Origin of the sequence: Flavobacterium aquidurense, from assembly GCF_031458035.1 — a bacterium.
Classification (GTDB): domain Bacteria; phylum Bacteroidota; class Bacteroidia; order Flavobacteriales; family Flavobacteriaceae; genus Flavobacterium; species Flavobacterium aquidurense_C.
In genome coordinates this window covers 1-115,343 of sequence record NZ_JAVDXR010000010.1, presented here as the reverse complement: position 1 = coordinate 115,343, position 115,343 = coordinate 1, and the positions used below count along the sequence as shown (strand labels likewise).

Sequence of the window (115,343 nt, the reverse complement as noted above, 5' to 3'; positions counted from 1 at the left end):
TACGTCTTGCAGCTCAAAAGCTTCCAGTAAAAACTAAGTTCGTCGTTGCTAGAGATTTCGAAGCATAATTAAATTTATATTATGAAACAATCAGAAATAAAAGATCTTTCTGCAGCGGAGTTGCAAGAAAAACTTAGTCAAACTAAGAAAATATATGCTGACCTAAAAATGGCTCACGCTATTTCTCCAATTGAGAACCCACTTCAAATTAGAAGTGTAAGAAGAACAGTTGCAAGATTGGCTACAGAGTTAACTAAAAGAGAGTTACAATAATTGTATTCTGCTGAAAGATGGAAGAAAAAAGAAATTTAAGAAAAGAAAGAATAGGTGTTGTTACTTCAAATAAAATGGATAAGTCTATTGTTATTGCTGAAGTAAGAAAAGTAAAACACCCATTATACGGTAAGTTCGTGTTGAAAACAAAGAAATACGTTGCACACGACGAAACAAACGACTGTAACATTGGAGATACTGTAAGAATTAGCGAAACGCGTCCTTTAAGTAAAACAAAATGTTGGAGATTAGTTGAAATCTTAGAAAGAGCTAAATAATTATGGTACAACAGGAATCAAGACTAAAAGTAGCAGATAACACGGGAGCAAAAGAAGTTTTAACTATCCGTGTTTTAGGAGGTACCAAAAGAAGGTATGCCTCTGTTGGTGACAAGATTGTAGTATCTATTAAAGATGCAACTCCTAACGGTAACGTTAAAAAAGGAGCTGTTTCAACTGCAGTTGTTGTACGTACCAAAAAAGAAGTGAGAAGAGCTGATGGTTCTTATATCCGTTTCGATGATAATGCATGTGTTCTTTTGAACGCTGCAGGGGAAATGAGAGGAACTCGTGTTTTTGGTCCGGTAGCAAGAGAACTTCGTGAAAAACAATTCATGAAAATTGTATCATTAGCACCAGAAGTGCTTTAATTCGTTTTAAGATGATAAAGCTAAAAATAAAATCAGGAGATATCGTAAGAGTTATTGCTGGAGACCATAAAGGTGCTGAAGGTAAAGTTTTACGTGTTTACCGTGAGAAAAATAAAGCGATAGTTGAAGGTGTAAACATGGTTTCGAAACATACAAAACCAAGTGCTAAAAACCCTCAAGGTGGTATCGTTAAGAAAGAAGCTTCTATACAAATATCTAACATTTCACTAATTGATCCTAAAACAAAGGAAACAACTAGAGTTGGTATTAGAGTAGAAGGAGATAAGAAAGTAAGATTTTCAAAAAAATCTAATCAAGTACTATAGTAATGGCATATACACCTAGACTAAAAGAAGAATATAAGAGTAGAGTAATCTCTGCTCTTAAAGAGGAATTCGGATATACAAACGTAATGCAAGTTCCAAAACTTGAAAAAATCGTTTTGAGCCGTGGAGTTGGTGCAGCTGTATCTGATAAAAAACTTATTGACTATGCAGTTGATGAGTTGACAAAGATCACTGGACAAAAAGCAGTATCTACAATTTCAAAGAAAGACGTTGCGTCATTCAAATTGAGAAAAGGGATGCCTATTGGAGCAAAAGTTACTTTACGTGGTGAAAGAATGTATGAGTTTTTAGATAGACTTATTACTTCTGCTTTGCCACGCGTTAGAGATTTTAGTGGTATCAAAGCTACTGGTTTCGACGGAAGAGGTAATTACAATCTTGGAGTTTTAGAGCAAATCATTTTCCCGGAAATTGATATTGACAAAGTAAACAAAATTTCAGGAATGGATATTACATTTGTTACTACTGCAAAAACAGACAAGGAAGCAAAGTCATTATTGGCTGAATTAGGATTACCTTTTAAAAAGAATTAAGACATGGCTAAAGAATCAATGAAAGCCCGCGAGGTTAAAAGAGAGAAAACGGTAGCAAAGTATGCTGAGAAAAGAAAAGCTTTGAAAGAAGCTGGAGATTTTGAAGGTTTACAAAAATTACCTAAAAATGCTTCACCAGTTCGTTTGCACAATCGTTGTAAATTAACAGGTAGACCAAGAGGGTATATCCGTCAATTCGGTATTTCACGTGTAACTTTCCGTGAGATGGCTAATAATGGATTAATTCCTGGAGTTAAAAAGGCTTCTTGGTAATCTCGCAATAAGTTACTACTTTTGCAAACCAAAAAATAATTTTAATTGATTAAAGGTTCGGGAGGCGAGTGCCTCCCGAAAACCATAATCGCAATCAAATACATATGTATACAGATCCTATTGCAGATTATTTGACTAGAGTTCGTAACGCTGTGGCTGCAAACCACAAAGTTGTTGAAATTCCAGCTTCTAATCTAAAAAAAGAAATAACTAAGATCTTATTTGATCAAGGTTATATCTTGAGTTACAAATTTGAGGACAACACTGTTCAGGGTTCAATCAAAATCGCTTTAAAGTATGATAAAGATACTAAAGAGCCTGTAATTAAAGATATCCAAAGAATTAGTAAACCTGGTTTACGTAAATATGCAGGTGCTGCCAAATTACCAAGAATCCTTAATGGATTAGGAATTGCTATTGTTTCAACTTCAAAAGGTCTTATGACTGGAAAACAAGCGAAACAATTAAATGTAGGTGGTGAAGTAATTTGTTACGTATACTAATTTTAAAGACTAAATAAGATGTCAAGAATAGGTAAAAGCCCAATTGTAGTCCCTGCTGGCGTAACTGTAGAAGTTAAAGACGGTATTATTACAGTAAAAGGAAAAAAAGGTCAACTAACTCAGGAGTTTTCGGACGTAACTGTAACAGTTGAAGGCGATCAGGTTCAAGTTGAAAGATCGTCTGATCATAAAGACCAAAGAGCAAAACACGGATTATACAGATCATTAATCAATAACATGATTGTTGGAGTAAATGAAGGTTTTACAAAAGAACTAGAATTAGTTGGAGTTGGTTATAGAGCTTCAAACCAAGGTCAGAAATTAGATTTAGCTCTTGGATATTCTCACAATATTGTTTTAGAAATTGCTCCGGAAGTAGCTTTAGAAACAATATCTGAAAAAGGTAAAAACCCTATCGTAAAATTAACATCATTTGATAAACAACTTTTAGGTCAGGTTGCTGCGAAAATCAGAGGTTTCCGTAAGCCAGAACCATACAAAGGAAAAGGTGTTAAATTTGTGGGTGAAGTATTAAGAAGAAAAGCAGGTAAATCAGCTTAAAAAATAAGATTATGTCATTAACAAAATCTGATAGAAGACAGAGAATTAGATTCAGAATTAGAAAATCGATTAGTGGTACTGCTGCTAACCCAAGACTATCTGTATTTAGAAGTAACAAAGAAATTTACGCTCAACTTATTGATGATGTAAATGGAGTTACTATATTAGCTGCATCTTCAAGAGAAAAAGAAATAGGAAAAGGTACTAACGTTGAAGTAGCTGCTGCTGTTGGAAAACTAGTTGCTGAAAAAGCGTTAAAAGCTGGGATTGATACCATCACTTTTGATAGAGGAGGTTATTTATATCACGGTCGTATTAAATCATTAGCAGAAGGCGCAAGAGCGGCTGGACTTAAATTCTAATATATTATGTCTAAATACAAAAATGTAGAATTGGTAAAACCAAGTGGTCTTGAACTTAAAGATCGTCTGGTAAGTGTTAATCGTGTTACTAAAGTTACAAAAGGTGGTAGAGCTTTCGGTTTTTCTGCTATTGTAGTTGTAGGTGATGAAAATGGAGTGGTGGGTCACGGATTAGGAAAATCTAAAGATGTTTCTGAAGCAATTGCGAAAGCAGTAGAAGATGCTAAGAAAAATTTAGTAAAAATTCCTTTGAATGGACAATCAGTTCCTCACGAACAAAAAGGTAAATTTGGTGGTGCACGTGTATTCTTAATTCCTGCCTCTCATGGTACAGGAGTTATTGCTGGTGGAGCTGTTCGTTCAGTTCTTGAATCAGTTGGTATTCACGATGTATTATCTAAATCTCAAGGATCATCAAATCCTCATAACGTAGTGAAAGCAACTTTTGATGCTTTATTACAAATGAGAAGCGCTCACACTGTTGCAAAACAAAGAGGTGTTTCTTTAGAAAAAGTTTTTAAAGGTTAATTCAAGGAAATTATGGCTAAATTATTAGTAAAACAAGTAAGAAGCAAAATCAACTGTCCTCTTTCTCAAAAGAGAGGTTTGGAAGCTTTGGGTCTACGTAAAATGGGACAAGTTGTAGAGCATGATTCAAACCCTGCTATCCTTGGGATGATAAACAAAGTTAAACACTTAGTTTCTGTCGAAGAAGCTAAATAACAAATACTGTTATGAATTTAAGTAACTTACAACCAGCTGAAGGGTCAACACACAATCAAAATAAAAGATTAGGTAGAGGAGAAGGTTCTGGAAAAGGTGGCACTGCTGCTAGAGGTCACAAAGGAGCAAAATCTCGTTCTGGTTATTCTAAAAAGATTGGTTTTGAGGGAGGGCAAATGCCACTTCAAAGACGTGTGCCTAAGTTTGGTTTCACAAACATCAATCGTAAAGAATACGAAGGTGTTAATTTAGATACGCTTCAATTATTAGTAGACAATGGTGTGATTACTGATTCTGTTTCTATGACAGATTTCGTTGCAAACCGTCTGGCTACCAAAAATGAAATCGTTAAGATTTTAGGTAGAGGAGAATTGAAAGCAAAATTAAAAGTAACTGCCCACAAATTTACTGCTACTGCAAAAGCTGCTATTGAAGCTGCTGGAGGAGAAGCTGTAACAATATAACTTATCTATTAAGATGAAGAAATTTATTGAATCAATAAGTAATGTTTGGAAAATCGAAGAACTGAAAAACAGAATCTTAATTACATTAGGACTGCTTTTGGTATATCGTTTTGGTGCACACGTTACGCTTCCGGGGATTGACGCAACTCAATTAACTGGTTTAGCGGGACAAACTAAAAATGGTCTAGGATCTATCTTAGACATGTTTACAGGAGGTGCTTTCTCTAAAGCTTCAGTTTTTGCTTTAGGTATTATGCCTTATATTTCTGCATCTATTGTTGTTCAGTTAATGGGAATTGCTATTCCTTACTTACAAAAACTTCAAAACGATGGAGAAAGTGGTAGAAAAAAGATTAACCAAATCACTCGTTGGTTGACTATAGCTATTACACTGGTTCAAGGTCCAACTTATATCTATAATTTATACAGAACATTGCCTGGTAGTGCATTCTTACTAGGCTTTAATTCTCCTGAATTTTTGTTCTCGTCAGTTATTATCCTAGTTACAGGTACAATTTTTGCTATGTGGCTTGGAGAAAAGATTACAGATAAAGGTATTGGAAATGGAATTTCATTATTGATTATGGTTGGTATTTTAGCGAGATTACCTCAGGCTTTCATGCAGGAGTTTTCTTCGAGAGTTACCAATAACAATGGTGGTCCAATGTTATTAGTTATTGAAATTATTGTGTGGTTATTGGTTATCATTTCTTGTGTATTGCTTACAATGGCAGTACGTAGAATTCCGGTTCAATACGCTCGTCGTACTACAACTGGAGATTACGAGCAAGATTTAGCAGGTGGTAATAGACAATGGATTCCTCTTAAGCTTAATGCTGCCGGAGTTATGCCAATCATTTTTGCTCAGGCAATTATGTTTATCCCTGCTGCTGTAGCTGGATTGTCTAAATCAGATACATCACAATCTATTGTTGGTGCATTTAGTAATATGTTTGGTTTCTGGTATAATTTTGTATTTGCAACTTTAATTATTGTATTTACATTCTTCTATACTGCAATCACTGTACCTACTAACAAAATGGCTGATGATTTAAAAAGAAGTGGTGGTTTTATTCCGGGCGTTCGTCCAGGAGCTGAAACTTCAGACTTTTTAGATAAAGTGATGTCTTTAATAACTTTCCCAGGATCTTTATTCCTTGCTTTGATTGCTGTGTTCCCAGCTATTGTTGTAAGTATTATGGATGTACAACAATCTTGGGCAATGTTTTTTGGAGGTACCTCATTAATAATTATGGTTGGAGTTGCAATAGATACTATTCAACAAATCAATTCATACTTGTTAAACAAACATTATGATGGTTTAATGAAGACTGGTAAAAATAGAAAAGCAGTAGCTTAATATATTTATGGCAAAACAATCAGCAATAGAACAAGACGGATCAATCATTGAAGCATTGTCAAATGCAATGTTCCGTGTAGAGTTAGAAAATGGACATATTGTAATTGCTCATATTTCTGGTAAAATGCGTATGCATTACATCAAGTTATTACCTGGTGATAAAGTGAAACTAGAAATGAGTCCTTATGATTTGTCAAAAGCAAGAATTACTTATCGATATTAAAGGATATTCACTATGAAAGTTAGAGCATCAGTAAAAAAGAGAAGTCCCGAGTGCATCATTGTGCGTAGAAAAGGGAGATTGTACGTAATAAACAAAAAGAATCCTAGATTTAAACAAAGACAAGGATAATTATGGCAAGAATAGCAGGGGTAGATATCCCAAAAAATAAAAGAGGTGTTATAGCACTTACCTATATCTTTGGATTAGGAAGAAGTAGAGCTATTGAGATTTTAGAAAAAGCTCAAGTTAGCCAAGACAAAAAAGTTCAAGATTGGAATGATGACGAGATCGGAGCGATTCGTGATGCAGTTTCATTTTACAAAATTGAAGGAGAATTACGTTCTGAAGTTTCTTTGAACATCAAACGTTTAATGGATATTGGTTGTTACAGAGGTATCCGTCATAGATCTGGTCTTCCGTTAAGAGGACAAAGAACTAAAAACAACTCTAGAACAAGAAAAGGTAAAAGAAAAACTGTTGCTAACAAGAAAAAAGCAACTAAATAATAAGTAATATGGCTAAAGCAACTGCAAAAAAACGTAAAGTTATCGTTGAATCAACGGGTGAAGCTCATATTTCTGCCACTTTCAACAACATTATCATTTCTTTGACAAATAAGAAAGGTGAAGTTATTTCTTGGTCTTCAGCTGGTAAAATGGGTTTCAGAGGTTCTAAAAAGAATACTCCGTACGCAGCTCAAATGGCAGCAGAAGATTGTAGTAAAGTAGCTCTTGAGGCAGGACTTAAAAAAGTGAAAGTTTATGTAAAAGGACCAGGAAACGGACGTGAGTCTGCTATCCGTTCTATTCATAACGGTGGAATTGAAGTTACTGAGATTATCGACGTTACTCCAATGCCTCACAACGGATGTCGTCCTCCAAAAAGACGTAGAGTTTAATTTATTTATTATAGTATAACAAGGTAGAATATAGATTATCGAAGGATTTGACCTGAATTCATAATCTCTACCTTAAATTTAATTTTTTAGAAATGGCAAGATATACTGGTCCTAAAACTAGAATTGCTCGTAAATTTGGCGAAGCAATCTTCGGAGATGACAAATCTTTCGAAAAAAGAAATTACCCACCTGGACAACACGGGATGGCTAAAAAAAGAGGTAAAAAATCTGAGTATGCTGTTCAGTTAATGGAAAAGCAAAAAGCTAAATATTCTTACGGAATTTTAGAAAAACAATTCAGAAATTTATTCAAAAAAGCATCAGCTACTAAAGGTGTTACTGGTGAAGTTCTTTTACAATTATGTGAGGCAAGATTAGATAACGTTGTTTTTAGAATGGGTATCGCTCCTTCTAGAAGAGGTGCTAGACAATTAGTTTCTCACAGACACGTTACTGTTAATGGTGAAGTTGTAAATATCGCTTCTTACCACCTTAAACCTGGTGATAAAGTTGCAGTTCGTGAAAAATCTAAATCTTTAGAAGCTATCGAACGTTCTTTATCAAATTCAAGTCATGTTTATGAATGGATTACTTGGAATAATGATCTTAAAGAAGGAACTTTTGTTTCTGTACCTGCAAGACTTCAAATTCCAGAAAACATTAAAGAACAATTAATCGTAGAGTTGTACAACAAATAATAATTGACTTAGTCGAAATTTATGGCAATATTTAATTTTCAAAAGCCCGATAAAGTTATCATGATCGATTCAACCGATTTTGAAGGTAAATTCGAATTTAGACCTTTAGAACCTGGTTACGGATTGACAGTTGGTAATGCACTTAGAAGAGTTTTGCTTTCAGCATTAGAAGGTTATGCAATTACATCTGTTCGTATCGAAGGTGTAGATCATGAGTTTTCTACTATTTCAGGTGTTGTTGAAGATGTTACCGAAATTATCCTTAATCTTAAACAAGTACGTTTCAAACGTCAAATTGAAGATATCGATAATGAAGCAGTTACAATTTCTGTTTCTGGTAAAGATCAATTGACAGCAGGTGATTTTCAGAAATTTATTTCAGGTTTCCAAGTTTTGAATCCAGACCTTGTTATCTGTAATTTAGATTCTAAAATCAAATTGAACTTCGATTTAACTATCGAAAAAGGTAGAGGATATGTTCCTGCTGAGGAGAACAAAAAACAGAATGCTGCAATTGGAACCATTTTTACAGATTCAATTTTTACTCCGGTAAAAAATGTAAAATATGCAATTGAAAACTTCCGTGTAGAGCAAAAAACAGATTATGAAAAATTAGTTTTTGAAATCAAAACTGATGGATCTATTAATCCAAAAGATGCTCTTACTGAAGCTGCAAAGGTTTTAATTCACCACTTCATGTTGTTTTCTGACGAAAGAATTACACTCGAGGCTGACGAAATTGCACAAACAGAATCGTATGATGAAGAGTCATTGCATATGAGACAATTGCTTAAAACTAAGCTTGTTGATATGGATTTATCTGTGAGAGCATTAAATTGCTTGAAAGCGGCTGAAGTTGATACACTTGGTGATTTAGTATCGTTCAATAAAAATGACCTAATGAAATTCCGTAATTTTGGTAAAAAATCTTTAACAGAGCTAGATGAACTTGTAGCAGTTAAAAATTTAACTTTCGGAATGGACTTAGCTAAATACAAATTAGATAAAGAATAATTCAATCCGCCACGGCGGATTAAATTTAAAATAGCAATGAGACACGGAAAAAAATTCAATCACTTAAGCAGACAGACTGGACATAGAAAAGCTATGTTAGCTAATATGGCTTGTTCTCTTATTGAGCACAAACGTATTAACACTACTGTTGCTAAGGCTAAAGCGCTTAAACAATTCGTTGAGCCTTTAATCACAAAATCAAAAGAAGATACGACTCACAATCGTCGTATTGTTTTTGCTTACTTACGTAGCAAATATGCGGTAACTGACTTGTTCAGAGACGTAGCTGCTAAAGTTGGAGACCGTCCAGGTGGATACACTCGTATCATTAAAGTTGGAAATCGTTTAGGAGATAATGCTGATATGGCAATGATCGAACTTGTAGATTTCAATGAACTTTACAATGGAGGTAAAAAAGAAGTTAAAAAAGCAAAAAGCCGTCGTGGTGGTAAAGCAAAAAAAGCTGAGGATACTCCTGAAGCTCCTGCTGCTGAACCAGAAGCGTCTACTGAAGCTGCTGAATAATTATGAAAGTAATGATTCTATAAAAATCAAGGATAAGCTAATTTTTAGTTTATCCTTTTTTTTTTGCTTTTTTTTTTAGAGAATGCAATTTTTAACTTATTTCAATCGTACGGTTTTATTTTTATGAATGAAATTTTTAAAATATCTTGGTAGCACTCTTTTAAAGAAGTAAATTTGCAAAATATCTAATTACAAATGGAGAGGGTTGACCTGATTCCATCGGACGATAAAAAAAACAATACAAATTTAAGAATGAAATACACGACACGACAAAGCGCCATTTTATTACTTAGTGATGGAACTATTTTTCACGGAAAATCTATCGGAATTAGCGGTAAAACTTTTGGTGAAGTTTGTTTTAATACTGGAATGACCGGATATCAAGAGATTTTTACAGATCCTTCATATTTTGGGCAAATAATGGTTGCAACGAACGCACACATTGGAAATTATGGTGTTAATGATTTAGAGATTGAATCAGATAGTATAAAAATTGCTGGTTTAGTTTGTAAAAACTTCAGTTTTAATTATTCTCGTGAATTGGCTTCTGGAAGTTTGGAAGATTATTTTACGAAACAGAATTTAATCTGTATCTCAGATGTGGATACCAGGGCTCTTGTGAGTTATATACGTGATAACGGAGCTATGAATGCTGTTATCTGTACAGACGGAACTTCAATTGAGGATTTGAAAAAAGAATTAGCGAATGTTCCAAACATGGAAGGTTTAGAGTTGGCTTCTAAAGTTTCAACAACTGAACCTTATTTTTTTGGAGATGAAAATGCTACTTATAAAATCTCAGCTTTAGATTTAGGAATAAAGAAGAACATCTTAAGAAATCTTGCAAAAAGAGATTGTTACATAAAAGTGTTTCCTTATAATTCAACTTATAAAGATCTGGCGGAGTTTAATCCGGATGGATATTTCTTGTCAAATGGACCTGGAGATCCGGATCCTCTTTTTGGAGCTATTGAAATTGCTAAAGAAATTTTGGCTAATGACGAGCCATTGTTTGGGATTTGTTTAGGACATCAGGTAATTGCTTTGGCAAATGGAGTTCAAACTTATAAAATGTTTAATGGACACCGTGGTATAAATCACCCGGTAAAAAATATAATTACTGGTAAAGGTGAAATTACATCTCAGAATCATGGTTTCGCTGTTAATAAGGAGCAGTTAGATAATCATCCGGATTTAGAGATTACGCATTTGCACCTGAATGACGGTACTGTTGCAGGAATGCGCATGAAAAATAAGAATTGTTTTTCAGTACAATATCATCCGGAAGCAAGTCCTGGTCCACACGATTCTTCATATTTGTTCGATCAGTTTGTAGAGAACATAAAAGTGGCTTCTGCTAAAACGATGTAGTTAATAAATAAAGGTATTTAATTATTAAATAACGTATTTAGTATTAAATATTTTTATAATTTCGAAAAATATTTATAATTTATTAATAAAAAACAAAAATAATGAGTATTATAATAAAAGTTCACGCAAGACAAATTTTTGATTCTAGAGGTAATCCTACTATTGAAGTTGATGTAGTAACTGAAAATGGAGTTTTAGGAAGAGCTGCTGTTCCATCTGGAGCATCAACTGGAGAGCACGAAGCTGTTGAATTACGTGATGGAGGTAAAGCTTATCTAGGAAAAGGAGTTTTGAACGCGGTGAATAATGTAAATACTGTTATTGCTGAAGAGTTAGTTGGAACTTCTGTTTTTGAACAAAACACTATCGATCAATTGATGATTGATTTAGACGGAACTCCAAACAAATCTAAGTTAGGAGCTAACGCTATTTTAGGAGTTTCTTTGGCTGCTGCTAAAGCTGCTGCTAACGAACTTGGATTACCATTGTATAGATATGTTGGTGGAGTTTCTGCTAATACATTGCCTGTTCCAATGATGAACATTATCAATGGTGGTTCTCACTCTGATGCGCCTATTGCATTCCAGGAATTTATGATTTTCCCTGTAAAGGCAACTTCATTCACTCACGCGATGCAAATGGGAACTGAAATATTCCATAGTTTGAAAAAAGTATTGCACGACAGAGGTTTAAGTACTGCTGTAGGTGACGAAGGTGGTTTTGCACCAAACTTGGCAGGTGGTACAGAAGATGCTTTAGATACTATTAAATTAGCAGTTGAAAAAGCTGGATATTCTTTTGGAGACGAAATTGTAATTGCTCTTGACTGTGCTGCATCTGAATTTTATGTAAACGGAAAATACGATTATACTAAATTTGAAGGTGAAACTGGAAAAATCAGAACTTCTGAAGAGCAAGCTGATTATTTAGCTGAACTTGCTGCTAAATATCCAATTATTTCTATCGAAGATGGTATGTACGAAGATGACTGGGATGGATGGAAATACTTAACTGATAAAATTGGTGATAAAGTTCAATTAGTGGGTGACGATTTATTTGTTACTAACGTAGAGCGTTTATCTACTGGTATTCAAAAAGGAATTGCAAATTCAATTTTAGTAAAAGTAAACCAAATTGGAACTTTAACTGAAACTATTGCAGCTGTAAATATGGCTAAAAATGCAGGTTATACTTCAGTAATGTCTCACCGTTCAGGAGAGACAGAAGATAATACTATTGCTGATTTAGCTGTAGCTTTAAACTGTGGTCAAATTAAAACAGGTTCAGCTTCTCGTTCTGATCGTATGGCAAAATACAATCAATTATTAAGAATTGAAGAAGAATTAGGAAGTACTGCTTATTTTCCAGGGTTAAATGCTTTCAAAATCAAATAATTGTAAGAGTTATACACAGATTTAAAACCATTCGTTTTTACGGATGGTTTTTTTTTGGAGTTTTAACAAATTCATAGCAGTATTCTTTTTTTAATTAGTCTTAAATTCCTTAGATTTGATAAATTATTATTTTAAAGAATTATTTCCGATATATTATGTCAAAAATAGCTACATTAGAAGTAGATGGTCAAAAAATTGAACTTCCTGTAATCACGGGAAGCGAAAATGAATCAGCTATCGATATTAACAAATTACGTGATTTAACTGGCGTTATTACAATTGATCCAGGTTATAAAAATTCTGGTTCTTGCAAAAGTGAAATCACTTTCTTAGACGGAGAATTAGGAATTTTGCGTTACAGAGGATATTCAATCGAAGACTTAGCTGAAAAAGCAAACTTTTTAGAAGTATCTTATCTTTTAATTTTTGGTGAATTGCCAACAGCTCAACAATTAGAGCAATTTGAAAATGATATTAAAAAGCATACTTTGGTAAACGAAGAGATGAAAAATATCATTGATGGATTTCCAAAAACAGCTCACCCAATGGGCGTTTTATCTGCTTTGACCAGTGCTTTAACAGCATTTAATCCAAAAGCGGTAAACGTTGACAATGAAAAAGAAATGTATGAAGCTATTTGTAAAACAATGGCAAAATTTCTTGTAATAGCTACTTGGACATATAGAAAATCAATGGGTTATCCGTTGAATTATTACGACAACACCAAAGGGTATGTAGAGAACTTTATGCAATTAATGTTTCAATTGCCTACAGGACCTTACAAAGCAAATCCAGTTGTTGTTGATGCCTTAGATAAATTATTCATTCTTCATGCAGATCACGAACAAAACTGTTCTACATCTACAGTAAGAATGGTTGGTTCATCCCATGCTGGTTTATTCGCTTCAATTTCTGCAGGAGTTTCTGCACTTTGGGGACCACTTCACGGTGGAGCAAATCAAGCTGTTCTTGAAATGTTAGAAGAAATCAACAAAGATGGTGGTGATACGGATAAATTCTTAGCAAAAGCAAAAGATAAAAACGACCCTTTCCGTTTAATGGGATTCGGACACAGAGTTTATAAAAACTTTGATCCAAGAGCAAAAATCATAAAAAAAGCAGCTAAAGAAGTTTTAGAAACTTTAGGTGTTAATGATCCGATTTTAGAAATTGCTAAGAAATTAGAAGCTGCTGCTCTTGAAGATGAGTACTTCAAATCAAGAAACTTATATCCAAACGTTGACTTTTACTCTGGAATTATTTACAGAGCTTTAGGAATTCCAACTGATATGTTTACAGTAATGTTTGCTATTGGTAGATTACCGGGCTGGATCGCACAATGGAAAGAAATGCGTGAAAACAAGGAACCAATCGGAAGACCTAGACAAATTTACACTGGACATCCTTTGAGAGACTTTAAGTCTAACAAATAAAATAACTTTAAAGCTTCACTTAACTGTGAAGCTTTTTTTATATTTGCTCAAAATATAATAGAGTTATGTTGCAATTAAATATAAAGAACGAAACGTCAAGACTGCGTGCTGTAGTTTTGGGTTCTGCCGTTCATAATGGGCCAACGCCATCACTTGATGAAGCTTACGATCCCAAATCATTGGAACATATTAAAGCAGGAACTTATCCAATCGAAAAAGATATGGTTGTTGAAATGGATGCTTTTAATGCCGTTTTTCAAAAATATAAAGTAGAAGTTTATCGCCCGGAAATGATTGAAAATTACAATCAGATTTTTGCGAGAGACATTGGTTTTGTAATTGATGACACATTTGTAAAATCAAACATATTGCCTGACAGAGAACGTGAGTTAGATGCAATTCAATACATAATCGATCAAATGGATCCTCTCAAAGTAGTTCGTCCGCCGGAAGAAGTTCATATTGAAGGTGGAGATGTAATGCTGTGGAATGATCATATTTTTATCGGAACCTATAAAGGAAGTGACTATAAAGATTATATTACTGCCAGAACAAATATCCAGGGTGTAAATTATATTAAAGAGTTGTTTCCAAATAAAATTGTCAAGGAATTTGATTTAGTGAAGTCTAAATTAGAAGCTCGTGATAATGCGCTACATCTTGATTGTTGTTTTCAGCCTGTTGGAAAGGATAAAGGAATTATTTACAAAAGAGGTTTTCGTGAAGAAGCGGACTATTTGTATCTGGTAAATCTTTTCGGGAAAGAAAATTTATTTCATATCGAAAGAAATGAAATGTATAATATGTTTTCAAATGTTTTTTCAATTGATGAAAATATTGTTGTTTCTGAGAAAAATTTCACTCGTTTAAATAACTGGCTTCGTGCAAATGGATTTACTGTTGAAGAAATTCCTTATGCTGAAATTGCAAAACAAGAAGGTTTATTAAGGTGTTCAACTTTGCCATTAATTAGAGATTAAAAAAGTTTCAAGTTTCGCGAACAACTTGAAATCTGAAGCTTGAAACAAAATATAAAGAATATGAAACAAAATACAAACGCAATTGTAATGATCCGGCCAGTTGCATTCAGAATGAATGAGCAAACGGCTGTAAATAATTATTACCAAAAAGTGTTAGATGGACTTTTGCCAAGTACGGTAAATGCTAAAGCACAGCAGGAATTTGATGCTTTTGTTGAAAAACTGAGAGCAGTTGGAGTTGATGTTACTGTTATTGATGATACTTTAGAGACAGATACTCCGGATAGTATTTTTCCAAATAACTGGGTTTCATTTCATGAAAATGGGGATGTGGCTTTGTACCCAATGTTTGCTGAGAATCGTCGTCAGGAACGTCGTGAAGATATTTTGGATACTCTTGAAGAAAAGGGTTTTGTGATTTCTAATATAATGGACTACACTTCTGCAGAAGAAGACGGTTATTTTTTAGAAGGGACAGGAAGTTTACTTTTGGACAGAGCGAACGGAAAAGCGTATTGCGCTTTGTCTCCTCGTGCTGACGAAGAATTGTTTATTGAATTCTGTGAAGATTTTGATTATGCGCCGGTTATTTTTGAAGCTTTTCAAACTGTTGACGGCGAACGTAAATTGATTTATCACACGAATGTGATGATGTGCCTGGGAGAAACTTTTGCAGTAATTTGTGCTGATTGCATAGATGATAAAAAAGAACGTAAAATGGTTCTTGAAAATCTGAAGGCAGATAATAAAGAAGTTATTCTGATTACAGAGGCTCAGGTGAATAATTTTGCTGGAAATATGTTGGAAGTTAGAGGTACTAATGATAAAAAGTATATTGTCATGAGTGCATCAGCACACCAAAGTTTAACGCCAAAACAAATTGCACAATTAGAAAAACATGCCGAAATTTTGAGCTCAAGTTTAGATACTATTGAAGCTTGCGGAGGTGGAAGTGCAAGGTGTATGATGGCAGAAGTGTTTTTGCCAAGAAATTAAATAGAACTTTTAAGAAATAAAAAAGGGATAAAGCTTATGTTTTATCCCTTTTTTTATGTGTAAATTAATGTTTGCTTACATTAAATTTCCTTTTATTATATTGATTATAGAACTCACAATATATTGAATTCCAATCGAGATTACAATAAAGCCAACAATTCTGGAAATCGCTACAATTCCTGAAGCTCCTAATATTCTGGCCAAATAATGGGCGCTTTTTAGAATAATAAAAATCACGATCGCAATTGCGGCAATTGCCAAAGTAGAAACAATAATTTCGTTCATTTCGTGATGTTCCTGGTAAAAAGCAATCAATAATGACATAGAACCTGGTCCAGCTAACATCGGAATAGCCAAAGGAGTCAGGGCAACATCATTTCGTTGTTGTGCTTCGTTTTCAATTTTTTTATTGATTCCACGTTTTTTGTTGAATTTGCCGGAAAGCAATGAAAATCCGGAGTTTACAATTACAATCCCACCTGCAATTCGTAGCGCATCAATACTTATTCCGAAAAAAGACAAAACATATTGCCCAATAAAATAAGAGACAATCAAAATAATAAAAACGTTTACGGATGTCCAAAGTGAAATTCTTGATCGTTCCTTTTGAGAATCATGCTGTGTCAATCCAACAAATATAGGAACTGTTCCAATTGGATTTAAGACTGAAAAAAGAGCAGCAAATAGGTAAATGAATAAATCCATATTATTTAGGTTTGTAAGGTAAAAATAGTGATTTTTTAATATTTCATAGTAAATTCATGTTAGGATATTGTTTTTAATACTATTGATTCTAAATCAATATCTTAAAATAAGCTCATTCTTTTTGATTACTTTTGCACTATATTCTAAAATAATGAAAAATAAAAAAACCTTAGTTCTGGGAGCTACCACAAAACCAGAAAAATACGCTTTTAGAGCAATCAACATGTTAGTTCAAAAAGGACACACTGTTTTGGCAATCGGTCAGAATACCGGCGAGGTAGCGGGTGTCAAAATTTATACTAAAGCAATTCCCGTGAAAAATATAGACACTGTAACTTTGTATTTAAATCCTGCTCGTCAGCGCGATTATTACAATTACATTATCGAAGCGCAGCCAAAGAGGGTTGTTTTTAATCCAGGAACCGAAAATCCTGAATTTTATCAATTGTTAGAGCTTAATAATATTAAGGCTGAAGTGGCTTGTACTTTGGTTTTATTGGCGACTAATCAATATTAATTTTTTCAGGAGCCAATCCAGCTATCCACTATATCTTTTGTAGCGTCCCGAAGTTTTGGGATCGCTACAAAAGGATGCCGTTACTATCTGGGTCCGAAAGAGTATTTGTAATAAATTTGTATTCGCAATAGACATTGATTTTAACTGCCCCAAAGTCTGCTAAACCATTAAAAGTATTACTTTTGTTTTATGGAATTTTCGTCAAAATTAATAGAAAAGGCAGTTAACGAAATGTCTCAATTGCCTGGGATTGGCAAGCGAACAGCATTGCGCTTAGTTCTTCATTTATTAAAACAGCCTAAAGAGCAAACCGGATTTCTTTCGCAAGCATTGTTAAATATGCGCCAGGATATTAAGTTTTGCGAGAATTGCCACAATATCTCCGATACTAAAATTTGTGAAATTTGTGCCAATTCAACAAGAAATCACCAGACGATATGTGTTGTAGAAGATATTCGCGACGTAATGGCAATTGAAAATACAGGTCAGTACAGGGGAATCTATCACGTTTTAGGCGGTAAGATTTCGCCAATTGAAGGTGTTGGTCCAAGTCAGTTGAATATTTCAACATTAGTTGAAAAAGTAAAATCTGGAAAAGTAATTGAGATTATTTTTGCGTTAAGCTCAACAATGGAAGGTGATACTACAAATTTTTATATTTATAAACAAATTGCCGAATCAGATATTGTTATTTCAACAATAGCAAGAGGAATTGCAGTTGGTGATGAATTAGAATACGCTGACGAAATTACACTTGGGAGAAGTATTTTACATCGGGTTCCGTTCGAAAAAACTTTCAAAAACAACTAAATAAGGTCAAATAAATGTTAGATTTCCTGAGAATTAAAGGAAAAGCTATATTTGCGATAAAATTTTAATAATGACAAAAAACAGCTTTTATTTACTACTATTAATTAGTGTGCTATTTACATCTTGTATCCCTGTAAAAGATTTATGGTACTTGCAAGACAAGAATAATTCTGGCGAACAAAATACTGTTGCTGCTGTCGAATCTAAACCTTATAGATTGCAGGTAAATGATGTTTTAAGTATTAATATAAAAGCGATAGATCCCAAGTTGGTTTCGATTTTTAACACAACAGATGAGCAATCATCATCAGGTGGAGAATCTCCTTCATCTTTGTATTTTGATGGATTCACAGTTGATGATCATGGTAACATCAGGATGCCTATTTTAGGAGAAATAAATGTGATTGGTTATACACTTGAAGAAGTTAGAATCCGCATCGAAAAAAAATTACTGGAAGAATACTTTAAAAGCGAAGCTAATATTTTTGTTACTGTAAAATTAGCTGGTTTTAGATACACAATAAATGGTGAAGTTGGAAGTACTGGCACGAAAACATTGTTTCAGGAGCGTGTAAATGTTATGGAGGCGATTGCAAATTCTGGAGATATTACCACAGTTGGAAACAGGAAAGCTGTGACTATCATTCGTCAAACTCCAACAGGAGTGCAGATGAATGAGATTGATCTTACAGATGCCAATGTAATGAAGTCGCCTTATTATTATTTACAGCCTAATGATTATATCTATGTAAAACCATTGAAGCAAAAAACTTGGGGAACTGGTCAAACCGGAATTCAATCAATAGGTACAATAATTACCTTATTGTCATTGGCAACTACGGTGTATTTAATTATAAAAAGCTAAATTAAATTCTATAAATGTTAGATATAAAAGATTTTTCCATTTTCGAAAATCATTCAAATTTTGATTTTAAAGGATTTTTGCTGAAAATTCTCAGTTACTGGAAATGGTTTTTAGCAAGTTTAATAATTGCATTTACTATTGCTTATCAGGTAAACATTCGTAAAGAAAAAATCTACGGAATGCAAACAATGATTTCTATCAAAGAAGAAAGCAATCCATTTTTCACTTCAAATACTAGTTTGGTTTTTAATTGGGGAGGAATTTCTGATCAGGTGAATGGAATTTCAACAATATTGCAATCCAGGTCTCATAACGAATTGGTTGTTAGTAAATTGCAGTACTATATTGATTATTTAAGTCAGGGTGAATATAATTTAGTAGATTCTTATGGTGCAGTTCCTTTTTATATAGATATTGATGAATCGAAGGGACAACTTGCCAATACTTTGATAAGTATCAGATTTTTAAATCCAAATGAGTATGAAGTCAGAATTCCTTTTGAAAATAATTCGGTTTCATTAATTACATACTCTACAAACGCATATAGTAATACTGCTGTTCAGTCTACAGAGTTTGTAAAGAAATATAAAGTTGGTGAACTGGTGTCATTACCCTTCCTGAACTGGAAATTACAAATAAATGATAATCCGGGGAATTATACTGGTAATGAATATTTTGTAAAATTTAATGATTTTGACGGTACAGTTTCCCGATACAGAGGAATAAATGTTAATTCTGACGATAAAGGAGGTTCCATTTTGACATTAAGCATGCAAGGAACCAATAAGGCCAGAATGGTGGAATATCTGAATGCGACAGTAAGAATGTTGATCAAAATTCAGCTTGATGGAAAAAATCAGTTTGCAACCAATACCATAAGATTCATTGACAGCACTCTTGTTGCAATGGAATCTCAATTGAAACAAACAGGTAATGAATTAAAATCTTTCAGAAAAGATAAAAACATCTATGAAATTGAGGGTGGCGGTGCTAAGTTTTCTGATAAAATAATGGATTTTGATGTTGAAAGAGATCAGGTAACAAGAAAAATTGCGTACTACAACTCGTTAAAAATGTACCTGAATAACAGTGTTGATTATTCGAGATTGCCAGCCCCATCTGTTGCCGGAATTGAAGATCCAAATATTGTTGCAAATGTTTCAAAACTTATTGCGCTTTCCGGACAAAGATCAGAGATGGCCTATGCTGTCAAAAGCGAAAAAATATTTAAAGATTTTGATAAACAAATGCAGGCTGTTAAGAGTGTATTATTGGAAAATATTATTTCTGCAAAAGCTTCATTAGTGTATGATTTGTCTTTGGTAAATGCTAAAATTGGTGAGGCAGAAAGTACTGTTAAAAGACTTCCCGAAGAACAACAGGAATTGTTAAAAATTAAAAGGAAATATGACTTAAACGATAATATTTATACTGAATTTCTTCAAAAGCGAAATGAGGCAGAAATTGTGAAAGCGTCAAATTTATCAGATATTCATTTTATTGATCCTGCAAAAGATATCGGCGGTAATCTAATCGGACCTAAAACATCTGTAAATTATATTCTGGCGTTGTTTTTAGGTTTGTTAATTCCCTTGTTGTTTGTTTTTGGGCTTTTCTTTATCAATAATTCTATTCAAAATGTTGATGATATTAGTAAATTAACACAGATTCCATTAATTGGTGTTATTGGAGTTAATAAAGATAAAATAAGTCTGGCTGTTTTTGATAAGCCAAAATCTGCACTTTCTGAAGCATTTCGATCAATTCGTTCTTCGTTGCAATTTTTGTATAAAAAACAGCAGGTTAGTGGTACAAAAACATTAATGATTACTTCATCTATTAGTGGAGAAGGTAAAACATTTTGCTCTATTAACATTGCCACCGTTTTCGCATTAAGCGAAAAGAAAACTGTAATTGTCGGATTAGATTTAAGAAAACCAAGATTAGCAGATGAATTTAATTTTAAGAACGATATCGGTGTTGTAAATTATTTAATTAAGCAGAATAGTTTAGCTGAAATTACCAATTCAACTCCCATTGCCAATCTAGATGTTATTCTTTCTGGACCGATACCTCCAAATCCTTCTGAGCTTATTTTGAGCGAAGTGATGAAAGATTTAATTGATGAGTTGAAGCAGAAGTACGATTACATTATTTTGGATACTCCTCCGGTTGGTTTGGTTTCAGATGCATTAGAATTGGTGCAATATGCAGATGTTACTTTGTATATAGTAAGACAGAATTATACTAAAAAAGATATGATAACGTTGTTGAACACCAGAGTAAAAAGAGGTGAGTTAAACAACGCAAGTATCGTTTTTAATGGTTATGAAAATAAAGCAAAGTATGGCTCGGGCTATGGCTACGGATACGGATATGGTGCTTACTACCATGATGAGGCAGTTAAATTAAGTTTCTGGCAAACTATTTTGAAGAAATTTAATAAAAAATAATTTGAAGCAAATGAAGATGGCAATTCAAAATACAATTTTAATAACAGGTGGGGCGGGTTTTATCGGTTCAAATTTGTGTGAGTATTTCTTAGCATCAGGTCACAAAGTAATATGTCTGGATAACTTTTCGACTGGCCATCGTCATAATTTAAGCGATTTTTTAGACAATCCAAATTTTAAGTTAATCGAAGGTGATATTCGAAATATAAATGATTGTATTTTGGCAGTTAAAGGAGTTGATTACGTTTTACATCAGGCAGCTTTAGGTTCAGTTCCGAGGTCAATAAACGACCCGATAACTACAAATGATGTGAATGTTTCAGGTTTTTTAAATATGCTTGTAGCTTCCCGAGATGCAAAAATTAAACGTTTCATTTATGCAGCGAGCTCTTCTACCTATGGAGATTCGGAGGGATTGCCAAAAGTTGAGGATGTCATTGGGAAACCATTATCGCCATATGCTATCACAAAATATGTAAATGAATTGTATGCTGAGATTTTTAGCAAAACTTATGGTTTAGAGACTATTGGATTGCGATATTTTAATGTTTTTGGAAGAAAACAAGATCCGAAAGGAGCGTATGCAGCAGTAATTCCGAAGTTTGTCATGCAATTAATGAATTATGAAAGTCCCGTAATTAATGGAGATGGAAATTATTCTAGAGATTTTACATACATAGACAATGTAATTCAGATGAATGAATTGGCTATTACAAGTCAAAATCCAAAAGCGATAAATACTGTTTATAATACTGCATTTGGTGATCGAAACACTCTAAATGATTTGGTTGGATATCTAAAAAAATATTTAGCAGAGTTTGATTCTAAAATTGCTGATGTAGAAATTGTGTATGGTGCCAATAGAGCAGGTGATATTCCGCATTCGTTGGCAAGTATAGACAAAGCAAAAACAATATTAGGTTATAATCCGAAGTATTCTTTACAGGAAGGATTAAAAGAAGCGGTAAGCTGGTATTGGAATAATTTGAAATAAAAGAAAGATCAAGATAATAGTAAATTAGATGAAAATTACAAAAATTTGTTGCATTGGTGCAGGATATGTCGGAGGCCCGACAATGGCAGTAATTGCCCAGAAATGTCCACATATTCAAGTAACCGTTGTAGATTTAAATGAACAAAGAATAAAAGATTGGAACGATCCAAATACAGATAATATTCCTATTTACGAACCAGGTCTTTCAGAGATTGTAGCCGAAGCAAGAGGAAGAAATCTTTTCTTTTCTACAGAGGTTGATAAGGCAATTGATGAAGCGCAGGTAATTTTTATATCAGTTAATACACCAACCAAAACTTACGGAAAAGGAAAAGGTATGGCTGCTGATTTGAAATATATTGAATTATGTGCAAGGCAAATTGCTAAAGTAGCGAAGCAAAATAAAATTGTAGTAGAGAAATCTACTTTGCCAGTAAGAACAGCTGAAGCGATTAAAAGTATTTTAGATAATACAGGAAATGGCGTTCAGTTTCAGATATTATCAAACCCTGAATTTTTAGCTGAAGGAACCGCTGTAACTGATCTATTAAATCCTGATAGAATTTTAATTGGAGGCGATTCAACTCCTGAAGGCGAAGAAGCGATTAATTCTTTAGTTGATGTTTATGCAAACTGGGTAAGCAAAGATAAAATTTTGACTACAAATGTCTGGTCCTCTGAATTATCTAAATTAACGGCGAATGCATTTCTGGCACAGCGAATCTCTTCTATCAATGCAATGTCTGAACTATGTGAAAAAACGGGGGCAGATGTTAGTGAAGTGGCTCGGGCAATAGGGATGGATAGTAGAATTGGACCTAAATTTCTAAAAGCTTCTGTAGGCTTTGGCGGTTCTTGTTTTCAAAAAGATATTTTAAATTTGGTATACATCGCAAAATCTTATGGATTGAATGAAGTAGCCGATTATTGGGAACAGGTGATTATAATGAATGATCATCAAAAAAGAAGATTTTCAAATAAAATTGTTCAGACATTATATAACACAGTTGCTGATAAAAAAATCACATTTTTAGGTTGGGCTTTCAAAAAAGATACAAATGATACCCGTGAATCCGCGGCAATCTATGTGGCAGATGATTTGATAAATGAACAGGCTAAAATTTCGGTTTATGATCCTAAAGTTTCAAGAAATAAAATGCTAAATGATTTAGATTATTTAGAAACCAGAACGGTTGAAGAAAATAATAATGCATTAAAAATATTCGATAATGCTTACGAAGCTTGTAAAGGATCACATGCTATCGCTATCTTAACTGAATGGGATGAATTTACAACTTATGATTGGAAAAAAATATATGATTCAATGCATAAGCCGGCATTTCTATTTGATGGAAGAAATATATTGAATTCAAAAGAACTGGAGTCGATTGGATTTATATATAAAGGAATAGGTTCGTAAAGAATGAAAATATTGAGGTAAAATTTAATATGAAAAGAATAGAGATGTTGCGCATTTTAAATATTTTATTTCAATAAAGGAGTTATGAATTGGTACGTAGTTTATACAAAACCCAAATGGGAGAAAAAAGTTGCAGAAAAACTTGCACAAGCGGGAATTGAATGTTATTGTCCGATTATCACACAGATTAAACAATGGTCTGATAGAAAAAAGAAGGTCGAAGTGCCTCTTTTTAATTCATATGTATTTGTTCAACTATCAGAAGCTGAAAGGAATACTGTTTTTGCTGTTCCAGGTGTAGTTCGTTATTTATTTTGGTTAGGTAAGCCAGCAATTGTGCGTGATGAAGAAATTGCTATTATAAAGAAAAATCTGAGGGCTTCTAATATAGCTGATATTTCTGTGTCATCGATTCAGGTTGGTGATCGAATAAAATTAGATTCAGGCGCTTTTAGTAATCAGGATGCAATTGTTCAGGAGATATCAAAAACGCATTATATTTTGGTTTTGGAATCATTGGGATGTGTTTTGAAAATAAAATACAAGTAGTATATTGGTAAGTTGACAGTCATATTTTTAAAAAGTAGAAGGTAAAATTTCTCTAATTTGAAGTTTTATTTTCTATTTTTTTTGTAATAAGTTATTTTATGTCCTGATTGATAATGGGTTGGTAAGTGCTTATTTTTTTTAATCGTTTGTTTTTGATGTATTACGGAAAACCGTATTGATTAAATTGACTTAATATGTTATATTTGCCGAAAATGAATTTAAGGGTATCTGGGTCAAATTATGTGATTCAGAACGGCGGAGCCGTGAAGTATACCGACTGTAGTCAACAAAAAGATATATAGAATTGGATCAGAATATAAAAATAGCGGTTATTGGTCTAGGTTATGTAGGCTTGCCTTTGGCTCGACTATTTGCTACCAAATATTCTGTTGTGGGTTTTGATATTAATGAATCAAGAGTAGCTACTTTAAAATCGGGAACAGATACAACATTAGAAGTTGATGATGTTACTTTGCAAAAAGTGTTAGTTGACAATTCAAGTGATAAAAATGGGTTGTATTGTACTAATTCATTAAATGATATTGCTGATTGTAATTACTTCATAATCACAGTTCCCACTCCGGTAGACAAAAATAATCGTCCTGATTTAACGCCTTTGTATAAATCTAGTGAATCAGTTGGTAAGATATTGAAAAAAGGAGATATCGTAATTTACGAATCTACTGTATATCCAGGTGTCACAGAAGAACAATGTGTTCCTGTTTTAGAAAAAATATCAGGTTTGAAATTTAATGTTGATTTCTTTGCGGGATATTCACCTGAAAGAATTAATCCCGGAGATAAAGAGCATACGGTTGAAAAGATTTTGAAAGTAACTTCAGGTTCTACTCCCGAGATAGGTCTAAAAGTTGATGCTTTATATAAGTCAGTAATTACTGCTGGAACTTATTTGGCTCCTACGATAAAAGTTGCAGAAGCAGCAAAGGTTATTGAAAATTCGCAACGGGATATAAATATTGCTTTTGTAAATGAATTGGCTAAAATATTCAACCTAATGAATATTGATACTCAGGAAGTATTAGCAGCAGCCGCTACAAAATGGAATTTTTTACCGTTTAAGCCAGGTTTGGTTGGTGGACACTGTATAGGTGTAGATCCTTACTACCTTGCACAAAGAGCACAAGAATTTGGCTATCATCCTGAAATAATTTTGGCAGGAAGACGTTTAAACGACAGCATGGGTGAATATGTTGCATCGCAGGTTGTGAAATTAATGATCAAAAAAGGAATTTCTGTTAATGGAGCTGAGCTGTTAATGCTTGGTATTACCTTTAAAGAAAATTGCCCTGATGTGAGAAATACAAAAATTGTTGATGTGGTACAGGCATTAACAGAATATGGGATTTCAGTCACCATATATGATCCCTTAGCTAATGCAAATGATGTAAAAAAAGAATATAATTTAGTAACAGTCAGTACTGTTCCATCAAATAAATTTGATGCGATTGTTCTGGGAGTTGCTCATGCGGAATTCTTAGAATTAAATTTTTCTGAGTTACAAAAAACAAATAGTTTACTATATGATGTGAAGGGGATTCTGGGTAGTATAGCTGATAATCGGTTATAATAAACAGGACCTTTTTTTATTTAAAAAAAAATGAGTACAGATAATTCAATTACACATGTGATTTTAACAGGAGGAGTCGGCAGCAGATTGTGGCCTCTTTCCCGAAAAAGTCAGCCAAAACAATATTTAGAAATTTTTGAAAATAAATCTTTATTTGAAATGACAGTTGATCGTAACAGTCATTTAGTAAATAAAGTTATGGTAGTTGGTAATGTAGATAATCATCATCTAAGTGGCAAAGTGATGGATAAAACTAAAACTTCTTATTTCAATATTGTCGAAGCTACACCTAGAAATACTGCGGCAGCTATTGCGTTCGCCGCATTTGCTTCAGATCCTGATGATATTTTAGTTGTTACACCATCAGATCATATTATAGATAAAATGGAGGATTATAATAAAGCTATAAATGAAGCAGTTTTAAAAGCTCAGGATGGATTTATTGTAACTTTTGGTATTATACCTACCAAACCTGAAACAGGGTATGGTTATATAGAGTCGAAAGGAGATAAGGTAATCTCTTTTAGGGAGAAACCTAATGAGACAACGGCAAAAGAATTTATTGCAAAGGGAAATTTTTTATGGAATAGTGGAATGTTTTGTTTTAAAGCTAGTGTTCTTTTAGAAGAGTTAAAACAATTTCAGCCAGATGTTTATGAGAAATCTAAGGTGGTTTGGGAAGCCAGTAAAGAGGGGTTTTTAGATTTAAATTTATCTTTACAAATTCCATCAATCAGTATTGATTACGCCGTAATGGAACGTAGCAAAAAAATTAAGGTAGTACCAGCAGCTTTTTCATGGTCAGATTTAGGGTCATTTGAATCTGTTTATGATTATTTAGTTTTAAAAGGGCATCCTATTGATAAAAATGGCAATATGGTTATTGGTTCTGGAAAGCATACGACTTTTTTAGGACTGAAAAACACTATTTTTGTTTATACTGATACAGCAAATTTAATTTTACAAAAAGAAAACTCTCAAGATGTTAAGGATGTCTATAGTGAGTTGGAAAAAATAAATTCAGATTTATTAAATTAAAATTCAAATGAAAAAAATTCTGATAACTGGCGGTGCCGGTTTTATTGGATCTCATGTGGTGAGACGATTTGTAAATAAATATCCTGAATACCAAATATTCAATTTAGACGCATTGACTTATGCAGGTAATTTAGAAAATATAAAAGATATTGAAAATAAGCCTAATTATACTTTTGTAAAAGGTGATATTGTTGATGAAGTCTTTATAAACGAACTATTTTCATTGCATAATTTTGATGGAGTTTTGCATCTGGCGGCTGAATCTCATGTTGATCGATCTATTGAAGATCCGCTGGCGTTTGTAAAAACGAATGTTATCGGAACTATGAATTTGTTAAATGCTGCGAAAAATCAGTGGAAAGGTAATTTTGAAGAAAAAAGATTTTACCACATTAGTACAGATGAAGTTTATGGCTCTTTGGGAAGTGAAGGACTATTTACAGAAACAACTTCGTACGATCCCAATTCTCCCTACTCTGCTTCAAAAGCAAGTTCTGATCATTTTGTAAGAGCTTACGGTGAAACTTATGGTTTACCTTATGTGCTAACCAATTGTTCCAACAATTATGGCTCTTATCATTTTCCAGAGAAACTTATTCCTCTTTTTATAAATAACATTATCAATAATAAACCTCTGCCAGTATATGGTGATGGAAATTATACTCGTGATTGGTTATTTGTAGAAGATCATGCAATTGCCATTGATTTGGTTTTTCATGAGGGAAAAAACCATGAAACCTATAACATAGGTGGTTTTAATGAATGGAAAAATATTGATTTGGTAAAGTTATTATGTAATTTAATGGATCAAAAATTAAGCAGGCCAGAAGGCGCTTCCCAAGAATTAATCACGTATGTAAAAGATCGTCCGGGACATGATTTACGTTATGCAATAGATGCTTCCAAGATTAATGGGGAATTAGGATGGAGACCTTCTGTTACTTTTGAAGAAGGATTAGAAAAAACTATTAATTGGTATTTAAATAATGAAGAGTGGCTTCAGAATGTTACCTCTGGGTCTTATAAGGACTACTACCAAAAACAATATTCATAAATAAAAAAAAAGTTATTCTATTTGAAACCAACTTTTAGGTTAATTATAATTCGATATGAAAAAAATAACATATGTTCTTGCTCTCTTTTTTATTTTGTTAATATCTTTTAGTGCAAAGGCACAAGATATACTGAAGTCTAAAGATTTAAGTACGATACAAGTTGATTACTTGTCAGATGATGATTTGGCAAAAATTAGTGCCCAGTTAAAGAGTAATAATACGACGATTGATCAGGCAGAATCAATGGCTTTGTCAAAAGGTATGAGTTCAGCTGAATTTAATAAATTAAAGTTAAAACTGGCGCAATACGATAAGAAAAATGCTAAAAATACAGATGTTGAAAAAAGCAAAATAAAAGCTTCGGACAACGATAGTGGAAGAAAACAAGAAAATATTAAAAATATAAAAGTAAAAGATTCCGTCAACGCCTTGATTTTTGGCTCAGAATTGTTTGATAATCCTACTTTAAATTTCGAACCAGATTTGAAATTAGCAACTCCTATGAACTATATTTTAGGGCCTGGTGACGAATTACAGGTTAGCGTTTATGGTGTTCAGGAATATAATGAAAGTATTCCGGTTAGCGTTGAAGGGAAAATTACAATTCAATATGTAGGTCAAATTGCTGTTTCAGGAATGTCTATTGAAGCAGCCACTCAAAAAATTAAAGCTGCAGTTGCAAGAGTTTACAGTACAGTTGCATCTGGACAATCTAAAGTAAGTGTGAGTTTAGGTCGTATACGTACTATTAAAGTTACTGTTGTTGGTGGGAAACAGCCTGGTAATTACTCGATTTCATCTCTTGCTACAGTTTATAATGCTTTGCATTTAGCAGGAGGACCGGGTAAAAATGGCAGTTATAGAAATATTGAATTAATTAGAAACAACAAAGTTTATAAAAACATTGATATTTATAGGTTTTTGGTAAAAGGTGATCAATCCGATAATGTGAGCCTGAAAGACAATGATGTAATCCGAATTCCGGCTTATAGTCAAAGGGTTACTGTTGAAGGGGAAGTAAAACGTCCTGGTATTTTTGAAATGAAAAAGGGAGAAAAATTTTCTGACTTATTAAATTTTGCTTCAGGTTTTAACGAATTTGCCTATACTGCTTCTGTAAATGTAATGCAAAAAACAGGAAAAGAATTTAAAGTGCATGATATCAATGAAAGTGAATATAATTCTTATTTACCACAATCCGGTGATGTATTTAGAATTACTAAAATCTTGAATCGATTTGAGAATCGTATTAAAATTGAAGGTGCAGTTTTTAGACCAGATTACTATTCTTATAATGAAGGTATGAGAATTTCAGATCTTATTACAAGAGCAGAAGGACTTAAAGAAGATGCTTATACAAAACGAGCAAGAATTATTCGTCTAAAAACAGATTTGACAACTGAAATTGTAAATGTTGATTTGAGTGCGGCATTGTCTGGTGATTTAAATGCTGACATTGAATTAAAAAGAGAAGATATTGTAACGGTTTATTCAATTTTAGATTTCAGGGAAGAATATAAGGTTACGATTGACGGAGAGGTAAAAAATCCCGGTGTATACGAATATTTTGAAAACCTTACTTTAAACGATCTGGTGGTTCAGGTTGGAGGTTTGACCGGTTCTGCATCAAAAAGAGTTGAAATTGCAAGAATGGTTAAATCTGATGTGATTGATGATGCAGATCCAAAACGTATTGAATTAGTAGAACTTGAAATTACAGCCGATAATAATGAGCAGATTAAAAACTTCGTTTTAAAACCTTTTGATGTAATTAATATTCGCAGGATGGCAGTTTATGAGAAACCTGAAATGGTTATTGTTAGTGGTGCGGTTAGTTATCCTGGTAAATATGTTCTGGCTAATAAAAAAGAGACCGTTTATAATGTGGTAATGAGAGCGGGAGGATTAACTTCAATAGCCAATTTAGACGGAATGAAGATTAAAAGACCGATTAAACAAGAACAAATCGAACAAATCGAAAGTATCGATTTGAATTTGGCGAAGAATGATACCCTCAAAGAGAAATTGAGTAAAAAACTTAAAGAAGATTTAAAATTTGCTACAATTCCTGTTAATTGGGAAAAAATTGTTAAAGATAAAAATCACTATTCAAATGTAACTCTATTTCCTGGTGACGAAATTGAAGTAGCCGTTTATAATGAAGGAGTTAAAGTCACTGGTAATGTGTTGTTAACTTCTGAAATTCCATACAGAAGTGGAAAAAGCTTCAAATATTACATAAATGCAGTTGGTGGAGTTGATAATAAGGGATGGAAGAAAAAAGCGTATATTATTTATCCAAACGGAAAAGCCGATGTAACAAAGTCATTTTTGTTCTTTAGATCTTATCCAAATGTTGAACCAGATTCACAAATAGTAGTACCGGAAAAACCTGAAACGAAGAAAATGAGTACTGGAGAATGGGTGAGTATTGGTAGTGTACTTACTAGTTTAGCGTTATTAATTGTTACAGCTTTTAAATAAATTTAATGGAAAATACACCAATTACAAACGATGAAATTTCGTTAAAAGAAGTAGTGCAAAAAGTAAAAGAGTGGTATTTGTATGTGCTTTCAAAATGGAAAATTATTGTTTTTTCGGGAATACTAGGAGCTGGTTTAGGCTTAACATATTCACTTCTTAAAAAACCAACATATACTGCTACATTGTCTTTTGCTGTTGAAGATGATAAAGCAGGTTCATCTGGTGGATTAGGCTCATTAGCAAGTTCTTTTGGGATTGATCTTGGAGGAGGAGGAGGAAGTATTTTTACAGGATCAAATCTTACGGAGTTATTTAAATCACGTACCATGGTAGAACAGACATTACTATCGCCTGTTAAAGTAAATGGGAAAGAAATCTCATTAGCTGAAATGTATATTCAAAATAATAATTGGCGAATAAATTGGGATGACAATCCTAAATTTAAAGATGTACAATTTTTACCAGGAGTTAAACGAAAGTCTTTTACAAGGGTACAAGACAGTATTTTAGGTGTTATTTATTTGAACTTATCTAAGGGAGCTTTGTCTGTTCTTCAAAAAGACAAAAAAATCGCCATTATTTCGATGGATGTATCTTCAAACAGTGAATTGTTTTCTCTTTATTTTTGTGAAGCGCTTGCTAGGCAAGTTGGTAAATTTTATGTTGACACCAAAAGTAAAAAAGCGCGCATGAATATGGAAATTTTGGAGCGTCAAACAGATTCGATCCGTAGTGAACTTAATAGCGCTATAACTGGAGTGGCAATTGCCAATGATAATACTTTTATGTTGAACCCTGCTCTTAACGTAAGACGCGCACCATCCGCACGAAGACAAGTTGACGTGCAAGCTAATACGGCAATCTTAACTGAATTAGTAAAACAGACTGAATTAGCCAAAGTTACTTTACGAAAAGAAACACCATTAATTCAAGTGATTGATCGACCTATTTTGCCGCTTACAAAAGAGCGTTTTGGAATAACTAAAGGAATTTTAATAGGAGGAACTTTTTTTGCTTTTCTTGCTCTCTTTGTCTTAATAATAAAGCGATTCTTTAAGCAGTTGATAATCTGATAGTCTAATCATGTGAAATTTTGAATTTATATATAAGAATATATAAATAATAAGGTTATTTCACGCTAATATATATATATTTATGAATCTTGAAAATAAAACAATCTTAATAACAGGTGGAACAGGCTCTTTAGGGAAAGCTCTTACCCATCATATTTTTAAAAATCACTCCAATATAAAAAAACTTATAATTTTGTCGCGAGATGAGCAAAAGCAATTTCAAATGGCTCAAGAATATCCGGAAAGTGAGTTTCCGCAGATAAGATTTTTTTTAGGTGATGTAAGAGATAAAGAAAGATTAGTTAGAGCATTTCATGGTGTAGATGTGGTGATTCACGCTGCAGCAATGAAGCATGTGCATTTGGCTGAGTACAATCCTGATGAATGCATAAAAACCAATATAGGAGGTGCTCAGAATGTAATAGATGCGGCTTTACAAACAAGTGTAAGTAATGTTGTTGCATTATCAACTGATAAAGCTTGTGCGCCAATTAATCTATATGGTGCAACAAAACTGACATCTGATAAACTATTTGTTGCGGCTAATAATATAAAAGGGAAAAATCCTATTAAGTTTTCAGTAGTTCGTTACGGAAATGTTATGGGTTCAAATGGATCTGTTATTCCTTTTTTTATGAAAAAGAAAACCGAAGGTAAATTGCCTATAACAGATATTACGATGACTAGATTTAATATTTCCTTACAAGGAGGTGTTGATATGGTAATGCATGCTATTGAGCAAGCCTGGGGAGGTGAAATATTTATACCTAAGATTCCGTCATACAAAATAACCGACGTTGCAGAAGCTGTAGCTCCAGAGTGTAAGTTGGAAATAATTGGTATTCGTCCAGGTGAAAAAATTCATGAAGAAATGATAACTTCGTCAGATTCTTTTAATACATATGATTTAGGTAAGTACTTTACTATATTACCATCTGTTCCTAATTTTAATTTAAAAGAGTTTATTGATTCCTTTAATGCGGTAAAAGTTGAAGAAGGATTTAATTATAATTCAGGTACAAATACTGAATGGGAAACAGTTGAAGGATTAAGAGAATTAATAAAAGAACATGTTGTTATTTAAATTTATAAAAAATGATTGATATTGCAATACCTTACGGACGTCAAAATATTACTCAGGAAGATATAAATGTCGTTATAAGCGCATTGCAATCTGATTATCTGACTCAAGGGCCCAAAATTGGCGAATTTGAAAAAGCTTTTGCAGATTATGTAGGCAGCAAATATGCGGTTGCAGTTTCAAATGGTACTGCTGCTTTACATCTTTGCGCGTTAGCCCTTGATGTAAAAGAAGGGGATAAAGTTATTACCACTCCTATTACTTTTGCAGCATCTGCAAATTGTATAAGATATTGTGGTGGCGAAGTTGTCTTTTCAGATATTGATTCGGATACTTATCTTTTAGATATAGAAAAGGTTAGAAAATTATTAGAATCTTCTCCGAAAGGTACTTTTAAAGGGATTATTCCTGTTGATTTCGCTGGAAGAGCTGTAGATTTAGAAAGCTTTAGAAAGTTGGCAAATGAACATGGGTTATGGATTATAGAAGATGCTTGTCACGCGCCAGGAGGATATTTTAAGAGTTTGGATAATAGCAATCAAAATTGTGGTAACAGTAAATTTGCTGATTTAGCGATATTTTCTTTTCATCCGGTTAAACATATTGCGTGTGGAGAAGGAGGAATGATAACCACTAACGATGAAATTCTTTATAAAAAACTTTTGGCATTACGAACGCACGGGATAACTAAAAATGAATTGGAATATACTAATTCAGTTAGTTTTGCAAATGGAGTTGATGACGAAACTGTTGAAGTTTATCCTTCTTGGTATATGGAAATGCAAACATTAGGATTTAACTATAGACTGACTGATTTTCAGGCCGCATTAGGTATAAGTCAACTTAAAAGAGCTGATGAGGGACTAGTGCGAAGAAGAGAAATTGCATCCATATACAATAAAGCTTTTAGTGAAAAATCTTTTCTTAAAAGCCAATCGGGTGTAGTTGATGGGCATGCATATCATTTATATGTTCTGGAGGTCGAGGATCGTTTAGGATTATATAATTATTTAAGGGAGAATAAAATTTTTGCTCAAATTCACTATATACCTTGTCACCTAATGCCATATTATAAGAATTTGGGTTGGAAAGAAGGAGATATGCCAAATGCGGAAGCTTATTATAAGAATTGTATCAGTTTGCCAATGTATCCAACTTTGAGTAATGAAGAGCAGTTGTATGTTATTAATAAAATTGAAGAATACTATAAAAATTAAGAAATGAAAATACGATATTGTTCTAAATGTTTATTTCCGGAAACAAAACCGGATTTATTTTTTAATGAAGAAGGAGTATGCTCTGCATGCGTTGCGGCAGATCAGAAAGATACATCTATAGATTGGAAGCAAAGAGAAAGAGATTTCTTTTCGATAATTGATAAATATAAAAAAGCTCCTGGTGAAATAGGTTATGATTGTTTAATTCCGGTAAGTGGTGGAAAAGACAGTACTTATCAAGCATATTTTATGAAAGAAGTATGTGGTTTAAACCCATTGTGCGTTTGTTTCGAGACGACCAATCTAACTGAACTTGGGCAAAGAAACATCGATAACATATCTAAAATGGGTATTGATGTTATTTATTTTAAGAAAAACTATAATGCTTATAAAAGTATGGTAGTGGAAGGATTTAAAAGAGTAGGCGATGAAATGTGGCCAAATCATTTAGGAATCTTTACTATTCCAATACATATTGCAGTTAAATTCAATATTCCATTAGTGATTTGGGGCGAAAATCCGCAGCAGGAGTATGGTGGTCCTATTGAATCGGTACAAAATAAGCACTTGAATAGAAAGTGGCTTGAAGAGTTTGGAGGTCTTTTAGGAAATCGTATTCAGGACATGGTTGGAGTAGATGGTCTAACAGAAAAAGATTTAACGCCTTATTTTTACCCTTCAGATGAAGAGATAGATAAAGTTGGTGTAATTGGTGTGTTTCTTGGTCATTATTTTTTCTGGGATGCAAGAAAGCAGCTTGAAATTGTAAAACAGCATGGTTTTTCTGTTAAAGAGGAAGGGCCTGTTGAAGGGACGTATACTAACTACGAAAACCTTGATGAGAAAATGCATGGCTTGCATGATTATTTAAAATTCGTAAAGTATGGTTTTGGTCGTGCTACAGATCATGCTTGTATAGATATTAGAAATAATAGACTTACGCGTGAAGAAGGACTAAAACTTGTAAAAGAGTTTGATGGTAAGTACCCACATTATGGTGTAGATGAGTTTGTCAAATATTCTGGAATGACTAAAGAAGAAATTGATGCGGTTTTAGATTCATTTACAAATTCAATTCTTTTTGAACAAGATGATAATGGCAACTTTAAAAAAGATGAAGCGGGTAATTTAGTTAGAAATTTTGAGGTAGAATAAAATGGTAGCTATAATTGATTACGGAATGGGGAATGTTGCATCCGTCCAAAAAGCTTTAAACTTCTTGGGGGTTAAAAGTGTTATTACTAGTGATCATGATGCAATAAGACACTCAAGTGTGATTTTGCTTCCTGGCGTAGGATCATTTGCGCAAGGTATGGCAAATTTGCAAGAACGTGATCTGGTAAGTTTACTAACTGATGAAGTTGTAAATAAACAAAAACCGTTTTTAGGTATTTGTTTAGGAATGCAGCTCATTCTTGAAAAAGGAAACGAACCTTATGAATGTAGTGGTTTAGGTTGGATCGAAGGAGAAGTGAAAAAATTTGAATTAGTGGATAGAAACATTCCTCATATGGGATGGAATAACATAGAGGTTTTGAAAGATAGATATTATAAAAATATTTTAACGAAGGATTTTTATTTCATACACAGTTATCATGTTGTGCCATCTAATGCAGAAGATATTGCCGCAACTGTTGATTATGGATTTGATGTTGTCGCGAGTGTTCAGAAAAAAAATATTTTTGCAACTCAATTTCATCCTGAGAAAAGTCAGTCGGCAGGATTATCAATTTTAAAAACTTTTTTTGATTTAAATGCTTAAAGTACGAATTATACCAGTGTTAACTTTTAACGGGTTCGGCCTAGTTAAAACTAAAGAATTTACTAATCCCAGAATGGTTGGTAATCCCGTGCAAGCTGCTAGAGTATATAATAATAGAGGTGTTGATGAATTAGTGTTTATTGATATTTATGCTACAGCACAAAAAAGAAAAATAAATCTTAAGCTTGTAGCTGATGTCATAAAAGAATGTTATATGCCTGTTGCTATAGGGGGCGGCATTGAATCGATTGATGATATAAATGATCTATTAAAAATTGGTGCGGATAAAGTTATTATTAAAACAAAAGCAATCCTAGATACAAAGTTTATCAATGAAGCTGTTGCTTTTTTTGGCAGTCAATGTATTAGTATTTCGATTGACGCTTATAAAACAGAAAATGGTTATAAGATACATAATAAATTAGGTATTGATAAAACTTTAGATGATTTTGTAAATGAAATGATCGAATGTAAAGTGGGCGAATTTGTTCTTGTTAGTGTAGATAATGACGGAAAAATGAATGGTTTTGATATAGATCTTGTAAATTATGTTGAGAAAATGACAAATATTCCTGTAATAGCAGTAGGCGGTGGTGGAAATATGGAACATTATAATGAATTGTTTTCTAAAACTAACGTTCAGGCTGTAGGTTCAGCAAGTATATTTCACTTTACACAATATACACCACTTGATATTAAAAATGAACTAAAGTCAATTAATGTTCCTGTGCGGATATAATTTTATTCAAGTTGAGAAAAATTGCAATTATTCCTGCCCGTGGTGGTAGTAAAAGAATTCACAATAAAAACATAAAGGAGTTTTTCGGTAAACCTATTCTCGCCTATTCTATTGACGCAGCTATTAAAAGTGGGTTATATGATGAGATAATGGTATCTACTGATTGTGAAATAATCAAAAGTGTTGCATTACAGTATGGTGCTAAAGTACCTTTTATACGTAGTAAAGAAAATAGTGATGATTTTGCGACGACAGTAGATGTACTTTTAGAAGTTTTGGACTGGTATAAAATTAAGGGCTACGAATTTGATGAGGCGACTTGTATTTATGCTTGTGCTCCATTTGTTAGTGTTGAATTATTGAAAAATTCATTTCAACTTTTGAATGATAAATGCGATTGTGTGTTCCCCGTTTTACCTTATTCCCATCCTATTCAAAGAGCCATCGAGATTTCTTCTGAGGGAAAGGTAGTGCCTTTTTTCGATGAGGATTCAAATAAAAGAACACAAGATTTTAGAAAAGCATTTCATGATGCTGGAATGTTTTACACTTTTAATGTTCCAGAATTATTGAAGAGTAAAAGTCTACGAACTAGAAATACAAAAGCTATCGAGATAGACGAACTTCATGCTCATGATATTGATAATGAGAATGACTGGAAACTTGCAGAGCTGAAATATAAATTATTTTCGAATGAGAAATTATAAATGCTTAACTGCTAATGTCTATAAGAATAAAACTTTGACGCTTTTGCCTCTTAGAGATGAGGATAAATACGCTATACTAAAGATGCGTAATGAGCAAATTTATCATTTAAGACAAGCTGAATTGCTGTCAGTAGAAAAGCAGGAAGATTATTTTGCAAATGTAATTTCACAATTATTTGAACAAAAAGAACCAGGACAATTACTTTTCTCTTTGTTAGAAAATGATAAGTTTATTGGTTATGGAGGCTTGGTTCATATCAATTGGGTAGATAGAAATGCGGAGATTTCTTTTATAATGAAAACAGAACTAGAAGAAGAAAAATTTGAGTATTATTGGCAAAATTATCTCTCTCTTTTAGAGAATGTCGCCTTTAAAGAACTTAAGTTTCATAAAATTTTCACTTATGCTTTTGATCTAAGACGCCATTTATACCCTATCTTAGAAAAATCTGGCTTTAAAGAAGAAGCTCGACTAAAGGAGCATTGTTTGTTCGAAGGAAAGTATTTAGATGTAGTTATAAATTCTAAAATAAATAAGGATGCTTAACTTTAGAAAGCCTACAAGTAATGATTTAGAATTATATTTTGAATGGGCTAATGACCCTCAGGTAAGAAAGCAATCGTATAATTCGGCTCTTATAGATTTAGAAAATCACAAAAAATGGTTTAAAGCTGCTTTAAATAATGATTTGCTTTATATGTATATTTTTGAAAACGAATATCATGAAAAAGTAGGCCAAATAAGAATACAAAAGCAAAGTTTAAAGGAAGCATTAATTGGTATATCGATTGCATCTAACCATAGAGGTAAGGGGTACGCAAAAGAAATGTTGGTTCTGGCAACAAATTCTTTTCTTAAAAGTAATAAAGATTTTTTAATAAATGCCTATATTAAGGAGAGTAATATAAATTCAAAAATTTCTTTTGAAAAAGGGGGGTTTCAGTTTAAAGAAATGATATTATTTGAAAACATAAATAGTTTTCATTACATTAAAACAGCAAGAAATGAAGATTAATAATTTTGAAATAAATGAAGGAAGTCCAGTATTTATAATAGCTGAACTTTCTGCAAATCATAACGGAAGTTTAGATAATGCGATTGAAACAATACGCGCAGCTAAACGTGCTGGAGCAGATTGTATAAAATTACAGACTTATACTGCAGATACAATAACAATTGACTCAGATAAAGATGATTTCCTAATAAAAGGAACAATATGGGAAGGAAAAAATCTTTATAAGTTATATAAAGAGGCATATACTCCTTGGGAATGGCATGCTGAGATATTTGATATTGCTAAAAAAGAAGGCTTGATTTGCTTTTCTTCTCCTTTCGATAAAACTGCTGTAGATTTTTTAGAAGATTTAAATACACCAGCATATAAAATTGCGTCATTTGAAATTACTGATATTCCATTAATTGAATATGTCGCCTCTAAAGGCAAACCTATAATTATTTCAACAGGTATAGCTGAATTAGCGGATATTGAACTAGCAATTGATGCTTGTAAGCGAGTAGGTAATTATGATATAGCATTATTAAAATGTACTTCAAGCTATCCAGCACCAATTGAAGAGGCTAATATGTGTATGATAAAAGATTTAGCTGAAAGATTTGGCGTAATTAGCGGTTTGTCTGATCATACTATGGGAGCGACAGTTCCTATTGTTGCTACTTGCTTTGGCGCCAAAATAATAGAAAAACATTTTATACTAGATCGCTCAATTGGTGGCCCTGATGCATCATTTTCAATGAACGAAGAAGAATTTACTGCAATGGTTAAAGCTGTTAGAGAAGCAGAAAGTGCAATAGGTAAAGTGGATTATAATTTAACTGAAAAACAAGCAAAAGGAAAAGATTTTTCCAGATCATTATATATCGTTGAAGATATGAAGGAAGGTGATATTCTAACAGAGAAAAACGTGCGATCTATTCGACCAGGTTTTGGACTTCACCCTAAGTATCTTAAAGATATTCTAGGAAAAACGGTAGTGCGAAATGTAGAAAAAGGAGAACGATTGTTAATTGAAATAATTGGATAATATTATTATGAAAATATATGATGTTTGTTTGCATGTTGGTAATGGAGGTGAGTGGTTAGGGGATTTTTATTTAAAAACAAAAAAACAATTAGAGGATAAGGGATTGTCTGTGGTACTGTATACTGATGTGCCAGAGGTGAAATCTTTTTTTGATAAAAACGGGTTAAAATCATATGTATTTTTAGAAAAGTATGATGGCGAAATTGATCTCGATTTCTTAATGAAGACGGTTACGGACCTTGGTTTTAATCCTAAGAGTCTTTATAATAGTGAACAAAAATTTTATGATATTGAGGAAAAAGATTGTATAGCCTATTTTGCAAGATATGTTCATTCAGTATTAAAATTAAAAGATTTAAATAAAGCTAAAGTCTATATAACCTATGAAGGAGATGAAATTGATCATAATATTTTTAGAATACTAGCTAGATTAAATGGAGGAAAGTCGCTGTACTGGGGAATTTCTAATTTAGATACAAGGACTCATTTCCATGATGATGAAAAGAGATATTTTAAAACTCCTTCCGAAAATTCAGATTTAATTCCTGAAGAAGAATTAGGATGGCTGCAAAGTTATGTCACCTCATATACTAAGAAGAAGACAAACCTTTGGGGAGACCCTAAAAGAGATGACATTAAATTTAAATTAAGTTATTTTGGTTCAGCTTTTAAAAAAGTCTGGAATAAGATTAGTAATCAAGATCATGATCCCAGAAGAACATTTGGACATGCATTAAACAGATATATTAAAAGATTATTGAGAAGACAATATGCATATTTAAAATATAACAATAATTTTTCTTTTAGAGAGGATGTTGATTACTACTACTTTCCCTTGCACGTTCCTTTTGATTCTCAGTTAACTCAACGCGGATTGCCATTCTATGATCAGGTTTCACTGGTTCAAACAATATCTAATTATTTGCCTTATTCCGCCAAATTAATCGTAAAAGAACATCCGATGGGTCGCGGTTATTATTCGATAAGCGACCTTAATAAATTAGGGAAACTTTCTAATGTTATTTTATTACCTGCCTATTCAAATTCTCATGATATAGTTCCGAAGGCAAAGGGAATTTTTGTAATAAATTCTAGTGTAGGTTACGAAGGATTGATGTATAAAAAACCAGTAGTGACTTTTGGAAGATCATTTTATAGAAAGCAGGGCTTGACAATTGACATTGATTCATTATATGAATTGGAAAATGTTTTTGAAAGAGTTAAAAATCATGAGGTTGTAGAGAATAAGGTTTACGATTTTTTATGGAGTGTCAAAAAAAATAGTTATCCAGTAGATTTGTATTTTATTAATGAAGGTAATTATAATGAAAAGATTGATGAATATGTAAAGGCTTTAGAGGTTGAATTGAGAAAACGAATTTAATTATTTAGTTAATCTAATATAAATTATTGAACTATGGTTGATAAAAATTATAGATTCGGATATGTTGATACAATGAGAGGGATTGCTATTTTTCTAGTTGTTTTAGTTCATACATCTCAATTTTATTTATTAGGTAATGAATTGTCAATTTTTGCAAAATACGGACAATTAGGTGTTCAGCTTTTTTTTGTAGCATCTGCTTATACCTTATGTTTTTCTATGCCTTTCTACGACAGAAAAGCTTTTAATTTGAAGCATTTTTACATTAAAAGATATTTTAGAATTGCACCATTGTATTATATTGGTATTGGTATTTATTTTTTTATAAGTTATGTTTTATATATTATCAAGGGGATAAATAATTTTGAATACTACAATGTAAAAGGGTTTTTAAGTAATATATTTTTGGTGCATTCTTTTTTTCCAAAATATAATAATTCGATAGTTCCTGGTGGATGGTCTATTGCAACAGAAGTTTTATTTTACTTAATTTTTCCTTTTCTTTTTTATTTCATAAAAAATTACTCTGTAAAAAAGACTGTATATATCATTATTATATACACATTGCTTCATCTTTTAGTTTTAAGTTGCGCAAAAGAGTTTTTTAATTTTGGAAAAATAGAGAATAATTCATTCTACTACTACAGTATAATCAATCAATTTCCTGTTTTTCTTTTTGGAATGGTAATGTTTAAAATTATAAAGAATGAAAATATTAAGTTAGTTACTTTTTTTATTTTGCCTTTACTATGCACCTTAATTATATTACTTCTTTGGTATTATAATCCGTTTTTTGCTTTTGTTTTAATACCTGTGTTTGCTGGAGTAGTTTTTTTATCATTAGGGGTTTTATTATCAGTAGTAAACATGAGATTTAAACTAATTGAAAATTTTGGTAAATTAAGTTATTCAATATATATATATCATTTTATATTTTCATGGTACTTAATTGTTCTTATTGATGGCAAAATAAGTTTTTTGAGGATTAATATCTATATACTTTATATGATGTATCTCCTAATTAGTTTGGGATTTTCATTTTTAATTGGTTTTTTTTCAGAAAAATACATTGAGCAATATTTCGTTAAATTTGGGAAGGAAATAATAAATAATTCAATAAAAAATAAAATTGGAAGATAGATTATACTTAAAAGTTAAAAAAAGCTTTTTACAAATGTTTACTGGGGAAACGATTGTTTTTTTTGCTTCATTTTTTGCAGGTTATTTTTATGCATTAATCTTGGGGCCAAATGATTATGGCGTCTGGCAGACAGCAAAAGTTTTTATTTCTTATTCAATTGTATTTACATTTAGTCTTCCATTTGTAATGAGAAGAGATTTTGTAATGTTAAGATCAGAGGGAAAACATGAGGAGGCAAAAAAAATTGCAGATTTAGTTTTTACATATGAACTCTTTCTCACTCCATTAATATCTTTAGGTCTTATCCTCTATTCTCTTTTTTTTATTGAAAATTATTTGCTAAAATTATCAATGATGACTGTTGGAGCAATTTATGTTAGTCAATTTATAGGAGGATATGGAAACTTACTTGCAAAAGGATTAAATAATTACAATCTATTAAAAAAAGCTAGTATTTTAAACGGTATACTAACTATTTTGACAGTTCCTCTCGTCTATTTTTTTGGAATAAATTCATTATTCATTGCGACAATTATAATTGCAATGATAAATTCAGTTTATTACTTCGTAAACAGACCGTTTAGTTTTAATTTGTTTTGGGATAATAAACTTTTTAAAACTTTGCTAATCATATCTTTCCCACTTTATTTACAAGATATCTCTTCTACAATATTCGATAGTATTGACAGATTAATAATTGCTAGATACCTTAATTTTTCAGAAGTAGGTTATTATAGTTTGTCAAGTTTGGTTATTATTCCTTTGAGGTTATTGATTTCAAGTTTTAGCGTCGTATTATTTACACAGTTAAATGAAAAGTATGGATTTTCTAATGCTGATCATGTTATTGAAAAACATGTAATTATACCGCATAAAATTCTTTCAGTCCTATTTCCGCCCTTATTAGGTATAGCTGTAATTTTACTTCCTACTGTTGTTACATTTTTCTTGCCTAAATATGTTTTAGGAATAAGTTCTGCACAAATAGCCTTATTTGGGATGTTCATTTTCCTCTTAAATACATTTTCTGCAAATGCATTATTTGTCGTTAATAAACAAAAAATTACTGCAATTGTTTATTTTGTAGTGGGAGTTTTTAAAACTATTCTTTGCTACTTAAGTATGGTTTATGGTTATGGTATTATAGGGATTGCTTGTTCGACAGTTATTTCATTTCTAGTTTTGGACTTTTTAATGTTAAGAATTGTTTTTAAACAATTGAAAAAGAGTCCAACTCAATTTTATGTATATTTTTTGAAAGAAATTTTTCCAACCATATTTATAGCTTTAGTATGTTTTTTATTCTTTTTAGTTTCACCAAAATTAGAAATTTTCTTTTCTTCATTTACTATAACTATTATAGGTTTGACAGTTGTATTAATTTCTAGTTTACCTATGTTGATTATTGCAAAAAATAGAGTAAAGGAATTATCTTCAAATCAATAATATGTTTTTATTTATTACCTTTATTGGTATTTATCTATTTATCAAAGGTAATAAATATCATAGTTTTCTTATCTTTTTGTTCTTGTTAACAGATGGCTTTCAATTTATTCCTGAACCTGTTTTGTTATTTGGATTTAATGTATATGGAAAAGATTATGCTCTAATTTATTCATTATCAATTTTTTTTCTGTTATGTCTAACAGGCCGAATTACATTCCCGCATAAATCAATAGTTTTTTTTAGTATTACTTTATTTTCAGTTTTTTTACTTTGTGCTGCTATTGTTGATATAGGATTTTATAATCCCTCTCTTCCAGGATTTTTATTGATTTTTAGAGTTAATTTATTTGTTTTAACTTATTTCTGGCTAAATAAAATTGATGTAGAAGTTTACAATAAAGTATTTGTATTTATATTGAAAATAACAATAATTCAATCTTTTTTATGCATACTTCAAGTTCCTTTCGGAGTCAAGCTTTTAACTGGTGGAGGAATAACAGATTTTGATGTGTTAGGATTCAATTGGTGTAGATATAGTAATTTACCTTATTTTTTATTTCCTTGTTTATTTATTCTGTTAATGTGTAAAGATTTGATTGTACCGTATAAAAAATATATTTTAATGTTATTTTTTATGGTTATTTTTTTCACATTAACCCGTACGTTAATCTTGGGAGTCGTTCTAACAATTGGTCTTTCTGTATTGTTAGGATTTTTTAAAAATCAAAAAAAGCTTGTGTTTTCATTTGTAGTTATTTTTATATTGTTTTTGCCTGTTATTGGTGCAAGAATCTTATCTTCTACAGATGATATTAATACAGTTGTTGATGCTGATGACATAGAGAATGGTACAGAGATGACATTTGCATTTAGAATTTTTCATATGGGAGAAAGATATCTTTATGTGAATCAAGATTTAAAACACAAAATTTTTGGTATCGGGTTTATACATGAAATTGATTTTCCAAGAGATGTTTTTATTTTTGGCCATAAAGATGATTCTAAGAATGGAGCAATTATTCAATTAGATCAGGGCGATATTTCGTGGTCCAATTTATTTTTAAGATATGGGATTTTTGGTACGTTATTATATTTTTTACTTTTTATGTCATTTCTTATTTGTTTTTATAAAAATAATAGACAACCAGTAGCTGCAGCCGGATTTATGTTTATGATTATTTCCTTAATACTATCTTTTGGGAGTGGTAATTTTTCGCAATTTGATTTCTTCCTAGTCCCAATGTTCTTTTTTTTCTATCTCCGTGAAGTAAAAGAGAAACCCTTTTTATTAAATTTAAAAGAAACAAATTTTAATGGATAACAATATTAAAGTAACAATAATTACGCCGTCTTACAATCAAGGACAATTCATAGAAGCAACAATTCAATCAGTTCTCAATCAAACTTATAATAATATTGAATATATTGTTTTGGACGCTTGCTCGACTGACCAGACAAGTGAAATCTTAAATAAATATGCTGATAAAATATCTAAAATTATTTGTGAAAAGGATAAAGGTCAATCAGATGCCATAAACAAGGGGTTTAAAATGGCTAGCGGTGATTTGGTAGGTTGGATTAATTCAGATGATATTTTACATTCAGATTGTGTAGAACGAATAGTCGCTCAATATAAAATTGACTCAAATGGCTCTATTTATTATAACAGTAAATGTGATATTATTGATAAGCAAAATAATCAAATAGGAATAATAGATAGAAAAATAAGCGATAGGAATTTTCTATTAAAAATAAAATATGAAGTTTTACAACCAGGATCTTTCTATTCTACTGATAAGGTTAGATTAGTTAATTTCTTGGATGAAAATTGTCATTATTGCATGGATTTAGATCTTTGGCTAAAATTATTAAAGCATGGAGGTATAATAGATATTGGAGGTAGTCCTATTGCGGGATATCGTGAATGGGAACTTACTAAGACTAGTACTGGAGCAGAGAAATTTTATAAAAATATTTACGAAGTGTTACGAAGACATGGCGCAGGTTTCCTTGATAGATCAGTAAGGAATGCAATATTATTGTATTTTAAAAATATTGTTAAGAGTAAACTTCACTGAGGATGGAAAAAAAGTCAATTCTATTTTTCTGTCCAACATTTAGTGCTGGCGGAGTTGAAAAGGTGTTTGTTAATTTAGCTAATTATTTTGCTGAGAATAATTATTCCACTTCATTCTTAGTTTGTCAACATATTGGCATATTAGATTCACAATTGAACGAAAAAGTAGAAATTTTTTCTTTAAAAAAGCGATTATCAAAATCATTGTTTCAAGCGATCAAATTTTTTAAAAGCAATAACTTTGATTTTGTTGTCACTGGTCCTCAGTTTGTTAGTATCTTATCAGTTCTTGTAATTAAATTTTTGTTACGAAAAAAAACGAAATTAATAATTACGCATCATAGTTTTTATGACTTAGATGTTAAAACTATGCCCATACTTCATTTATCTTACAAGTATTTAGTTGTTTTTTTTTATAGATATGCAGATGTAGTCATAGCGGTTTCAAATGCTGTTAAAAATCATTTGATAGCTGATGTGGGTATAGATGAAAAAATGATAAAAGTTATTTATAATCCAGTAATAAGTTTAGATTTTGACTCTTTAAAAGAAGAAGCTTTTTCTCATAAATGGTTTTCATCTGAAACGGATTTGAAAATAATAGTTTGTGTTGGTAGATTATCTAAAATTAAAAATCAAGAAGCATTGATAAAATTAATGCCTCTCGTAATTAAAGAAGTTAATTGTAAATTGTTATTAATTGGAGATGGAGAAGAAAAACAGTCTCTTCAAAAGTTAATATATGAATTGCAACTGGATTCATACATTGATATTTTGGGAGCAGTAGAAAACCCAATTAAGTACATAAAACAAGCAAACCTATTGGTTTTACCTTCTTTTTCGGAAACTTTTTCTTTAGTCGCCGTAGAGTCGATAGCGGTAGGAATACCCGTTTTGTCTACTCCCACTCTAGGTGTGTTAGAGATATTAAAAGATTGTAAGGGGTGTTTTTTTGAAGAAATTGAAAAAAGGGAAAGTTTTGCAGACAATATTATAACTATTTTAAATTCTAATGGAGAGTATGTTGATAGTGAGTATGTAAAAAAGTTTACTATAAATAATATTGGTAAATTATATGAAGATACAATTCTTACTTCTGAACCCAGGTATAAATAAAATTCATTTTATATAAAGTGACCATCATTTGGTGTCACTTTATGTTGTAACGTAGTGATTAATAGATTAACATGAAAATATTATTAGATAATATAATTTTTTCTTTGCAAAAAGCCGGAGGAGCATCTGTCGTTTGGCAACAACATTTAGAAAGATTAATAAAAGATATTGAATTTGAATGTCATTTTTTAGAATATGATAATGCACAATTAAATTTCTTTCGGAAGCAATTACTTATAGATAATAATCTGGTAGATTTGAAAAACTCCAAAATGTTGTTTCCAGATCGTTATTTTAATATTAATTCAAAAATAAATGAAAGACATATTTTTCATTCTTCTTATTATCGAGTAGATAAAAACAATAAAGCAATTAATATTACAACTGTACATGATTTTACGTACGAGTATTTTATAAAAGGATTGGCCCAAAAAGTGCATTCCTACCAGAAAAATTTTGCACTTAGTAATTCAGAAGGAATTATTTGTATTTCTGAAAGCACAAAAAAAGATTTACTTAAATTTTTACCACATATCAAGAAAGATAAAATTAAAGTAATTTATAACGGTGTTGATGATGCCTTTAAAGTTTTGAAAAATGAAAATAGTATACCTCCTAAAGCTCATCATTTTGAAGACTTTCAGTATGCAATATATGTTGGTGATAGAAAAACAACCTATAAAAATTTTGCAATGGCAGTAGAAGCTTGTGGATTGGCAAAAATTCCTTTATTATTAATTGGTGGCGGAGAGTTGTCGGAAAAGGAATCTAGATACATTGCTGATAAAGTTGGAGAGGGCAATTTTATTGCACTTTTGAATGTAAGTGTTGAAGATTTGAACTATTATTATAATAATGCTTTTTGTTTACTCTATCCATCGCTATATGAAGGTTTCGGTATACCAGTTATTGAAGCGCAACGCGCCGGATGTCCTGTTATAGCTACAAATTCATCTTCAATACCAGAAGTTATTGGAAACAAATATTTGGCTATTGATAATCCAACTCCACAAAGAATTGCCGATAAAATTAAAGAATTGTCCTTTAAGAATAATTTGAGAAAAGAAACCATTGATGTAAGTTTGGAAAAATCTAAGATATTTAGCTGGAAAAATACTTATGATGAAACAACCGAATTTTATAAGGAGCTTTACTCTAATTTAAAATAAAAATAATAATGCAAAAGAAAGAAATGTTCAGTTATAGAACAGATATTGATGGTCTAAGAGCTATAGCCGTACTAGTTGTAATATTTTTTCATTTTGGCTATTTAACTAATGGCTATCTAGGAGTTGATGTTTTTTTTGTAATAAGTGGTTATTTGATTACCAAAATTATTTACCAAGAGGCAGGTGAAAATAATTTTTCAATATTTAATTTTTATCTTAGAAGGATTAGAAGAATAATTCCTTTGGTGTTATTTATTATAATTGTTTCGTTAATTATCGGGGTTATAGTTATGTTACCTGATGATTTGGAAAACTTTGCCCAATCTATTGTTGCTACTAATTTTTTCAGTAACAATATTCTACAGCTTATTACAACTCGTGACTATTGGAATATTGTAAATGAATATAAACCATTAATGCATACTTGGAGTCTAGGAGTTGAAGAACAGTTTTATTTTATTTATCCTATTTTGTTTTTGATACTAGGAAATAGAAAAAAGTTAAAATATATACTTCCTTCACTTATATTTTTAAGCTCAATTTCATTGTTCTTATTTCTATTTTATTCAGACGCTAATGCTAAATTTTATTTAATTCAATATCGTTTTTGGGAGTTATCTTTAGGTGGGATTGGAGCAATACTAACAAATAAAAAAGAGATTAATGCTAAATTTAAGTTTGTTTTTATAATCTTACTACTATTACTTTTTTTTATTGATATTTCTAATGAACTAAAAATACTTTTTACCGTTATATCAACATTGGGAATACTATTGCTAAACAAGAATCAAGATAAATTTTCAGTTTTTATTTTAGAAAATAAAATATTGGTTTTAATTGGTAAAATAAGCTTTAGCTTGTATATGTGGCATCAAGTTATTTTAGCATATTATAGATATGTTATTTCAAATACCATTTCGCTGACTGCCTTTTTTTTACTGTTAGGGGTTATATTTATTCTTTCGCTATTTTCATATCATTTTATTGAAGAAATATTTAGGAATAAAAAGAAAATATCTGTTAAAAGTTTGTTTGTAATAGTGATTACTGCTTCTGTTTGTACCACATTAAGTTCTCTATATATCTATAAAATCGGGGGTGTAATTCATGACGTTCCAGAATTAGAAATTAGAAAAGATAATGCTAAGCGAAATATGCATGCACTATATAATGACAGAATTTATGAGATGGACAAAGCCTTTACAAGCCAAAATAATATTAAAATTTTAGTAATTGGAAATAGTTTTGGAAGGGATTGGGCAAATGTTTTATTAGAATCTAAATATGCTAATAGAATTGAAATATCCTATGTGTCTGATATTTATAATTGTAAGGATATTAATGAGAGATTGAAAGTAGCAGATTATATTTATATGGCAGAATCAGATAAAATAGTTTCTAAATATGACCTATTAAAAATTATTAAAGAATTTAATATGGATTTCAAAAAGGTTTGGATTATTGGAACAAAAAATTTTGGCAAAAATAATGGAGTAATTTACAACAATAAAGGTGAATCAGATTATTGTTCTCAAAGAATAAAAATGAACGATGGATATATTGAAGCAAATAATAGAATGAAGAGCAAATGGAAAGATAAGTATATTGACATTATTGGTTTAGTAATCGATAAAGATGGTAAAGTCCCGGTATTCACACCTGATTGTAAATTTATTAGTCAGGATTGTGCACATTTTACTCATGCAGGGGCTGTTTATTATGCTAATTTAATTGAGAAAGTAATAATAATCAAGTAAGCTAATCTTTTAAAACAGTTTAATAATTTAACAACAAAAGAAAATTATCTTATATAATTCTAAGAATAATAAAAGAAATCATCAGTTGCGATGAAATAAAACCTAAGAAATGAAAAATATTTTAATAACAGGAGGCGCTGGATTTATAGGAAGTAATCTCGCTTTGGCTCTAATTGAAAAAGGACATAAAATTACAGTTTTGGATAACCTTTCAAAACAAATACATGGTGAAAATCCTGAGGTAACCTCTCCACTGTATAAAAGTATCAAAGATAAAGTTGTATTTATTTATGGGACAGTAACTTCTAAGGAAGATTGGACAAAAGCATTGCAAAATCAAGATGTAGTAGTACATTTTGCGGCTGAAACTGGTACAGGTCAGTCTATGTATTGCATCGAAAAATACACAGAAGTTAATATCCAGGGTACCGCAATTATGCTCGATATATTAGCAAACAATAAAAATACGGTTAAAAAAATTGTTATTGCTTCTTCTCGTTCTATTTATGGGGAAGGAAAATATAGACATCCTGATTTAGGAATTGTTTATCCTTTGCACAGGAAAGAGGCAGATATGTTGGCAGGAAATTTTGAACTCAATTATAGAGATGATAAAATGCTGGAATTATTAGCTACTGATGAAGATTCTAAAATTCATCCATCTTCTGTTTATGGTATTACAAAACAAAATCAAGAGCAAATGATTATGACAGTGTGCCCAACGTTAGGAATTGCACCTGTAGGTTTTAGGTATCAAAATGTTTATGGTCCGGGACAATCTTTATCAAATCCTTACACGGGAATTTTGTCTATTTTTTCTACTCAGATAAGAAATAATAATCCTATTCAAATTTTTGAAGATGGTAAAGAAACTCGTGATTTCGTTTTTATTGATGATGTTGTTTCAGCTACAATACTTGGTATTGAAAAAGAAGAGGCAAATGGTCATGTCTTTAATGTTGGTACAGGTGTTGCAACAGATGTTCTAGAAGTAGCTAATTCATTAATAAAAGCATATAAAATTAATGTTCCTGTTACAGTAACAGGTAAATTTAGATTGGGAGATATTCGCCATAATTATGCTGACTTAACGAAGATTAAAAAATATTTAGGTTTTGAACCTACCGTTTTTTTTAAAGAAGGTATTGAAAGATTTTCTACTTGGGTTTTAAAACAGGAGATTCAAGAAGATAAATTAACCATATCTTTAGAAGAAATGAAAAAGAAAGGGTTGTTGAAATAATGGAGAGTAAAAATTTTCATAATAAAAAAATACTTTTTTTTTCTGTCAAACTTTTTAATTATGAGAACATCATTGCCAACAAATTGCGTTCTCTGGGAGCTTCTGTTGATTACTTTGATGAAAGACCAAATAATTCAATTTTTGCAAAAGGCATAATAAGATTAAAGAGAGATCTTTATAATGTTAAAATTTTAAAGCATTATAACGGTATTTTAAAGGATATTGAAAATAAAAAATACGACTATTTTTTTTTAATTAAAGGAGAGGTTGTACCACAGTATTTTATAGACAAAATAGTACAATTAAATCCTGGGATTATTTTATTGTATTATACATTTGATTCTTTTGAGAATAACCCAAATGGAATTGAAATTTTAAAAAATTTCGATCGAAAATATACTTTTGATTCAAAAGATTCGCAAGTTTACAATCTTAGCTTTAGGCCATTATTTTTCTCAGATGATTATTACAAATTAAATAACGAAAGCAAAATGGAATATGATTTGCTTTTTATTGGTACAGCACATTCCGATAGATACGTTATTAGTGAAAATACAAGTAAATGGTGTGCGAATAATAATCTGAAAAATTTTACATTTTATTATTCTCCCAGTAGAATAGTGTTTTTGTTTTTTAAATTATTTGACTCTTCTTTTAAAAAATTTAAATACAGTAAGATTTCTTTCTTTAGTTTACAACATGAGCAGATAATTGACTTATACAAACGATCGAAAGTTATTTTGGATATAAATCATCCTAATCAAAAAGGTCTGACAATGCGAGTTTTTGAGGCTTTAGGAAGTGGTAAAAAACTTATTACTACAAATCTTGAAATTAAGAAATATCCTTTTTATAATGAAAATAATATTTATGTGATTGACAGAAGTAATATAAATCTAAATTATGAATTCTTCGATAAACCTTTTATAGATATAAATGAAAATTTATATCATAGAATGTCAATTTCTGGTTGGTTAGAAGAATTGTTTTTTAGTGAAAATGATTTTGATTGGTTAAATAGTGAAAGTAATGCCTTTTCAAATGAATAAAGTATTGTTGACAGGAGCTAATGGTTTTTTGGGAAGAGAAATTATCAAAACACTTGAGGATAAACTAGAATTTACTACTTTATCCAGAAATTCTGGAGATTACCAAGTTTGTTTAGATAAAGAGACACCTAACTTTAAAGATAATTTCAATCTTGTAATTCATGCAGCAGGAAAGGCGCATAGTATTGCAAAAACAGAAAATCAAAAGCAGGAATTTTTTGAAATCAATGTAATTGGAACCCAAAATTTACTATTAGGATTGGAAAGAAGCAATGTTCCTGATTTTTTTGTTTTTATTAGCTCGGTCTCTGTTTATGGAGAAGACTTTGGTTATAATATAGATGAAGAACATATTTTAGGTGCCAAAGATCCTTATGGCCTAAGTAAAATTGAAGCAGAAAAAATCATAATGAGATGGTGTGCAAAAAATAATGTTATTTGTACAATCTTAAGACTGCCTTTATTGGTAGGACAAAGCCCTCCTGGTAATTTGGGCGCAATGATAAGGGCCATTGAAAAAGGATATTATTTTAACATTGGCGGAGGGAAAGCAAGAAAAAGTATGGTATTAGCAAAAGATGTTGCATCATTCATACAACAAGTAGTTCCAGTAGGTGGTATTTTTAATCTTAGTGATGGTTTTAATCCAAACTTTAATGAATTAAGTTTAGCGATTTCTCAAAATAGAAAAAAAAGAAAACCTTTAAATTTGCCAAATACCATGGCGATATTTATGGGTAAGTTAGGAGATCTTTTAGGCCCTAACGCGCCAATCAATTCCTTAAAAGTAAAAAAAATAAATTCAGATTTAACTTTTAGTGACAATAAAGCAAGGAGATTATTAAATTGGACCCCACAATCAGTAATAGATTATATTAATAAAAACAGAATTTAATTGGTAAATTTTCGTCCTAAAAACTCGAAATTTAAACTAGATAAAAAATAAAAATAAAAAAATGAAAATTGCACTTATAACAGGGATTACGGGACAAGATGGTTCGTACTTAGCGGAATTACTATTAGAGAAAGGTTATATGGTTCACGGTGTTAAAAGAAGAGCTTCTTCTTTTAACACGCAACGTATTGACCATATCTACCAGGATCAACACGAAGCCCACGTGAATTTTAAGTTGCATTATGGAGATTTAACGGATTCTACTAATATTATTAGAATCATTCAGGAAGTACAGCCAGATGAAATTTATAATTTAGGTGCTATGAGCCATGTTAAGGTTTCCTTTGATTCGCCAGAATATGTTGCAAATGTTGATGGAATAGGGACGCTAAGAATTTTAGAGGCAGTACGTATTTTAGGATTAGAAAAGAAAACCCGTATTTACCAGGCATCAACATCTGAATTGTATGGTGGTTTGGCTGAGAATAAAAATGAAAAAGGATTGTACGATGAGCATTCTCCTTTCTATCCACGTTCACCTTATGGAGCTGCTAAAATTTATGGTTTTTGGATTACCAAAAATTATAGAGAAGCGTATAATATGTTTGCCTGTAATGGAATTTTATTTAATCATGAATCACCACGTAGAGGAGAAACATTCGTAACTCGTAAAATTACAATGGCAACTGCAGCTATTGCTTTAGGGGAACAAGATTGCTTATACTTAGGGAATTTAGATGCACAGCGTGATTGGGGTCATGCCAAAGATTACGTAGAAGCAATGTGGAGAATCTTGCAGCAAGAAGTTCCTGAAGATTATGTAATTGCAATGGGAGAAACTACTTATGTACGGGATTTTGTTAAAATGTCATTTGCTGAAGTAGGAGTAACTATTGAATTCAGAGGAGAAGGAGTAGATGAAAAAGGATATGTAGCTTCTTGCAGTAATCCTGCATATCAGCTTGAGATTGGTAAACAAATTATTGCTGTTGATCCACAATATTTCCGTCCAACAGAAGTAGACTTACTTATTGGAGATCCAACAAAATCGAAAACTCAATTAGGTTGGGTGCCTAAATATGATTTGGCTGGATTAGTAAAAGAAATGATGGCATCAGATCTTATATATGTTAGAAAAGAAAAGATGTTAAAAGAAGTAAGGTCTACAATATATTAATTTAGGGAAATCAGAATAATTTTATTCTTGAATTAGAAATTAACATTATGAATTTAGAAGATAAAATATACATAGCTGGACATCGCGGAATGGTGGGTTCAGCTATATTACGTCAACTTAAAGCTGAAGGGTATACGAACTTTATCTTAAAAACTTCTTCGGAATTAGATTTAAGAAACCAACAAGCTGTTGCTGATTTTTTTGTAAAAGAAAAACCAGACTATGTTTTTTTAGCAGCTGCCAAAGTTGGAGGAATCATTGCAAACAACACTTATAGAGGTGATTTTATATATGAGAATTTAATGATTCAGAACAATGTGATTCATCAAGCATATGTAAACAATGTAAAAAAATTAATGTTTTTAGGTTCTTCATGTATTTATCCAAAAATGGCTCCACAGCCGTTAAAAGAAGAATATATGCTAACGGGCGAATTAGAACCTACAAACGAACCTTATGCAATAGCAAAAATTGCTGGTATCAAAATGTGTGATGCTTATAGAGATCAGTTTGGTTGTAATTTCATTTCCGTTATGCCAACCAATTTGTATGGTCCTAATGATAATTACGATTTAAAGAATTCACACGTATTGCCGGCAATGCTTCGAAAATTCATTACGGCTAAACGTAATGGAGATGCATCTGTAACTATTTGGGGAACAGGAAGTCCAAAGCGTGAATTTTTACATGCTGATGATCTTGCTGAAGCTTGTTTGTTTTTAATGGAAAATTATAACGACTCCGGACTGGTTAATATAGGAGTTGGTGAAGATATTTCAATTTTGGATCTTGCAATTTTAGTTAAAAAAATTGTAGGTTTTCAAGGTGATATTTTAACCGACACTTCTAAACCAGACGGTACTCCTCGTAAATTAATGGATGTTTCAAAATTAAGCAGTTTTGGCTGGAAAGCTAAAACAACTTTAGAAGCAGGTATCCAAAAAGTCTATGATGAAATAAAAGATACTAATTGGGAATAGGTAAAGCTTCATAAATAAATAATGGAATATACAATACTAGGAATTCTCTTAATGATTTTAATGCTACTCTACTTTAAAGTGGCAGATCATTTTAATATTATTGACAAACCTAACTTAAGAAGTTCACATACAGAAATAACATTACGAGGCGGAGGAATCATCTTTTGGTTTGCTGCCTTATCGTATTTTGTACAACACTTAGAGAATAATTATTTTTTCTTTACGGGAATTACTTTAGTAAGCTTAGTGAGTTTTTGGGATGATATTCAGAGTTTATCTAATAAGATTCGTATCTCAATTCATTTTCTAGCTATTACCCTAATTTTTTATGATTTAGGAGTATTTAATTTAGTGCCGATTTGGGGAATTGTAATAACTTACATTTTATCAATCGGACTAATTAATGCTTATAATTTCATGGACGGAATTAATGGTATAACTGGGCTTTACACATTGGTAGTTATGGGGTCGATGTTGTATGTTAATACAAAAGTTCAACTATTTATAGATGCGAGTTTCATAAAATATGCAATGATTGCAAGCGTTGTTTTTTTATTCTTTAATTATAGAAAAAAGGCAAAATGTTTTGCTGGTGATGTCGGAAGTATCGCGATAGCCTTTTGGGTAATTTATTTAGTCTTAAAGCTTATTTTGATTACAAATTCACTTATTTGGCTTTTATTTTTGGCTGTATATGGAGTAGATGCTATTTGTACTATTATGCATCGCTTGTACTTGAAACAAAATATTTTTGAGGCACACCGTCTACACTTATATCAAGTTTTAAGTAATGAGTATAAAATACAGCACAGATTGGTTTCATTGTACTATGCTTTAGTACAAATCGCAGTTTCAGCTTTAGTTATATTTTTATATCACAAAGTTGATGATGTGTTTTTATTTGTAATAGTTATCGTTCCATTACTTTTTGTTTACACATTAAAATTTTATTTGTTGAATAAACACACATTAAAATTTAACTCATGATTCCTATAATAATCCAAGGGGGGAATTTTTCAGATCATCGCGGAACAATTTCGTATGTAAATGATTTTTCTTTTAAAGATATAGAAAGATTTTACATCATCAGTAATTCTGATGAAAATCCAATTCGTGCCTGGCAAGGTCATAAATTAGATGCGAAAAATTTTTATTGTTTGAATGGATCTTTTAAAATTCATTTTATAAAAATTGATAATTGGGAAAATCCTTCAAAAGATCTAACTATCGAAACAGTAACCGTTACGGATTTAGATAGTAAAATTGTTCATATTCCTGCTGGTTATGCAAATGCGATAGAATCTTTGGAAACCAATTCAAAATTAATATCATTTTCAACTTTACCATTAGTAAATGTTGGAGATGACGATGTTCGATATCCTGCTGATTATTGGAAAATTAATGAATAATAAACGAATTCATTTATCATTGTCGGAACAAAGTGGTTTCGAACAGGAATATATTCAGAAGGCTCTAAATTCAAATTGGATTACTTCGGGAGGACCACATGTTGATGATTTTGAAAATGAAATAGAGAATTATCTTTCAGGCAAATTATTTGCAACCGCATTAAATTCCGGAACCTCTGCAATTCATTTAGCATTAATTTTATTAGAAATAAAAACTGGTGATGAGGTTATTTGTCAAAGTATGACCTTCTCTGCTTCTGCCAATCCCATTTTATATCAGGGAGCAATTCCTGTTTTTGTTGATAGTGAAGCAGATACCTGGAATCTTTGTCCCTTAAATCTTGAAATTGCAATCAAAGAGAGAATTAAGAAAGGCAAAAAACCTAAAGCAATAATTACAGTTCATTTATATGGGAATCCATACAAGGTAGATGAAATTCATGCAATAGCAGATCGCTATGAAATTCCAATTATTGAAGATAGTGCTGAAGCCCTAGGAAGTTCATATAAAGGAAAAAAATGCGGAACCTTTGGCGCTTTTGGAATATTATCATTTAATGGAAATAAAATTATTACAACTTCAAATGGAGGAGCATTAATTTCAAATTCAAAAAAGTTAAAAGAAAAAGCAATTTTTTATGCTACACAATCTAAAGATGTCGCTGTCCATTATGAGCATAGTGAAATTGGATATAATTATAGAATGAGTAATATATGCGCAAGTGTAGGGCTTGGGCAAATGAAAATTTTGAATAAAAACGTTGAAATCAGGAGAGGAAATCATGATTTTTATAAAGGTGTTTTTGAGAATATCAATGACGCTGAACTTTTCGAAGTGCTAAATCAGGATTATTATTCTAATTATTGGATGAACACTATTCTGGTTGAGCCCAATATTGAAAAAAATATAAATAGAGAAAGTTTAAGACTTGCGCTTGAAGAAGCAAACATTGAGAGCCGTCCGCTTTGGAAGCCAATGCATTTGCAGCCATTTTTTAAAAAATATCCATATTATGGCAATAAAATTGCCGAAGAGTTGTTTCAAAATGGATTATGTTTACCGTCAGGATCAAATTTGACAAAAGAAGATAAAAATAGAATTGAAGAAGTTATCAGGACTTTTTTTAATTAAATAAAATTAGGAATTACATTTTACTATGAAAATTGAAGAGACATTTATAAAAGATTTAGTCGTTGTTGAGCCAACCGTTTTTGGAGATGAAAGAGGTTATTTTTTTGAATCTTATAGTAAAACCAAATTTGAAGATTTGGGATTTGATATTGAATTTGTTCAGGATAATCAATCCTTTTCGAAAAAAGGAACATTAAGAGGTTTACATTATCAAAATCCTCCTTATGCACAAACTAAATTAGTTCGTGTTTTAGAAGGTGAAATTATTGATGTGGCTGTAGATTTAAGAAAAGATTCTCCTACTTACGGAAAATCATTTAGTGTCTTGTTATCTGCGGAAAACAAAAAACAACTTTTAGTACCTCAAGGATTTGCACATGGTTTTTCAGTTATTAGTGAAACGGCAATGGTAATGTACAAATGTGATCAGTTTTATAATAAGGCCTCGGAAGGCGGAATTAAATATGATGATTCCTCTTTAAATATTGATTGGGGAATGGATTTAGCAGAAGCTATTGTTTCTGAAAAAGATCAAATTCTTCCTTCTATTGAAAATTGTAATAGTTTATTTTAATGGAAAAAATTCTTGTAACAGGGGCATCCGGACAATTGGGATCGGAGTTGGGCGTTTTATCTTCAAAATATCCTCAATATGAATGGTTTTTTGCTGATAGAACTAAAGTTACTCTGGATAATCTGGATTTACTTGAAGTTCAGTTAAATGAAATCAAGCCTGATATAATTTTAAATTGTGGTGCTTATACTGCAGTTGATAAAGCTGAAACGGAAAAAGAATTGGCTTTTAAAGTAAATCATTTAGCAGTTGAATTAATCGCTAAATATTCTTCGCAAAATAATGTAAAATTAATTCACATCTCTACAGATTATGTTTTTGACGGAACTTCTTCAGTTGCTTTGACAGAAGACGCAGAGACTACTCCAATAAATATTTATGGAGAAAGTAAAAGAGCTGGTGAAATAGCTTGTTTAAAAGAAAACCCGAATTCAATAATCATAAGAACTTCTTGGGTTTACAGTAAATTTGGAAATAATTTCGTAAAAACAATGCAACGATTGATGCTAGAGAGAGATGCAATTAATGTCGTAAATGACCAAATTGGTTCGCCAACATACGCTGCAGATCTTGCAAAAGCAATGATTGATATTTTAAAATCTCCCGAATGGATTCCTGGGATTTACAATTATTCAAATGGAGGCGAAATAAGCTGGTATGAATTTGCTTTGGCAATAAAAGAATTGGGAGCATACGATTGTAATGTAGGAGGGATTCCATCGGCATCTTATCCAACTCCCGCAAAGCGACCTGAGTTTTCGTTATTAGATAAGAATAAAATAAAGAGAGTTTATCATTTAGATATTCCAAATTACACAGAAAGTTTAAAAAAAATGTTTATTTAAGCAAAGATGATTTCAAGATTTGATTTTGGTATTTCAATGATAAGAAAACTAAAATCTAAAATCTAGAATCTAAAATCAATATTTATGAAAGGAATAATTTTAGCAGGAGGTTCTGGAACACGTTTGCATCCTTTAACACTTGCCATGAGTAAGCAGATGATGCCTGTTTATGACAAGCCAATGATTTACTATCCATTGTCAACATTAATGATGTCTGGAATTAATGAAATATTAATTATCTCCACACCGCATGATTTGCCAAATTTTAAAAAATTGTTAGGAGATGGCTCTGAGTTGGGTTGTAAATTTAGTTATGCTGAACAAGCTAATCCAAATGGTTTAGCACAGGCTTTTGTAATTGGTGAAAAATTTATTGGTGATGATGATGTTGCTTTGATATTGGGAGATAATATTTTCTTTGGATCTAATATGCAGGAACTTTTGAAATCAAATACAAAACCAGAAGGAGGAGTTGTTTTTGCTTATCATGTTTCAGACCCTGAACGTTATGGTGTAGTTGAGTTTGATGCAAATTTTAAAGCAATTTCTATTGAAGAAAAGCCGGAAGAACCAAAATCTAGTTTTGCAGTGCCAGGATTATATTTTTATGATAATTCAGTTGTCGAAATAGCAAAAAATATTAAGCCAAGTGCTAGAGGTGAATATGAAATCACGGATGTAAATAAAGTATATTTAGAAAGAGGATTATTAAAAGTGGGTATTCTGAGCAGAGGAACAGCATGGCTTGATACAGGAACTTTTAATAGCTTAATGCAAGCTGGTCAATTTGTTCAGGTTCTGGAAGAAAGACAAGGATTGAAAGTGGGTTGTATCGAAGAAATTGCGTGGAGACAAGGCTTTATAAATGATGATCAGTTAGAAAAACTTGCCCTTCCATTAGTTAAATCTGGATACGGTTCTTATCTAATCGAATTTTTGAAACAAAAAAGAAAAGGTGTTAAAGTATAAATTACTAAGTGAAATAATTTTTTAATACCTTTAATTTGTATTTTTGTAAGCCATACTAAGTTTACAAAATCAAACGCAACCAAAATTGAATACAGATAAACAATCCAAAATAGCCGATATATTGCATAACTCTTTTTCTGCAAGGAACTTAAGAGCCAATATTAATAATCTTAGTTATCTGCCTAGGTGGATCATTATTGCTATAGATGTAATGGTTCTTGTTTTTTCATTTACGTTTACTTATATGCTTTTCGAAGGGACAGCATTAGGCTATATTATTACGTCACATGATTTTTATTTTGTATCGGGTTTAATTACTATAAACATATTTTTCTTCTGGCTTTTTAGAACTTATTCCGGAATTATTAGGCACTCTTCTTATATTGATGCTATAAAACTGTTGTTCTCTCAAATGTCGGTTTTGGTGTTTTTTTTATTTTTCAATTTAGTTTTTGAATTATATACCGGACATAAAGCGTTTTTAAATACGGCTCTCTTTATCAATTTGGTTTTGTCATTTTGTGGTTTGTTTTTATATCGTGTAATTGTCAAACAAACTTTTGAATTATATTTTTCTGAAAAGGCAAGTACAAAACTTATCAGAACAGTAATTTACGGTACAGATGCCAATGCAATTTCAGTTGCAAATGCATTAAAATTTGAAACTCCTTCACGATTTAAAATAGTTGGTTTTGTTGACAAAAACAATCAAAATGCTTCTAAGCGAATGCTGGATCTTCCTATTTTGATTCTAAGAAAAAAATTGCCAGCACTAATGCGTTCTGTAGCTGCAGAAGGCGTGATTATTGCTGATAAAAGTTTATCTAAAGACGAACAATTAATTATTGTTGATCAATGTTTAGAATTTAACTATAGAGTATATACAGTTCCATTGATTTCGGATTGGGAAAATCAAAAAGAAATTTCTCAAAAAGTAAAAAATATTCAGATTGAAGATTTATTAGAAAGAAAACCTATTGTCTTAGATAGTAAGTCCATTTCAAAACAATTAAAAGAAAAAACAATTCTAATCACAGGAGCTGCCGGATCTATTGGTAGTGAAATTGTGAGACAGGTTTTAGGGTTTAACCCAAAAATGGTTATTATTTTAGATCATGCCGAAACTCCTCTTCATAATTTATGTCTGGAGACATTGGGGATGAATTCTGAAACAAAAATTGTTGCTGTAATTGCTGATGTAAGAAGTAAAAAAGCCTTAGAAAAAGTCTTTAAAAATCATAATCCGCACGTTGTTTTCCATGCTGCCGCTTACAAGCATGTTCCTTTGATGGAGGAGAATCCGTCACAAGCTATTTTAACAAACATAAAAGGGACAAAGAATTTAGCTGACTTATCATGCAAGTACCATGTGAAAAAATTTGTTATGGTTTCGACAGACAAAGCTGTGAATCCGAGCAATGTTATGGGGGCAAGTAAGAGAATAGCTGAAAAATATGTACAATCATTATTTTTGAAAAACCAAAGAGAAGAAAATAATGAAGGTGTAACAAAGTTTATTACAACCCGTTTTGGAAATGTTTTGGGGTCTAATGGATCGGTAGTTCCATTATTTACTAAACAAATTGCAGAAGGCGGACCTGTGACAATAACACATCAGGATATTATTCGCTATTTCATGACTATTCCTGAAGCTTGCCAGCTAGTTTTAGAAGCGGGAGCAATGGGTAACGGAGGTGAAATATATATATTCGACATGGGGAAACCTGTTAGGATTATTGATCTGGCTAAAAAAATGATCAAACTGGCAGGGTTTATTCCGGATAAAGAAATTAAAATTAAGATTGTTGGTTTAAGACCAGGTGAAAAATTATACGAAGAATTATTAAATGATACTTCGAAGACATTGCCAACCTATCATAACAAAATTATGATTGCGCAGGAAATACAAGACGAGTATGAAAATCTGCATATTGAAATTGACGAACTTATCGGAATTGCGGATTTTTATGACAATGATGATATTGTAGCGAAGATGAAAAAAATAGTTCCTGAATTCAAGAGTATGAATTCGACTTTTGAAGTCTTAGACAAATAATATGTATAGAATTAACTTTTAATTCAAATTTATAAAAAGGTGTTTTTTTTTAAAACGCCTTTTTTGCTTTTTTATACATTTTGAATACGATTAAAAATCTTGTTAATTAGACCGAATTTGCTTTATTAGAAGCATATTGCATTAAATTGTAAAACCAAAAAATGAATACCACCGATAATTCGAATGACTGGTTGTTTGAAATAACACCAAAAAACAAATTTTTCTCACTTAACCTAAATGAAGTTTGGCAATACAGAGATTTATTGCTGCTTTTTGTTAAAAGAGATATTATTACGGCATATAAACAAACTGTATTAGGCCCTCTCTGGTACCTGATACAACCTTTGTTTACTTCTATTACATTTACCATTATTTTTAATAGCGTAGCAGGTATAGATACAGGAACTGTGCCTCCTTTTTTATTCAACCTGGCAGGTATTACAGTTTGGAATTATTTTACGGCTTGTTTAACAGGAACCTCAGATACATTTAAAGCCAATGCCGCAATTTTTGGGAAAGTTTATTTTCCCAGAATTATTACACCATTATCAGTAGTAATTTCCAACTTAATTAAATTTGGTATCCAGCTTTTTATATTTGTTGTTTTTTATCTTTTCTATTATATAAAAGGAACCGCGTTAAGCTTAAATAGTACTATACTGTTTTTCCCTTTTTTAGTTATGTTGATGGGAATTTTGGGATTAGGACTAGGAATGCTGATTTCCTCTTTGGTTACCAAATACCGTGATTTCAGTTATTTGTTAGGTTTCGGAATTCAGTTGTTGATGTATTTGTCTGCGGTAATGTATCCTATGGAATTGATTAAGCAAAAACTCCCTCAATATGGCTGGCTCGTTCAATACAATCCGCTTGCTTATCTAATTGAAACGGGTCGATACATGCTTTTAGATGTTGGAGAAATTTCCGTTTTAGGACTTTGTTATACGTTTGGCGTTACATTGACTGTTTTTTTTATAGGCTTATTGATTTTTAATAAGACGGAGAAAAGTTTTATAGATACTGTTTAATTTAATAAATAGTTTTTAGTAATAAGTTGAGTTAGAATTAAATAAATGAGTAAAGATATTATATTAAAAGCCGAAAACATTTCTAAACAATATCGTCTGGGACAGGTTGGTACGGGTACGCTTACCCATGATATTAATCGTTGGTGGCACCAGCTACGAGGTAAAGAAAATCCTTATCTAAAAGTTGGCGATACTAATGATCGAAGCACAAAAGGCACAAGTGAATATGTTTGGGCATTACAGGATATTAATTTTGAAGTAGAACGCGGGGAGGTTTTAGGTATTATAGGAAAGAATGGCGCGGGAAAATCTACGCTCTTAAAAATTTTGTCTAAAGTTACGGCTCCGACAACAGGAAGCATTAAGTCCAGAGGACGTATTGCATCTTTGCTTGAAGTAGGAACTGGGTTTAATGGCGAAATGACAGGTCGCGAAAATATTTTTTTGAATGGCGCTATTCTTGGAATGACCAAAAAAGAAATTGCCTCAAAGCTTGACGAAATTATAGAATTTTCCGGTTGCGAACGTTATATCGATACACCTGTTAAACGTTACAGTAGCGGTATGACAGTACGCTTGGCATTTGCTGTTGCGGCTTTTTTGGAACCAGAAATTTTAGTTATTGATGAGGTACTAGCTGTAGGTGATGCTGAATTTCAGAAAAAAGCCATTGGAAAAATGCAGGATATTTCTAAAGGGGAAGGAAGGACAGTATTATTTGTGAGTCATAATATGGCGGCTGTAAAACAATTATGTACAAAGGGAATTGTGATGGAGAATGGAAAGGTTGTTTTTGAAGGAAATACTAATGATGGAATAAATTACTATTTAAGTTTGAATAGTTCTAATGAAGCTGTATTAATTAAAGATATTAAAGAGAGAAAAGGTAAAGGGGATATTAAAATAGTTGATGTAAAAATTTTAGATAGAAATGAAAAAGAAATAAAAATTTTGAGGACTGGTGAAAAAGTAGTCATCAATATTTATTTTGAAAGTAATACATTGAAAAAGTATAAAAAATGTAGACTTAGTGTAGCGATTTCTAATCAAGGAAAAGATTTCATATTACTGTCAACTGAATTAGGTGCTAATCAATATATTGACTTATATGAAAAGGGATGCATTGAGTTTGTTATACCAAAATTGCCACTGACTAAGTCGAATTATAACTTAGAAATTTTTCTTGAATCTGACACTGAAATACAAGATTGGATTGAAAATGCCTTACTTTTTTCTGTTGAAGATGGAGTTTATTATGATGGTGCTATGAATTATCCAAAAGGATGGGAAGGAAAAACAGTTTTATTTGATTATACGTATTCTATTAAAAATGATTAAAAAAGCAATAAAAAAAATAGTTAGATATTTCTTTAAAAGTAATACGCAAAAAGATAATTTGTTGAATTTTATTTTTAAATTATTGGACCGTGATCCTTTACTTTTTGCATATAATACTAATGGAATATTAAATTATGAAAATGAAATAGTAAGTGGAGAAAACTTTTTAATTCTAAAAGTATTGCCAAAATTTATTACCACAAATAAAAAAGCTGTTTTTTTTGATGTTGGGGCTAATATTGGAGAATACAGTGTAAATATAGCTTCAATTTATCCTAATTCACTAATATATTCTTTTGAGCCTAATAGTAATACATATAATGTTTTAAAGCAAAACGTGTATTGTCTAGAAAAAATTACGCCTATTAATATAGGCTTAAGTGATACAAAGAAAGAATCAGAGATTTTTACTTATTTGAGTGATTTAAATAGTCAACATGCTAGTTTATACGAAGGAGTATTTAATGATTTACATAATGATAAAAGTATTACATCAATAAAAATTGAATTAGATAGTTTAGATAATTTCTGTTATAATAATAAAATTGGTTACATTGACTTTTTAAAGATTGATACTGAGGGACATGAGTTGGATGTTTTGAAAGGTAGCATGCAAATGATTAAAAACGGGGGAATTAAAATTATTCAGTTTGAATTTAATGAGATGAATGTAATATCCCGAGTCTTTCTTAAAGATTTTTATGAAATATTGATAGATTATAAAATATATAGATTAAGCGAAAAAGGACTAATTCCTCTTTTTCAGTATGATTCTAAGAACGAAATTTTTAAATTTCAAAATTTACTAGCTATTCATAATACTTTGTTGTAATGTTTAAAACTCCAATTCTTTTTTTAATTTTTAATCGACCAGATACAACTCAACAAGTTTTTGATGAAATAAAAAAGCAAAAACCTAGATATTTGTTTGTTGCTGCTGATGGAGCTCGTTCACATGTGGTTGATGACAAAGATAAATGTCAAACTACTCGAGAAATTGTGCTTAATAATATAGATTGGGACTGTGAGGTAAAAACATTATTCAGAGATGAGAACTTGGGATGCGGTGTTGCAGTGTCTGAAGCAATATCATGGTTTTTTGAAAACGTCGAACAAGGGATAATACTTGAAGATGATAGTTTGCCTCATTCCTCTTTTTTTAGATATTCGGAAACTCTATTGGAGAGATATAGAAATGATGAAGGGGTAATGATGATATCGGGAAATAATTTTCAAAAAGGAATTGTGCGTGGTGATGGAAGTTATTATTTTTCTGAGTATGCTCATATTTGGGGTTGGGCAACATGGAAAAAGTCATGGTTGAAGTATGATTTTAAAATGAAAAATTGGCCGAATTTCCAAGAAAATAGACTTTTATCAAAGTGTAATGGAGACAGAGATCAATATACCTATTGGTGTAATGTGTTTCAAAAAACCTATGAAGGAGAAATTGATACATGGGATTATCAGTGGATGTTTGCTATTTGGTATAGTGGTGGAATTACGATTTTACCTAATGTGAATTTAATTTCTAATATTGGTTTTGGTAATGATGCGACACATACAAGGGGATATAGTCCATTTTCAAATTTGAAAACACAAGACATTGGTGCAATTTTACATCCGAAAAGTATTAAAGTTGATAAAAAAGCCGATAGATATACGTCAGCTAAAGTTTTTAATATTCCTAAAAATAAAAAACTCACTTATAAAGGTTTAAAAAAAGATTTAAAGAGAAAGTTAGTTAGATTACTATCACCTGAAATTATCCAGTTGATAAAACGTAAATTCAGAGTATCTCAAAATGAGCAAGAAAAAGCTTTGGCTAGTTTTCCACGCTATACTAAAACAACTGTTATGTTAAAAGACCGTGAGATTACAATTCCTGACAGTGCATCGTTTATTTTTATGAATAAGGAAATTTTCAAGGACGAGATATATCGATTTAAGACATCAAATAAAACACCTTATATTGTGGATGGCGGTGCTAATATTGGTCTCGCAACGATTTATTTAAAATTGCTGTATCCTGATTCAAATATTATTGCGTTTGAGCCAGATCCTGAGATTTATATGATATTGGAAGAAAATATAAAAACTTTTAATTTTACTGATGTAGAGTTACTTCAAAAAGGAATTTGGAATGACAACATAATATTATCATTTAGTTCAGAGGGGGCAGATGGTGGTTTAATTGCAGATTTAGACAAATCTATTGCTACTACTTCTAAAAGCATAGAGGTTATTTCTCTTAAGCCCTATTTAAAAAAGAAGGTAGATTTCTTAAAACTAGATATAGAAGGAGCGGAGACTATTGTTTTGAAAGATATTGAAGATGATCTTATTAGAGTTGATCGAATTTTTGTAGAATATCATTCTTTTGTTGGTCAACCTCAGACATTAAATGAAATTATAGACATTCTTATAAAAGCTAAGTTTAGGCTTTACATGTCAATTCCAGGAAATAATTCTTTGAACTCCCCTTTAATGGGATTGGGAAATTATAATAATATGGATTTTCAATTAAATATATTTGGGCATAAGGAGGGTAAATAATTAATTAAATTATATTGAAAATAATTAAAATAATATGAAGTTGGTTAATTTAGGTTGTGGTCAAAAATATCATAAAGATTGGATAAATATTGATTTTTTTTCAAGTAATGAATATGTTATCCAACATAATTTATTAGAAGGAATACCTATTGAGGATAATGCAATTGATGTAGTTTATCACTCTCATGTGTTGGAGCATTTTACTAAAAGTGATGGTTTTTATTTTATTGAAGAATGTTATCGTGTTCTAAATAAAAATGGAATAGTAAGAATTGCTGTCCCAAATTTAGAAATTATTGTGAAAGAATATTTAGAGAATCTTCAATTAGCAATTGAGGGAAATGTTGAAGCTAAGAACAATTATAAATGGATTAAGTTAGAATTATTTGATCAAATGATAAGGAATGAAAGTGGTGGTGATATGAAGAACTATTTATATCAACCCATTATAGAAAATGAAACGTATGTTTACAAGCGTATAGGTTCTGAAGCAAAAAAAATTAGGGATTCATTTTTGAATAAATCAGTAATTAATAATTATGATAATAACGAGATAAAATTAAAAGTATCTATTTTGAAGTCGCTTTTAAAAAAAGTAAAAACAATTATTATCAAAATAAGGATTGGGAAACAAAAAAAAGCTTTAACGGAACAAGAATTAAAAGCTCTAAAAATTGGACAATTTAGACTTAGTGGTGAAATACATCAGTGGATGTATGATCGTTATTCATTGTCGGAACTTTTGAGAGAAGTAGGTTTTACAGAAATAAAGGTATGTAATGCTTTTGAAAGTGAAATCCAAAATTGGGAAACTTATCAACTGGATGTAATTAACGGAGAGGTGAGAAAACCTGATTCTTTATTTATAGAAGCAAAGAAGTTATGAAAGTTCTTTTAGTTAATACTTATGACAGAGGTGGTGCAGCAAACGCTTGTAAGCGTTTGCATTTGGGATTTCTATTAAAAGGAATAAATTCAAATGTTCTACTTAGATTTAAGCAAAATAATTGGCCAGAATCTAAATGCTTTAGGCAACCACAAAAAAAAAATACTTTTCATGATAAAGTTCTAAATAAAGCAAAACGAATTTTAAAAGAGTTAAAACTGTATTCCGATATTGATGTTTCTAAAAGGATGCATCAAGATTTTTTAAGCCAAAGGAATAGAAATTTAGAAATGTTTAGTTTTCCTAATTCGGATCTTGATATCACACAATCTGAACTTTATAAAGAAGCAGATATCATTAATTTACATTGGGTAGCGAACTTCCTGGATTATAAAACTTTTTTTGAAATAAATAAGAAGCCTGTTGTCTGGACATTACACGACATGAATCCGTTTACTGGAGGAGAGCACTATCTTGAAGAGTTTTTAGGAATTGATAAAGATGGATATCCTATTAAAAGAAAATTATCTCCAGAAGAAATTCAAATTTCAAATGAAAATTTAACTCTGAAAAAGGAAGTGCTTGATAAGTTTTCAAATTTGACTGTCGTTACTCCTTCAGAATGGTTGGCAAAAAAAGCAAGAGAAAGTCAAGTGTTTAAAAATGCCAAAATTCATTGTATACCTTATGGACTGGATGCTTCAATATATACACCAAGGGATAAAAAATATTCGAGAGAATTATTAAGTATTCCAGAAGGTAAACAGGTTATTTTGTTCGTTGCCGATTCAATATCAAATAATAGAAAAGGATTTATTTTCTTAAAAAGAGCTTTTGAACAATTATCAGATTCGAATCTGGTTTTGTGTGCTATTGGGGATAAAAATAGTGATTTAGAGCTAATTGAAAATGTACTTGAATTAGGTTCTATTTATGATGAAAGATTGATGAGCATTGCTTATTCTGCTGCAGATGTATTTGTAATTCCTTCTTTAATGGATAATTTGCCTAATACTGTTCTAGAATCATTACTATGTGGTACGCCAGTAATTGGTTTTCCTGTCGGAGGCATAGTTGATATGATTCAAGATGGAGTAAATGGTTTTCTAACAGATGAAATAAGTGTTAATTCACTTATGATAACTTTGCAAAAATTTTTGAAGAATCCAAGCTGTTTTGATAGAGTTTCTATTCGAGAAGATGCAATTAAAAAGTATGATCAATCTGTACAATCACAAAAATATATTGATCTGTTTTCTAGTATTCAAAAGTCTACTGAAGGAAAAAAATCTTAAATTTTCCATTAATAACAATTATACAAACTACCTATAATATTCGCTAGACTTAAAGTCAAAACAAAAATATAAACAATTAGATTATCGAGCTTGATAATAGAATTTGATCTAAATTAATAAGTTCTGAAAAAAAATGTCTAAAACTCAGGCAAGCCCCATTTTAACGATAATAATTCCGACGTATAATTCTGGTTCTACGCTTGATGTAGCTTTGAAAAGTATCATAAATCAAACGTTTAAAAATATTGAAATATTAGTTATCGACGGTTTGTCAGTGGATAATACATTGGAAATTGTTGAGAGTAATAAAATGGAATTTCCAAACATAACTGTTGTTTCTGAAAAAGACAACGGAATATATGATGCTATGAATAAAGGAATTTTGCTAGCAAAAGGAACATGGTTGTATTTTTTAGGAAGTGATGATTCTTTGTATGAAGCAGATACTATCGAAAAATTTATAAATAGTGAAGCACTCAGGCTTAATGAAGTAGTTTACGGTAATGTATATTCAGAGCGCTTTAATGGAATTTATGACGGGTTGTTTACCTATTCAAAAATAATGAACCAAAATATTTGTCATCAGGCAATTTTTTTTAAGAAAAGTATATTCGATAAAATTGGAAAATTCAATTTAATTTACAAATCTCATGCTGATTGGGATCATAATATCAGATGGTTTTTTTCTTCTAAAATATCTAAAATGTTTGTAAATCAAATAATTGCTAATTACGCTGATGGGGGTTATAGTTCCACACATTCTGATGAAGTTTTTTGGCGAGATAAATATTTCTTGCTATTAACAAAAGGAATTGGCAAATTATCGCTTTCTGAATTAATAAGTTGCAGTAGTCATTCAATTAAATTTGCGAAAGAAGAAAAAAAATATTTAAAATTATTATTGGTTCTTTCTTTAAGAGTCGGATTAAAAATTTTAAAAAAAAGCAAACAGAAATTCTCTGGCATTTAGAATGATAAAAAATGAATAGTAATTTACCATTAGTTTCTGTTTGTCTTCCTGTTTACAATGGCGAAAAATACTTGTTGGAAGCGCTTATAAGTTTAAAATTACAAACTTATCAAAATATAGAATTGATTGTAAGCGATGATAACTCGAGTGATAATTCTCTAAAAATAATTGATACTTTTAAAACTGAGGTTTCTTTTCCAATTTATGTTTTTGATCATAAACCAAAAGGAATTGGTGCAAATTGGAATAATTGTGCTAACAAAGCAAATGGAGACTATATAAAGTTTTTATTTCAGGATGACATTTTATCACCTACCTGTATTGAAAAAATGGTAAAGTATGCGTTGAAAAATAAAAATATTGGTTTAGTTTATTCTAAAAGAGATTTTATTTATAATGCTGCCAATGAAAAAAATATCGAATGGATAAAATTATACAATAATCTTCATTTGAGTTGGAAACAACATTCTGTTTTAGATGGAGTTGTGAGTAGCGGCAAACAATTGCTCAAGGACGATAATATATTTGAGTTTCCCGAAAATAAAATTGGAGAACCAACAGCAGTTTTAATTAAAAAAGAAGTTTTTAGAAAAGTAGGGCCTTTTTCAGAAGTGTTAAAACAAACTTTAGACATTGAGTATTGGTGCCGGGTAATGAAGTATTATGATGTGATTTTTATAGACGAAAAATTAATTAGTTTTAGATTGCATGATAAACAGGCTACTGCAATAAATGCTGGAAATAATTTGCGTGAAATCAATCTCTTTTATCAAATGATATTGGGCAATCTATTTTGGCAATTAAATAAAAATGTTAAGAAAACCTTATTTTTAAAATATACTTTTGCTGGACGGGTTATTAAAAAAATATTGTATTTAATTAAATGCTAAACAAAATTTTAAAGATAACGTACTTCATAATATTTAAAATATAATGTTAGCTATAATTATTCCATACTACAAAATCACGTTTTTTGAAGCTACATTAAAATCATTAGCGACTCAAATTGATCAACGTTTTACAGTTTATATAGGTGATGATGCAAGTCCCGAAAATCCTTTATTTTTATTAGATAAGTATAAAGATAAGTTTGAATTTATTTATCAGCGTTTTGAGACAAATCTTGGAGGGAGTTCGCTAAAGCAACAATGGGAACGTTGTATTAATCTATCAGCCAATGAAGAATGGATTATGATTTTGGGTGATGATGATGTTTTAGGAGAGCATGTAATCAAAGATTTTTATGAAAGCTTGTTGGAAATTAAAAAAGAAGAAAGTAATATAATAAGATTTGCAACTCAGTTTGTTGATGAAAAAGAAAATACCATTTCAGAAGTTTATCAGCATTCTAAGTTAGAAATGGCGGCAGATTCTTTTGTAAGACGTATGAAAGGGTTAACCAGGAGCTCCTTATCAGAATATATTTTTTCGAGAGATTCCTATTCAAAATATAAATTTCGCGAATATCCTTTAGGTTGGCATAGTGATGATATGGCATGGCTGGATTTTACAGACAATAAACCAATTTTCACCATAAATAGTAGCACAATATTTATAAGAATGTCGAATCTTAATATATCTGGGAAAAGTGATAATAAGATTTTAAAAAATTTAGCTTTAAATCTTTTTTATAAAGATTTGATAAAAGATAAATTGAATCTCTTTCAAAAAAAAGAGCGCTATAAATTATTAATGAAATATGAGCAAATTATTAAAAGAACTAGCGAGCCAACTACGAAGGAATGGGGGCTTTTGCTAAAGGCGTATAGTTTAAATTTTAATTTTGTTCATTTTGCCAAATTATTAAGAAGAATTTTTATAAGTTATTCATCAATCAAATCCTTGGTTAAATGAAAAAAAAGTTAACAAAAATTCTTGATTTTCTTGGAATAAAACCGATTATAAAAAAAAAAATTAATTGGGTTCAAGGTAAGTATGCTCAATTGAATTATAGTATTTTTAATAAAACCGTAATTCTCCAAAACAAAAATTTCAAATCAATACCGATTATAATTATTAGCTTCAATCAGCTTTTTTATTTGAAACAATTAATTGATTTTTTAAAGAAGCATAATTATAATAATATTGTTATAGTTGATAATAATTCGAGCTACGCACCATTACTTAAATATTTTGATGAAATAGAATCTACAGTAACTATTCATCGTTTAAAAGAAAATTTTGGGCATTTGGTTTTTTGGAAAATAAAAGCCTTATATGAACGATATTCTAAGGGCTATTATGTTGTAACCGATGCAGATATTTTGCCAAGTGATGATTGCCCGGCAGATTTTTTATTGAAGTTTAAAAACATTTTAGATAACGATTTTAAATTTAATAAAGTGGGCTTTAGTCTAAAAATTGATGATATTCCTGATACAAATTTGAATAAGGATAAAATTGTAAAATGGGAATCCAGATTTTGGGAGCAGAAAACAAAGGAAGGCAATTATATCGCTAAAATCGATACTACTTTTGCATTGTACAGGCCTGGTTATAAATATAGCGTAGATAATTTTATGAAGGCGATAAGAACGAAACATCCAATGGAAGCCATTCACGGAGGCTGGTATATAAATAATAAAGAATTGAATGAGGAGCAGGATTTTTATTATAAAAACAGCACCTTGTCAAGCTCCTGGCTATCAGACAGTGACGGTAACCTGTTCAACAAATATTATAATGAGAATATATGAATCTTAGTATAATCATTTTAAGTAAAACAGATACAATTGATTTACATACTATGACAATGAATTGTATTAATTCTTTAATGGAAACAGAGCATAGTATTTCGAAAGAATTATTATTAATAGAATCTAATAAAGATTATTTTAATTCAGATTTTAAATATCCTGATTTTGTAAATGTTATAGTTCCAGGATCAGATTTTAATTTTCATAAGTTTCTTAACATCGGAATAAAAGCATCAAAAGGTGATTATATTGCGTTGTGTAATAATGATTTGATTTTTCACGAACATTGGTTTAGTGCCATTTTAGAAATCGCTAATAAAAACAAGGATATTCTTTCCTTTAGCCCAAAAGGAACCGCGCCCCTGTTAAACCAAAACGCGGAATTTTCATTGGGATATAAAGTCAGAACACATGTAAACGGCTGGTGTATCGTTGCCAAAAAAGAGTTGTTTGACAAAATTGGGCTATTAGATGAAAAGTTCGACTTTTTTTATGCTGACAATGATTATGCAATGACTTTAAAAAGGCGAAATATAAAACATGCCAGAGTTCACAATTCACACGTGATTCATCTGGAGAAACCAGCAGCCAAAAAATCTGAAAAGACTTTAGATAAAAAAAAAGATTTTTTAAAGCGCTACAAAATCCCTGATTATCTTTGGAGAGATGATTACAAATGGGTTTTAGAAACCGAAAAAAATTTATCAGGGTTTCTTAAATTTCATGACAAATGGGGATCGCCAGTTTTGTATTATAGAAAAAATAAAATTTGTGACATTTTAATGCGCTATAAACTAGGTTTTTTAAATTGGTTTGTTTTAGGGTTTAAATTTTAATCTTAAAGAAAAATAAAACAATCATTTACGATGATAGTAAATAAAACAACTTTATTCTGAAAGTCCAAAAACAATGATAACAATACTTTATATTTTTAAAGATAAAGAAGTTGGAAGAGTAAAAAAATCTTTAGACAGTTTGTTGTGTCAAACTCATAAAGGATTCAAAGTATTGCTGGTAGATTTTGGTTCAGGAGCAGATAAAAGTACAGAAATTCAAAATGTTTTAAAACAATATTCTTTTGTAGAGTATCTTTATTCCTATCATTTGCATCAGCCTTGGTCAAGATCTAAAGCAATTAATATAGGTTTGAGACAAGTTAGCACTCCTTATGTTTTTGTCGCAGATATAGATATGTTATTCCATAAAGAATTTGTTGCAACATTAAATGATCTAAAATCTTCCGATAGGGCTCACTATTTTAAAGTTGGTTTTTTGACTGAAAATGAATCGAAAATCAATAAAGATTTTGAAGATTATTCTATTGCTTTTACAAGTTCGATTGGTGCTCAGGGGCTTTCTTTATTTCCAACCGAAGCACTACTTTCGATCAGAGGATTTGATGAGTTTTTTCATTTCTGGGGAAGCGAAGATGAAGACGTTCATGCCCGATTAAAGATGAATGGATTAAAAGTTAATTTTTTTGATAAAAAAGTTTTAATGCTGCATCAATGGCATCCTACTTATAGAAATTCTCTTGAAAAAAAGTTGACAACTTCTTTGCAGCATAATACAATTTCGAAAATAAACCAAGAGCATTTTCGAACGAATTCAATGCTTAACGATGGTATTGTTAACACTGAAAACTGGGGAAATGTAATCACTAAAAATCAGTTTGAAAACTTAGCTAAGCCTGATGTTTTTTTGAATGTACAAAATAAGAAACCGGAGATAGATAATTTTTTATTTTCGGTTTTACCTAAACTGAATAATCAGATTTTAGAAGTCCTGATCCAGGAAGATCCTTATCCAAAAACATTGAAATATCATATAAAAAGATTTTTGGGTAAAAGCATACCTGAATATTACAGCTTGAAAGAAATAAATGATGTTCTTTTGTTACATTTGATTTCTTTTTATCCAGATGCAGTTTATAAATATGTTGTTGGAGAAGATTTGACGAGCATTACCCTAACGTTACAATTACAATAATACCATGTCCAAAGTTATACTGATTTCAGAGTTTCCTTTACCTTTTTCTCTTACAGGGAGTTGGACCAAATTATATAACAATTATCTTGCTACATCTCATCAAATCGACTATATTGTTTGTAAGCAATCGGAGCGGCCGGAGCCATCTGTAGTTTATGGAACTGTTAAAAGAGATCTCAAAACAAAGCTTTTAGAAAAATGGTATAAAAATCGTTATTATGCTTATTTGGAAGAATTAAAAAAACTTATAAAGCCAGATGAAAAGTACATCATTCAGATAATTGATAACTTTGGTATCGTGAAACCGTTAATAACAATGTTGACCGAAACGGGATTAAGAAAGCAATGTTACCTGCAGTTTTTTTACCACGGATTTCCACCTTTTCAGGAAAACTATCACGGAAGATGGTTTTATGAAGCTATAGATGAAATGATTTTATTGACAAATGATTCCTATTTAGCACATAAAAATTATTATACTATTCTGCCTACTCGATTTTCAGTTTTGCATAATGGAATTGATACCGCCAAGTTTTTTCCAATTTCAAAAGAAAAAAAACAAATTTTACGAAAAAATAAGGGAGTTACAAATAAAAAAGTATTTGTATGGTGTTCACAAGATCGTCCTAAAAAAGGATTAAATCTTTTACTGGATGCCTGGAAACGATTTTATTCCAACAGACAAGATGTTGTTTTGTGGGTAATTGGATGTGAACCTAAAAATCCACAAGACGGAGTTGAATATTTAGGAAAGATTCCGAACGATGAAATACCAACTTATTTCCAAATGTCAGATTGCTATTTATTTCCTACGCTGTGGCATGAAGGGTTTGGTTTGAGCTTAATAGAGGCCTTACATTGTGGGAATTATTGTATTGCCTCTGCTATAGGAGGTGTTCCAGAAGTATTACAATACGGAAAACTAGGGAAACTTATCGAAAAACCTCATTTCGTTTTAGAATGGGAAAAAGCCATGATTGAGTTTATGGAAAATCCACTTGTGTTTAATACGATTCCAAGGGACTTATATTCGATAACTGAATGGAACTTAGGAATGAATGAGATTATTTCAAATGCAAAAAAAACTTTGGAATGAAAACAATAGCAATAATTCCAGCTCGAGGAGGATCAAAACGAATCCCAGAAAAAAACATTCAACTGTTTGGCGAATTACCTATGCTGGTTCATTCCATAAAATATGCCTTTGCCAATACTGAAATTATCGATGAGGTATACGTTTCTACCGACGATGAAAGTATAAAAAGAATAGCGCTGTCTTATGGAGCCAAAGTAATTGATAGGCCGGCAGCGTTGTCTGGAGATTTGGAACCAACGGTATCTGCCATGAAACACGTTTTGCAGTCGCTGAAAGAAAATATCGAAAATGTAATTTTATTACAGCCCACAAATCCTTTACGACCAGATAACCTCCTAAAAGAATCCTTTGAAATTTATCAAAAAGAAAATTGTGACAGTTTGTTTACTGTGACAAGAAATCATCAAAAATTTGGTAAAATAACAGACAATAAATTTAAGCCCTTTAATTATAGTATCGGCCAGCGCAGTCAGGATTTAGAGCCTTTATTTTTTGAAAACGGCTTATTATACATTACTAAAGGTTCCTTGATTTTAAAGGATACGATTATCTCAGAAAATGCTTTTCCATTAGAAGTAAATCATATTTTTGCCAATATCGATATCGATACTCCGGAAGATCTGGATTATGCAGAATATCTTTATCAAAAACATAAATCATAACTCATTTTATGAATTCATATATAGAAATAGCCGGAAGGAAAATAGGTCCTGATTATCCGCCATTAGTTATTGCCGAAATTGGAATTAACCATGAAGGCTCTCTCCAAATCGCTAAAGAGATGGTCGATGCAGCTTATCGTGCGGGAGTGGAAGTAGTGAAACATCAAACTCATATTGTTGCCGATGAAATGTCTGGAGCTGCTAAAAAAGTAATTCCGGGTAACGCAGATGTCTCCATTTATGAAATTATGGAACGCTGCTCGCTGAATGAGAACGATGAGCTCGAACTAAAGCAATATGTAGAAAGTAAAGGCATGATTTTTATATCAACTCCTTTTTCACGCGCTGCAGCCGAAAGACTGAAAAAATTTGATGTTCCTGCTTATAAAATTGGTTCTGGTGAGTGTAATAATTATCCTTTATTAGAACATATTGCTTCTTTTGGAAAACCTGTCATTTTGAGTACAGGAATGAATACTATTGAAAGTATCCGTAAAGCAGTTGCTATTTTTGATAAACATAAAGTTCCCGTTGCTTTATTGCACACTACAAATTTATACCCAACGCCAATACATTTGGTTCGCTTTGGGGCAATGATGGAAATGCACAATGCTTTTTCAGATAAAGTTTTTGGATTGAGCGATCATACTCTGAACAACAATGCTTGTTTAGGAGCAGTGGCTTTAGGCGCTAGTATATTGGAACGTCATTTTACGGATCACATGCAGCGTACAGGACCGGATATCATTTGCAGTATGGACGAGCATGCAACCAAAGAATTAATAATAAGTTCAAATGAAATTTGGCAAATGCGTGGTGGAGTCAAAGAGCCTGCAAAAGAAGAACAAGTTACAATCGATTTTGCTTTTGCGACCGTTTGTACTATCGCTAATATTAAAGAAGGAGAAATGTTGACCAAAGAAAACATTTGGGTTAAACGACCAGGAACAGGCAAAATTTTAGCAGAGCATTTTGATAATTTGATTGGAAAAATTGCTACGCGCGACATTGAAAAAGATGAGCAATTAGATTTTACTGATTTTAAAAAGTAAGCTATGAGAGTAGGGATGAATCCTCAAAAACAAGAGAATACTATTGAATTACAATCGAATCATAGGGTTGTGATTGTAGTTTATATTCCTCAGATGAGCGGATATTACGCCAATGTTTTTGAGGTAATGAAACTCAGTTTAGAATCAATTTCGGTTACTAAAAATGTATCATGTGAAATTACAGTTGTAAATAATGGCAGTTGTGTTGAGGTTACCAATTATCTGAATCAAATTTATTCGGAAGATAAAATCGATTGCTTAATACATCACAGACAAAATATTGGAAAAATGGATGCTTTGATTGGTGCTGCCAGAGGAGCCAGAGAAGAATTTGTAACCCTTTCAGATGTTGATGTTTTATTTGTTGAAGGTTGGCAAGAAGCTGTTGAAAAGATATTTAATTCGATTCCTGATGTTGGTTTGGTTTCTCCTATTTCTTCAAAAACAGAGCCTACATATGCTTCTTTTTCAACTTGGAGTAAAATATTTTTGAAAAAAGTTAAGTTTAAATATGAGCCTATATCTCAAAATTTTGAGGCCTATAGTAAGTTTTTAGAAAGTATCAATTGGGATCAGGAAACAGATCCTAATGCTGTTTGGCCAGTAATTAAAAAAAATGGAACAAAAGCAATCGTAGGAAGTAATCATCAAGTAGTGACAATTAAAAGATCTTTGCTTTTTGAATTTGTTCCAACGTTGCCTTCATTGACTTTGGTAGGAAATCACTCTGAGCAAAATTATATTGATTTGCCTGTTGATTTTGCAAATAAGATGAGGTTGTCTACTTTCAATAATTATGCTTTCCACATGGGAAATAAAGTAGAAAATTGGATGGTAGAAATTCAAAATAAAAACTTGCTCAGCAATAGAGAAAAAAACGAAACCGAAAAAATCGTTTTTAAAGAAAATCAAAAAGAAATACATAATCCGAATTTGTTCTTTTATAAGTTGAAAAAGAAAATCGTTAAACCTGTTTTTTCATTTTTCTACAAAAAGTAATTTCTAATTGTAATTCGAGATAATTAAACATAAAAAATAGTTGAAGTAAGTGAATAAAAAAATCCTCTTTCTTACCGGAACACGTGCTGATTTTGGCAAAATAAAATCATTGATTTCAATTCTGGAACCTCAACCTGAGTTTGAAGTCTTTGTGGCGGTTACCGGTATGCACTTGCAAGAAGAATACGGATATACATTGCTTGAAATTCAGCGTTGCGGTTACAAAAACATACATACTTTTCAGAATCATACCCATGAAACTACCATGGATTTGACCTTGGCCAAGACCATCGAAGGGCTCTCCGTCTATGTCAACACTGTCGAGCCTGATTTAATCCTCGTGCATGGTGACCGCGTCGAAACACTCGCTGGTGCTATCGTAGGATCGTTGAACAATATTTTGGTAGCCCATATTGAAGGAGGAGAAATATCAGGAACAGTAGATGAATTGATTCGTCACAGCGTAAGTAAATTAAGTCACATTCATTTTGTTTCTAATGCCGAAGCAGCAAAACGATTGGAGCAAATGGGAGAAATAAAGGAATCTATTTTTACCATTGGTTCACCGGATATTGACATCATGTTTTCAGATAAACTTCCAGATTTAAAGATTGTAAAAGAATATTACCAAATTGATTTTGATTCGTTTGCTATTGTAATGTTTCATCCCATAACGACAGAAATAGATTCCATGAAAGATTATGCAGCAAATTTTGTGGAGGCATTATTGACGGATACTCATAATTATGTTGTTGTATTTCCTAATAATGATTTGGGAAGTCAGATAATTTTGGATGCCTACCAAAAATTAAAAGGAAATTCTCGTTTCAGGATTTTCCCATCGTTGCGCTTTGAATATTTTTTGACATTATTAAAGAATTCTCAATTTATCATAGGCAATAGTAGTGCCGGAATCCGCGAAGCTCCTTATTATGGAATTCCGATTATAAATATTGGTACTCGTCAGCAAAATAGAGCAGTTCATGCCGATATTATCAATGTAGATTATGAAGAAAAGAATATTTTTAAAGCATTAAAAAGTATCGATTTTCATCAGATAAAACAAACCAAAGCTGATTTTGGAAAAGGTAATAGCGCCGAATTATTTTTAGAGTCTCTTCAGGATGATAGGATTTGGAAAATGAATCATCAAAAACAATTTAGAGATAGATAAAATGATAATTAAATTAGAACGTTACTTCAATTATCCGGATTTAAAAAGACAAACGCCCAATCATTCAATGAAATGGAAGGATTTTACTTTTACAGAAGATACTATTGATGAATGTGATTATTTAGTGATTTTAGAATATCCTAAGAGTGATTTTTCTATTATAGTCAACGAAAACAATGTTTTACATTTATGTCTCGAACCTCCAAATGAGGTTTCTAAGTATAGGCAGTATGCCAATAAAAAGGCAAAGATTATTTTTAATCAGTTAGATATTCAAAAAAACAATATTCTATCTCATGGTGCATTGCCATGGCATGTAAACAAAGATTATGATTTTTTAAGTGACCTGAAAGTTGAAAGTTTAAATAAAGAAAATAATATTGTTTGGATTACAAGTAACCAAAGATCATCGAAGGGACATAACCAAAGAATGGATTTTTTGGAAAATATTAAAAACTTGCCTTTTGTCAAACTTTACGGTAGAGGTATCAACCCGATTGATGATAAATGGGATGTTTTAAATAAATCAAAATATGCAATTGCATATGAAAACTTTCAAAGTGATTATTATTGGACTGAAAAAATTATAGATTGTTTTTTAAGTTTTACAATGCCATTGTACTTTGGCTGCAACGCTATTGAGAACTTTTTTCCTCAAAATTCGTTTATTCAAATTGATCCTAAGGATAAACATATTGATTTGTTTTTAAAAGAAATAGTTAATTCTAGTAAGTGGGAAGATAATTTGGAAGCTATTTCAGAAGCAAGACAGTTAATACTAAATGAATATCAATTGTTCCCTTTTTTATATAATAAAATTAAAGATTTAGAATTAAAAAAAACGAATATTTCATCATCTAAAAATACTGAAATTTACTTTAAAGGAGGTGATGACTATTTTGATAATTATCCTATTGGTGTTACCATTGAGAAACAATCATTAAAAATAATAAATAAGCTTAGAAAGATATTTTAGTAGTTTAATCAAACTCTAAAAAAATATTTATATTAATAGATAATGCAGAACAAAAAAATATTCATTTTTTTACCAGACGGTATTGGTTTGCGCAACTTTGCATATTCAGATTTTCAATCTATTGGATTACAGGAGAATTTTGATATTATTTTTTGGAATAATACTCCATTTGAGTTAACAGATTTGGGCTTTAAAGAGATAAAAATCCAAAATTCTAAGGCACATCCACTTACGGAAAGTTACAAAAATGCCCGTAAACAAATCGAATTAAACCTTAATATTCGAAGAACGAAGGATCGTGTTTACGATACTTATAGATTTCCTTTTTCGTATGCAACAGTTTTTAAGGCTGCAAAAAGTTTGTTCACGCAAATAATTTCATTTACCCATTCTTCAAAATACGGATTAAATCGCATTCGAAAAAAAATTAAGGATGAAGAAAGAAAAACGCTTTATTATCATCAAAGTTTAGAGACGCTGCAAAAAGAAAAACCGGCAATGGTGTTTTGTACCAATCAACGGCCAATGACAGCAATTGCACCTTTGTTAGCAGCACAAGATTTAGAAATTCCTACTGCAACTTTTATTTTTTCCTGGGATAATTTGCCCAAAGCTACAATGGTTGTAGAAACAGATTATTATTTTGTTTGGAGCGACTTGATGAAAAAGGAATTACTTTTTTATTATCCATATGTTCAGGAATCACAGATATTTGTAACTGGAACTCCACAATTTGAATCTCATTTTGATACAAGTAAGTTGCTTTCCAGAGAAGATTTCTTTAAACAGCATAATTTAGATCTCAATAAAAAATACATCTGTTATTCTGGAGATGATGTAACAACTTGTCCTGATGATCCAAAATATTTAGAAGATGTAGCCACTGCCATTCGGGAATTAAACAAAAAAGGAAATAATTTGGGGGTTATCTTTCGTCGTTGTCCCGTTGATTTTTCAGATCGATTTGACAAAGTACTGCATGATTACCAAGATGTAATCATCCCAATTGTTCCTCTTTGGAAAAAAATAGGGGACGGCTGGAATACGGTTTTGCCAACACAAGCCGACATTAACGTGCAAATAAATACTATTGCAAATACTGAAATGGTTGTAAATTTAGGATCTTCAATGGTTTTTGATTATGTTGCCCATAATAAAGCCTGCGCTTTTATTAATTATGATGCAGCCGATAAAAAAATCCCTGACTGGTCTGTAAAAAAAATATACAATTATGTTCATTTTCGTTCCATGCCAACACCTGAAACGGTTTTCTGGATAAATAGTCCGGACGAAATTGCTGAAATAATAGAGAAAGGTATTAAAGGGGATTCTTCTGTGATAGAAAATGCAAAGAAATGGTTTGAGATTATTACGGAGAAATCTCCACAAGAAGCTTCACGACGTATTTGGATTTGTATCGATAATATTCTGAAAAGTATATAATTAAATAAAAAAAAGTTTCAAAAAGGACAAATGACTTATCCCGATATGAAAATTTAAAATATGAATAATAACAATTACTTAGAAGTAATACGCAAAGATTTTTTAGTTGAATCAGAATCTGCTTTTAGATTTGGGAGTATTAAAGATGGCGGATATTTTGTTTCTCCGAGAAATATAATTGAAGCTGATATTTTGTTTAGTGGTGGGATATCCTCTAATACTGAATTTGAATATGATGTATTTCGTTTTAATAAAAACATCTCTATTGTTATGGTTGATCCAACTGTGTCTCAGGCTAAGTTGCTGTTAAAAGCTATAATGAGAATTTCCTTTTTCAAAAAAGAAAAATTACGTTACCTAATTAATACATTGGTATTTATCTTGATGCTTCGTTCAGGACGGGCATGGCATGTTAAGAAATGGCTATCTCTCAAGAATGGTATTTTTGATTGTATGAAAGAAATCTCCAATGATTTTAAAACAAAAAAAATACTTCTTAAGTTAGATATTGAAGGTAGTGAATATGATTTATTAGATGAAATTTTGATTAATATCAATTTGTTTGATTGTATGGTATTTGAATTTCATGATTTAGATACTAAATATTTAATATTGCAGGAATTCTTAAATAAGTGTTCTGTCAATTTTGATATGATTCATCTCGAAGTAAATCCTTCGGGAGGTTTTTCTAAATTTGGCCAACCTAAAGTCATTGAATTTACTCTGGAAAGAAGAGTTTAATTCTAACATTTATTTAATAAAGTTACGTTTTTAAAATACTTAATATGTTTTTCAATTCTCTGGCTTTCGCCATTTTTTTGCCCGTTGTGTTTTTTTTGTATTGGTTTGTTTTTAACAAAACAAAAAGTACGCAAAATGCACTTCTAATTGTTGCCAGTTATTATTTCTATTCCTGTTGGGATTGGCGTTTTTTATTTTTGTTAGTTTTCTCAACGTTTCTAGACTATTATACCGGAATTAGAATTGAAAAAAGCACTAATGAAAAAGCACGAAAATTTTGGTTTTGGCTAAGCGTTGGTATTAATTTAGGTTTTCTTGGGATTTTTAAATACTATAATTTTTTCTCAGAATCATTTGCTCAAATGCTCACAACCGTTGGGTTTAAAGCAAGTCCGATTTTGTTAGATGTGGTTCTGCCAGTCGGAATTTCTTTTTATACATTTCATGGTTTATCTTATGTAATTGATATTTATTTTAAAAGAATTAAAGCCGAATATAATTTTGTAGATTATTCACTTTTTGTGAGTTATTTTCCGCTTCTGGTTGCTGGTCCTATTGAAAGAGCAACACATTTATTGCCAGAAGTAAAAGTTAAAAGAACCTTTGACTTTCAGCAAGCAAAAGAAGGTGTTTGTCAAATAATTTGGGGATTGGTCAAAAAAGTAGTGATAGCCGATACCTGTGCCACTTATGCAAATGCTATTTTTGACAATTATACCTCAATGAATTCTTTCTCACTTATTTTGGGAGGGATTTATTTTGCTTTCCAAATTTATGGTGATTTCTCAGGATATTCAGATATGGCATTGGGAATGTCAAAATTGTTTGGACTCGAATTATTACGCAATTTCAATTATCCTTATTTTTCAAGAGATATAGCTGAGTTTTGGCGCCGTTGGCATATTTCTCTTTCATCATGGTTTCGTGACTATCTTTATATTCCTTTGGGAGGAAGCAAAGGTTCAAAAGCGATGCAGGTTCGTAATGTGTTTATAATCTTTGTAGTAAGTGGTTTTTGGCATGGTGCCAATTGGACTTATTTGGCTTGGGGATTTCTTAACGCCGTATATTTTTTGCCCCTTTTATTATTGAATAGAAATCGAAGCAATATAGATGCAATTCAATTAAACTGGAATTGGGATTCGCTAAGAACAGTATTCAATATTCTAATGACTTTCTGCTTAAGCACGATTGCCTGGGTATTTTTTAGAGCAAAAACCATAACAGATGCTTGTTTATATTTGAAACGGATAGTGGTAAATGGTGAGTTTGCTTCACAGTATCTTGATAACGAAAGATACAATTATGAATTACTGCTAATGATTGGATTATTCGTTTTGGTCGAGTGGAATAATAGAACTAAAGTGGAGCCTATTTCCGGAAAATACAATACACTTAAAATAGCTTTGGCTATAATAGCCATTATCGCTTTCGGGACGTACTCGGATTATAAAGAATTTATTTATTTTCAATTCTAATGAAATCGACATGATTCTAAATCCCAAATTGAAACGAAGAATGGAGATTCCATGTTTCCAAAATTCAAATATTATCTGACATGAAAAAGTTTTTACTATTCACTTTAAAAATATTAATCTTAACAATCGTAATTGCTGTTGCTTTAGATTTCATATATACCACCGTTTATTTACAATCGAATAATCGTGGTAAAATAGATCATGTTTATAATTCAAAAAATGAAAATTACGATGTGGTTATTTTAGGTTCGTCAAGAGCCAATAATCATTTCGTTGCTCAGATGTTCGAAGATAAAGGTTTGAAAACATTTAATTACGGAATGAGTGGAGGTCATTTGTTTGAAGCTTCCCTGCTTTTAAAACTAATGATTGAAAGGAATTATAAAATCAAAAATGTAATTCTCGAAGCCGATTTGAATTTGTCCAACATTCATAGAGATTTAGGAATTTCGAGTAAATTTTTACCTTACTTACATCAATCTGAAGTTGTAAAAAAGCATTTTGAAAACGAAGACGATTTTTTAGAATTGTATTACCTTCCTTTTTACCGTTACACAAAATTTGATGAGCGTATTGGGTTCAGAGAATTTTATAATACTATTCTAAAAAAGAAAACAAATACGTTGGATAATAAGGGATATTATCCTTTAGTTAATCGAAAAGGCAATATGAAAAACAATATTGTCAATTTAAATCCTTTAGTTCATAATCAATATTATGAAGAAATCAAGCAACTCTGTAAAGACAATAATATCAACTTTATTGCCGTAATGACCCCAATGTGCGAAAACACAAAAGGAATTAACTATTTTGAAAAAGTGAAAAAGCTATATCCGGAAATTCATAATTATGAAAATGTAGTGGTTGAAGATAAATATTTTTCATCTTGCGGGCATATGAATGACACCGGTGCAAGATTATTTACTGCTCAAATTTTAAAAGATTTTTTTAATAAATAAAATGATGCATATTGCCTTTTTAACCTCCGAATATCCTCATAGACATGTAAAACATGCAGCAGGAATTGGTACAAGTACCAAGAACTTGGTCAGTGCTTTGGTTGAAAAAGGTGTAACAGTCTCCGTTTTTGTGTATGGCCAAAAAGAGGATGCTGTTTTTCAGGACAATACTGTAAAAATCTATTTAATAAAATCTCAAAAGTACAAAGCTTTCGGTTGGATTTTAAATCGAAAATATATCGGAAACATACTCAATAAATATATTTTTTCAGAAGGAATTGATTTGGTTGAAGCTCCGGATTGGTCAGGAATAACAGCTTTCATGAATTTGAAAGTACCAGTCGTTATTCGTTTCCACGGAAGTGATACTTATTTTTGTCATTTAGAACGAAGAAAACAAAAGATCAAGAATTTTTGGTTCGAAAAATTGGCAGTCAATAAAGCAAAGGCCTTTATTGCGCCAACTCATTTTGCAGGAGAATTTTCAAAAATACTGTTTGGTATTAAAAATAAAATGATCGAAATGATTCATCACGGATTGGATTTGGATCAATTTGACAACGCCAAACCTTCGGATTATCAAAAAGGTTTGATTTTATATATTGGCACCATTATTCGAAAAAAAGGAGTTTTGGAATTGCCTTCGATTTTCAATAATGTCAGAAAAGAATATCCCGACGCACAGTTGATTTTAATAGGAAGTGATTCAGATGATATTCAGACGAAATCGCAATCAACGTGGGAATTGCTACAGCGGCAATTTCAATCTGACGACTTAAAAAACGTTAGTTATTTAGGGAAAATTCCCTATCAGGAAGTTCAGCAACATATTAAAAATGCAAATGTTTGTGTGTTTCCAACTTTTGCGGAGACTTTAGGAATGGTCACTATAGAAGCTATGGCCCTGCAAAAACCAGTCGTAAACAGCAATATTGGCTGGGCTCAGGAATTAATAGTTGATGGAGAAAGTGGTTATCTTGTTCACCCCAAAGATCATAAAATGTTTGCCGATAAAATTGTAAATCTGTTAACCGATGATGATTTATGTCTTACCATCGGAAACAAAGCAAGAACAAGAGTAGAAACTATTTTTGATATTAAAAAAATAGCAACGCAGAATATTGATTTTTATAAATCCGTAATTTAAATTTATATGATTAAAAAGTGGAAAAAATATTTTATTTTGCTTTTTAAGCAAATGTTCTTATTGATTTATTATGCGGCAAAAAAAAAATGGACTTTTGCTAAAACCACGGATAAAAAAAGAATCATTATTTGTTTTGATGGAGCAATTCCGCATGGAGGTTTGGTCGATCGATTAAAAGGAATTATTTCTTTTTATGAAGTGGCTAAAAAATTGGATTATGATTTTTATATCAATTTTAAAGATCCATTTGAATTAAAACTATTTTTAGAACCAAATAAAGTTTCCTGGGAAATTAGGAATGAAGATTTAAAATTTAATTTTTTTGAGTCTAAGATTTTTTATTTGATGAATAATTTTACAATTAACCCAATTAGTTTAATAGAGAATTGTAGCTATAAAACGATAATTGTTTATTGTAATGTTGATTATCTTAAAACTATTTATAATGATAAAAAGCAAGAGGATTTAAATGAAATTTGGCGGTTAAATTATAATGAATTATTTATCGAGTCCGATTTTTTAATAAATCAAATAAATGAGTTGCCAACGAAAAAAGGAATAGTTTTTCATACTAGATTCACATCTTTGATGGGAGATTTTAAAGATACCGTTTCTGTTGTTTTAGATGAAAATGCAAGAAAAGAATTGCTCTTAGAATTAGTTGAAAAAATACAAGAAAAATCTATTTTCAATCCTACTAAAAAGATATATGTAGTCTCAGATAGTATTCTTTTCTTGAATTATATAAAGGAAAATACTTCATTTAATGTGTTGCCGGGAATTCCGAAGCATATTGATTTGAACGACTTTGAAAAAGACTTGACTCCGCATTTAAAGACTTTTACAGATTTTTATTTTATGGTTAAAAGTGAAAAAGTATATTTGCTTAAGTTGGGACAAATGTATTCCAGTAATTTTTCTAGATATGCTGCTATTTTGGGAAAGGTATCTTTCTCAATTTTAAAAAAATAAAATTTTAGTCATGATATTTGTTTTTCATAATTCAAAAAAAATCATAAGAATTGAAGGAGGTAATAATCAGTATCTGATAAATGATAAGACAATTGGCGAAGTATTATTTGATTTAGCCGAAGAGTTTCCAAATAAAGTTATAGTTTGGTGTTTGATTGAGTGGGAATCATTTTTAAATAGGGATTCAATTAGTGAAATAATTCATCATAATAAGATGATGATTTCATTTCATCCATATTTTTCAAATTATATTAATGACGGTATAGGTTATATTGATAATGGTTCTATACTTATCATAAATAAAGAAGTTTCTTTTTTTACATGGCAAATGTCAAGTGTAGTGGGTGCTGTTTCTGCAGCAGTTTTAAATTCGATTGCTGAAAAAATTGATAGTAAAAAGGAACAACTTGACTACTTACTCAACTCTATTGCTAAAATAGGAATGCCAATTGGACTTGTGTGTTGTTCAGAACCTTCATTGTTAAATACTAAAATACATATCCAGAAAGGTACATCTTCAAATAATTATAATCTTTTTAAGTTTGTTCGGCAGCATTACTCAATAAAATGGGTATTCGTTTTATTTTTATCTTTTTTGTTTTATGAAAAGAAAATACAACTTCTGCCGCTTTTCCGTAGTTTCTATTTTAAAAAAATAAAATGGAATAGAAATATATTTGATACAATTGTGATTAAATCAAATAAAAAGGTTTCAGCGACTAATGAGATAGACGTAATTATTCCCACAATCGGAAGAGCGAGTTATTTAAAAGATGTTTTGTTTGACTTAAGAGATCAAACACATTTGCCCAAAAAGGTAATTATTGTCGAGCAAAATACATTGCCAAACAGTACTTCTGAATTAGATTTTTTAAATAAAGAAAAATGGCCGTTTTCAATAGAGCATATATTTACCCATCAAGCAGGTGCCTGTAATGCCAGAAATATTGCTTTGTCAAAGGTAAGTAGTGAGTGGGTTTTTTTAAATGATGATGATAATAGGATTTCTAATGATGTAATAGAGAGAACTTTGATGCAATGCAATCAATATGGAGCTGAAGTGGTTATGAATAATTATCCTATGCAGTTTGAACAAAATGATTTTGATAAAGTTCATCAAACTACAATTTTTGGTTCGGGTTGTAGTTTTGTCAAAAGTAGTTATTTGAATAAAGTTTGTTTTGACTCAAAATACGAATTTTCATATGGAGAAGATTTCGATTATGGTATGCAATTGCGTAATAATGGGGCAGACGTAATTTATTTGCCACAGCCATCTATTTTGCATTTGAAAGCTCCCATTGGAGGATTTAGAATAAAACCTGTTTTTCCATGGGATTCGGACGCAATACGTCCTATACCGTCTCCAACAATTATGCTGAATTATTTAAAATACAAGACAAAGCAACAAATTCTGGGGTATAAATTTATATTTTTTTATAATTTGTTTATTAAAAAAGTAAATCAAAACCCGATAGTCTTTTTTAGAAAAACAAATTTACATTGGAAAGCTAGTTTGAATTGGGCTACAAAACTTATGAGGAATGATTAAAATATTTACAGATATTACTTTTATTACGCCACAAAGCAGAAGGATTATTTTTCCATTATTATTTGATTTATGTTATGTAGTAAATGAAAATCTTTCAAGAAAGTATGTTTTAATAGATAGTATTGAAGACTCGGATATAGTAATTGTTCCCGTAGATATTGCATGGTTTTTTAAAAATAGTAAAAAAAAATGGCTTTACGATTTTATTGATGAAGCCCAGAGATTAGGAAAAAATGTTTGGATTTATACAGCGGGTGATTTCGGAATTACTTTGAACAAGGATATATATACTTTTAGACTCGGTGGTTTTAATAGTAAAAGTAACGAAAAGACCTTTGTTTTGCCCTCTTTTATTATGGATCCGTATGTAGGATTAAAGAAAGAATTTGCTCCATTAAGCAAACCTGAAATGCCTACCATTGGTTTTGTTGGTCATGCCAATGGCTCTTATTTTAAGTTGTGCAAAGAATTCTATATTTACCTTCGCCATAACCTAAAGAGAATCATAAAAAAAAGTTTTTCAGATTATCAGTCGTTTTATCCATCAAGCAGGAAGCGATACCAATTTTTAATTTCACTGAAAAAAAATGCGCAAATAAAAACCAATTTTATTTTTAGGAGTCACTACAGAGCAGGGGCAAATGATAAAGAATTACGAGAAATAACATCGAGAGATTTTTTTGAAAATATTAATTCCAATGCTTATACTTTCTGTTTAAGAGGTGCTGGCAATTTTTCAGTTCGCTTTTATGAAACTTTAGCTATGGGAAGAATCCCCTTTGTAATTGACACTGATTTTAAACTGCCGCTAGATCATCTGATTAATTGGGAGAAACACTGTGTTATTACTACGGCAAATGATTTTGAGCAGAAATTAATAGATTTTCATAAAAATATAACTGATGATGATTTTCAGCAAATGCAAATAAATAATCGAAATTTGTGGTTAAATCATTTAAATAGAGAAGATTATTTTAATGAAATATATTCCATTTTTTTAAAGAATTAATCTATGAAGTTTTCCTTAATAATCTGTACTTATATGCGTCCCAAGCCATTACTGCAATTATTGCAGTCGGTTTGTGAGCAATCAGTTTTTCCAGATGAAATCTTGATTATTGATGGTTCGACAGATATGCTGACAGAACAAATATTAAAAGATAACCCATTTCAAAATTTAAGCTATTTTCTTGTTTCAAAAGAAAAGAGAGGTTTGACGAAACAACGTAATTTTGGAATTTCAAAAGTATTTCAAGACGCTGAAATAGTTTGTTTTTTGGATGATGATACTGTTTTGGAAAAAGATTATTTTGAGCAATTATTGAATACATATAGAGTTTACCCAGAAGCATTAGGAGTTGGAGGTTACATTTGTAATGAAACAAAATGGGAGAGTGTTGTAAATAATTATCAGGCTGAAATAAACGAATTTTATTTTGATGGCTGGAAAAGAAAAGACGGAAGCCGATTTATTTTAAGAAAAAAAATAGGGTTGGACACTGATTGTCCACCAGGCTTTTCGCCTTTGTTTTCACATGGGAGAAGTGTTGGTTTTCTACCTCCAAGTGATAAAATATACGAAGTTGAACAATTGATGGGAGGAGTTTCTTCCTTTAAAAAAACTGTTTTTGAAAAGTTTCAATTCTCTACCTATTTCGAAGGATATGGATTATACGAAGATGCAGATTTTTCTTTGCGGGTTGCAAAAACAGGAAAATTATATCTCAATACAAAGGCAAAATTAAATCACTATCATGAAGCTTCAGGACGGCCAAATCAATACCAATATGGTAAAATGGTAGTAAGAAACGGATGGTATGTCTGGAGGGTAAAAAATTCAAAACCCCATACTGCTGATTTTTTAAAATGGCATGCAATCACAATACTCTTGACAATTATCCGCTATTCAAATGCAATTACAACAACAAACAAAAAAGCAGCTTTTACTGAGGCGTTAGGAAGAACTGCTGGCTGGTGGAGTTTGATTTTTAATAAGCCAAAAAAGGATTTATGAAATTTGCAATCATTACTCATGTTCCACACATCGTAGATAAAAATCATTATTTTGCCTATGCACCTTATGTAAAAGAAATGAATATTTGGGGAAAATATGTTGATGAGTTTATCATTGTTGCCCCGATTAATCAGGGAGCAAAAACGGTTATTGATATTCCTTACGATAAGAAGAAAATTGTTTTCCTTGAGATTGACGAAATCAGCCTAATCGGGTGGATGGCTGTTTTAAATTCAATTTTAAAAAGCCCTAAAATTTGTTGGCAGATTTATATAGCAATGCAAAAAGCTAATCATATACATTTACGTTGTCCGGGTAATATTGGTTTATTAGGATGTTTGATTCAAATTTTATTTCCAGGCAAACCTAAAACAGCTAAATATGCAGGAAATTGGGATCCAGAAGCAAAGCAGCCTTGGAGTTATCGTTTGCAGAAATGGATTTTAAATAATTCTTTTCTCACCAGAAATATGCAGGTTCTGGTTTATGGAGAATGGCAACAAAGTTCTAAAAATATAAAGCCTTTTTTTACAGCTACCTATTCTGAATCAGATAAGATGCCAATGAAAAAATTGGACTTAAACGGAAAAATAAATTTTGTTTTTGTTGGTACATTGGTTTCTGGGAAAAATCCTTTGTTTAGTATACAATTTGTCGAAGCATTATTTAAAAAAGGATACAATGTGACTTTACAATTGTATGGTGAAGGTATTGAACGTAAGAGACTAGAGGAGTATATAGTTGCCAATAAATTAGAGAATTACATAGAATTAAAAGGAAATCAAAATCAGATAGTTGTTTCTGAAGCTTATGCGAACAGTCATTTTGTTATTTTGCCTTCGAAAAGTGAAGGTTGGCCAAAAGCTGTAGCTGAAGGCATGTTTTGGGGTTGCATACCAATGGTAACTTCTGTTTCCTGTGTGCCTTTTATGTTAGATTATGGAAAAAGGGGAGTTTTGTTGGAGACGAATATGGAACAAGATATCCAAAACCTAGAATCAATTTTGAATAGTGAAATGATTTTTGAGATTATGAGAGAAAAAGCGTCAAAATGGTCACGAAAATACACAATAGATAGTTTTGAAACTGAAATTAAAAAGCTTTTACTGAAATGAGAATTGTCCAAATTATAGATTCCTTAGAAGCTGGAGGTGCTGAACGAATGGCAGTTAACTATGCAAATGCTTTGGTTGGTACAATTGAATTTTCCGGTTTAATTGCAACCCGTAAAGAAGGAATACTTTTGAATCATGTTGATGAAAAAGCTGGATACTTATATTTAAATAAGAAGAATAAGATTGATTTTAAAGCAATTTTAAAATTAAGAAAATATATTAAAGCAAATAAAATCGATGTAATTCATGCGCATAGTTCGTCTTTTTTTATTGCTGTTTTAGTAAAACTGACGTTGTCAAAAATAAAAATCATTTGGCATGATCATTATGGTGTGTCTCAAGATTTAATTTCGCGAAAAAATTTGACGCTAAAATATTCATCTTTCTTTTTCATCGGTATAATTGCTGTAAATTCGGCGTTAAAAAGCTGGGCTGAATCTTTTTTATGGTGTTCGAATATCTCTTATTTTCCAAATTTCGTAGATGAAGAAATAAATTCAAGTGAAAAAATATTCTTAAAAGGGCTTGAGGGAAAAAGAATTGTTTGCGTAGCTAATTTGCGGCCTCAAAAAAATCATGAATTACTGATAAAAGCAGCAAATTCTATTAGAAATAAATTTCCGGATTGGAGTTTTCATTTGTTGGGAAAAGATTTTAACGACGTGTATTCTGATACTTTAAGAAAAAAAGTCGAAGATTTGAAACTTCAAAATGTCGTTTATTTTTACGGAACGACAAGTAATGTCAGTTCTGCTTTAGAACAGTGCGATATTGGAGTATTGCCATCACTTTCAGAAGGACTTCCATTAGCCTTATTAGAATACGGCTTACATAAATTGCCTGTTGTTGTTACAAATGTGGGTGAAATTTCAAAAATAATTACATCTGAAAAAGTAGGATTAATTGTGGATTCCGATGACTTAAACCAATTTGAAAAATCGATTCAAAGATTAATCGAAAATGAAAATTATAGAATAGAAATGGGCTTGAAATTGCATGAAAAAATAGCGCTTAATTATAGTCAAGAAGCAATAATTGATAAATATGTCCTATGGTTGAGTTCTTTAATTAATTTTGTTCCAAAAAAATAATCTGTAATCCCTAGATGAAAAATAATCAGTTATCATATACTAAAATTTTAATAATTCATGCGTTGATTGCTTTTGCGGTTTTCGCCATGCCTTTTTTATCCAAAATTTATGCACTTTTAATTCCTATAGTAGGCTTTTTTATTGTCTATAAAACGAAAAATAGAAATAATGAAGTTTTGCTAGTTGCAGCTTATTTGGTTGGTGCTGAGGTTTTTTTGAGGATGACGGGCGGAAATTTTAATAATGAATATACTAAACTGATGGTGATTGTTTTTATGTTTACAGGTATGATTTATAGTGGTTTTTCTTCTAATTCTGTAATATATATATTCTTTCTGATATTATTAATTCCAGGAATTTTAATAACAACAGCCCTAGCAGATTTTAATCAGAATATTAAAAAATTATTAGTTTTTAATTTGTCAGGGGCATTGTGTCTGGCAATTTCAGCTATATATATGTTTAATAGGCGAATTTTATTTTCGGATTTGCAGAAAATTGTTGCTATAATGGGCCTGCCTATTTTATCAACAACAGTTTATTTGTTTTTGTTTAATCCTAGTGTAAAAGATGTAGTGACTGGTACACAATCTAATTTTGAAACATCTGGAGGTTTTGGCCCTAATCAGGTTTCCACTATTTTAGGCTTAGGTATGTTTGTTTTCTTTACGCAATTAATCTTATTTTCAAAGTCAAAAAAAGAAATTTTACTAAATGGATTTTTATTAGTTTTTGTGAGTTATCGTGCAATTGTGACTTTTTCAAGAGGAGGTGTTATTACGGGTGCTAGTATGATCTTTATTTTATTATTATTACTATATTATTTTTCTAATACAAAAGGAAAGAGGAAATTTAGCTTGGTTTTTATTTTAACAGGGGTTTTAGCTGCTGGGATTTGGACATATAGTTCTTTACAAACAGGAGGTTTAATTAATAAACGATATGCTAATGAAGATTCAAAAGGAAGGATTAAAAAAGATCGTTTAGGAGGTCGGGAAGAAATTATGGGTAGTGAAATAAAGCTTTTTTTGGAAAATCCTGCTTTAGGTATTGGTGCAGGAATGGGGAAAGAAGTTAGAAAAAAAACCTTTGGTGGTGAAGTTGCTTCTCACAATGAGATTACCCGTATGTTGAGTGAGCATGGTTTGTTTGGCATTTTTGGATTGTTAATACTTTTCATAACTCCTTTTGCTCTTTATATCAATAACAGGCATCATTTGTATTTTTTTTCCTTTTTCCTTTTTTGGTTGCTTACAATAAATCATGCTGCAATGCGTATCGCAGCACCAGCTTTTGTGTATGCTTTGGCACTTCTTTCAGTGCAAGTTGAAATTCCAAAAAAACAAGAAAATTCGGTCGATTAATTTCTGTTTTTTATAATACATTTGTTTTGAAATAATGACTCTAAAAATACAAAAGAACGATGTATTCAAATAAAAAAATGCATTTCGAAATTTCGGAAAGAAAGATACTACTTCGGATTTTTGACGCCTTCTTTATTTTGTCTGCCTTATATTTACTTAGTGTTTTATTTGACTATCATTATTTTGTTTTTGATACAGCTAATTTTTTTGGGCCGATTTTGCTTATTAGCTATTTTTATATTTTTGGATCAATTTTCGAAATATATAATTTACAGGTTGCCAGCGATCATTTTCAAATTCTAAGAAGTGTTATACTTACTACTACTGCAGCAATTCTGATTTACTTATTTACCCCCGTTTTATCTCCGGAACTGCCTAAAAAACGTATAGTAATTTTTATTTTTTATTTTACTATTCTTACTTCATTACTAGTTTGGCGTTTCTTTTATGTATACTTTTTAGCTTCACATCGTTTCTCGCAAAATGTGATTTTAATTTGTGATCAAAATCAAGTAAAAGATTTGGTTTTAGGTCTTGAAAATGTTGATCCTCATTATAAAATTACTGGTTTTGTAAGTTCCGATTCTGTTTCTGAAAGTGATTCTGATTTTCACTATGTAAAAGAAATTAAAAAGAATGATTTAGAAGATTTTGTTACAAAAAACAACGTTTCTGAAATCGTAATTGCATCGCAAAATACTGATGGTATTACAGCAGATTTATACCAGCAATTGCTTCATCTTCTTGAATCAGGAAATATCATACGTGAATATACACAAGTATACGAAAGCAAAACACGACGCATTCCCGTGCATTATATTTCAAGAGATTTTTATAGATTTTTTCCTTTTAGCAGAAGTAATAATAATAAATTGTATCTAACTTTAATTAGACTTCTTGAGTTTTCTCTTTCGTTTACTGGGTTGGTAATTTGTACCATTTTTATTCCGTTTATTTTTATCGGAAACCTTCTGGCTAATAAAGGAAGTTTGTTTTATACGCAGGAACGGGTTGGAAAACACGGTGTAGTTTTTAAAATCTATAAATTTAGAACAATGGTTAAGAATTCAGATGTGACTTTTGCTTCTTCAAATGATAAAAGAATAACTCCATTTGGTAAATTTATGCGTAAATCACGAATTGATGAATTGCCACAGTTTTTCAATATTATAAAAGGAGATATGGCGGTGATTGGTCCAAGGCCTGAAGTTCCTTTTTTCGTCAATCAAATTGCTAAGGTTATGCCTTTTTATGAAACAAGACATGTTGTAAAACCAGGTCTTACAGGTTGGGCACAAGTCAATTATTCTTATGGAGAATCCATTGAAGAAAGTCTGATAAAGTTACAGTACGATCTTTATTATATTAAACATCGAAGTGTTTTTCTCGATTTAAGTATTACGCTTAAAACGATTACAACAGTTTTATTTTACCGTGGACAATAGTTAAATAATAATCGGAATACGTTTTTTATTTCTTAGCGCAACTCTTACCAAAACAAATCCGCTTGTAATTATCATTGGTAAAACAATTAAAAAATGTGCTTTGTTAATTATAAAAAGAGCATAGACAATCAAAAAAATCAAGTGCAGTACTGCAAATCGATAGGTCCATCTTTTGTTTTTTAATATGGACAGGAAAATCAAAATCAATAAAAGCGGACTAAATAAAAGCACATTGTAATTCATGGCCAGTTCTTGGTGAAATGAATAAATTCCCACAACAACAAAGAAAATTCCAATCAAAGATAAAACCAAAAGATAGATTTTATCTACTATTTTATTGTGTGCCAAAACTACAAAGGCAAGAATAAACAGATACGTGTAAACATTATTCCACCATGATTTAGGTGTTTCTTTCTGAAAGCTTAATAAAGTTTGACTTTTAGCGGCTAAAGCATGTTTTTGAAAAGTTGTTTTTTCCAGACTGTTTTTTAATTCAAAAGGTAAAAATATTTTAGTTCCTAATTGATCGACTTTGGTCCCGAAGATTATACTTGTTCCCAATTTATCATAAAAATGTCCGTCAAAATAAGGGAATAAAATAGAACGGTACGTGATATCAGTATCGCCTTTTTTTACAATTACATTTTCATTTAAAGATTTATTAATAATATCAACTACCATAGAAGTGCAGTTTTTATCAATAAATTTATAAGTGTAATAGCGATCTTCAGAAAGTAGGGTGGTATTTAAATTGTCGAAAAGCTTTTGTTTTGAATCCTGAGGAATTAGAAGTTCCTGCTCAAAAACACTTCTTTTCTCATAATTATATTCATTCATAAAATCCGCAAATGGATGAACAACAACAAAATACTGTAAATCTCCTTTAGCAAATTTCATTACGAAATTAGGTGTTGAAAAATCAAAAGCTCCATAGTTGTAAACAAGATCAATGTTGTTCGTAGGATCGGCAACGCGTATTGCTGTGTGACCAAAATAAGAGTAAGTTTCATTTCCAAGTCCGCAAGTAAGGACGCTTATTTTTGCCTCTTTTGATAAGGGTAAATTTTGGCTGAAACCAACAAAACTAAGTAAGAAGATTAAACTAAAAAGTGTTTTTTTTAAAATGACATTTTTCATAATTTAAAATTTTAAGAAGTTTAATGGTTTGTAATTATTATCTAAAGATACCTAAATCTACTTTCAACGAAAAAATATTCGAATACAAAGCAGTACTCTGATTTCCTAAATCTGTTAAGGCATAATCAACCTGAATACCTTTATATTTAAAACCCAATCCGATGTTAGGCTGAAAATTCACTTTCTCAGTATTGTCTAATTGCATCACATTCTGAAAATTACCGGCTCCGGCTCTTAAGAAAACCAAATCGGTGTAACCAAATTCAAAACCAACTGCAGGATCAATACTTACCGCTTTTGTCGAAATAATATCGTTAGTTTGCTCAAAACGCATATTCAAATTTGTAGCCACCATAAGACTGTAATCATTATGGAAATCAAACGTTTTTGAAACGCCTAATTGTGCTTTTGGTAACGTAATTTCGGTGCTTTCCGGCAATTCATTATTTTCTCCCGGAATAGCATTGGCGATTTTTGCGTATTCCTGCTCATCAATATTCCACACATTATAAGTAGTTGTAATATCCCGAAGCATCAATCCAAATTTCCAGTCATTGCGCTCAAATTGAAGGCCAATATCAAAACCAAATCCCCAGGAATTGGCAAAATCGCCAATTATTCTCCTGATTATTTTTGCATTTACTCCATATTGAAAACCTTCAACGGGCAATTTCCTTGCGTATGAAAATGTAAAACCATAATCGGCTGTAGAGAACAAACGGATTCGATTATAATCAATATTTCCCTGACTGTCGATTAATTCGGTGGTGTCCATAATATCGTCGACTCCAAAACGAATCATCGAAATTCCCCATGCGCTTCGATCGTCAATCGGACTTGCATATCCAATATAGTCATACTGTGCAATATTGGCAAAATAATTAGCGTGCATTAACGAAATCTGATGATCTTCAAGATGTGTCAAACCTGCCGGGTTCCAATAAACAGCGTTTACGTCATTAGTTGAAGCCACAACGGCACTCGACATTCCTAATGCAGCGGCATCGACACCAATGTTCATAAACTCATTCGAATATTTTCGAACAGTTTGTGCATATTGTGTGCTGCAGCTACAAAATAATAAAAGCCCCAAAAATTTCTTCAACGGATATTTTTTAGCAAACCGAAGTCTGTTTTTAATTTTTATCAAAAATATAATATTTTACTCAGCAAACTATTCCTTTTGAGAAATATTGCGAATGCCAAAATTTCAAATAAAAAACTCTTCAAAAAACGACTTGTACATGCAGTTATTATACTAAATTTGTTCCTCACCATTATCAAATTTTATAAAGATGAATATTAAAAAACACATTCCTAATTTAATTACATTAATCAATCTGTTTTGTGGCTGTGTTGCCGTTGTTTTTATTTCTGAGGCCAATTATGAAATGGCTTTTTACATGGTTTGTTTAGGAATCTTTTTTGATTTTTTTGATGGTTTTTTTGCTCGACTATTTAAAGTTTCCAGTCCGCTTGGATTACAGTTGGATTCTTTGGCAGATATGGTAACGAGCGGTGTTGCGCCGGGTTACGTAATGTACAGTTTGTTTACAAACAGCGCTCACGAATTAGGAACAAATCCTGCAATTCCGTTTTTAGGATTTATTATAACATTAGGTTCTTGTTACCGATTGGCAAATTTTAATATTGATACACGTCAAACCGATTCATTTATAGGATTGCCAACGCCGGCAAATGCCCTTTTTATTTTAAGTCTGCCTTTGGTTTTAAAGTTTTCTGACTCTTTAATGATGCTTGAAATCTTGACGAACCAATGGGTTTTATTGGCAATAACTTTATGTAGTGCTTATATTTTGAATGCCGAAATTCCGTTGTTTGCATTGAAAATTAAAAAGTTCAATTTAAAAGATAACACTTTACAAGTGGTATTTTTATTAGTTTCTGTTGTAATGGTTTTGCTGCTTCATTATATCGCAATTCCTTTAATTATCATTTTTTATGTGCTGTTATCAGTTGTGAATAATGTGTTTTTGAAAAAGTAGTTTTCATTAGAATGGCTAGAAAAACGACAAGACGAACTTCTTATTCCAGAAAACCTCAACCAACTCGTTCTGCATTTAGCAGGGTGATTCGCTTTATCATTTTTTCTTTTTTAGCGGTACTTTTCTTTGGAACAATATATCATTATCGTGCCGGATTGGCTTATTATCTAGGATTTAAATCCAGTAAGGTTTTAAGCGAAGATGAGGTTGATAAGCACCTTTCTGATGTTAGAAACATTCAGGTTTTAGAAAATCATAAAGGGAAAGTGATCGGAATTGATGTATCTGAATTTCAAGGAACGGTACACTGGGATGAAGTTGAAATTTTAGAAGAAAAATACCCTGTTCAATTTGTTTTCATTCGGGCTACTGCCGGAAATGACCGAATTGACAGGCAGTTTATGCACAATTGGCTTGGAGCTAAAAAGAATAAGATTATGCGTGGTGCTTATCATTATTATCGTCCGAACGAAAATTCGATTGAGCAGGCGAATCTTTTTATTAAAACCGTAAAATTGCAAAAAGGTGATTTGCCGCCTGTTTTAGATATAGAAAGACTTCCGAAGAACCAACCTTTGGATAGTTTGAAAAAAGGATTAAAAAGGTGGCTGAATAAAGTAGAAGCGCATTATCAGGTTCGTCCGATAATCTATACCGGAGAAAGATATTATAGTGATTTCTTAAAAGAGGAATTCAGTGAATATTTATTCTGGATTGCCAACTATAATTTCTACAGAGAAAAAATTGAAGACGACTGGCTATTTTGGCAATTTACTGAGAAAGCATCGTTACCTGGAATCAAACACAGAGTGGATGTGAATATTTATAATGGCGACTTAGAGCAATTGCAGTTTATAACTGTTGAATAGTAGATAGTCACTGTTTCAGTACTTATTGTAGCTCGTTTATCGTGATAAAAGAGCAAGAATAAATATTGAGAATAATGCGAGGACAACTAAAGCAGAATAAGGATTGGCAAGATTTATAGTTAAGCCAAGCTGCCATATTCTTTTTGGAGTGAATAATCTTTTGTCTTTTGGATTATAGTACAAAAATCCCAAATACCAATTATTTGGGTCTTTGTGCCAATTATCATAATCTTCCGGTGTTGGTTTTTCTGATTTCATCTTAAATTATTATTTTTAAAACTGAAAACTGCGACTGAATAGTTTTGGTAAAAGTGAAACGTAAGAAGTAAAAAAAAAGGTAAAAAGTAATTCTCATCTCACTTTTTACCTTTCATAATACCCTTTATTAAAATTCAAGTTTCTTTTTACGCAATTCGAAGTTTTGTCCAAGATAAACACGGCGAACCATTTCATCTTCTACCAATTCTTCCGGAATTCCGGCTTTCAAAATTCCTCCTTCAAACATTAAATAGGTTTTATCGGTAATCGCTAAGGTTTCTTGTACGTTGTGATCTGTAATTAAGATTCCGATATTTTTATTTTTTAACTGCGCTACAATTCGCTGAATATCTTCAACCGCAACCGGGTCAACTCCCGCGAAAGGTTCATCCAATAAAATGAATTTTGGATCTGTTGCCAAAGCACGCGCAATTTCAGTACGACGACGTTCTCCTCCTGAAAGTAAATCGCCTCGGTTGGTACGAATATGCTCTAAACTGAATTCTTCAATTAAACTTTCCATTTTAGCAATTTGCTCTTCTTTTGAAAGTTTAGTCAATTGCAAAACACTCAGAATATTGTCCTCAATGCTCAGTTTTCTAAAAACCGAAGCTTCTTGTGCCAAATAACCAATTCCTTGTTGTGCACGTTTGTACATCGGATAATCAGTAATATTCAAATCATCAAGATAAATATTTCCCTGATTTGGTTTTACCAATCCTACAATCATATAGAACGAAGTTGTTTTTCCAGCACCATTCGGACCCAAAAGTCCCACGATTTCCCCTTGATTTACTTCAACAGAAATTCCTTTTACAACACTGCGTCCTTTATAGGTTTTGATTAAATTATCGGCTCTTAGCTTCATTTTTTCAATTAGATAATTAGATAATTAGATAATTAGAAAATGAGATAATTGAAAAACTAACTCAAATTCAATTTTAAAATTTTATTAGAAGGGACAAATTAAAAGTAAAATAATCAATCAGATACATCAATTAACAAATTATTGCGTTTTCAGAATTAGTCAATTAGAAAATTAGTCAATTAGATAATTGAAAAAACTAACTCAAATTCAATTTGAAAAGTAAAATAACTGTAAAATAATCAATCAGATATATCAATTAATATATTATTGCTTTTTTAAAATTTAGAATTTGTAATTCAGAATTAAATAATTAGAGTATTTTCAGGAAATTATCTAATTATCAAATTGGCACATTTTCTAATTAGAAGCTTCCTCTTCCAAAGCTTCCCAAAATTCGTAAGCTCTTCTTAAATGCGGAATTACGATTGTTCCTCCAACCAAAGTTGCGATTCCCATTGCTTCCATCATTTCTTCTTTGGTAACCCCCTCTTTGTGGCTGGTTTCCAAGTGATATTTTACACAATCATCACAACGTAACACTGCCGAAGCAACTAATCCTAAAAGTTCTTTTGTTTTTACATCAAGAGCTCCTGCCGCGTATGCATTAGTGTCAAGATTGAAAATTCGCTTTACAATTTTGTTATTGTCAGCTAATAATTTTTCGTTCATTTTAGAACGATAGTCGTTAAATTCTTGAATTAATTCAGACATTTTTTTCTTTTAATTTATTTCTATAAACAATCCTTGAAATCAGGATACTAACCTCATAAATAAGTAACATTGGTATGGCTACAATAGTTTGACTTACAACATCCGGAGGCGTTACGATTGCTGCAATAATCAAGATGATAACTACGGCATATTTCCAATATTTTCTTAAGAAATCAGGAGTTACTAATCCTAATTTTGTTAAGAAATAGATCGCGATTGGAAGCTCAAAAAATATAGCACTTCCCAGAATACTTGTTTTTACCATTCCCATATAAGAGTCTAATGTAAATTGATTTTTTACTACATCACTCACAGAGAAAGTCGCAACGAAATTCACGGACATCGGAATAACAACAAAATAGCCAAACAATACACCTAAAAAGAAAAGAAAAGAAGAAGTGAAAATAAAAACTCTCGCATTTTTTCTTTCTTTCTCATAAAGCGCCGGACTAATGAATTTCCAGATTTCCCATAAAATATAAGGGAAACTTAATATGAAACCTGCCAAAAGACACATCCATACAAAAATATTTACCTGACCTTCCATCTCCGTATTCTGAATAATGAAATTCAACTGAGTAATACAGATACTATCCGCAAAACCTAACTGATGTGATAAATCACAAAACCATACATAGGTGAAAAAACTAGGTCTGGTCGGACCTAAAATAATTTTGTCAAATAAATAATCACTAACAAAATAAGTAACAAATGCCATTATCATTGTTGCAATTGTACTTCTAACTAATAACCATCTTAATTCTTCAAGATGGTCTAAAAATGACATTTCGCCAAGGTTCTTCTTTGCCATTATACGATTCCTTCTTTTAAAATGTCATGTAAATGTAATACTCCTTTATATTCGCCATTATCGGCAACAATTAGTTGTGTTATGGAGAAATCTTCTAAAATATTTAAGGCGTCAACAGCCATAGTTTCTGAAGATACTGTTTTTGGGTTTTTTGACATAATATCTCTTGCATTTAAGTCCGCAATAGTATCTACGTCATTTAACATTCTTCGGATGTCTCCATCGGTAATAATTCCGACGATTTTATCATTCTCGATTACCGCAGTTACACCCAATCTTTTTTCAGAAATTTCAAAAATTGCTTTTTTGATTGATGTTTCCGGAGTTACCATTGGTTTTAATGAATGCTCAATCATGTCTTTTACGCGCAGCAATAGTTTTTTCCCTAAAGCACCACCCGGATGATAAATGGCAAAATCTTCTGGTTTGAAGTCTCGCATTTCCATTAAACAAACCGCAAGCGCATCACCCATAACAAGTTGTGCTGTTGTGCTGTTTGTCGGAGCAAGATTTATTGGACAGGCCTCCATGTCAACTGTTGTGTTCAAAACATAATCTGAGCCTTTGGCTAAAGATGAAGTTACGTTTCCTGTAATAGCAATCAAAATGTTTCCGAAACGTTTCAACAACGGAACTAAAACTTTAATTTCAGGACTGTTTCCGCTTTTCGAAATACAAATAACAATATCATCATTTTGTATCATTCCCAAATCACCGTGAATTGCTTCTGAGGCGTGTAAAAACATAGAAGGAGTTCCGGTTGAGTTAAAAGTAGCAACCATTTTTTGAGCAATGATGGCACTTTTTCCTATTCCGGTAACAATTAGTCGGCCTTTGGTTTCGTAAATGCGTTGTGTTGCTTCGTAGAAATTTTCGTCAAGGAAATCAATTAATTTTGTAATCGCTTCACTTTCAGATAGTATGGTTTTTTTGGCGATTGCCAATATATTTTCTTTTGTGATCAAAACAGAATATTTAAAATTTGTATGTATAAAAGAAAGTTGTATCTTTATGTGTTGCAAATTTATACAAAATACCATTAATATAAAGAATGAATTCAAACGAAATTGAAATACACAAGGAATTAAAGAAGTATTTCGGCTTTAGCCAATTTAAGGGCTTGCAGGAGCAAGTCATTACGAGTATTTTAGATGAGAAGAATACTTTTGTAATTATGCCGACAGGCGGTGGAAAGTCTCTTTGTTATCAATTACCCGCTTTAATTCAGGACGGGACAGCCATTGTTGTTTCTCCTTTGATTGCTTTGATGAAAAATCAGGTTGATGCGATTCGAAGCCTTTCTTCAGAAAACGGAATTGCACATGTGCTAAATTCGTCCCTCACAAAAACAGAAATTGCCCAGGTAAAAAAAGACATCACTTCTGGTTTAACCAAACTTTTATATGTTGCTCCCGAATCTTTAACAAAAGAAGAATATGTAGCCTTTTTACAAAGTGTACCCATCTCATTTGTTGCTATTGATGAAGCGCATTGTATTTCGGAATGGGGGCATGATTTTAGGCCGGAATACCGAAATCTGAAAAATATTATCAAACAATTAGGGCAAGTCCCAATTATTGGACTAACCGCAACTGCAACCCCAAAAGTTCAGGAAGATATTCTGAAAAACCTTGATATGTCTGATGCAAATACTTTTAAAGCATCATTCAACAGACCGAACTTGTACTACGAAGTTCGTACAAAAACAAAAAATATTGAATCGGATATCATTCGGTTTATTAAACAACATAAAGGCAAATCCGGAATTATTTACTGCTTAAGCCGTAAAAAAGTCGAATCAATTGCCGAAGTTTTACAAGTTAACGGAATCAGTGCTGTTCCTTATCACGCAGGTTTAGATGCAAAGACACGCGCCAAACATCAGGATATGTTTTTGATGGAAGACGTAGATGTCGTGGTTGCAACCATCGCCTTTGGAATGGGAATCGATAAACCGGACGTTCGTTTTGTAATTCACCATGATATTCCAAAATCACTTGAAAGTTATTATCAGGAAACGGGTCGTGCCGGTCGTGATGGAGGAGAAGGACATTGTTTGGCCTATTACTCTTATAAAGATGTAGAAAAGCTGGAAAAATTCATGTCTGGAAAACCGGTTGCAGAACAGGAAATTGGTTTTGCGCTTTTGCAGGAAGTTGTGGCATACGCCGAAACCTCAATGTCACGAAGAAAATTTCTGCTTCATTATTTTGGTGAAGAATTTGACAGTGAAACCGGAGAAGGTGCTGATATGGATGACAACGTTCGTAATCCGAAGAATAAAATTGAAGCCAAAGATCAGGTGGTTAAATTGCTGGAAATCGTTCGCGACACCAAACATATTTATAAGTCAAAAGAAATTGTGTTTACTTTAATTGGGCGTATAAACGCAGTCATCAAAGCACACAAAACTGATACGCAATCCTTTTTTGGTTCAGGATCAGATCATGATGAAAAATACTGGATGGCCTTGCTTCGACAAGTTTTGGTCGCAGGTTATTTGTCAAAAGATATTGAAACGTATGGTGTGGTGAAAATCACTAAAGAAGGTTTGAACTTCATTAAAAAACCTGTTTCTTTTATGATGTCTGAAGATCATGAGTACAATGAGACGGAAGATGAAGCAATCGTAACCGCAGCGAAATCATCTGGAACTGCCGATGAAGTTTTAATGGGAATGTTACGTGAATTGCGTAAAAAAGTAGCCAAGAAACTTGGAGTTCCTCCGTTTGTAGTTTTTCAGGATCCTTCTCTTGAGGATATGGCTTTGAAATATCCAATTACATTACCGGAATTATTCAATATTCATGGTGTTGGAGAAGGAAAAGCCAAAAAATACGGTGGAGAATTCGTTACTTTAATCAGTCGTTATGTAGACGATAATGATATTATTCGTCCAGATGATTTAGTGGTAAAATCTACGGGAGTTAACTCTGCTAATAAATTATACATCATCCAGAATATCGATAGAAAATTGTCTTTGAACGATATTGCTTCTGCAAAAGGTCTTACGATGGATGCTTTGATTAAAGAAATGGAGCAAATCGTGTACGCCGGCACAAAACTGAATATCAAATATTGGGTTGACGATATGCTTGATGATGATCAGCAGGAAGAAATTCATGATTATTTCATGGAATCAGAATCAGACAAAATCGAAGACGCACTTAAAGAATTCGATGGCGATTATGATATTGATGAATTAAGATTGATGAGAATTAAGTTTATTAGTGAGGTTGCGAATTAAAATTAAATTCCAATCTTTTTAAATTCCAAATTCCAAAAAGAACAAAAAAAAGAAAAAATTAAATAGAAAAATATAAATTCCAAATTCCAATGCTAACGATAGTTTGGAATTTGGAATTTTTTATTTGAGATTTCCCGAAGTAATTGGAATTTGGAATTTTTTCATTGGAATTTCCCCGCCATTAATTGGAATTTGGAATTTTTTTATTGGAATTTAACCTTCAAAGACTTCCCCACGATGCGGTTTCAAAGCATCTCTTATCTGAATCATATTTTCTTCAGTAACCACCATAAAAGCGGTTGCATGCATTTCGTTTACAATTTTAAAGCCTGTAATATTTAGTGGAAGCTTTTCTATTGCGATATATTCTTTCAAATGAATTTCATGATGTTCGGCTGTTTTTGCTGATGCCGGACCACGGAAATCCCAAATTAATTTTATTTTTCTAGACATTTTTTTTTAAAAGGTGCAAAGGTTCAGAGGGACAAAGGTACAAAGTCTATTTTAAAAAAAAAGGTTCTGAGGTCCTGAGTTTTTTTTCTGTAGAGACGCACGGCAGTGCGTCTAATTGTTCTTTAAAGGAAATCTTTTTAATCCATATAATCTGTGGCTAAAAATAAATAGTAAAGATTTTACGAAGAAGAGAAAAGTTACTGTATAATTAACCACAAAGTGCGCTAAGATTTAATTTTACTTTACGCATAGAAAACACAAAGTTCGCAAAGCTATACCAACACAAAGCTTTGCGAACTTTGTGTTTTTGTAAAACATCACCTTTGAAAAATCTTAGCGTACTTTGCGGTTAATTACATAAAGTCATTTCAAAATGTTATTTTTGCATGTTCTTTTCATAAATAGAAAAGCTAATTGAAAAATAAAATACAATGCCAAGAGAACTTTTACTTCAGGTAACTCCAGATATAGCTTCAAACGAATTGTTGCTGAAAGACTATTTGTCTAAACAAATAAAGGTTTCTCCTAAGGAAATTCAACATATTTCTATTTTAAAACGTTCAATTGATGCTCGTCAAAAAGCGATAAAAATCAATTTGAAAGTGATTATCTATTTGCAGGGCGAAGCTTTTCAGGAAACCAAAATCGAGTTACCTATATATAAAGATGTTTCTTCTGCTCAGGAAGTTATTGTGGTTGGTGCAGGCCCGGCTGGGCTTTTTGCTGCATTGCAATTAATTGAATTAGGCTTAAAGCCAATTGTAATCGAACGCGGAAAAGATGTTCGCGGACGCCGACGCGACTTAAAAGCAATCAATGTGGATCACTTGGTGAACGAAGATTCTAATTATTGTTTTGGTGAAGGCGGAGCAGGAACGTATTCTGACGGAAAATTATATACGCGTTCAAAAAAACGCGGCGATGTTACGAGAATTTTAGAGCTTTTAGTGGCTTTTGGAGCTTCTGAAGATATTTTGGTGGAAGCGCATCCGCACATCGGGACCAATAAACTGCCTAAAATTATTGAAGATATTCGAAACAAAATTATCGAGTTTGGTGGGCAGGTTTTGTTTGACACACGAGTTACTGATATTTTAGTGAAAAATAACGAAGTCGAAGGAATCGTAACGCAAACCGGAGACAAGATTCTGGCGAATAAATTAATCTTAGCAACAGGCCATTCGGCGCGCGATATTTTTGAATTATTAGACAAAAAGAAAATTTTCATTGAGGCTAAACCATTTGCTTTAGGTGTTCGTGCAGAACATTCTCAACAATTAATAGATAGCATTCAATATAGTTGTGATTATCGTGGTGAGCATTTGCCACCAGCACCATATTCAATTGTAAAACAAGTAAACGGCCGAGGAATGTACTCTTTTTGTATGTGTCCGGGTGGCGTTATTGCACCTTGCGCTACAAGTCCGGGTGAAGTGGTTACAAATGGATGGTCGCCGTCTAAACGTGATCAGGCAACGGCAAACTCCGGAATTGTAATCGAATTGAAATTGGAAGATTTTAAACCTTTCGCAAAATTTGGTGCTTTGGCCGGAATGGAATTCCAGAAAAGCATCGAACAAAAAGCATGGCATTTGGCAGGTGAGACTCAAAAAGTTCCGGCACAACGAATGATTGATTTTACACAAAATAAAGTTTCTGCCGATATTCCGAAAACGTCCTATGTTCCTGGAACAACTTCAGTAGAGATGGGACAGGTTTTTCCAGGATTTTTATCGCAGATTTTACGTGAAGGTTTTAAGGAATTCGGTAAATCGATGCGAGGTTATTTGACTAATGAAGCAATTTTGCACGCTCCGGAAAGCAGAACTTCATCGCCAGTCAGAATTCCGAGAGATCCTATTACTTATGAACATTTGCAGATAAAAGGATTGTATCCATGTGGAGAAGGAGCGGGTTATGCAGGTGGAATTATTTCTGCAGCAATTGATGGAGAGAAATGTGCTTTGATGATTGGTGAGGCTTTGAATTAAATTCACTATGAATAATCGCCACGCATTCACGAATTATTACAAAATTAAAATTCGTGAATTCGTGGCGAAAAAATAATGAAATGTTTTTTACGGAATCAAAATTATTTTTCCGGTACTTTTTCGGCTTTCCAGAAAATCGTGTGCCAGTTTTCCTTCTGATAATTTGAAAGAAGTTGGAGTAGAAAGTGTAATTTTTCCTTCGATAATCCAGTTGAATAATTGGTTAGCTCTTTTGATTCTTTCTTCTTTTGATTTTAAATAACTCCACAAATCACCGCCGGTTAGGGTTTTGGAAGTATCCATTAACATTCTCGGATTTACAAATTCGGGGTCACCGCCTGCCATTCCGAAGAAAACGACCTGACCACATTCTTTGGTAACTTCAAAACTGTCCATTAATGTGCTTCCGATACTGTCGTAGACCACGTCGACACCATTTGGAATTGTTTTGAAAATATCTGATTTCCAATTTTCATTGTATAGAAAAACGTGATCGGCACCTTGTTCAATGGCAACTTTTACTTTGTCTGATGAGGAAGTTAAGCCAATAACTTTAGCGCCTAAAAGCGTGCTGATTTGGGTAAGAAATTGTCCAACTCCTCCGGCAACAGCGTGAATTAAAACGGTTTCGCCTTTTGTAGTTTTATGACTGTCGGTCGCTAAATAATGTGCTGTTAAACCTTGCAGTAAAATAGAAGCTGCGGTTTCGAACGAAATAGCTTCGGGCAATGGCAAAACGTGATTTGTATTTACCGCAACCAGTTCTGCGTTTGCAAAAGGAACATCGGCGAAAGCCACGCGATCTCCAACCTTATATTCGGGATGATTGTTTGCATCGACTACAATTCCTGCACCTTCGTAACCTGCAATAAAAGGCGGATTTCCTTTTAAATGATAGTTTCCTTTTCGTCTGTAAATATCGGCAAAATTTAATCCGATGGCTTTCATTTCGACTAAAATTTCGTCGTTTTTTAATTGCGGATTCGGAATCTCGATATATTCCAGAACGTCTGAATTTCCGAAAGAAGAAAAGGTAAGTGCTTTCATTTTTAAAATATTTTTGGGATACAAAGTACGGTAAAAATGATCTTAACTTTCAAAAGCTTTTCTTAAAACTGCATAAAAAAACCTCGTTTATTTGGAAACGAGGTTTTGGTTTTTTTGCCACAGATTAAAAGATTAAAATGATTTTAAAGCTGAGATAGTTTGCCACGAATTTCACGAATCTACATGAATTTAATTAGTGCTAATTCGTGAAATTCGTGGCGAACAAATCATTTTAATATTTTATCTGTGGTCATAAAATAAATTATATTTTAGGGAATTTCATTTCGTTGAAAGTGCTTTTTTGAGCAGCTAATTTTTCAATTTCATCCCATTTTCTAGGAGATTCTGCTGATAAATTCTCGTATGAATCTTTTTTGATTAAAATATCATCTTCGATACGAACACCAATATTCCACCATTTTTTGTCACATTTACTGTTTGCCGGAATATAAATTCCTGGTTCAACAGTAAGGATCATATTTTCTTTTAAAAGACTTTGCGGACCTTTGAAAATTCCTTTATCATGAACATCTAGACCAAGAAAATGAGAACATCCGTGCGGATAATATATTTTCACATCTTGAGGGTCAGTAATAATTCCTAGTTTTATTAAACCTTTTGCCAGAACTTCTTTTGCAGTATTGTTTAAATCTAAAAGAGGTGTTCCTTCTTTACAGATTTTAAAAACAGCTTCCTGAGCGTCGTAAACTAATTGATAAATTGCTTTTTGTTCTTCAGTAAATTTTCCGTTTGCAGGAATTGTACGGGTAACATCGGCAGAATAACCATGATATTCAGACCCAACGTCCATCAATAATAACTGATTATCCATTTTTGTACTGTTGTTTTCTCCATAGTGTAAAATACATCCATTTGCTCCGGCACCTACTATTGGAGGATATCCTTCGTCTTCAGCTCCATATCTACGGTGAATATAGGAGTGAATTCCATCCGCCTCATTTTCACTCATGTCAGGACCAACCGCCTTCATTACTTCGTTGTGAGCAATGCAGGAAAGTTTAACGGTTTTGCGCATTAATTCCAGTTCTTCAGGAGTTTTGATTTCTCTCAATGAGCTCGTTATGTCATTAAAAGATTCTAATGAAGCAGTATTTCCAGCAGTAATTCCTGCTTTGGTTTTAAATGACTCAAATAAGCCGGCAAGATCAAAATCGTTTCTGCTGTTTCCAAGATCTGATGGAATTTTATCGTAAATGATTTTACTGAATTTTTTGAAATCTACAGCGAAATCTTTAAAGTCTTTTCCGTTATAAACGGTAGTGAAGCCTAATTTTGATTTTGCTCCTTCAACGCCTAAACGTCTTCCGGTCCACATTTCTCTGGTTGCATTTCTTTCTCTGACAAACAATACTTCGTTATACGTTTCTCCTGTTCCTTGTGCTTCTTTAAAAATAAGTAAAACGGCATCAGGCTCTTTGTAGCCTGAAAGGTAGTACATGTCCGGATTTGCATGATAATTGTAATTTATGTCTCTTGAAAAAACTCTTTCCGGATAAGAAAAGATCACAGCTACAGAATTTGCAGGCATAAGAGCTCTAAATGCTTCACGTCGGCCTTTGTGGAATTCTTTTGAAAGATAATCTGTCGGAAGATTTTCTTGGGAGTGGCCTTGGAAAATGGTAATAAAGAAGGTAAACAATAAAAGGAATTGCTTCATTTTTTTTGGTTTTTGTTGATGATTAGTTGTTTTTTGATCGATGCAAATTACAAAAAAAAAGCAAATATGTATTTTAATTTAAACATTTGATTTGTAGCTATTTAATGTAATTAATGTGGCTTAGAAATCAGAAACTCCATTTTAAAAATGAAACATGAGCAATTTTTATTTTATAAAAATTTGCTGACGGGCACGAATATTGAGAAGGAACAGTTTGTAGAATAATTTTAATCTTCAAAAACAAATATTAATTTAAAAAGTAAATTTTATGAAAAAATATACACTTGCAGTGGTTTCAGTTTTAACCTTATTACTTACTTCATGTATGGCATCAAAAGAAACCAAAAATACGGCCAATATTTACGATACAACATGGGAGTTAGAATATATTTCCGGACCAAGAATTGCTTTTGAAGGATTGTATCCAAATAAAAAACCACAAATTACCTTTGACCAGAAAGAAACAAAAGTTTATGGTAATAATGGATGTAACGGTTATAGTGCGCCTTATACCCTGAATGGGAAATATTTAACTTTTGGAGAGCCAGGACCAGCAACACTGATGTTTTGTGAAGGTGGAGGAGAACAACAGTTTTTACAACAAATGAAAAAAATAACAAGTTATGCTATTGACAAAGACGGAAAACTAAATTTAATTCAGGGCGATGTGCCGATGATGCGATTTAAAAAAGTAGTTAAGTAATAGTTTTAAAATGAATATAAAAGAAAAGGGAAATGTTTTAAGTCATTTCCCTTTTTTTTATGGTCTTATTTCTTTTTGAGTTTGTCTTTAAAGACTTTTTCGAATTTTTCTATTTTCGGTTGGATTACCATTTTGCAATACGGCTGATTTTTATTGTTTGCATAATAATTCTGATGATAATCTTCAGCTTTATAGAATTTCTTAAAAGGCTCTACTTTTGTCACAATAGGAGTAGGGTAAACTTTTGCTTTGTTTAGTTCAGCGATTATACTTTGTGCTGCTTTTTTCTGTTCTTCGTTTTTATAAAAAATCACAGAACGATATTGTGTTCCAACATCTGCACCCTGACGGTTTAAAGTAGTGGGATCGTGAACTGTAAAGAAAACTTTGAAGATTTCATTGATATCAGTTATGTTTTTGTCGTAGGTAATTTGAACTACTTCTGCATGGCCGGTTTCTCCTGTGCAAACTTCCTCATAAGAAGGATTGGCAACATGTCCACCAGAAAATCCAGAGACAACAGATTTCACTCCGTTTAAATCTTCATAAACTGCTTCAACACACCAATAGCATCCGCCGCCGAGTGTAATAGTTTCAAGGTTTGAAGCTTTTTTTTGTGCAAATCCATTTAAGCTTAAAGCAAAAAGCGTGATTAAAAGTATGTTTTTCATAATAAATTATTTGTTATCAGGAATAAAGTCAAGTGCAATCGAGTTCATGCAATAGCGTTTGCCGGTTGGTTCAGGGCCGTCATCAAATAAATGTCCTAAATGCCCGCCGCAACGGCCGCACAATGCTTCGATTCGTTCCATTCCGAGTGAATTGTCTTCTTTATAAATGACACTTTTTTTGTTGTCTTGTTCAAAAAAACTGGGCCATCCGCAACTGCTGGCGAATTTTGCTCCCGATCTAAAAAGTTTGTTTCCGCAAGAAGCACAGTAATAAGTTCCTTTTTCGTCCGTATTCCAATACTTACCTGTAAAAGGTCTTTCCGTGTCTGCTTCACGCATTACCGCATAAACATCATCTGGAAGTACTTTTTTCCATTCGGCATTACTTACGTTTAGTTTGTTGGTATCTGTGTTTGAATAATAAGGGTTTCCCGGTTTGTTGATTTTGTTTTCCATTACAACTGTTTTTGATTGTTGTTTTTTAGTGTTTTGTCCACAGGCCTGCAAAATGAAAAGTGGTATTAAAAAGCAAAGGCTTAAAATTTGGGTTTTTATCTTCATGATTTCCATAAGGCTTTAGTTTATATTTCAAAGGTACAAGAGAGTTTACTACTAGATGTCGCCTAATTTACAATTGAGTTTTTTTTAAGTATGTTTTAACTTTTCCTTATTTACGTAAAACCAGTAGATTTAGTTTTTGGGCTTGTTTTATAAAGCTTTTTGAATAATATTTTATTTTTAATGTTTTGATTATTAAATAGTTCACTCGTTAAACTTTTCACAATCTTTTTCAGGATTTTCAAGCCATTTCTTTTTTCGTATTTTTGTTTGTACAAAATACTGTAATGATAGAAGAAAACGTAATATTAGTCAATCAAAATGACGAGCAAATTGGGTTAATGCCGAAATTAGAAGCCCATGAAAAAGCTTTATTGCATCGTGCTTTTTCAGTTTTTATATTAAATAGTAAAAATGAAATTATGCTCCAACAAAGAGCACATCAAAAATATCATTCTCCTTTACTCTGGACCAATACATGTTGTAGTCACCAGCGTGAGGGCGAAAACAATATTGAAGCGGGAAGCCGAAGATTGTTTGAAGAAATGGGTTTTAAAACAGAATTGAAAGAACTTTTTCATTTTATTTATAAAGCACCATTTGATAACGGATTAACAGAACACGAGCTTGATCATGTGATGATCGGGTATTTTAACGATAATCCTGCTATAAATCATGACGAAGTAGAAGATTGGAAGTGGATGAAAATTGAAGATATTAAAGAAGATATTGAGAAACAGCCCGAAATTTATACCGTATGGTTCAAAATAATTTTTGATGAATTTTATCATTATTTAGAAGACCATAAAATTTAACAATACCAACCAAACCCAAATGAAAGTAACCATATCAAGAAAAGCACATTTTAATGCTGCACATCGATTGCACAGGAAAGATTGGACATCTGAAAAAAACAATGCTGTTTTTGGAAAATGTAATAATCCCAATTTTCATGGTCATAATTATGGTTTAACAGTTAGTGTTACAGGAAAGATTGACCCAGAAACCGGTTTTGTTTTAGATGTGAAAGTATTAGCGGATATTATTAACGAAGAAGTTGAAATTCCGTTTGATCACAAAAATCTGAATCTGGATGTTCCGGAATTTCAAGATTTGAATCCAACTGCTGAGAATATTGCTGTTGTGATATGGAATAAAATCAGAAAAAGAATTCAACCCGATTTTGATCTGGAAATTGTTTTGAATGAAACGGACCGCAATTTTGTAACTTATAAAGGAGAATAATAAATGTCATTAAAAATAGGAGATATAGTTCCGAATTTTACTGCAAAAGATAGTCAGGGAGAAGTTTTTGAAAGCCAAAATTTCTTAGGCCGAAAGCCGCTCGTGATTTATTTTTATCCAAAAGACAATACGCCAGGCTGTACTACTGAAGCCTGTAGTTTTCGTGATCAATACGAAGATTTCAAGGATTTAGGTGCCGAGGTAATCGGTATAAGTAGCGACAGCGTAAAATCGCATCATAAATTTGCTAAGAAACATGAGCTGCCTTTTATATTATTGTCCGATCAGGATAAAAAATTGAGGAGTCTTTTTGGTGTTAAAAATAATCTTTTTGGTCTGTTGCCTGGAAGGGTGACTTACATTATAGACCGGAACGGTGTTGTAATTTATATTTTTGATAGTATGAATGCCGCAAAGCATATTGAGAAAGCTCTCGAAATAATTAAAGAATTAGTATTATAAATTAACCTGAAAATATCAAATCACGAATGATTTGATAGTGATATTAGCCAAATTAAAATTATGAAATCAAGTTTATACCCTTTACAATTTCAACCCATTCTAAAAGACAGAATCTGGGGAGGAGAAAAATTAAAAACACTTCTGAATAAACCAATTACGACTAAAATAACTGGTGAGAGCTGGGAATTATCAACTGTTGAAGGCGATGTTAGTGTTGTTGCCAATGGGGTTTTGAAAGGAAAATCATTGATGGAACTTATTGATGAAACGCCAAATGAAATTTTAGGAACAGCAGTTTATAAACGTTTCGGTAAACAATTTCCGTTACTTTTTAAATATCTGGACGCCCGTGAAGATCTTTCGATTCAGGTTCATCCAAATGATAAATTGGCAAAAGAGCGCCATAACTCATTCGGGAAAACTGAAATGTGGTATGTAATGCAGGCTGATGCCGATTCAAGAATTATTGTTGGTTTCAAAGAAAATTCAAGTAAAGAAGAATATCTAACACATTTACAGGACAATACTCTGGTTTCGATCTTAGATGATGTGAAAGCAAAATCCGGAGATGTTTTCTTTTTAGAAACCGGAACCGTTCATGCGATTGGAGCTGGTTTAGTAGTTGCTGAAATTCAGCAAACATCTGATATTACATACCGTTTATATGATTTTGATCGTGTAGATGCACAAGGAAATAAAAGAGAACTTCACGTAGATTTAGCTTTAGATGCAATAAACTATAATAAAGTTGATACGCAGAAGAAATATGAAACCAAAGTAAATACTTCGAATACAGTAGTTGACTGTCCTTACTTTACTACCAATTTTATTCCATTAGAAAATAAATTGGAAGTTTCTAAATCGGGAGAGTCATTTACAGTTTATATGTGTATTGAAGGGAGTTTCGAAATCGAATTTGATGGATTTAAACAGACTTATATAAAGGGAGATACTGTTTTGGTTCCTGCTGAGATAAATGCATTTATCTTAACCGGAAATGCTTCAATTTTAGAAATTTACATTTCATAGTACTTAATATAAAGATTATATGTACTTTTGCAGACGCAAATTAAAATAAAAATAAAAATGGCAAACGTTAAAAATTTAAAGAAAGACATCAACTTCGTATTAGGAGATATTATTGAGGCAATTTACTTATTTGAAATGTCTACTACAGGAAATCCTACTCCAGAAACGAATGCTTTGATCGATCAGGCTATTGCTGCTTTCGATACTTTGATCACAAAAGTGAATGCAAAGAACGTTGAAAACAAAAAAGCGCACTTCAAGCAAATCAATGTTGAATTGGAAGAAACTGCTAATCAATTGATTGCTAAAATCAACGAATTGTAAGCAAAAAAAAGTATAAAAAAGTGCAAATTTATTTTGGTAAAACGAAAAACCGCTTTATATTTGCACCCGTAATGAGTCGCCAGCGTAGCTCAGTTGGCTAGAGCAGCTGATTTGTAATCAGCAGGTCGTGGGTTCGAG

Annotated in this window: 121 protein-coding genes (1 of these 121 running past the window's edge); 108 read left to right on the top strand and 13 right to left on the bottom strand. The window is 31.7% G+C overall.

What is annotated here, in order from left to right; genetic code table 11:
• From rplP to ctlX, 26 genes are all read left to right on the top strand, one after another.
• Positions 1 to 68: the end of a 50S ribosomal protein L16 gene (gene rplP, locus J2X17_RS15765; protein WP_007803637.1), read on the top strand. The gene continues 358 nt to the left of window position 1, outside the view; 68 of the gene's 426 nt are visible here — the last part of the coding sequence; its start codon lies beyond the left edge, outside the window; its stop codon occupies positions 66 to 68.
• 13 nt (positions 69 to 81) lie between these two features.
• Positions 82 to 273, top strand: a complete 192-nt coding sequence (rpmC, locus tag J2X17_RS15760) for a 50S ribosomal protein L29 (RefSeq protein ID WP_007803639.1) — start codon at positions 82 to 84, stop codon at positions 271 to 273.
• Between the two features lie 17 nt (positions 274 to 290).
• Positions 291 to 551 carry a 30S ribosomal protein S17 gene (rpsQ, locus tag J2X17_RS15755; protein ID WP_007803646.1) on the top strand — a complete coding sequence of 87 codons (261 nt, stop codon included), beginning with the start codon at positions 291 to 293 and terminating at the stop codon, positions 549 to 551.
• 2 nt (positions 552 to 553) lie between these two features.
• On the top strand, positions 554 to 922 hold the full coding sequence (rplN, locus tag J2X17_RS15750) for a 50S ribosomal protein L14 (protein WP_007803649.1): 369 nt from the start codon (positions 554 to 556) through the stop codon (positions 920 to 922).
• An 11-nt stretch (positions 923 to 933) separates the two neighbouring features.
• Entirely contained in the window at positions 934 to 1,248 is a 315-nt protein-coding gene (gene rplX, locus J2X17_RS15745) for a 50S ribosomal protein L24 (protein WP_007803650.1), read from the top strand.
• A 2-nt stretch (positions 1,249 to 1,250) separates the two neighbouring features.
• Positions 1,251 to 1,802 carry a 50S ribosomal protein L5 gene (rplE, locus tag J2X17_RS15740; RefSeq protein ID WP_017495015.1) on the top strand — a complete coding sequence of 184 codons (552 nt, stop codon included), beginning with the start codon at positions 1,251 to 1,253 and terminating at the stop codon, positions 1,800 to 1,802.
• A 3-nt stretch (positions 1,803 to 1,805) separates the two neighbouring features.
• The gene (gene rpsN / locus J2X17_RS15735; RefSeq protein ID WP_007803655.1) at positions 1,806 to 2,075 is read left to right on the top strand and encodes a 30S ribosomal protein S14; all 270 of its coding nucleotides are present in this window, start codon (positions 1,806 to 1,808) and stop codon (positions 2,073 to 2,075) included.
• A 104-nt stretch (positions 2,076 to 2,179) separates the two neighbouring features.
• Positions 2,180 to 2,578 (top strand): 30S ribosomal protein S8, encoded by a 399-nt coding sequence (gene rpsH / locus J2X17_RS15730; protein WP_007803657.1) that lies wholly within the window; start codon positions 2,180 to 2,182, stop codon positions 2,576 to 2,578.
• A gap of 18 nt (positions 2,579 to 2,596) precedes the next feature.
• Entirely contained in the window at positions 2,597 to 3,139 is a 543-nt protein-coding gene (gene rplF, locus J2X17_RS15725; RefSeq protein ID WP_310300033.1) for a 50S ribosomal protein L6, read from the top strand.
• An 11-nt stretch (positions 3,140 to 3,150) separates the two neighbouring features.
• On the top strand, positions 3,151 to 3,501 hold the full coding sequence (gene rplR / locus J2X17_RS15720) for a 50S ribosomal protein L18 (protein ID WP_031456035.1): 351 nt from the start codon (positions 3,151 to 3,153) through the stop codon (positions 3,499 to 3,501).
• A 3-nt stretch (positions 3,502 to 3,504) separates the two neighbouring features.
• Positions 3,505 to 4,029: a 30S ribosomal protein S5 gene (gene rpsE, locus J2X17_RS15715; protein ID WP_085950926.1), complete on the top strand. Its 525-nt coding sequence runs from the start codon at positions 3,505 to 3,507 to the stop codon at positions 4,027 to 4,029.
• 12 nt (positions 4,030 to 4,041) lie between these two features.
• Positions 4,042 to 4,224: a 50S ribosomal protein L30 gene (rpmD, locus tag J2X17_RS15710; RefSeq protein ID WP_017495010.1), complete on the top strand. Its 183-nt coding sequence runs from the start codon at positions 4,042 to 4,044 to the stop codon at positions 4,222 to 4,224.
• Between the two features lie 11 nt (positions 4,225 to 4,235).
• On the top strand, positions 4,236 to 4,688 hold the full coding sequence (gene rplO / locus J2X17_RS15705; RefSeq protein ID WP_026982954.1) for a 50S ribosomal protein L15: 453 nt from the start codon (positions 4,236 to 4,238) through the stop codon (positions 4,686 to 4,688).
• Between the two features lie 13 nt (positions 4,689 to 4,701).
• Positions 4,702 to 6,048 (top strand): preprotein translocase subunit SecY, encoded by a 1,347-nt coding sequence (secY, locus tag J2X17_RS15700; protein ID WP_310300029.1) that lies wholly within the window; start codon positions 4,702 to 4,704, stop codon positions 6,046 to 6,048.
• A 7-nt stretch (positions 6,049 to 6,055) separates the two neighbouring features.
• Complete coding sequence (infA, locus tag J2X17_RS15695; protein ID WP_007136545.1) at positions 6,056 to 6,271, top strand: translation initiation factor IF-1; 216 nt, start codon at positions 6,056 to 6,058, stop codon at positions 6,269 to 6,271.
• A 12-nt stretch (positions 6,272 to 6,283) separates the two neighbouring features.
• Positions 6,284 to 6,400, top strand: coding sequence for a type B 50S ribosomal protein L36 (gene ykgO / locus J2X17_RS15690; protein WP_072945378.1), 117 nt, complete (start codon positions 6,284 to 6,286; stop codon positions 6,398 to 6,400).
• A gap of 2 nt (positions 6,401 to 6,402) precedes the next feature.
• Positions 6,403 to 6,777 (top strand): 30S ribosomal protein S13, encoded by a 375-nt coding sequence (gene rpsM / locus J2X17_RS15685; protein WP_007803675.1) that lies wholly within the window; start codon positions 6,403 to 6,405, stop codon positions 6,775 to 6,777.
• 8 nt (positions 6,778 to 6,785) lie between these two features.
• Positions 6,786 to 7,169, top strand: a complete 384-nt coding sequence (gene rpsK / locus J2X17_RS15680; RefSeq protein WP_007803677.1) for a 30S ribosomal protein S11 — start codon at positions 6,786 to 6,788, stop codon at positions 7,167 to 7,169.
• A 92-nt stretch (positions 7,170 to 7,261) separates the two neighbouring features.
• Complete coding sequence (gene rpsD, locus J2X17_RS15675; protein ID WP_026982953.1) at positions 7,262 to 7,867, top strand: 30S ribosomal protein S4; 606 nt, start codon at positions 7,262 to 7,264, stop codon at positions 7,865 to 7,867.
• Between the two features lie 21 nt (positions 7,868 to 7,888).
• A complete protein-coding gene (locus J2X17_RS15670; RefSeq protein ID WP_026109818.1) occupies positions 7,889 to 8,881 on the top strand; it encodes a DNA-directed RNA polymerase subunit alpha in 993 nt (330 codons plus the stop codon).
• A gap of 36 nt (positions 8,882 to 8,917) precedes the next feature.
• Positions 8,918 to 9,406, top strand: a complete 489-nt coding sequence (rplQ, locus tag J2X17_RS15665; RefSeq protein ID WP_310300023.1) for a 50S ribosomal protein L17 — start codon at positions 8,918 to 8,920, stop codon at positions 9,404 to 9,406.
• Between the two features lie 252 nt (positions 9,407 to 9,658).
• Entirely contained in the window at positions 9,659 to 10,777 is a 1,119-nt protein-coding gene (carA, locus tag J2X17_RS15660) for a glutamine-hydrolyzing carbamoyl-phosphate synthase small subunit (RefSeq protein WP_310300170.1), read from the top strand.
• Between the two features lie 101 nt (positions 10,778 to 10,878).
• On the top strand, positions 10,879 to 12,171 hold the full coding sequence (eno, locus tag J2X17_RS15655; RefSeq protein WP_310300020.1) for a phosphopyruvate hydratase: 1,293 nt from the start codon (positions 10,879 to 10,881) through the stop codon (positions 12,169 to 12,171).
• Positions 12,172 to 12,326: 155 nt separating this feature from the next.
• Positions 12,327 to 13,604, top strand: a complete 1,278-nt coding sequence (locus J2X17_RS15650) for a citrate synthase (RefSeq protein WP_310300017.1) — start codon at positions 12,327 to 12,329, stop codon at positions 13,602 to 13,604.
• Positions 13,605 to 13,669: 65 nt separating this feature from the next.
• Entirely contained in the window at positions 13,670 to 14,584 is a 915-nt protein-coding gene (locus tag J2X17_RS15645) for a dimethylarginine dimethylaminohydrolase family protein (RefSeq protein ID WP_310300014.1), read from the top strand.
• A 60-nt stretch (positions 14,585 to 14,644) separates the two neighbouring features.
• Positions 14,645 to 15,580 (top strand): citrulline utilization hydrolase CtlX, encoded by a 936-nt coding sequence (ctlX, locus tag J2X17_RS15640; protein WP_310300012.1) that lies wholly within the window; start codon positions 14,645 to 14,647, stop codon positions 15,578 to 15,580.
• 75 nt (positions 15,581 to 15,655) lie between these two features.
• Here the strand turns inward: ctlX and J2X17_RS15635 are convergent, their stop codons facing one another.
• Positions 15,656 to 16,285, bottom strand: coding sequence for a MarC family NAAT transporter (locus J2X17_RS15635; protein WP_310300010.1), 630 nt, complete (start codon positions 16,283 to 16,285; stop codon positions 15,656 to 15,658).
• Between the two features lie 151 nt (positions 16,286 to 16,436).
• Here J2X17_RS15635 and J2X17_RS15630 point away from each other — a divergent pair, with 151 nt between their 5' ends.
• The 72 genes from J2X17_RS15630 to J2X17_RS15275 all read left to right on the top strand — a co-directional run bounded on the left by J2X17_RS15630 (position 16,437) and on the right by J2X17_RS15275 (position 95,137).
• Entirely contained in the window at positions 16,437 to 16,802 is a 366-nt protein-coding gene (locus J2X17_RS15630) for a CoA-binding protein (protein WP_310300007.1), read from the top strand.
• Between the two features lie 189 nt (positions 16,803 to 16,991).
• Positions 16,992 to 17,612 carry a recombination mediator RecR gene (gene recR, locus J2X17_RS15625; RefSeq protein WP_310300004.1) on the top strand — a complete coding sequence of 207 codons (621 nt, stop codon included), beginning with the start codon at positions 16,992 to 16,994 and terminating at the stop codon, positions 17,610 to 17,612.
• Positions 17,613 to 17,682: 70 nt separating this feature from the next.
• The gene (locus tag J2X17_RS15620; RefSeq protein ID WP_310300000.1) at positions 17,683 to 18,477 is read left to right on the top strand and encodes a polysaccharide biosynthesis/export family protein; all 795 of its coding nucleotides are present in this window, start codon (positions 17,683 to 17,685) and stop codon (positions 18,475 to 18,477) included.
• Between the two features lie 14 nt (positions 18,478 to 18,491).
• Complete coding sequence (locus J2X17_RS15615; protein ID WP_310299998.1) at positions 18,492 to 20,930, top strand: polysaccharide biosynthesis tyrosine autokinase; 2,439 nt, start codon at positions 18,492 to 18,494, stop codon at positions 20,928 to 20,930.
• 10 nt (positions 20,931 to 20,940) lie between these two features.
• Entirely contained in the window at positions 20,941 to 21,924 is a 984-nt protein-coding gene (locus tag J2X17_RS15610) for an SDR family oxidoreductase (RefSeq protein ID WP_310299996.1), read from the top strand.
• 28 nt (positions 21,925 to 21,952) lie between these two features.
• Entirely contained in the window at positions 21,953 to 23,344 is a 1,392-nt protein-coding gene (locus J2X17_RS15605; RefSeq protein WP_310299993.1) for a UDP-glucose 6-dehydrogenase, read from the top strand.
• An 84-nt stretch (positions 23,345 to 23,428) separates the two neighbouring features.
• The gene (locus tag J2X17_RS15600) at positions 23,429 to 23,893 is read left to right on the top strand and encodes a UpxY family transcription antiterminator (protein WP_310299990.1); all 465 of its coding nucleotides are present in this window, start codon (positions 23,429 to 23,431) and stop codon (positions 23,891 to 23,893) included.
• A gap of 304 nt (positions 23,894 to 24,197) precedes the next feature.
• Positions 24,198 to 25,481: a nucleotide sugar dehydrogenase gene (locus J2X17_RS15595; RefSeq protein ID WP_310299986.1), complete on the top strand. Its 1,284-nt coding sequence runs from the start codon at positions 24,198 to 24,200 to the stop codon at positions 25,479 to 25,481.
• Positions 25,482 to 25,511: 30 nt separating this feature from the next.
• On the top strand, positions 25,512 to 26,519 hold the full coding sequence (locus J2X17_RS15590) for a mannose-1-phosphate guanylyltransferase (RefSeq protein WP_310299983.1): 1,008 nt from the start codon (positions 25,512 to 25,514) through the stop codon (positions 26,517 to 26,519).
• A gap of 7 nt (positions 26,520 to 26,526) precedes the next feature.
• Complete coding sequence (gene rfbB, locus J2X17_RS15585; protein ID WP_310299980.1) at positions 26,527 to 27,573, top strand: dTDP-glucose 4,6-dehydratase; 1,047 nt, start codon at positions 26,527 to 26,529, stop codon at positions 27,571 to 27,573.
• A 55-nt stretch (positions 27,574 to 27,628) separates the two neighbouring features.
• Positions 27,629 to 30,058 (top strand): SLBB domain-containing protein, encoded by a 2,430-nt coding sequence (locus tag J2X17_RS15580; protein WP_310299977.1) that lies wholly within the window; start codon positions 27,629 to 27,631, stop codon positions 30,056 to 30,058.
• A gap of 5 nt (positions 30,059 to 30,063) precedes the next feature.
• Positions 30,064 to 31,131: a Wzz/FepE/Etk N-terminal domain-containing protein gene (locus tag J2X17_RS15575; protein ID WP_310299974.1), complete on the top strand. Its 1,068-nt coding sequence runs from the start codon at positions 30,064 to 30,066 to the stop codon at positions 31,129 to 31,131.
• 82 nt (positions 31,132 to 31,213) lie between these two features.
• Positions 31,214 to 32,215, top strand: a complete 1,002-nt coding sequence (pseB, locus tag J2X17_RS15570; RefSeq protein WP_310299971.1) for a UDP-N-acetylglucosamine 4,6-dehydratase (inverting) — start codon at positions 31,214 to 31,216, stop codon at positions 32,213 to 32,215.
• Positions 32,216 to 32,226: 11 nt separating this feature from the next.
• Positions 32,227 to 33,429 carry a UDP-4-amino-4,6-dideoxy-N-acetyl-beta-L-altrosamine transaminase gene (gene pseC / locus J2X17_RS15565; RefSeq protein WP_310299968.1) on the top strand — a complete coding sequence of 401 codons (1,203 nt, stop codon included), beginning with the start codon at positions 32,227 to 32,229 and terminating at the stop codon, positions 33,427 to 33,429.
• A gap of 3 nt (positions 33,430 to 33,432) precedes the next feature.
• A complete protein-coding gene (locus J2X17_RS15560) occupies positions 33,433 to 34,584 on the top strand; it encodes an N-acetyl sugar amidotransferase (protein WP_310299964.1) in 1,152 nt (383 codons plus the stop codon).
• A gap of 1 nt (position 34,585) precedes the next feature.
• Positions 34,586 to 35,191 (top strand): imidazole glycerol phosphate synthase subunit HisH, encoded by a 606-nt coding sequence (gene hisH, locus J2X17_RS15555; protein WP_310299962.1) that lies wholly within the window; start codon positions 34,586 to 34,588, stop codon positions 35,189 to 35,191.
• Positions 35,184 to 35,930, top strand: coding sequence for an imidazole glycerol phosphate synthase subunit HisF (gene hisF, locus J2X17_RS15550; protein WP_310299959.1), 747 nt, complete (start codon positions 35,184 to 35,186; stop codon positions 35,928 to 35,930). The genes hisH and hisF overlap by 8 nt, the downstream gene beginning before the upstream one ends.
• Before the next feature lie 11 nt (positions 35,931 to 35,941).
• Positions 35,942 to 36,637, top strand: a complete 696-nt coding sequence (gene pseF / locus J2X17_RS15545) for a pseudaminic acid cytidylyltransferase (RefSeq protein WP_310299957.1) — start codon at positions 35,942 to 35,944, stop codon at positions 36,635 to 36,637.
• Complete coding sequence (locus J2X17_RS15540) at positions 36,624 to 37,184, top strand: GNAT family N-acetyltransferase (protein ID WP_310299954.1); 561 nt, start codon at positions 36,624 to 36,626, stop codon at positions 37,182 to 37,184. Before pseF ends, J2X17_RS15540 begins: the two co-directional genes overlap by 14 nt.
• Positions 37,177 to 37,653, top strand: coding sequence for a GNAT family N-acetyltransferase (locus J2X17_RS15535; protein WP_310299952.1), 477 nt, complete (start codon positions 37,177 to 37,179; stop codon positions 37,651 to 37,653). The genes J2X17_RS15540 and J2X17_RS15535 overlap by 8 nt, the downstream gene beginning before the upstream one ends.
• Positions 37,643 to 38,680, top strand: coding sequence for a pseudaminic acid synthase (gene pseI / locus J2X17_RS15530; RefSeq protein WP_310299950.1), 1,038 nt, complete (start codon positions 37,643 to 37,645; stop codon positions 38,678 to 38,680). The genes J2X17_RS15535 and pseI overlap by 11 nt, the downstream gene beginning before the upstream one ends.
• Positions 38,681 to 38,687: 7 nt before the next feature.
• Complete coding sequence (locus tag J2X17_RS15525; RefSeq protein WP_310299947.1) at positions 38,688 to 40,064, top strand: capsular polysaccharide export protein, LipB/KpsS family; 1,377 nt, start codon at positions 38,688 to 38,690, stop codon at positions 40,062 to 40,064.
• 33 nt (positions 40,065 to 40,097) lie between these two features.
• A complete protein-coding gene (locus J2X17_RS15520; RefSeq protein ID WP_310299945.1) occupies positions 40,098 to 41,204 on the top strand; it encodes an acyltransferase family protein in 1,107 nt (368 codons plus the stop codon).
• The gene (locus tag J2X17_RS15515) at positions 41,194 to 42,651 is read left to right on the top strand and encodes an oligosaccharide flippase family protein (RefSeq protein ID WP_310299943.1); all 1,458 of its coding nucleotides are present in this window, start codon (positions 41,194 to 41,196) and stop codon (positions 42,649 to 42,651) included. Before J2X17_RS15520 ends, J2X17_RS15515 begins: the two co-directional genes overlap by 11 nt.
• Before the next feature lies 1 nt (position 42,652).
• Complete coding sequence (locus J2X17_RS15510) at positions 42,653 to 43,972, top strand: hypothetical protein (protein WP_310299940.1); 1,320 nt, start codon at positions 42,653 to 42,655, stop codon at positions 43,970 to 43,972.
• On the top strand, positions 43,965 to 44,729 hold the full coding sequence (locus tag J2X17_RS15505) for a glycosyltransferase family 2 protein (RefSeq protein WP_310299933.1): 765 nt from the start codon (positions 43,965 to 43,967) through the stop codon (positions 44,727 to 44,729). The genes J2X17_RS15510 and J2X17_RS15505 overlap by 8 nt, the downstream gene beginning before the upstream one ends.
• A 2-nt stretch (positions 44,730 to 44,731) precedes the next feature.
• Entirely contained in the window at positions 44,732 to 45,844 is a 1,113-nt protein-coding gene (locus J2X17_RS15500) for a glycosyltransferase (RefSeq protein ID WP_310299930.1), read from the top strand.
• A 71-nt stretch (positions 45,845 to 45,915) separates the two neighbouring features.
• On the top strand, positions 45,916 to 47,013 hold the full coding sequence (locus J2X17_RS15495) for a glycosyltransferase family 4 protein (protein WP_310299927.1): 1,098 nt from the start codon (positions 45,916 to 45,918) through the stop codon (positions 47,011 to 47,013).
• A gap of 8 nt (positions 47,014 to 47,021) precedes the next feature.
• Positions 47,022 to 48,770, top strand: coding sequence for an acyltransferase family protein (locus tag J2X17_RS15490; RefSeq protein ID WP_310299924.1), 1,749 nt, complete (start codon positions 47,022 to 47,024; stop codon positions 48,768 to 48,770).
• A gap of 109 nt (positions 48,771 to 48,879) precedes the next feature.
• A complete protein-coding gene (locus J2X17_RS15485) occupies positions 48,880 to 50,013 on the top strand; it encodes an NAD-dependent epimerase/dehydratase family protein (RefSeq protein ID WP_310299922.1) in 1,134 nt (377 codons plus the stop codon).
• Positions 50,013 to 51,062 (top strand): WaaS/CpsH family glycosyltransferase, encoded by a 1,050-nt coding sequence (locus J2X17_RS15480; RefSeq protein ID WP_310299919.1) that lies wholly within the window; start codon positions 50,013 to 50,015, stop codon positions 51,060 to 51,062. Before J2X17_RS15485 ends, J2X17_RS15480 begins: the two co-directional genes overlap by 1 nt.
• Positions 51,043 to 51,957 (top strand): NAD-dependent epimerase/dehydratase family protein, encoded by a 915-nt coding sequence (locus J2X17_RS15475; RefSeq protein ID WP_310299916.1) that lies wholly within the window; start codon positions 51,043 to 51,045, stop codon positions 51,955 to 51,957. Before J2X17_RS15480 ends, J2X17_RS15475 begins: the two co-directional genes overlap by 20 nt.
• Before the next feature lie 61 nt (positions 51,958 to 52,018).
• Positions 52,019 to 53,134: a GDP-mannose 4,6-dehydratase gene (gene gmd, locus J2X17_RS15470; RefSeq protein WP_310299913.1), complete on the top strand. Its 1,116-nt coding sequence runs from the start codon at positions 52,019 to 52,021 to the stop codon at positions 53,132 to 53,134.
• Between the two features lie 47 nt (positions 53,135 to 53,181).
• The gene (locus J2X17_RS15465) at positions 53,182 to 54,114 is read left to right on the top strand and encodes a GDP-L-fucose synthase family protein (RefSeq protein ID WP_310299911.1); all 933 of its coding nucleotides are present in this window, start codon (positions 53,182 to 53,184) and stop codon (positions 54,112 to 54,114) included.
• A gap of 60 nt (positions 54,115 to 54,174) precedes the next feature.
• Positions 54,175 to 55,101, top strand: a complete 927-nt coding sequence (locus tag J2X17_RS15460) for an MraY family glycosyltransferase (protein WP_310299908.1) — start codon at positions 54,175 to 54,177, stop codon at positions 55,099 to 55,101.
• Positions 55,098 to 55,523 carry a cupin domain-containing protein gene (locus J2X17_RS15455; RefSeq protein WP_310299905.1) on the top strand — a complete coding sequence of 142 codons (426 nt, stop codon included), beginning with the start codon at positions 55,098 to 55,100 and terminating at the stop codon, positions 55,521 to 55,523. The genes J2X17_RS15460 and J2X17_RS15455 overlap by 4 nt, the downstream gene beginning before the upstream one ends.
• Positions 55,516 to 56,655: a DegT/DnrJ/EryC1/StrS family aminotransferase gene (locus tag J2X17_RS15450; RefSeq protein ID WP_310299900.1), complete on the top strand. Its 1,140-nt coding sequence runs from the start codon at positions 55,516 to 55,518 to the stop codon at positions 56,653 to 56,655. Before J2X17_RS15455 ends, J2X17_RS15450 begins: the two co-directional genes overlap by 8 nt.
• Positions 56,656 to 56,680: 25 nt before the next feature.
• The gene (gene rfbC / locus J2X17_RS15445) at positions 56,681 to 57,229 is read left to right on the top strand and encodes a dTDP-4-dehydrorhamnose 3,5-epimerase (protein WP_310299896.1); all 549 of its coding nucleotides are present in this window, start codon (positions 56,681 to 56,683) and stop codon (positions 57,227 to 57,229) included.
• Complete coding sequence (gene rfbD, locus J2X17_RS15440) at positions 57,229 to 58,074, top strand: dTDP-4-dehydrorhamnose reductase (protein WP_310299893.1); 846 nt, start codon at positions 57,229 to 57,231, stop codon at positions 58,072 to 58,074. Before rfbC ends, rfbD begins: the two co-directional genes overlap by 1 nt.
• A gap of 84 nt (positions 58,075 to 58,158) precedes the next feature.
• Entirely contained in the window at positions 58,159 to 59,043 is an 885-nt protein-coding gene (rfbA, locus tag J2X17_RS15435; protein WP_310299890.1) for a glucose-1-phosphate thymidylyltransferase RfbA, read from the top strand.
• An 85-nt stretch (positions 59,044 to 59,128) separates the two neighbouring features.
• On the top strand, positions 59,129 to 61,099 hold the full coding sequence (locus J2X17_RS15430) for a polysaccharide biosynthesis protein (protein ID WP_310299888.1): 1,971 nt from the start codon (positions 59,129 to 59,131) through the stop codon (positions 61,097 to 61,099).
• A gap of 161 nt (positions 61,100 to 61,260) precedes the next feature.
• Positions 61,261 to 62,127, top strand: a complete 867-nt coding sequence (locus J2X17_RS15425) for an ABC transporter permease (RefSeq protein ID WP_310299885.1) — start codon at positions 61,261 to 61,263, stop codon at positions 62,125 to 62,127.
• 45 nt (positions 62,128 to 62,172) lie between these two features.
• Entirely contained in the window at positions 62,173 to 63,465 is a 1,293-nt protein-coding gene (locus tag J2X17_RS15420; RefSeq protein ID WP_310299883.1) for an ABC transporter ATP-binding protein, read from the top strand.
• Positions 63,458 to 64,297, top strand: coding sequence for an FkbM family methyltransferase (locus tag J2X17_RS15415; protein ID WP_310299879.1), 840 nt, complete (start codon positions 63,458 to 63,460; stop codon positions 64,295 to 64,297). The genes J2X17_RS15420 and J2X17_RS15415 overlap by 8 nt, the downstream gene beginning before the upstream one ends.
• A complete protein-coding gene (locus J2X17_RS15410) occupies positions 64,297 to 66,021 on the top strand; it encodes an FkbM family methyltransferase (RefSeq protein WP_310299877.1) in 1,725 nt (574 codons plus the stop codon). Before J2X17_RS15415 ends, J2X17_RS15410 begins: the two co-directional genes overlap by 1 nt.
• 34 nt (positions 66,022 to 66,055) lie before the next feature.
• Positions 66,056 to 66,907 carry a class I SAM-dependent methyltransferase gene (locus J2X17_RS15405; protein WP_310299875.1) on the top strand — a complete coding sequence of 284 codons (852 nt, stop codon included), beginning with the start codon at positions 66,056 to 66,058 and terminating at the stop codon, positions 66,905 to 66,907.
• Entirely contained in the window at positions 66,904 to 68,202 is a 1,299-nt protein-coding gene (locus J2X17_RS15400; RefSeq protein WP_310299872.1) for a glycosyltransferase, read from the top strand. Before J2X17_RS15405 ends, J2X17_RS15400 begins: the two co-directional genes overlap by 4 nt.
• Positions 68,203 to 68,335: 133 nt before the next feature.
• Positions 68,336 to 69,172, top strand: a complete 837-nt coding sequence (locus tag J2X17_RS15395) for a glycosyltransferase family 2 protein (protein WP_310299869.1) — start codon at positions 68,336 to 68,338, stop codon at positions 69,170 to 69,172.
• 11 nt (positions 69,173 to 69,183) lie between these two features.
• Positions 69,184 to 70,062, top strand: a complete 879-nt coding sequence (locus tag J2X17_RS15390) for a glycosyltransferase family 2 protein (protein ID WP_310299865.1) — start codon at positions 69,184 to 69,186, stop codon at positions 70,060 to 70,062.
• A 43-nt stretch (positions 70,063 to 70,105) separates the two neighbouring features.
• Positions 70,106 to 71,026, top strand: a complete 921-nt coding sequence (locus J2X17_RS15385) for a glycosyltransferase family 2 protein (RefSeq protein WP_310299863.1) — start codon at positions 70,106 to 70,108, stop codon at positions 71,024 to 71,026.
• Positions 71,023 to 71,868 (top strand): glycosyltransferase family A protein, encoded by an 846-nt coding sequence (locus tag J2X17_RS15380; RefSeq protein ID WP_310299860.1) that lies wholly within the window; start codon positions 71,023 to 71,025, stop codon positions 71,866 to 71,868. Before J2X17_RS15385 ends, J2X17_RS15380 begins: the two co-directional genes overlap by 4 nt.
• Positions 71,865 to 72,704, top strand: coding sequence for a glycosyltransferase family 2 protein (locus J2X17_RS15375; protein ID WP_310299858.1), 840 nt, complete (start codon positions 71,865 to 71,867; stop codon positions 72,702 to 72,704). Before J2X17_RS15380 ends, J2X17_RS15375 begins: the two co-directional genes overlap by 4 nt.
• A gap of 73 nt (positions 72,705 to 72,777) precedes the next feature.
• Complete coding sequence (locus J2X17_RS15370; protein WP_310299856.1) at positions 72,778 to 73,857, top strand: glycosyltransferase family 2 protein; 1,080 nt, start codon at positions 72,778 to 72,780, stop codon at positions 73,855 to 73,857.
• A 4-nt stretch (positions 73,858 to 73,861) separates the two neighbouring features.
• Positions 73,862 to 74,953, top strand: a complete 1,092-nt coding sequence (locus J2X17_RS15365) for a glycosyltransferase family 4 protein (RefSeq protein WP_310299853.1) — start codon at positions 73,862 to 73,864, stop codon at positions 74,951 to 74,953.
• Positions 74,950 to 75,615, top strand: coding sequence for an acylneuraminate cytidylyltransferase family protein (locus J2X17_RS15360; protein WP_310299850.1), 666 nt, complete (start codon positions 74,950 to 74,952; stop codon positions 75,613 to 75,615). Before J2X17_RS15365 ends, J2X17_RS15360 begins: the two co-directional genes overlap by 4 nt.
• A gap of 8 nt (positions 75,616 to 75,623) precedes the next feature.
• Entirely contained in the window at positions 75,624 to 76,667 is a 1,044-nt protein-coding gene (gene neuB, locus J2X17_RS15355; RefSeq protein ID WP_310299847.1) for an N-acetylneuraminate synthase, read from the top strand.
• Between the two features lie 3 nt (positions 76,668 to 76,670).
• A complete protein-coding gene (locus tag J2X17_RS15350) occupies positions 76,671 to 77,666 on the top strand; it encodes a glycosyltransferase family A protein (RefSeq protein ID WP_310299845.1) in 996 nt (331 codons plus the stop codon).
• 49 nt (positions 77,667 to 77,715) lie between these two features.
• The gene (neuC, locus tag J2X17_RS15345) at positions 77,716 to 78,840 is read left to right on the top strand and encodes a UDP-N-acetylglucosamine 2-epimerase (protein WP_310299842.1); all 1,125 of its coding nucleotides are present in this window, start codon (positions 77,716 to 77,718) and stop codon (positions 78,838 to 78,840) included.
• A gap of 1 nt (position 78,841) precedes the next feature.
• A complete protein-coding gene (locus tag J2X17_RS15340) occupies positions 78,842 to 79,816 on the top strand; it encodes a glycosyltransferase family 10 domain-containing protein (RefSeq protein ID WP_310299839.1) in 975 nt (324 codons plus the stop codon).
• 42 nt (positions 79,817 to 79,858) lie between these two features.
• Positions 79,859 to 81,259, top strand: coding sequence for a glycosyltransferase family protein (locus J2X17_RS15335; RefSeq protein WP_310299837.1), 1,401 nt, complete (start codon positions 79,859 to 79,861; stop codon positions 81,257 to 81,259).
• A gap of 60 nt (positions 81,260 to 81,319) precedes the next feature.
• Positions 81,320 to 82,000 carry a hypothetical protein gene (locus J2X17_RS15330; RefSeq protein ID WP_310299834.1) on the top strand — a complete coding sequence of 227 codons (681 nt, stop codon included), beginning with the start codon at positions 81,320 to 81,322 and terminating at the stop codon, positions 81,998 to 82,000.
• Between the two features lie 44 nt (positions 82,001 to 82,044).
• The gene (locus J2X17_RS15325) at positions 82,045 to 83,478 is read left to right on the top strand and encodes an MBOAT family O-acyltransferase (RefSeq protein WP_310299831.1); all 1,434 of its coding nucleotides are present in this window, start codon (positions 82,045 to 82,047) and stop codon (positions 83,476 to 83,478) included.
• A gap of 80 nt (positions 83,479 to 83,558) precedes the next feature.
• A complete protein-coding gene (locus J2X17_RS15320; protein ID WP_310299828.1) occupies positions 83,559 to 84,437 on the top strand; it encodes a hypothetical protein in 879 nt (292 codons plus the stop codon).
• Between the two features lies 1 nt (position 84,438).
• A complete protein-coding gene (locus J2X17_RS15315; protein ID WP_310299825.1) occupies positions 84,439 to 85,584 on the top strand; it encodes a glycosyltransferase family 4 protein in 1,146 nt (381 codons plus the stop codon).
• 210 nt (positions 85,585 to 85,794) lie between these two features.
• Positions 85,795 to 86,556, top strand: a complete 762-nt coding sequence (locus J2X17_RS15310) for a hypothetical protein (RefSeq protein ID WP_310299824.1) — start codon at positions 85,795 to 85,797, stop codon at positions 86,554 to 86,556.
• Positions 86,557 to 86,566: 10 nt separating this feature from the next.
• On the top strand, positions 86,567 to 88,108 hold the full coding sequence (locus J2X17_RS15305) for a glycosyltransferase family 2 protein (RefSeq protein WP_310299821.1): 1,542 nt from the start codon (positions 86,567 to 86,569) through the stop codon (positions 88,106 to 88,108).
• The gene (locus J2X17_RS15300; protein WP_310299817.1) at positions 88,101 to 89,117 is read left to right on the top strand and encodes a hypothetical protein; all 1,017 of its coding nucleotides are present in this window, start codon (positions 88,101 to 88,103) and stop codon (positions 89,115 to 89,117) included. Before J2X17_RS15305 ends, J2X17_RS15300 begins: the two co-directional genes overlap by 8 nt.
• 3 nt (positions 89,118 to 89,120) lie before the next feature.
• A complete protein-coding gene (locus J2X17_RS15295; RefSeq protein ID WP_310299814.1) occupies positions 89,121 to 90,122 on the top strand; it encodes a glycosyltransferase family 2 protein in 1,002 nt (333 codons plus the stop codon).
• Positions 90,119 to 91,237 carry a glycosyltransferase gene (locus tag J2X17_RS15290; protein ID WP_310299811.1) on the top strand — a complete coding sequence of 373 codons (1,119 nt, stop codon included), beginning with the start codon at positions 90,119 to 90,121 and terminating at the stop codon, positions 91,235 to 91,237. Before J2X17_RS15295 ends, J2X17_RS15290 begins: the two co-directional genes overlap by 4 nt.
• The gene (locus J2X17_RS15285) at positions 91,234 to 92,328 is read left to right on the top strand and encodes a glycosyltransferase family 4 protein (RefSeq protein ID WP_310299808.1); all 1,095 of its coding nucleotides are present in this window, start codon (positions 91,234 to 91,236) and stop codon (positions 92,326 to 92,328) included. Before J2X17_RS15290 ends, J2X17_RS15285 begins: the two co-directional genes overlap by 4 nt.
• A 14-nt stretch (positions 92,329 to 92,342) precedes the next feature.
• Positions 92,343 to 93,692: an O-antigen ligase family protein gene (locus tag J2X17_RS15280; RefSeq protein ID WP_310299805.1), complete on the top strand. Its 1,350-nt coding sequence runs from the start codon at positions 92,343 to 92,345 to the stop codon at positions 93,690 to 93,692.
• A gap of 59 nt (positions 93,693 to 93,751) precedes the next feature.
• Entirely contained in the window at positions 93,752 to 95,137 is a 1,386-nt protein-coding gene (locus J2X17_RS15275) for an exopolysaccharide biosynthesis polyprenyl glycosylphosphotransferase (protein ID WP_310299802.1), read from the top strand.
• On the opposite strand, the gene J2X17_RS15270 is transcribed toward J2X17_RS15275, so the two are convergent.
• Positions 95,138 to 96,274, bottom strand: coding sequence for a lipoprotein N-acyltransferase Lnb domain-containing protein (locus J2X17_RS15270; RefSeq protein ID WP_310299800.1), 1,137 nt, complete (start codon positions 96,272 to 96,274; stop codon positions 95,138 to 95,140).
• A 37-nt stretch (positions 96,275 to 96,311) separates the two neighbouring features.
• Positions 96,312 to 97,379, bottom strand: coding sequence for a putative type IX sorting system protein PorV2 (locus J2X17_RS15265; RefSeq protein WP_310300167.1), 1,068 nt, complete (start codon positions 97,377 to 97,379; stop codon positions 96,312 to 96,314).
• A 190-nt stretch (positions 97,380 to 97,569) separates the two neighbouring features.
• On the opposite strand from J2X17_RS15265, the gene J2X17_RS15260 reads away from it, so the two are divergent.
• Positions 97,570 to 98,280, top strand: coding sequence for a CDP-alcohol phosphatidyltransferase family protein (locus tag J2X17_RS15260; protein WP_310299799.1), 711 nt, complete (start codon positions 97,570 to 97,572; stop codon positions 98,278 to 98,280).
• Between the two features lie 11 nt (positions 98,281 to 98,291).
• Positions 98,292 to 99,149, top strand: coding sequence for a glycoside hydrolase family 25 protein (locus J2X17_RS15255; RefSeq protein ID WP_310299796.1), 858 nt, complete (start codon positions 98,292 to 98,294; stop codon positions 99,147 to 99,149).
• Positions 99,150 to 99,185: 36 nt separating this feature from the next.
• On the opposite strand, the gene J2X17_RS15250 is transcribed toward J2X17_RS15255, so the two are convergent.
• The 5 genes from J2X17_RS15250 to J2X17_RS15230 all read right to left on the bottom strand — a co-directional run bounded on the left by J2X17_RS15250 (position 99,186) and on the right by J2X17_RS15230 (position 102,762).
• Positions 99,186 to 99,407, bottom strand: a complete 222-nt coding sequence (locus J2X17_RS15250; RefSeq protein ID WP_310299793.1) for a DUF5808 domain-containing protein — start codon at positions 99,405 to 99,407, stop codon at positions 99,186 to 99,188.
• Between the two features lie 127 nt (positions 99,408 to 99,534).
• Positions 99,535 to 100,275 (bottom strand): LPS export ABC transporter ATP-binding protein, encoded by a 741-nt coding sequence (gene lptB, locus J2X17_RS15245; RefSeq protein ID WP_026982881.1) that lies wholly within the window; start codon positions 100,273 to 100,275, stop codon positions 99,535 to 99,537.
• A gap of 357 nt (positions 100,276 to 100,632) precedes the next feature.
• On the bottom strand, positions 100,633 to 100,986 hold the full coding sequence (locus tag J2X17_RS15240; RefSeq protein WP_310299789.1) for a carboxymuconolactone decarboxylase family protein: 354 nt from the start codon (positions 100,984 to 100,986) through the stop codon (positions 100,633 to 100,635).
• Positions 100,979 to 101,797: a twin-arginine translocase subunit TatC gene (gene tatC / locus J2X17_RS15235; protein ID WP_310299785.1), complete on the bottom strand. Its 819-nt coding sequence runs from the start codon at positions 101,795 to 101,797 to the stop codon at positions 100,979 to 100,981. The genes J2X17_RS15240 and tatC overlap by 8 nt, the downstream gene beginning before the upstream one ends.
• Complete coding sequence (locus tag J2X17_RS15230; protein ID WP_310299782.1) at positions 101,797 to 102,762, bottom strand: KpsF/GutQ family sugar-phosphate isomerase; 966 nt, start codon at positions 102,760 to 102,762, stop codon at positions 101,797 to 101,799. Before J2X17_RS15230 ends, tatC begins: the two co-directional genes overlap by 1 nt.
• An 86-nt stretch (positions 102,763 to 102,848) precedes the next feature.
• Here J2X17_RS15230 and recQ point away from each other — a divergent pair, with 86 nt between their 5' ends.
• Positions 102,849 to 105,044 carry a DNA helicase RecQ gene (gene recQ, locus J2X17_RS15225; protein ID WP_310299779.1) on the top strand — a complete coding sequence of 732 codons (2,196 nt, stop codon included), beginning with the start codon at positions 102,849 to 102,851 and terminating at the stop codon, positions 105,042 to 105,044.
• A 213-nt stretch (positions 105,045 to 105,257) separates the two neighbouring features.
• On the opposite strand, the gene J2X17_RS15220 is transcribed toward recQ, so the two are convergent.
• Complete coding sequence (locus J2X17_RS15220; RefSeq protein WP_310299777.1) at positions 105,258 to 105,497, bottom strand: hypothetical protein; 240 nt, start codon at positions 105,495 to 105,497, stop codon at positions 105,258 to 105,260.
• Between the two features lie 431 nt (positions 105,498 to 105,928).
• Between J2X17_RS15220 and J2X17_RS15215 the strand changes: the two genes are divergently transcribed.
• Positions 105,929 to 107,488: an NAD(P)/FAD-dependent oxidoreductase gene (locus J2X17_RS15215; RefSeq protein ID WP_310299774.1), complete on the top strand. Its 1,560-nt coding sequence runs from the start codon at positions 105,929 to 105,931 to the stop codon at positions 107,486 to 107,488.
• An 87-nt stretch (positions 107,489 to 107,575) separates the two neighbouring features.
• On the opposite strand, the gene J2X17_RS15210 is transcribed toward J2X17_RS15215, so the two are convergent.
• Positions 107,576 to 108,535 (bottom strand): quinone oxidoreductase family protein, encoded by a 960-nt coding sequence (locus J2X17_RS15210; RefSeq protein WP_310299772.1) that lies wholly within the window; start codon positions 108,533 to 108,535, stop codon positions 107,576 to 107,578.
• A 262-nt stretch (positions 108,536 to 108,797) separates the two neighbouring features.
• The gene (locus J2X17_RS15205; protein WP_310299770.1) at positions 108,798 to 110,213 is read right to left on the bottom strand and encodes an aminopeptidase P N-terminal domain-containing protein; all 1,416 of its coding nucleotides are present in this window, start codon (positions 110,211 to 110,213) and stop codon (positions 108,798 to 108,800) included.
• A 268-nt stretch (positions 110,214 to 110,481) separates the two neighbouring features.
• Here J2X17_RS15205 and J2X17_RS15200 point away from each other — a divergent pair, with 268 nt between their 5' ends.
• Positions 110,482 to 110,916 carry an META domain-containing protein gene (locus tag J2X17_RS15200; RefSeq protein ID WP_310299767.1) on the top strand — a complete coding sequence of 145 codons (435 nt, stop codon included), beginning with the start codon at positions 110,482 to 110,484 and terminating at the stop codon, positions 110,914 to 110,916.
• Between the two features lie 65 nt (positions 110,917 to 110,981).
• Here J2X17_RS15200 and msrA read toward each other — a convergent pair whose 3' ends face one another.
• Positions 110,982 to 111,587 (bottom strand): peptide-methionine (S)-S-oxide reductase MsrA, encoded by a 606-nt coding sequence (gene msrA, locus J2X17_RS15195; protein WP_310299764.1) that lies wholly within the window; start codon positions 111,585 to 111,587, stop codon positions 110,982 to 110,984.
• A gap of 6 nt (positions 111,588 to 111,593) precedes the next feature.
• On the bottom strand, positions 111,594 to 112,148 hold the full coding sequence (msrB, locus tag J2X17_RS15190) for a peptide-methionine (R)-S-oxide reductase MsrB (protein WP_310299761.1): 555 nt from the start codon (positions 112,146 to 112,148) through the stop codon (positions 111,594 to 111,596).
• Positions 112,149 to 112,432: 284 nt separating this feature from the next.
• Between msrB and idi the strand changes: the two genes are divergently transcribed.
• From idi to J2X17_RS15165, 5 genes are read left to right on the top strand one after another with little or no spacing between them, the layout of a single operon-like run.
• Complete coding sequence (gene idi, locus J2X17_RS15185; protein ID WP_310299758.1) at positions 112,433 to 112,960, top strand: isopentenyl-diphosphate Delta-isomerase; 528 nt, start codon at positions 112,433 to 112,435, stop codon at positions 112,958 to 112,960.
• A gap of 19 nt (positions 112,961 to 112,979) precedes the next feature.
• Positions 112,980 to 113,390: a 6-carboxytetrahydropterin synthase gene (locus J2X17_RS15180; protein ID WP_310299756.1), complete on the top strand. Its 411-nt coding sequence runs from the start codon at positions 112,980 to 112,982 to the stop codon at positions 113,388 to 113,390.
• Between the two features lie 3 nt (positions 113,391 to 113,393).
• Positions 113,394 to 113,852 carry a peroxiredoxin gene (locus tag J2X17_RS15175; RefSeq protein WP_310299754.1) on the top strand — a complete coding sequence of 153 codons (459 nt, stop codon included), beginning with the start codon at positions 113,394 to 113,396 and terminating at the stop codon, positions 113,850 to 113,852.
• A gap of 60 nt (positions 113,853 to 113,912) precedes the next feature.
• A complete protein-coding gene (locus J2X17_RS15170) occupies positions 113,913 to 114,881 on the top strand; it encodes a type I phosphomannose isomerase catalytic subunit (RefSeq protein ID WP_310299751.1) in 969 nt (322 codons plus the stop codon).
• A gap of 57 nt (positions 114,882 to 114,938) precedes the next feature.
• Positions 114,939 to 115,205: a hypothetical protein gene (locus J2X17_RS15165; RefSeq protein ID WP_026982865.1), complete on the top strand. Its 267-nt coding sequence runs from the start codon at positions 114,939 to 114,941 to the stop codon at positions 115,203 to 115,205.
• Positions 115,206 to 115,343: the final 138 nt, after the last annotated feature.

Coding starts and splice junctions, on each gene's coding strand:
- J2X17_RS15620 (WP_310300000.1), top strand. CDS start 17,683: ATGACAAAAAACAGCTTTTATTTACTACTATTAATTAGTGTGCTATTT.
- J2X17_RS15325 (WP_310299831.1), top strand. CDS start 82,045: ATGTTTTTCAATTCTCTGGCTTTCGCCATTTTTTTGCCCGTTGTGTTT.
- J2X17_RS15285 (WP_310299808.1), top strand. CDS start 91,234: ATGAGAATTGTCCAAATTATAGATTCCTTAGAAGCTGGAGGTGCTGAA.
- J2X17_RS15180 (WP_310299756.1), top strand. CDS start 112,980: ATGAAAGTAACCATATCAAGAAAAGCACATTTTAATGCTGCACATCGA.
- rplN (WP_007803649.1), top strand. CDS start 554: ATGGTACAACAGGAATCAAGACTAAAAGTAGCAGATAACACGGGAGCA.
- J2X17_RS15495 (WP_310299927.1), top strand. CDS start 45,916: ATGAAAATATTATTAGATAATATAATTTTTTCTTTGCAAAAAGCCGGA.
- rfbB (WP_310299980.1), top strand. CDS start 26,527: ATGAAAAAAATTCTGATAACTGGCGGTGCCGGTTTTATTGGATCTCAT.
- rplR (WP_031456035.1), top strand. CDS start 3,151: ATGTCATTAACAAAATCTGATAGAAGACAGAGAATTAGATTCAGAATT.
- J2X17_RS15305 (WP_310299821.1), top strand. CDS start 86,567: ATGATATTTGTTTTTCATAATTCAAAAAAAATCATAAGAATTGAAGGA.
- J2X17_RS15535 (WP_310299952.1), top strand. CDS start 37,177: ATGCTTAACTTTAGAAAGCCTACAAGTAATGATTTAGAATTATATTTT.
- J2X17_RS15490 (WP_310299924.1), top strand. CDS start 47,022: ATGCAAAAGAAAGAAATGTTCAGTTATAGAACAGATATTGATGGTCTA.
- ctlX (WP_310300012.1), top strand. CDS start 14,645: ATGAAACAAAATACAAACGCAATTGTAATGATCCGGCCAGTTGCATTC.
- J2X17_RS15250 (WP_310299793.1), bottom strand. CDS start 99,407: ATGAAATCAGAAAAACCAACACCGGAAGATTATGATAATTGGCACAAA.
- J2X17_RS15650 (WP_310300017.1), top strand. CDS start 12,327: ATGTCAAAAATAGCTACATTAGAAGTAGATGGTCAAAAAATTGAACTT.
- rfbC (WP_310299896.1), top strand. CDS start 56,681: ATGAAAATTGAAGAGACATTTATAAAAGATTTAGTCGTTGTTGAGCCA.
- J2X17_RS15460 (WP_310299908.1), top strand. CDS start 54,175: ATGCTACTCTACTTTAAAGTGGCAGATCATTTTAATATTATTGACAAA.
- J2X17_RS15175 (WP_310299754.1), top strand. CDS start 113,394: ATGTCATTAAAAATAGGAGATATAGTTCCGAATTTTACTGCAAAAGAT.
- J2X17_RS15505 (WP_310299933.1), top strand. CDS start 43,965: ATGGATAACAATATTAAAGTAACAATAATTACGCCGTCTTACAATCAA.
- recR (WP_310300004.1), top strand. CDS start 16,992: ATGGAATTTTCGTCAAAATTAATAGAAAAGGCAGTTAACGAAATGTCT.
- J2X17_RS15375 (WP_310299858.1), top strand. CDS start 71,865: ATGAATCTTAGTATAATCATTTTAAGTAAAACAGATACAATTGATTTA.
- J2X17_RS15645 (WP_310300014.1), top strand. CDS start 13,670: ATGTTGCAATTAAATATAAAGAACGAAACGTCAAGACTGCGTGCTGTA.
- J2X17_RS15315 (WP_310299825.1), top strand. CDS start 84,439: ATGATGCATATTGCCTTTTTAACCTCCGAATATCCTCATAGACATGTA.
- J2X17_RS15210 (WP_310299772.1), bottom strand. CDS start 108,535: ATGAAAGCACTTACCTTTTCTTCTTTCGGAAATTCAGACGTTCTGGAA.
- J2X17_RS15340 (WP_310299839.1), top strand. CDS start 78,842: ATGATAATTAAATTAGAACGTTACTTCAATTATCCGGATTTAAAAAGA.
- rpsQ (WP_007803646.1), top strand. CDS start 291: ATGGAAGAAAAAAGAAATTTAAGAAAAGAAAGAATAGGTGTTGTTACT.
- idi (WP_310299758.1), top strand. CDS start 112,433: ATGATAGAAGAAAACGTAATATTAGTCAATCAAAATGACGAGCAAATT.
- J2X17_RS15415 (WP_310299879.1), top strand. CDS start 63,458: ATGATTAAAAAAGCAATAAAAAAAATAGTTAGATATTTCTTTAAAAGT.
- gmd (WP_310299913.1), top strand. CDS start 52,019: ATGAAAATTGCACTTATAACAGGGATTACGGGACAAGATGGTTCGTAC.
- J2X17_RS15410 (WP_310299877.1), top strand. CDS start 64,297: ATGTTTAAAACTCCAATTCTTTTTTTAATTTTTAATCGACCAGATACA.
- rpsD (WP_026982953.1), top strand. CDS start 7,262: ATGGCAAGATATACTGGTCCTAAAACTAGAATTGCTCGTAAATTTGGC.
- pseB (WP_310299971.1), top strand. CDS start 31,214: ATGAATCTTGAAAATAAAACAATCTTAATAACAGGTGGAACAGGCTCT.
- J2X17_RS15350 (WP_310299845.1), top strand. CDS start 76,671: ATGAGAGTAGGGATGAATCCTCAAAAACAAGAGAATACTATTGAATTA.
- infA (WP_007136545.1), top strand. CDS start 6,056: ATGGCAAAACAATCAGCAATAGAACAAGACGGATCAATCATTGAAGCA.
- J2X17_RS15370 (WP_310299856.1), top strand. CDS start 72,778: ATGATAACAATACTTTATATTTTTAAAGATAAAGAAGTTGGAAGAGTA.
- hisF (WP_310299959.1), top strand. CDS start 35,184: ATGCTTAAAGTACGAATTATACCAGTGTTAACTTTTAACGGGTTCGGC.
- J2X17_RS15365 (WP_310299853.1), top strand. CDS start 73,862: ATGTCCAAAGTTATACTGATTTCAGAGTTTCCTTTACCTTTTTCTCTT.
- eno (WP_310300020.1), top strand. CDS start 10,879: ATGAGTATTATAATAAAAGTTCACGCAAGACAAATTTTTGATTCTAGA.
- J2X17_RS15380 (WP_310299860.1), top strand. CDS start 71,023: ATGAAAAAAAAGTTAACAAAAATTCTTGATTTTCTTGGAATAAAACCG.
- J2X17_RS15300 (WP_310299817.1), top strand. CDS start 88,101: ATGATTAAAATATTTACAGATATTACTTTTATTACGCCACAAAGCAGA.
- J2X17_RS15170 (WP_310299751.1), top strand. CDS start 113,913: ATGAAATCAAGTTTATACCCTTTACAATTTCAACCCATTCTAAAAGAC.
- J2X17_RS15480 (WP_310299919.1), top strand. CDS start 50,013: ATGGAGAGTAAAAATTTTCATAATAAAAAAATACTTTTTTTTTCTGTC.
- rfbA (WP_310299890.1), top strand. CDS start 58,159: ATGAAAGGAATAATTTTAGCAGGAGGTTCTGGAACACGTTTGCATCCT.
- pseC (WP_310299968.1), top strand. CDS start 32,227: ATGATTGATATTGCAATACCTTACGGACGTCAAAATATTACTCAGGAA.
- J2X17_RS15420 (WP_310299883.1), top strand. CDS start 62,173: ATGAGTAAAGATATTATATTAAAAGCCGAAAACATTTCTAAACAATAT.
- rplO (WP_026982954.1), top strand. CDS start 4,236: ATGAATTTAAGTAACTTACAACCAGCTGAAGGGTCAACACACAATCAA.
- J2X17_RS15590 (WP_310299983.1), top strand. CDS start 25,512: ATGAGTACAGATAATTCAATTACACATGTGATTTTAACAGGAGGAGTC.
- J2X17_RS15240 (WP_310299789.1), bottom strand. CDS start 100,986: ATGTCTGAATTAATTCAAGAATTTAACGACTATCGTTCTAAAATGAAC.
- J2X17_RS15255 (WP_310299796.1), top strand. CDS start 98,292: ATGGCTAGAAAAACGACAAGACGAACTTCTTATTCCAGAAAACCTCAA.
- rplX (WP_007803650.1), top strand. CDS start 934: ATGATAAAGCTAAAAATAAAATCAGGAGATATCGTAAGAGTTATTGCT.
- J2X17_RS15580 (WP_310299977.1), top strand. CDS start 27,629: ATGAAAAAAATAACATATGTTCTTGCTCTCTTTTTTATTTTGTTAATA.
- J2X17_RS15560 (WP_310299964.1), top strand. CDS start 33,433: ATGAAAATACGATATTGTTCTAAATGTTTATTTCCGGAAACAAAACCG.
- J2X17_RS15635 (WP_310300010.1), bottom strand. CDS start 16,285: ATGGATTTATTCATTTACCTATTTGCTGCTCTTTTTTCAGTCTTAAAT.
- rpsK (WP_007803677.1), top strand. CDS start 6,786: ATGGCTAAAGCAACTGCAAAAAAACGTAAAGTTATCGTTGAATCAACG.
- J2X17_RS15475 (WP_310299916.1), top strand. CDS start 51,043: ATGCCTTTTCAAATGAATAAAGTATTGTTGACAGGAGCTAATGGTTTT.
- pseI (WP_310299950.1), top strand. CDS start 37,643: ATGAAGATTAATAATTTTGAAATAAATGAAGGAAGTCCAGTATTTATA.
- J2X17_RS15600 (WP_310299990.1), top strand. CDS start 23,429: ATGAATTGGTACGTAGTTTATACAAAACCCAAATGGGAGAAAAAAGTT.
- J2X17_RS15385 (WP_310299863.1), top strand. CDS start 70,106: ATGTTAGCTATAATTATTCCATACTACAAAATCACGTTTTTTGAAGCT.
- J2X17_RS15215 (WP_310299774.1), top strand. CDS start 105,929: ATGCCAAGAGAACTTTTACTTCAGGTAACTCCAGATATAGCTTCAAAC.
- hisH (WP_310299962.1), top strand. CDS start 34,586: ATGGTAGCTATAATTGATTACGGAATGGGGAATGTTGCATCCGTCCAA.
- J2X17_RS15405 (WP_310299875.1), top strand. CDS start 66,056: ATGAAGTTGGTTAATTTAGGTTGTGGTCAAAAATATCATAAAGATTGG.
- J2X17_RS15330 (WP_310299834.1), top strand. CDS start 81,320: ATGAATAATAACAATTACTTAGAAGTAATACGCAAAGATTTTTTAGTT.
- rpsM (WP_007803675.1), top strand. CDS start 6,403: ATGGCAAGAATAGCAGGGGTAGATATCCCAAAAAATAAAAGAGGTGTT.
- J2X17_RS15465 (WP_310299911.1), top strand. CDS start 53,182: ATGAATTTAGAAGATAAAATATACATAGCTGGACATCGCGGAATGGTG.
- J2X17_RS15390 (WP_310299865.1), top strand. CDS start 69,184: ATGAATAGTAATTTACCATTAGTTTCTGTTTGTCTTCCTGTTTACAAT.
- J2X17_RS15455 (WP_310299905.1), top strand. CDS start 55,098: ATGATTCCTATAATAATCCAAGGGGGGAATTTTTCAGATCATCGCGGA.
- J2X17_RS15200 (WP_310299767.1), top strand. CDS start 110,482: ATGAAAAAATATACACTTGCAGTGGTTTCAGTTTTAACCTTATTACTT.
- rplQ (WP_310300023.1), top strand. CDS start 8,918: ATGAGACACGGAAAAAAATTCAATCACTTAAGCAGACAGACTGGACAT.
- rfbD (WP_310299893.1), top strand. CDS start 57,229: ATGGAAAAAATTCTTGTAACAGGGGCATCCGGACAATTGGGATCGGAG.
- J2X17_RS15605 (WP_310299993.1), top strand. CDS start 21,953: ATGAAAATTACAAAAATTTGTTGCATTGGTGCAGGATATGTCGGAGGC.
- lptB (WP_026982881.1), bottom strand. CDS start 100,275: ATGAAGCTAAGAGCCGATAATTTAATCAAAACCTATAAAGGACGCAGT.
- J2X17_RS15165 (WP_026982865.1), top strand. CDS start 114,939: ATGGCAAACGTTAAAAATTTAAAGAAAGACATCAACTTCGTATTAGGA.
- rpmD (WP_017495010.1), top strand. CDS start 4,042: ATGGCTAAATTATTAGTAAAACAAGTAAGAAGCAAAATCAACTGTCCT.
- J2X17_RS15360 (WP_310299850.1), top strand. CDS start 74,950: ATGAAAACAATAGCAATAATTCCAGCTCGAGGAGGATCAAAACGAATC.
- rpsH (WP_007803657.1), top strand. CDS start 2,180: ATGTATACAGATCCTATTGCAGATTATTTGACTAGAGTTCGTAACGCT.
- neuB (WP_310299847.1), top strand. CDS start 75,624: ATGAATTCATATATAGAAATAGCCGGAAGGAAAATAGGTCCTGATTAT.
- J2X17_RS15575 (WP_310299974.1), top strand. CDS start 30,064: ATGGAAAATACACCAATTACAAACGATGAAATTTCGTTAAAAGAAGTA.
- ykgO (WP_072945378.1), top strand. CDS start 6,284: ATGAAAGTTAGAGCATCAGTAAAAAAGAGAAGTCCCGAGTGCATCATT.
- tatC (WP_310299785.1), bottom strand. CDS start 101,797: ATGGCAAAGAAGAACCTTGGCGAAATGTCATTTTTAGACCATCTTGAA.
- J2X17_RS15520 (WP_310299945.1), top strand. CDS start 40,098: ATGGTTGATAAAAATTATAGATTCGGATATGTTGATACAATGAGAGGG.
- J2X17_RS15630 (WP_310300007.1), top strand. CDS start 16,437: ATGAAAAATAAAAAAACCTTAGTTCTGGGAGCTACCACAAAACCAGAA.
- J2X17_RS15450 (WP_310299900.1), top strand. CDS start 55,516: ATGAATAATAAACGAATTCATTTATCATTGTCGGAACAAAGTGGTTTC.
- J2X17_RS15670 (WP_026109818.1), top strand. CDS start 7,889: ATGGCAATATTTAATTTTCAAAAGCCCGATAAAGTTATCATGATCGAT.
- msrA (WP_310299764.1), bottom strand. CDS start 111,587: ATGAAAAACATACTTTTAATCACGCTTTTTGCTTTAAGCTTAAATGGA.
- J2X17_RS15320 (WP_310299828.1), top strand. CDS start 83,559: ATGAAAAAGTTTTTACTATTCACTTTAAAAATATTAATCTTAACAATC.
- J2X17_RS15335 (WP_310299837.1), top strand. CDS start 79,859: ATGCAGAACAAAAAAATATTCATTTTTTTACCAGACGGTATTGGTTTG.
- J2X17_RS15510 (WP_310299940.1), top strand. CDS start 42,653: ATGTTTTTATTTATTACCTTTATTGGTATTTATCTATTTATCAAAGGT.
- rplE (WP_017495015.1), top strand. CDS start 1,251: ATGGCATATACACCTAGACTAAAAGAAGAATATAAGAGTAGAGTAATC.
- J2X17_RS15425 (WP_310299885.1), top strand. CDS start 61,261: ATGAATACCACCGATAATTCGAATGACTGGTTGTTTGAAATAACACCA.
- J2X17_RS15615 (WP_310299998.1), top strand. CDS start 18,492: ATGTTAGATATAAAAGATTTTTCCATTTTCGAAAATCATTCAAATTTT.
- msrB (WP_310299761.1), bottom strand. CDS start 112,148: ATGAAGATAAAAACCCAAATTTTAAGCCTTTGCTTTTTAATACCACTT.
- J2X17_RS15260 (WP_310299799.1), top strand. CDS start 97,570: ATGAATATTAAAAAACACATTCCTAATTTAATTACATTAATCAATCTG.
- J2X17_RS15485 (WP_310299922.1), top strand. CDS start 48,880: ATGAAAAATATTTTAATAACAGGAGGCGCTGGATTTATAGGAAGTAAT.
- J2X17_RS15270 (WP_310299800.1), bottom strand. CDS start 96,274: ATGAAAAATGTCATTTTAAAAAAAACACTTTTTAGTTTAATCTTCTTA.
- J2X17_RS15295 (WP_310299814.1), top strand. CDS start 89,121: ATGAAGTTTTCCTTAATAATCTGTACTTATATGCGTCCCAAGCCATTA.
- rpsN (WP_007803655.1), top strand. CDS start 1,806: ATGGCTAAAGAATCAATGAAAGCCCGCGAGGTTAAAAGAGAGAAAACG.
- J2X17_RS15500 (WP_310299930.1), top strand. CDS start 44,732: ATGGAAAAAAAGTCAATTCTATTTTTCTGTCCAACATTTAGTGCTGGC.
- J2X17_RS15275 (WP_310299802.1), top strand. CDS start 93,752: ATGTATTCAAATAAAAAAATGCATTTCGAAATTTCGGAAAGAAAGATA.
- recQ (WP_310299779.1), top strand. CDS start 102,849: ATGAATTCAAACGAAATTGAAATACACAAGGAATTAAAGAAGTATTTC.
- J2X17_RS15290 (WP_310299811.1), top strand. CDS start 90,119: ATGAAATTTGCAATCATTACTCATGTTCCACACATCGTAGATAAAAAT.
- J2X17_RS15395 (WP_310299869.1), top strand. CDS start 68,336: ATGTCTAAAACTCAGGCAAGCCCCATTTTAACGATAATAATTCCGACG.
- J2X17_RS15280 (WP_310299805.1), top strand. CDS start 92,343: ATGAAAAATAATCAGTTATCATATACTAAAATTTTAATAATTCATGCG.
- J2X17_RS15400 (WP_310299872.1), top strand. CDS start 66,904: ATGAAAGTTCTTTTAGTTAATACTTATGACAGAGGTGGTGCAGCAAAC.
- J2X17_RS15525 (WP_310299947.1), top strand. CDS start 38,688: ATGAAAATATATGATGTTTGTTTGCATGTTGGTAATGGAGGTGAGTGG.
- rplF (WP_310300033.1), top strand. CDS start 2,597: ATGTCAAGAATAGGTAAAAGCCCAATTGTAGTCCCTGCTGGCGTAACT.
- secY (WP_310300029.1), top strand. CDS start 4,702: ATGAAGAAATTTATTGAATCAATAAGTAATGTTTGGAAAATCGAAGAA.
- carA (WP_310300170.1), top strand. CDS start 9,659: ATGAAATACACGACACGACAAAGCGCCATTTTATTACTTAGTGATGGA.
- J2X17_RS15220 (WP_310299777.1), bottom strand. CDS start 105,497: ATGTCTAGAAAAATAAAATTAATTTGGGATTTCCGTGGTCCGGCATCA.
- rpmC (WP_007803639.1), top strand. CDS start 82: ATGAAACAATCAGAAATAAAAGATCTTTCTGCAGCGGAGTTGCAAGAA.
- J2X17_RS15610 (WP_310299996.1), top strand. CDS start 20,941: ATGAAGATGGCAATTCAAAATACAATTTTAATAACAGGTGGGGCGGGT.
- J2X17_RS15205 (WP_310299770.1), bottom strand. CDS start 110,213: ATGAAGCAATTCCTTTTATTGTTTACCTTCTTTATTACCATTTTCCAA.
- J2X17_RS15540 (WP_310299954.1), top strand. CDS start 36,624: ATGAGAAATTATAAATGCTTAACTGCTAATGTCTATAAGAATAAAACT.